Origin of the sequence: Haemophilus paracuniculus (assembly GCF_002015115.1) — a bacterium.
GTDB lineage: Bacteria > Pseudomonadota > Gammaproteobacteria > Enterobacterales > Pasteurellaceae > Haemophilus_E > Haemophilus_E paracuniculus.
Window position 1 is genome coordinate 1 of sequence record NZ_MUYA01000004.1, and the last position, 93780, is coordinate 93780.

The 93780-nt window shown below is 45.7% G+C and carries 102 protein-coding genes, 7 tRNA genes and 1 rRNA gene; 61 read left to right on the plus strand and 49 right to left on the minus strand.

Going from position 1 to position 93780, the window contains the following annotated elements:
* The first annotated feature begins 85 nt into the window (after positions 1 to 85).
* The 6 genes from rrf to B0187_RS02485 all read left to right on the plus strand — a co-directional run bounded on the left by rrf (position 86) and on the right by B0187_RS02485 (position 2767).
* Positions 86 to 201, plus strand: a 5S ribosomal RNA gene (gene rrf / locus B0187_RS02460).
* An 11-nt stretch (positions 202 to 212) separates the two neighbouring features.
* Positions 213 to 289, plus strand: a tRNA-Asp gene (locus tag B0187_RS02465).
* A gap of 37 nt (positions 290 to 326) precedes the next feature.
* Positions 327 to 402, plus strand: a tRNA-Trp gene (locus B0187_RS02470).
* Between the two features lie 156 nt (positions 403 to 558).
* Positions 559 to 1569: a substrate-binding domain-containing protein gene (locus B0187_RS02475; RefSeq protein ID WP_078236288.1), complete on the plus strand. Its 1011-nt coding sequence runs from the start codon at positions 559 to 561 to the stop codon at positions 1567 to 1569.
* Between the two features lie 9 nt (positions 1570 to 1578).
* Positions 1579 to 2472, plus strand: a complete 894-nt coding sequence (gene xerD / locus B0187_RS02480; RefSeq protein ID WP_078236289.1) for a site-specific tyrosine recombinase XerD — start codon at positions 1579 to 1581, stop codon at positions 2470 to 2472.
* 1 nt (position 2473) lies between these two features.
* Positions 2474 to 2767, plus strand: coding sequence for a DUF5389 family protein (locus B0187_RS02485; RefSeq protein WP_078236290.1), 294 nt, complete (start codon positions 2474 to 2476; stop codon positions 2765 to 2767).
* A 46-nt stretch (positions 2768 to 2813) separates the two neighbouring features.
* Here B0187_RS02485 and rpe read toward each other — a convergent pair whose 3' ends face one another.
* On the minus strand, positions 2814 to 3494 hold the full coding sequence (gene rpe, locus B0187_RS02490; protein ID WP_078236291.1) for a ribulose-phosphate 3-epimerase: 681 nt from the start codon (positions 3492 to 3494) through the stop codon (positions 2814 to 2816).
* An 82-nt stretch (positions 3495 to 3576) separates the two neighbouring features.
* Entirely contained in the window at positions 3577 to 4143 is a 567-nt protein-coding gene (locus tag B0187_RS02495) for a biotin transporter BioY (RefSeq protein WP_078236292.1), read from the minus strand.
* Between the two features lie 144 nt (positions 4144 to 4287).
* Here B0187_RS02495 and B0187_RS02500 point away from each other — a divergent pair, with 144 nt between their 5' ends.
* Complete coding sequence (locus B0187_RS02500; RefSeq protein WP_078236293.1) at positions 4288 to 4986, plus strand: BPL-N domain-containing protein; 699 nt, start codon at positions 4288 to 4290, stop codon at positions 4984 to 4986.
* On the opposite strand, the gene B0187_RS02505 is transcribed toward B0187_RS02500, so the two are convergent.
* From B0187_RS02505 to murB, 8 genes are all read right to left on the minus strand, one after another.
* The gene (locus B0187_RS02505; protein WP_078236635.1) at positions 4987 to 5649 is read right to left on the minus strand and encodes a trimeric intracellular cation channel family protein; all 663 of its coding nucleotides are present in this window, start codon (positions 5647 to 5649) and stop codon (positions 4987 to 4989) included. It lies immediately after the preceding gene.
* Positions 5650 to 5731: 82 nt separating this feature from the next.
* A complete protein-coding gene (locus B0187_RS02510) occupies positions 5732 to 6874 on the minus strand; it encodes a WG repeat-containing protein (protein WP_078236294.1) in 1143 nt (380 codons plus the stop codon).
* Entirely contained in the window at positions 6871 to 8283 is a 1413-nt protein-coding gene (locus tag B0187_RS02515; protein ID WP_078236295.1) for a hypothetical protein, read from the minus strand. The genes B0187_RS02510 and B0187_RS02515 overlap by 4 nt, the downstream gene beginning before the upstream one ends.
* A 2-nt stretch (positions 8284 to 8285) precedes the next feature.
* Complete coding sequence (locus tag B0187_RS02520; protein ID WP_078236296.1) at positions 8286 to 9449, minus strand: ATP-binding protein; 1164 nt, start codon at positions 9447 to 9449, stop codon at positions 8286 to 8288.
* Between the two features lie 10 nt (positions 9450 to 9459).
* The gene (locus B0187_RS02525; RefSeq protein WP_078236297.1) at positions 9460 to 10488 is read right to left on the minus strand and encodes a coiled-coil domain-containing protein; all 1029 of its coding nucleotides are present in this window, start codon (positions 10486 to 10488) and stop codon (positions 9460 to 9462) included.
* Between the two features lie 148 nt (positions 10489 to 10636).
* Positions 10637 to 12064 carry a tRNA (N6-isopentenyl adenosine(37)-C2)-methylthiotransferase MiaB gene (miaB, locus tag B0187_RS02530; RefSeq protein ID WP_078236298.1) on the minus strand — a complete coding sequence of 476 codons (1428 nt, stop codon included), beginning with the start codon at positions 12062 to 12064 and terminating at the stop codon, positions 10637 to 10639.
* 119 nt (positions 12065 to 12183) lie between these two features.
* Entirely contained in the window at positions 12184 to 12951 is a 768-nt protein-coding gene (locus tag B0187_RS02535) for a biotin--[acetyl-CoA-carboxylase] ligase (RefSeq protein WP_078236299.1), read from the minus strand.
* Positions 12948 to 13976 (minus strand): UDP-N-acetylmuramate dehydrogenase, encoded by a 1029-nt coding sequence (murB, locus tag B0187_RS02540; protein WP_078236300.1) that lies wholly within the window; start codon positions 13974 to 13976, stop codon positions 12948 to 12950. The genes B0187_RS02535 and murB overlap by 4 nt, the downstream gene beginning before the upstream one ends.
* A 106-nt stretch (positions 13977 to 14082) precedes the next feature.
* Here murB and B0187_RS02545 point away from each other — a divergent pair, with 106 nt between their 5' ends.
* Both B0187_RS02545 and rraA read left to right on the plus strand, forming a co-directional pair.
* Entirely contained in the window at positions 14083 to 15327 is a 1245-nt protein-coding gene (locus tag B0187_RS02545; RefSeq protein ID WP_078236301.1) for a paraquat-inducible protein A, read from the plus strand.
* A 68-nt stretch (positions 15328 to 15395) separates the two neighbouring features.
* Entirely contained in the window at positions 15396 to 15893 is a 498-nt protein-coding gene (gene rraA / locus B0187_RS02550) for a ribonuclease E activity regulator RraA (RefSeq protein ID WP_078236302.1), read from the plus strand.
* Positions 15894 to 16009: 116 nt separating this feature from the next.
* On the opposite strand, the gene B0187_RS02555 is transcribed toward rraA, so the two are convergent.
* Both B0187_RS02555 and B0187_RS02560 read right to left on the minus strand, forming a co-directional pair.
* Positions 16010 to 16099: transfer RNA gene (locus B0187_RS02555), tRNA-Ser, on the minus strand.
* A 104-nt stretch (positions 16100 to 16203) separates the two neighbouring features.
* Positions 16204 to 16293: transfer RNA gene (locus B0187_RS02560), tRNA-Ser, on the minus strand.
* A gap of 217 nt (positions 16294 to 16510) precedes the next feature.
* Between B0187_RS02560 and metH the strand changes: the two genes are divergently transcribed.
* Both metH and B0187_RS02570 read left to right on the plus strand, forming a co-directional pair.
* Positions 16511 to 20194, plus strand: coding sequence for a methionine synthase (gene metH, locus B0187_RS02565; protein WP_425432434.1), 3684 nt, complete (start codon positions 16511 to 16513; stop codon positions 20192 to 20194).
* 43 nt (positions 20195 to 20237) lie between these two features.
* Complete coding sequence (locus B0187_RS02570) at positions 20238 to 21107, plus strand: trypsin-like peptidase domain-containing protein (RefSeq protein WP_078236304.1); 870 nt, start codon at positions 20238 to 20240, stop codon at positions 21105 to 21107.
* A gap of 89 nt (positions 21108 to 21196) precedes the next feature.
* On the opposite strand, the gene B0187_RS02575 is transcribed toward B0187_RS02570, so the two are convergent.
* Genes B0187_RS02575 through B0187_RS02590 form a run of 4 tightly spaced genes read right to left on the minus strand, consistent with a single transcriptional unit; the run spans position 21197 to position 23887 of the window.
* A complete protein-coding gene (locus tag B0187_RS02575; protein ID WP_078236636.1) occupies positions 21197 to 21871 on the minus strand; it encodes a TerD family protein in 675 nt (224 codons plus the stop codon).
* Positions 21872 to 21920: 49 nt separating this feature from the next.
* Positions 21921 to 22496 (minus strand): TerD family protein, encoded by a 576-nt coding sequence (locus tag B0187_RS02580; RefSeq protein WP_078236305.1) that lies wholly within the window; start codon positions 22494 to 22496, stop codon positions 21921 to 21923.
* 31 nt (positions 22497 to 22527) lie between these two features.
* Complete coding sequence (locus tag B0187_RS02585) at positions 22528 to 22890, minus strand: hypothetical protein (RefSeq protein WP_078236306.1); 363 nt, start codon at positions 22888 to 22890, stop codon at positions 22528 to 22530.
* Complete coding sequence (locus tag B0187_RS02590) at positions 22877 to 23887, minus strand: TerC/Alx family metal homeostasis membrane protein (protein WP_078236307.1); 1011 nt, start codon at positions 23885 to 23887, stop codon at positions 22877 to 22879. The genes B0187_RS02585 and B0187_RS02590 overlap by 14 nt, the downstream gene beginning before the upstream one ends.
* A 148-nt stretch (positions 23888 to 24035) precedes the next feature.
* Between B0187_RS02590 and B0187_RS02595 the strand changes: the two genes are divergently transcribed.
* The 3 genes from B0187_RS02595 to B0187_RS02605 all read left to right on the plus strand — a co-directional run bounded on the left by B0187_RS02595 (position 24036) and on the right by B0187_RS02605 (position 25978).
* Positions 24036 to 24467 (plus strand): helix-turn-helix domain-containing protein, encoded by a 432-nt coding sequence (locus tag B0187_RS02595; protein ID WP_078236308.1) that lies wholly within the window; start codon positions 24036 to 24038, stop codon positions 24465 to 24467.
* 30 nt (positions 24468 to 24497) lie between these two features.
* On the plus strand, positions 24498 to 25337 hold the full coding sequence (locus B0187_RS02600) for a DUF72 domain-containing protein (protein WP_078236309.1): 840 nt from the start codon (positions 24498 to 24500) through the stop codon (positions 25335 to 25337).
* Positions 25338 to 25495: 158 nt separating this feature from the next.
* Positions 25496 to 25978 carry a hypothetical protein gene (locus B0187_RS02605; RefSeq protein WP_078236310.1) on the plus strand — a complete coding sequence of 161 codons (483 nt, stop codon included), beginning with the start codon at positions 25496 to 25498 and terminating at the stop codon, positions 25976 to 25978.
* A 1-nt stretch (position 25979) separates the two neighbouring features.
* On the opposite strand, the gene B0187_RS02610 is transcribed toward B0187_RS02605, so the two are convergent.
* The 4 genes from B0187_RS02610 to B0187_RS02625 are packed head-to-tail and all read right to left on the minus strand — an operon-like array spanning position 25980 to position 30492.
* A complete protein-coding gene (locus B0187_RS02610; RefSeq protein WP_078236311.1) occupies positions 25980 to 26714 on the minus strand; it encodes an ABC transporter ATP-binding protein in 735 nt (244 codons plus the stop codon).
* Positions 26707 to 27684: a FecCD family ABC transporter permease gene (locus tag B0187_RS02615; protein ID WP_078236312.1), complete on the minus strand. Its 978-nt coding sequence runs from the start codon at positions 27682 to 27684 to the stop codon at positions 26707 to 26709. Before B0187_RS02615 ends, B0187_RS02610 begins: the two co-directional genes overlap by 8 nt.
* Positions 27677 to 28498 (minus strand): substrate-binding domain-containing protein, encoded by an 822-nt coding sequence (locus tag B0187_RS02620; protein ID WP_245796998.1) that lies wholly within the window; start codon positions 28496 to 28498, stop codon positions 27677 to 27679. Before B0187_RS02620 ends, B0187_RS02615 begins: the two co-directional genes overlap by 8 nt.
* Positions 28499 to 28536: 38 nt before the next feature.
* A complete protein-coding gene (locus tag B0187_RS02625; protein ID WP_078236313.1) occupies positions 28537 to 30492 on the minus strand; it encodes a TonB-dependent receptor plug domain-containing protein in 1956 nt (651 codons plus the stop codon).
* A gap of 145 nt (positions 30493 to 30637) precedes the next feature.
* Here B0187_RS02625 and B0187_RS02630 point away from each other — a divergent pair, with 145 nt between their 5' ends.
* The 3 genes from B0187_RS02630 to acpP all read left to right on the plus strand — a co-directional run bounded on the left by B0187_RS02630 (position 30638) and on the right by acpP (position 33264).
* Complete coding sequence (locus tag B0187_RS02630) at positions 30638 to 31426, plus strand: cytochrome C assembly family protein (protein WP_078236314.1); 789 nt, start codon at positions 30638 to 30640, stop codon at positions 31424 to 31426.
* Between the two features lie 85 nt (positions 31427 to 31511).
* Positions 31512 to 32786 carry an HlyC/CorC family transporter gene (locus B0187_RS02635; RefSeq protein WP_078236315.1) on the plus strand — a complete coding sequence of 425 codons (1275 nt, stop codon included), beginning with the start codon at positions 31512 to 31514 and terminating at the stop codon, positions 32784 to 32786.
* Positions 32787 to 33033: 247 nt separating this feature from the next.
* Positions 33034 to 33264, plus strand: coding sequence for an acyl carrier protein (gene acpP / locus B0187_RS02640; protein WP_078236316.1), 231 nt, complete (start codon positions 33034 to 33036; stop codon positions 33262 to 33264).
* A 50-nt stretch (positions 33265 to 33314) separates the two neighbouring features.
* On the opposite strand, the gene B0187_RS02645 is transcribed toward acpP, so the two are convergent.
* Positions 33315 to 33605 (minus strand): YfcZ/YiiS family protein, encoded by a 291-nt coding sequence (locus tag B0187_RS02645; RefSeq protein WP_078236317.1) that lies wholly within the window; start codon positions 33603 to 33605, stop codon positions 33315 to 33317.
* 240 nt (positions 33606 to 33845) lie between these two features.
* On the opposite strand from B0187_RS02645, the gene B0187_RS02650 reads away from it, so the two are divergent.
* The 5 genes from B0187_RS02650 (at position 33846) to tmk (ending at position 35875) form a co-directional block, all read left to right on the plus strand.
* Positions 33846 to 33921: transfer RNA gene (locus tag B0187_RS02650), tRNA-Lys, on the plus strand.
* A 26-nt stretch (positions 33922 to 33947) separates the two neighbouring features.
* Positions 33948 to 34023 (plus strand) — tRNA-Lys (locus B0187_RS02655).
* 24 nt (positions 34024 to 34047) lie between these two features.
* Positions 34048 to 34123 (plus strand) — tRNA-Lys (locus tag B0187_RS02660).
* A gap of 97 nt (positions 34124 to 34220) precedes the next feature.
* A complete protein-coding gene (mltG, locus tag B0187_RS02665; protein WP_078236318.1) occupies positions 34221 to 35249 on the plus strand; it encodes an endolytic transglycosylase MltG in 1029 nt (342 codons plus the stop codon).
* Entirely contained in the window at positions 35246 to 35875 is a 630-nt protein-coding gene (gene tmk / locus B0187_RS02670; protein ID WP_211272705.1) for a dTMP kinase, read from the plus strand. The genes mltG and tmk overlap by 4 nt, the downstream gene beginning before the upstream one ends.
* A 202-nt stretch (positions 35876 to 36077) precedes the next feature.
* On the opposite strand, the gene B0187_RS02675 is transcribed toward tmk, so the two are convergent.
* Together B0187_RS02675 and B0187_RS02680 are read right to left on the minus strand one after the other, a co-directional pair.
* Positions 36078 to 36473, minus strand: a complete 396-nt coding sequence (locus B0187_RS02675) for a type II TA system antitoxin MqsA family protein (RefSeq protein ID WP_078236320.1) — start codon at positions 36471 to 36473, stop codon at positions 36078 to 36080.
* 1 nt (position 36474) lies between these two features.
* Positions 36475 to 36771, minus strand: coding sequence for a type II toxin-antitoxin system MqsR family toxin (locus B0187_RS02680; RefSeq protein ID WP_078236321.1), 297 nt, complete (start codon positions 36769 to 36771; stop codon positions 36475 to 36477).
* Between the two features lie 197 nt (positions 36772 to 36968).
* Here B0187_RS02680 and B0187_RS02685 point away from each other — a divergent pair, with 197 nt between their 5' ends.
* Genes B0187_RS02685 through B0187_RS02695 form a run of 3 tightly spaced genes read left to right on the plus strand, consistent with a single transcriptional unit; the run spans position 36969 to position 39342 of the window.
* Positions 36969 to 37964 (plus strand): DNA polymerase III subunit delta', encoded by a 996-nt coding sequence (locus B0187_RS02685; RefSeq protein ID WP_078236322.1) that lies wholly within the window; start codon positions 36969 to 36971, stop codon positions 37962 to 37964.
* 44 nt (positions 37965 to 38008) lie between these two features.
* Entirely contained in the window at positions 38009 to 38806 is a 798-nt protein-coding gene (locus B0187_RS02690; RefSeq protein ID WP_078236323.1) for a TatD family hydrolase, read from the plus strand.
* Between the two features lie 8 nt (positions 38807 to 38814).
* Positions 38815 to 39342, plus strand: coding sequence for a DUF1523 family protein (locus B0187_RS02695; protein WP_078236324.1), 528 nt, complete (start codon positions 38815 to 38817; stop codon positions 39340 to 39342).
* Between the two features lie 79 nt (positions 39343 to 39421).
* On the opposite strand, the gene B0187_RS10230 is transcribed toward B0187_RS02695, so the two are convergent.
* Both B0187_RS10230 and B0187_RS02705 read right to left on the minus strand, forming a co-directional pair.
* Positions 39422 to 39919, minus strand: a complete 498-nt coding sequence (locus B0187_RS10230) for a hypothetical protein (RefSeq protein ID WP_078236325.1) — start codon at positions 39917 to 39919, stop codon at positions 39422 to 39424.
* A 37-nt stretch (positions 39920 to 39956) separates the two neighbouring features.
* Positions 39957 to 40328: a poly(ethylene terephthalate) hydrolase family protein gene (locus B0187_RS02705; RefSeq protein ID WP_158078217.1), complete on the minus strand. Its 372-nt coding sequence runs from the start codon at positions 40326 to 40328 to the stop codon at positions 39957 to 39959.
* A 203-nt stretch (positions 40329 to 40531) separates the two neighbouring features.
* Between B0187_RS02705 and lpxH the strand changes: the two genes are divergently transcribed.
* The 12 genes from lpxH (at position 40532) to B0187_RS02765 (ending at position 50318) form a co-directional block, all read left to right on the plus strand.
* Positions 40532 to 41260 carry a UDP-2,3-diacylglucosamine diphosphatase gene (gene lpxH, locus B0187_RS02710; protein ID WP_078236327.1) on the plus strand — a complete coding sequence of 243 codons (729 nt, stop codon included), beginning with the start codon at positions 40532 to 40534 and terminating at the stop codon, positions 41258 to 41260.
* Entirely contained in the window at positions 41260 to 42048 is a 789-nt protein-coding gene (locus tag B0187_RS02715) for a glycosyltransferase family 2 protein (protein ID WP_078236328.1), read from the plus strand. The genes lpxH and B0187_RS02715 overlap by 1 nt, the downstream gene beginning before the upstream one ends.
* A 78-nt stretch (positions 42049 to 42126) precedes the next feature.
* The gene (gene glyQ / locus B0187_RS02720) at positions 42127 to 43035 is read left to right on the plus strand and encodes a glycine--tRNA ligase subunit alpha (protein WP_078236329.1); all 909 of its coding nucleotides are present in this window, start codon (positions 42127 to 42129) and stop codon (positions 43033 to 43035) included.
* A complete protein-coding gene (locus B0187_RS02725; protein ID WP_078236330.1) occupies positions 43032 to 43412 on the plus strand; it encodes a hypothetical protein in 381 nt (126 codons plus the stop codon). The genes glyQ and B0187_RS02725 overlap by 4 nt, the downstream gene beginning before the upstream one ends.
* A 14-nt stretch (positions 43413 to 43426) precedes the next feature.
* Positions 43427 to 43861 carry a hypothetical protein gene (locus tag B0187_RS02730; RefSeq protein ID WP_078236331.1) on the plus strand — a complete coding sequence of 145 codons (435 nt, stop codon included), beginning with the start codon at positions 43427 to 43429 and terminating at the stop codon, positions 43859 to 43861.
* Positions 43862 to 43872: 11 nt separating this feature from the next.
* Complete coding sequence (locus B0187_RS02735) at positions 43873 to 44145, plus strand: hypothetical protein (protein ID WP_078236332.1); 273 nt, start codon at positions 43873 to 43875, stop codon at positions 44143 to 44145.
* A gap of 49 nt (positions 44146 to 44194) precedes the next feature.
* On the plus strand, positions 44195 to 45241 hold the full coding sequence (locus tag B0187_RS02740; RefSeq protein ID WP_078236333.1) for a PDDEXK nuclease domain-containing protein: 1047 nt from the start codon (positions 44195 to 44197) through the stop codon (positions 45239 to 45241).
* Between the two features lie 31 nt (positions 45242 to 45272).
* Entirely contained in the window at positions 45273 to 45632 is a 360-nt protein-coding gene (locus B0187_RS02745) for an endonuclease domain-containing protein (protein ID WP_078236334.1), read from the plus strand.
* A gap of 541 nt (positions 45633 to 46173) precedes the next feature.
* Complete coding sequence (locus B0187_RS02750) at positions 46174 to 47154, plus strand: GIY-YIG nuclease family protein (RefSeq protein WP_078236335.1); 981 nt, start codon at positions 46174 to 46176, stop codon at positions 47152 to 47154.
* Positions 47155 to 47185: 31 nt separating this feature from the next.
* Positions 47186 to 49252, plus strand: a complete 2067-nt coding sequence (gene glyS / locus B0187_RS02755; protein ID WP_078236336.1) for a glycine--tRNA ligase subunit beta — start codon at positions 47186 to 47188, stop codon at positions 49250 to 49252.
* Between the two features lie 75 nt (positions 49253 to 49327).
* Positions 49328 to 50014 (plus strand): glycosyltransferase family 25 protein, encoded by a 687-nt coding sequence (locus tag B0187_RS02760; RefSeq protein WP_078236337.1) that lies wholly within the window; start codon positions 49328 to 49330, stop codon positions 50012 to 50014.
* A gap of 19 nt (positions 50015 to 50033) precedes the next feature.
* Entirely contained in the window at positions 50034 to 50318 is a 285-nt protein-coding gene (locus B0187_RS02765; protein WP_078236338.1) for a DUF5377 family protein, read from the plus strand.
* A gap of 100 nt (positions 50319 to 50418) precedes the next feature.
* Here the strand turns inward: B0187_RS02765 and B0187_RS02770 are convergent, their stop codons facing one another.
* The gene (locus tag B0187_RS02770) at positions 50419 to 51396 is read right to left on the minus strand and encodes a hypothetical protein (RefSeq protein ID WP_245796999.1); all 978 of its coding nucleotides are present in this window, start codon (positions 51394 to 51396) and stop codon (positions 50419 to 50421) included.
* 81 nt (positions 51397 to 51477) lie between these two features.
* On the opposite strand from B0187_RS02770, the gene dapF reads away from it, so the two are divergent.
* The 3 genes from dapF to B0187_RS02785 all read left to right on the plus strand — a co-directional run bounded on the left by dapF (position 51478) and on the right by B0187_RS02785 (position 54527).
* Complete coding sequence (dapF, locus tag B0187_RS02775; RefSeq protein WP_078236340.1) at positions 51478 to 52302, plus strand: diaminopimelate epimerase; 825 nt, start codon at positions 51478 to 51480, stop codon at positions 52300 to 52302.
* Between the two features lie 113 nt (positions 52303 to 52415).
* Positions 52416 to 52697, plus strand: a complete 282-nt coding sequence (gene rpoZ, locus B0187_RS02780; protein WP_078236341.1) for a DNA-directed RNA polymerase subunit omega — start codon at positions 52416 to 52418, stop codon at positions 52695 to 52697.
* 120 nt (positions 52698 to 52817) lie between these two features.
* On the plus strand, positions 52818 to 54527 hold the full coding sequence (locus B0187_RS02785) for a RelA/SpoT family protein (RefSeq protein WP_078236342.1): 1710 nt from the start codon (positions 52818 to 52820) through the stop codon (positions 54525 to 54527).
* Positions 54528 to 54594: 67 nt separating this feature from the next.
* On the opposite strand, the gene mutM is transcribed toward B0187_RS02785, so the two are convergent.
* The 7 genes from mutM to B0187_RS02820 all read right to left on the minus strand — a co-directional run bounded on the left by mutM (position 54595) and on the right by B0187_RS02820 (position 60650).
* A complete protein-coding gene (gene mutM / locus B0187_RS02790) occupies positions 54595 to 55416 on the minus strand; it encodes a bifunctional DNA-formamidopyrimidine glycosylase/DNA-(apurinic or apyrimidinic site) lyase (RefSeq protein ID WP_078236343.1) in 822 nt (273 codons plus the stop codon).
* A gap of 50 nt (positions 55417 to 55466) precedes the next feature.
* Positions 55467 to 56753 (minus strand): branched-chain amino acid transport system II carrier protein, encoded by a 1287-nt coding sequence (brnQ, locus tag B0187_RS02795; protein ID WP_078236638.1) that lies wholly within the window; start codon positions 56751 to 56753, stop codon positions 55467 to 55469.
* Positions 56754 to 57083: 330 nt separating this feature from the next.
* Positions 57084 to 57812 carry a 3-oxoacyl-ACP reductase FabG gene (gene fabG, locus B0187_RS02800; RefSeq protein ID WP_078236344.1) on the minus strand — a complete coding sequence of 243 codons (729 nt, stop codon included), beginning with the start codon at positions 57810 to 57812 and terminating at the stop codon, positions 57084 to 57086.
* A gap of 10 nt (positions 57813 to 57822) precedes the next feature.
* On the minus strand, positions 57823 to 58053 hold the full coding sequence (locus B0187_RS02805; RefSeq protein WP_143413754.1) for a hypothetical protein: 231 nt from the start codon (positions 58051 to 58053) through the stop codon (positions 57823 to 57825).
* Positions 58054 to 58073: 20 nt separating this feature from the next.
* The gene (fabD, locus tag B0187_RS02810) at positions 58074 to 59018 is read right to left on the minus strand and encodes an ACP S-malonyltransferase (protein WP_078236346.1); all 945 of its coding nucleotides are present in this window, start codon (positions 59016 to 59018) and stop codon (positions 58074 to 58076) included.
* A gap of 245 nt (positions 59019 to 59263) precedes the next feature.
* Entirely contained in the window at positions 59264 to 60157 is an 894-nt protein-coding gene (asd, locus tag B0187_RS02815) for an archaetidylserine decarboxylase (protein ID WP_078236347.1), read from the minus strand.
* Between the two features lie 121 nt (positions 60158 to 60278).
* Entirely contained in the window at positions 60279 to 60650 is a 372-nt protein-coding gene (locus B0187_RS02820) for a ComEA family DNA-binding protein (protein WP_078236348.1), read from the minus strand.
* 3 nt (positions 60651 to 60653) lie between these two features.
* Between B0187_RS02820 and B0187_RS02825 the strand changes: the two genes are divergently transcribed.
* From B0187_RS02825 to waaF, 4 genes are read left to right on the plus strand one after another with little or no spacing between them, the layout of a single operon-like run.
* Positions 60654 to 60857: a hypothetical protein gene (locus tag B0187_RS02825; protein WP_078236349.1), complete on the plus strand. Its 204-nt coding sequence runs from the start codon at positions 60654 to 60656 to the stop codon at positions 60855 to 60857.
* Between the two features lie 54 nt (positions 60858 to 60911).
* Positions 60912 to 62606, plus strand: a complete 1695-nt coding sequence (locus B0187_RS02830) for a LysM-like peptidoglycan-binding domain-containing protein (RefSeq protein ID WP_245797000.1) — start codon at positions 60912 to 60914, stop codon at positions 62604 to 62606.
* A 57-nt stretch (positions 62607 to 62663) separates the two neighbouring features.
* Positions 62664 to 63083 (plus strand): MliC family protein, encoded by a 420-nt coding sequence (locus B0187_RS02835; RefSeq protein WP_078236350.1) that lies wholly within the window; start codon positions 62664 to 62666, stop codon positions 63081 to 63083.
* Positions 63080 to 64123 carry a lipopolysaccharide heptosyltransferase II gene (gene waaF / locus B0187_RS02840; RefSeq protein WP_078236351.1) on the plus strand — a complete coding sequence of 348 codons (1044 nt, stop codon included), beginning with the start codon at positions 63080 to 63082 and terminating at the stop codon, positions 64121 to 64123. Before B0187_RS02835 ends, waaF begins: the two co-directional genes overlap by 4 nt.
* A gap of 57 nt (positions 64124 to 64180) precedes the next feature.
* Here the strand turns inward: waaF and B0187_RS02845 are convergent, their stop codons facing one another.
* Positions 64181 to 64915, minus strand: coding sequence for a glutathione peroxidase (locus tag B0187_RS02845; RefSeq protein WP_078236352.1), 735 nt, complete (start codon positions 64913 to 64915; stop codon positions 64181 to 64183).
* A 195-nt stretch (positions 64916 to 65110) separates the two neighbouring features.
* On the opposite strand from B0187_RS02845, the gene oxyR reads away from it, so the two are divergent.
* The 10 genes from oxyR (at position 65111) to B0187_RS02895 (ending at position 73225) form a co-directional block, all read left to right on the plus strand.
* On the plus strand, positions 65111 to 65995 hold the full coding sequence (oxyR, locus tag B0187_RS02850) for a DNA-binding transcriptional regulator OxyR (protein ID WP_078236353.1): 885 nt from the start codon (positions 65111 to 65113) through the stop codon (positions 65993 to 65995).
* Between the two features lies 1 nt (position 65996).
* The gene (gene fabR / locus B0187_RS02855; RefSeq protein ID WP_078236354.1) at positions 65997 to 66614 is read left to right on the plus strand and encodes an HTH-type transcriptional repressor FabR; all 618 of its coding nucleotides are present in this window, start codon (positions 65997 to 65999) and stop codon (positions 66612 to 66614) included.
* 16 nt (positions 66615 to 66630) lie between these two features.
* On the plus strand, positions 66631 to 67482 hold the full coding sequence (locus B0187_RS02860; protein WP_158078218.1) for an RsiV family protein: 852 nt from the start codon (positions 66631 to 66633) through the stop codon (positions 67480 to 67482).
* A gap of 261 nt (positions 67483 to 67743) precedes the next feature.
* On the plus strand, positions 67744 to 68196 hold the full coding sequence (locus B0187_RS02865; RefSeq protein ID WP_078236356.1) for a ComEC/Rec2 family competence protein: 453 nt from the start codon (positions 67744 to 67746) through the stop codon (positions 68194 to 68196).
* Positions 68197 to 68451: 255 nt separating this feature from the next.
* Positions 68452 to 69285, plus strand: a complete 834-nt coding sequence (locus tag B0187_RS02870) for a ComEC/Rec2 family competence protein (protein WP_078236357.1) — start codon at positions 68452 to 68454, stop codon at positions 69283 to 69285.
* 125 nt (positions 69286 to 69410) lie between these two features.
* Positions 69411 to 69620 carry a hypothetical protein gene (locus B0187_RS10235; RefSeq protein WP_158078219.1) on the plus strand — a complete coding sequence of 70 codons (210 nt, stop codon included), beginning with the start codon at positions 69411 to 69413 and terminating at the stop codon, positions 69618 to 69620.
* Entirely contained in the window at positions 69617 to 69955 is a 339-nt protein-coding gene (locus B0187_RS02880) for a hypothetical protein (protein ID WP_078236359.1), read from the plus strand. The genes B0187_RS10235 and B0187_RS02880 overlap by 4 nt, the downstream gene beginning before the upstream one ends.
* Positions 69956 to 69967: 12 nt before the next feature.
* The gene (locus B0187_RS02885) at positions 69968 to 70459 is read left to right on the plus strand and encodes a hypothetical protein (protein ID WP_078236360.1); all 492 of its coding nucleotides are present in this window, start codon (positions 69968 to 69970) and stop codon (positions 70457 to 70459) included.
* Between the two features lie 889 nt (positions 70460 to 71348).
* A complete protein-coding gene (locus B0187_RS02890) occupies positions 71349 to 72464 on the plus strand; it encodes an NADH-dependent flavin oxidoreductase (RefSeq protein ID WP_078236361.1) in 1116 nt (371 codons plus the stop codon).
* A gap of 116 nt (positions 72465 to 72580) precedes the next feature.
* Positions 72581 to 73225: an NAD(P)-dependent oxidoreductase gene (locus B0187_RS02895; RefSeq protein WP_078236362.1), complete on the plus strand. Its 645-nt coding sequence runs from the start codon at positions 72581 to 72583 to the stop codon at positions 73223 to 73225.
* 73 nt (positions 73226 to 73298) lie between these two features.
* On the opposite strand, the gene corA is transcribed toward B0187_RS02895, so the two are convergent.
* From corA to rplU, 5 genes are all read right to left on the minus strand, one after another.
* Positions 73299 to 74255: a magnesium/cobalt transporter CorA gene (corA, locus tag B0187_RS02900; protein WP_078236363.1), complete on the minus strand. Its 957-nt coding sequence runs from the start codon at positions 74253 to 74255 to the stop codon at positions 73299 to 73301.
* A gap of 262 nt (positions 74256 to 74517) precedes the next feature.
* Positions 74518 to 75687, minus strand: a complete 1170-nt coding sequence (cgtA, locus tag B0187_RS02905) for an Obg family GTPase CgtA (protein ID WP_078236364.1) — start codon at positions 75685 to 75687, stop codon at positions 74518 to 74520.
* Positions 75688 to 75714: 27 nt separating this feature from the next.
* Positions 75715 to 76641, minus strand: coding sequence for a DMT family transporter (locus tag B0187_RS02910; RefSeq protein WP_078236365.1), 927 nt, complete (start codon positions 76639 to 76641; stop codon positions 75715 to 75717).
* 101 nt (positions 76642 to 76742) lie between these two features.
* On the minus strand, positions 76743 to 77000 hold the full coding sequence (gene rpmA, locus B0187_RS02915; RefSeq protein WP_005820534.1) for a 50S ribosomal protein L27: 258 nt from the start codon (positions 76998 to 77000) through the stop codon (positions 76743 to 76745).
* A 20-nt stretch (positions 77001 to 77020) separates the two neighbouring features.
* Positions 77021 to 77332, minus strand: a complete 312-nt coding sequence (gene rplU, locus B0187_RS02920) for a 50S ribosomal protein L21 (protein ID WP_040218750.1) — start codon at positions 77330 to 77332, stop codon at positions 77021 to 77023.
* A 195-nt stretch (positions 77333 to 77527) separates the two neighbouring features.
* Between rplU and B0187_RS10320 the strand changes: the two genes are divergently transcribed.
* On the plus strand, positions 77528 to 78019 hold the full coding sequence (locus B0187_RS10320; RefSeq protein WP_211272700.1) for a WaaS/CpsH family glycosyltransferase: 492 nt from the start codon (positions 77528 to 77530) through the stop codon (positions 78017 to 78019).
* Between the two features lie 71 nt (positions 78020 to 78090).
* Positions 78091 to 78447, plus strand: coding sequence for a WaaS/CpsH family glycosyltransferase (locus tag B0187_RS10325; RefSeq protein WP_211272701.1), 357 nt, complete (start codon positions 78091 to 78093; stop codon positions 78445 to 78447).
* 46 nt (positions 78448 to 78493) lie between these two features.
* On the opposite strand, the gene crr is transcribed toward B0187_RS10325, so the two are convergent.
* From crr to B0187_RS02965, 8 genes are all read right to left on the minus strand, one after another.
* On the minus strand, positions 78494 to 78994 hold the full coding sequence (gene crr, locus B0187_RS02930; RefSeq protein ID WP_078236366.1) for a PTS glucose transporter subunit IIA: 501 nt from the start codon (positions 78992 to 78994) through the stop codon (positions 78494 to 78496).
* A gap of 69 nt (positions 78995 to 79063) precedes the next feature.
* Complete coding sequence (gene ptsI / locus B0187_RS02935) at positions 79064 to 80785, minus strand: phosphoenolpyruvate-protein phosphotransferase PtsI (protein ID WP_078236367.1); 1722 nt, start codon at positions 80783 to 80785, stop codon at positions 79064 to 79066.
* A gap of 101 nt (positions 80786 to 80886) precedes the next feature.
* Entirely contained in the window at positions 80887 to 81144 is a 258-nt protein-coding gene (locus tag B0187_RS02940) for an HPr family phosphocarrier protein (protein WP_078236368.1), read from the minus strand.
* Between the two features lie 216 nt (positions 81145 to 81360).
* The gene (locus tag B0187_RS02945) at positions 81361 to 81678 is read right to left on the minus strand and encodes a DUF2322 family protein (RefSeq protein ID WP_078236369.1); all 318 of its coding nucleotides are present in this window, start codon (positions 81676 to 81678) and stop codon (positions 81361 to 81363) included.
* 51 nt (positions 81679 to 81729) lie between these two features.
* Positions 81730 to 83829 carry a TonB-dependent siderophore receptor gene (locus B0187_RS02950; RefSeq protein WP_078236370.1) on the minus strand — a complete coding sequence of 700 codons (2100 nt, stop codon included), beginning with the start codon at positions 83827 to 83829 and terminating at the stop codon, positions 81730 to 81732.
* Between the two features lie 310 nt (positions 83830 to 84139).
* A complete protein-coding gene (fhuB, locus tag B0187_RS02955) occupies positions 84140 to 86104 on the minus strand; it encodes a Fe(3+)-hydroxamate ABC transporter permease FhuB (RefSeq protein ID WP_078236371.1) in 1965 nt (654 codons plus the stop codon).
* Complete coding sequence (locus tag B0187_RS02960; protein WP_078236372.1) at positions 86098 to 86982, minus strand: ABC transporter substrate-binding protein; 885 nt, start codon at positions 86980 to 86982, stop codon at positions 86098 to 86100. The genes fhuB and B0187_RS02960 overlap by 7 nt, the downstream gene beginning before the upstream one ends.
* On the minus strand, positions 86982 to 87746 hold the full coding sequence (locus B0187_RS02965) for an ATP-binding cassette domain-containing protein (RefSeq protein WP_078236373.1): 765 nt from the start codon (positions 87744 to 87746) through the stop codon (positions 86982 to 86984). Before B0187_RS02965 ends, B0187_RS02960 begins: the two co-directional genes overlap by 1 nt.
* Before the next feature lie 95 nt (positions 87747 to 87841).
* Between B0187_RS02965 and fhuF the strand changes: the two genes are divergently transcribed.
* Positions 87842 to 88633 carry a siderophore-iron reductase FhuF gene (fhuF, locus tag B0187_RS02970; RefSeq protein ID WP_078236374.1) on the plus strand — a complete coding sequence of 264 codons (792 nt, stop codon included), beginning with the start codon at positions 87842 to 87844 and terminating at the stop codon, positions 88631 to 88633.
* Positions 88634 to 88719: 86 nt separating this feature from the next.
* Here fhuF and relB read toward each other — a convergent pair whose 3' ends face one another.
* Together relB and B0187_RS02980 are read right to left on the minus strand one after the other, a co-directional pair.
* Positions 88720 to 89070 carry a type II toxin-antitoxin system RelB family anti-toxin gene (gene relB, locus B0187_RS02975; protein WP_078236375.1) on the minus strand — a complete coding sequence of 117 codons (351 nt, stop codon included), beginning with the start codon at positions 89068 to 89070 and terminating at the stop codon, positions 88720 to 88722.
* On the minus strand, positions 89054 to 89320 hold the full coding sequence (locus B0187_RS02980; protein WP_211272702.1) for a type II toxin-antitoxin system RelE family toxin: 267 nt from the start codon (positions 89318 to 89320) through the stop codon (positions 89054 to 89056). The genes relB and B0187_RS02980 overlap by 17 nt, the downstream gene beginning before the upstream one ends.
* Positions 89321 to 89517: 197 nt before the next feature.
* On the opposite strand from B0187_RS02980, the gene B0187_RS02985 reads away from it, so the two are divergent.
* The 4 genes from B0187_RS02985 to B0187_RS03000 all read left to right on the plus strand — a co-directional run bounded on the left by B0187_RS02985 (position 89518) and on the right by B0187_RS03000 (position 93607).
* The gene (locus B0187_RS02985) at positions 89518 to 90207 is read left to right on the plus strand and encodes a pirin family protein (protein ID WP_078236377.1); all 690 of its coding nucleotides are present in this window, start codon (positions 89518 to 89520) and stop codon (positions 90205 to 90207) included.
* Between the two features lie 246 nt (positions 90208 to 90453).
* Complete coding sequence (locus B0187_RS02990) at positions 90454 to 91788, plus strand: anaerobic C4-dicarboxylate transporter (RefSeq protein WP_078236378.1); 1335 nt, start codon at positions 90454 to 90456, stop codon at positions 91786 to 91788.
* 119 nt (positions 91789 to 91907) lie between these two features.
* Positions 91908 to 92891, plus strand: coding sequence for an octaprenyl diphosphate synthase (gene ispB / locus B0187_RS02995; RefSeq protein WP_078236379.1), 984 nt, complete (start codon positions 91908 to 91910; stop codon positions 92889 to 92891).
* Positions 92892 to 92911: 20 nt separating this feature from the next.
* Positions 92912 to 93607: an epoxyqueuosine reductase QueH gene (locus B0187_RS03000; RefSeq protein WP_078236380.1), complete on the plus strand. Its 696-nt coding sequence runs from the start codon at positions 92912 to 92914 to the stop codon at positions 93605 to 93607.
* Positions 93608 to 93780 lie beyond the last annotated feature (173 nt).

Here is a 93780-nt window from a genome sequence, read left to right on the forward strand (position 1 = left end):
TAGGGCATCGCCAGATTTTTATTAACTTAGCTTATTTCTTGAAGTAAGCTAACTTAATAAAGAATTTGTTTAACAGCCAAATTTGATTAACAGCAATAGTGCCGTGGTTCTACCTGACTCCATTCCGAACTCAGAAGTAAAATGCGGTAACGCCGATGGTAGTGTTGGGTTTCCCAATGTGAGAGTAGGGCACTGTTAATCGCCCAATTTGCGGAGCGGTAGTTCAGCTGGTTAGAATACCTGCCTGTCACGCAGGGGGTCGCGGGTTCGAGTCCCGTCCGTTCCGCCACTTATCTTTAAGCGAGTAAGTTACTCGCTTTCCATTTAGGGGCGTAGTTCAATTGGTAGAGCACCGGTCTCCAAAACCGGGTGTTGGGAGTTCGAGCCTCTCCGCCCCTGCCATTCTTCCTTATCTTATTATCATTCCAAAATGGCATATCTAGCTATTCTATTTTTATTTAATATCTGTCTTTTAAAATAGCGTAAATAAATCTCTTACTTTCTTTTTTGCTATAATAGCCAAAATTTCTTGAAATCACACCGCTTGTAAGAGGTTCAATGGCGACAATGAAAGATATTTCGCGGCTGGCTGGGGTGTCGCTTTCGACCGTGTCGCACGTGATCAATAATTCTCGTTTTGTGAGCGAGGAAATTCGTGAGCGTGTCGAAAAGGTGGTGCGAGAGCTGAATTACACCCCCTCGCTGGTCGCTCGTAGCTTGAAAGTCAAGGAAACCAACACCCTCGGAATGTTGGTAACCGCAAGTCGCAACCCCTTTTTTGCCGAGGTGGTGCAGCACGTTGAGCGTTACTGCGAACGGCACAATTATCATCTGATTTTGGTCAATACCAACGGTGATCCGCAGATGTTGGCGAAGCACCTCGATCATCTATTGCGGAAACAGGTGGACGGCTTGTTGCTGATGTGTGCTGAACCGCAAGATTTGGACGATCCCCAATTAGCCAATATCCCCCTGCCGAAAGTGATTATTGACTGGTGGCAACAGCCGTTAAATGCGGATAAAATTCACGAAAATTCGGAATTAGGTGGCTATCTTGCCACGAAAACGCTACTCAATGCAGGCTATCAAGAGATTGCGATTATCACGGGCGAGCTGTCGAAACCCCTTGCGGTCAATCGGCTGGCTGGCTACAAGCGGGCGTTTGCCGAGCAAAATTTACCGTTGCGAGCCGAGTGGATTGTCGAAAGCCGTTTTGACTATCAAGGCGGTTTAGCGGCGGCGACCCAACTGCTCGCTTTGCCGCACCGTCCACAGGCGATTTTTGCGATGAGCGACACCATTGCGATTGGGGCGTATCAAGCGATTTGGCGAGCAGGCTTGCGGATTCCGCAGGATATTGCCGTGATCGGCTACGATAATATCGAAATCGCCGAATTTCTGTCGCCGCCCCTTTCGACCATTCATCAGCCCAAGGCTCGCCTCGCCAAAAATGCGGTGGAACGCTTGATTCAGCGTATCCGCGAGCCAAACACCCCCGTGCAAACCATTCAACTTGAACCCACGCTGGTGGTGCGAGAATCCTTTTTGCCAAAATTTTCCAAAATCTAACCCCTTGCAATGAAGAAATTAGACCCGATTATCGAACAATTTTTAGATACGCTCTGGCAAGAACACGGCTTGTCGAACAACACGGTGGCTTCCTATCGCCTTGATTTAGAACGATTTTCCGAATGGTTGCCCTCGCCGCAAGCCTTTTTGAGCCTTGATCATTTTGATCTGCAAGCCTTTCTCGGCGAGCGGTTGGAACAGGGCTACAAGGCGACCAGCTCGGCACGAATGTTGAGTTGTTTGCGGAAATTTTTTCGCTTTTTGTATCTGGAAAAATACCGCTTGGATGACCCAACCGCCACCCTCACTTCGCCCCGTAAGCCTGCGCATCTGCCGAAATCGTTGAGCGAAGAGCAAGTGATGGATCTGCTTGATTGCCCGAACACCCTCGACCCGATTGAGTTGCGAGACAAAGCGATGTTGGAACTGCTTTATGCCACGGGGCTACGGGTTACCGAACTAGTGTCGCTCACGTTGGACAATTTGAGCCTACGACAAGGGCTGGTGCGTGTGATCGGCAAAGGCGACAAAGAACGGCTCGTGCCACTCGGCGAGGAAGCGGTTTATTGGCTCAACGAATTTTTTCAGTATGGGCGAGCAATGTTGCTCAACGGCACGCAATCCGATGTGGTGTTCCCGAGCAAACGTGGGCAACAGATGACCCGCCAAACGTTTTGGCATCGGATCAAGCATTATGCGGTGCAGGCTGGGATTGACGCGGACAAACTCTCGCCCCACGTTCTTCGCCACGCCTTCGCCACTCACCTCGTCAATCACGGGGCGGATCTGCGTGTGGTGCAGATGTTGCTCGGGCATAGCGACCTGTCCACCACCCAAATTTACACCCAAGTGGCAAAAGCCCGCTTGAAATCACTTCATCAACAATTTCACCCGAGAGGTTAATATGCAACAAGGTTTCTCACCATTTAGCTGGGCATTGGCTCTGTTCTGCTTGCCAACGGCGTTAATCCCTTTGGCGTTACTGGTTTCGCCAAAATTTTCCAGCAACCCGAATTTGACCCCGTTCCAAGTCGATCTCTTTTCCACCGCATTTTGGACTTACCCGTTCTTTCTGTTTTTGATTGCAGGGATCTTATTCAAACTGCATCAATCCCGCCCAGCCCTTGCCAGAGCATTGCTTGCCGTGAGTTTTGTCGGCTTTTATGGCTTTTTGACCTACATTGTGCAATCCCTTTAACCCAATAAAAATGCTCTTGTTTTTACAAGAGCATTTTTTCAAGAAACTAACCGCTTACCTTAGCCAATTCCGCCCGCATTTGGTCGATCACGGCTTTATAGTCAGGCTGGTCGAAAATTGCGGAACCTGCGACAAACATATCCGCCCCTGCTTTGGCGATGTCGGCGATATTGTTAATTTTTACGCCGCCATCGACTTCAAGACGGATGTTGTAACCGCTCTCATCAATCCGTTTGCGAGCCTCTTGCAATTTGGCGAGGGTGGACGGAATGAAAGATTGTCCGCCAAAGCCTGGATTGACCGACATCAGCAAAATCACATCGACTTTATCCATCACATAATCCAAATAGCTCAACGGCGTGGCAGGGTTGAACACCAAGCCCGATTTGCAGCCGTGATCACGGATCAACTGCAACGAGCGGTCGATATGCTCGCTCGCTTCGGGGTGAAAAGTGATGATGTCCGCCCCAGCTTTGGCGAAATCGGGGATCAGACGATCGACAGGTTTCGCCATTAAATGCACATCAATCGGGCAGGTAATGCCGTAATCACGCAACGCCTTGCAAATCGCTGGCCCGAAAGTCAAATTTGGCACATAGTGATTATCCATTACATCAAAATGGATCAAATCTGCCCCTGCTTTCAGCACCTCAGCGACATCATCGCCCAAGCGAGCGAGGTCGGCGGATAAAATCGAAGGGGCAATTAAGAATTTTTGCTCTGTCATAGGGTTTCCTCACGCATAAAAAAATCGGCTTATGCTATCACAAATGGCAATAGCAAAAGCCGATCCAGTTCACATTTTTTGCTTAAAGTTTAGAAAAGAAGCGGTGGCTTGGAATCACTAACGCACTCGCCAACACCGCTTTCACAATGCCGCCTAATACGAATGGGTATAAACCAAATTCAAGCACTTTGTCGGCTGGCACGAATAAGGAAAGTTGAGCCAAGCCGAACGCAAAGGTTACAATTGTCGCTAACAACGCCACGCCAACGCTTTTCACGAATGAATTTAGCACACCTTTGTCGCTGAAATAGCCGAGCAAATAAGCGGTTGGCACGAAGCCGATCAAATAACCGCCCGAAGCCCCGAACAGCACGCCCAAGCCAGATGCCCCGTTGGCGAACACTGGCAAGCCGATTGCCCCTTCGGCGAGGTAGGCTAACACCGCTGCCGTGCCTGCTTTACGCCCCAACGCAAAGCCGACCACGGTTAAAGCAAGGGTTTGCCCCGTGATTGGCACGAGTGGTAACGGAATGGAAATTTGGGCGAATAGGGCAATCAAATTCGCCCCGATCAAGGTTTTTAGCCAAAATGCGGCGGTTTGGTTGGCGAGCAACCATTTTTTTGTTTGAGAAAGGGATTGTGTCAGCATAAAATCTTCCTTAAAGTTTGTGTAAAAAGTGGGCGGATTATGCCCGAATTGTCAAACAATGTAAACCAAAAGAGGTAGAAAAGTGGTAAGACCGATCTTGATTTATGCCGATCTCGGCACGAGCGAAGTGGGCGTGGCGTCTTTATGAAAGGCGTTCCCCATTGGTTAAATCGCCCTGCTCACACGGTGTCGGCGGCAGAGATTTGTCAAGGGGCATTGGCGAACGCAAGCGGTTTGATTATCCCTGGTGGGGCGGATTTGCCCTATTGCGAAAAATTGAACGGCGAGGGCAACCGCCAGATCCACCACTTTGTTGAGCAAGGCGGATTTTACCTCGGCATTTGTGCAGGGGCGTATTACGCCTGCCAAACCGTTGAATTTCAAGGGGCGGATTATCAAGTGCAAGGCGAACGGGAATTGGGCTTTTTCGAGGGGATCGCCAAAGGATCGTTACCGCAACTGACGGGCGGACACTATTACAGCGAAAACGTGCAATCAAAAACAATGGTAAAACTGGATTTTGTGGATTTTCCGCCCGATCCGACCGCTTGTTACTACTATCACGGCGGCTCAACTTTCCTCAAAAGCCCGCAAGCGGTGCGATCCTCGCAAATTTTCGCCTATTTTGCGGACGGCTCACCCGCCATCGTGGGCGGACAATTCGGCAAGGGGCGTTATCTGCTATCGAGTGTCCATTTCGAGCTTGATCCGCAATGTTATGCAGAATTGATTGTCAAAAATTCCCCCGAATCCGACCGCTTGTCAGAGCAGGAGATCCATCGGGCGTTGCAACAATCACAAGGAAAATCGGTTTGGCAACTCGTTCAAAATGGCTTGAAATAATTATTTTCGCTTTTTCGAGAGGCGATCCCACAAATCGCCCTTGCCGAGATATTGTGCTTCGTCAAACTCAAACACGGGCAAGCCAAGTTTGAAGCGAATGGCGAGCAGGCGGATCGAAAAGCCTGAAATTAGGGTTAAAATCACGGCGATATTTTGTGAGATGCCGACTTCGATCAGTCCCACATAAATGCAGGTGGATAAAAAGGCTACGCTGGCGTAAAGCTCTTTTTGGAACACGAGGGGAATGCGGTTGCACAAGATGTCTCTCAGCACGCCGCCAAATGCCCCTGTGGTAACGGCGGACACCACCGCAATCACAAAACCGTAGCCCATATCAAGGGCGACTTGCGCCCCTAAAATCGAAAACACAATCAGCCCCAAGGCGTCCAGCACAAGGAAAATGGTGCGAAAATAGCCGAGCAACGGGGCGATAAACACGGTCAAAATCGCCGCCCCCGCCACAATCAGAAAATATTGCGGATTCGCCACCCAACCGAGGGGATAATGCCCCAACAGCACATCACGCACCGAACCACCGCCAATCGCGGTAACAGACGCAATAATAATCACCCCGAACCAATCCATCTTCTCACGCCCCGCCGCCAACGCCCCCGTGATCGCCTCCGCGGTAATGCCGATAATATAAAGTGTCAAAAGCAACATTGTTTTTCCTTGCTGATTTTTGATAAAAAAGACCGCTTGCATTATACGGCAAGCGGTCAGATTTCGGGGATTTTTTGCTAGATTACAGGCGATTACCACTTCGATCAATGTAGAAAGTTTCGCCCTGATAGGTTACTTTGGTTTTGATTCGCCCTTTGGTATCTTTGCTAAATCCTTGAGCTTCATCGAAAATCGGATCAATCGCCCAATTTCCAGCTTTATTGATAAAGCCCCATTTTCCGCCAACACATTGACCAGCACTATTTTGGTATCCGCCCCAATACACGCCTGCTACACCTTGCATAAAGCGAGCAGAGCAAACAAAGAGAGGATCAACAATCCAATTTCCCGATCTATTTACATAACCCCACAAACCATTTGAGCCTTGCACGTTCGCAATCCCTTCCGAGAAACGCCCTGCTCGGCTAAATTGAGCGGGAATAACGATCCTGCCGTTGGTATCAATAAACCCAACTTTGCCATTTTGTTCAAATTTTGCCAATCCCTCGTAGAAGGTAAATTGGGTAACATCAAAAGTGGGTTGAGTGGCGGTTGAAGATTCATAGCTCGTTTGATTTGTTTGATTTGCTTGATTCTGCTCAGCTTGTAACGCTTTACGCTGTTCCGCTAAACGAGCCTGTTCCGCCTGTTTTTGTTGCTCAAAGGCTTTACGCTCTGCTTCCAGCCGAGCTTTCTCTGCTTTTTGTTTCGCCTCACGTTCAGCAAGCTCTTTTTGACGAGCTTGTTGCTCACGTTCTTTGGCAAGTCGAGCCTCTTCCTCAGCCTTTTGGCGTGCTTGTTCCGCTTGCTTGGCTTTGGCTTGGGCTTCTTTATCCGCTTGCTCACTTTCAAACAAATTCGCACAAGCCTTTTGTTCGCCTTTATTACAGCTTTGTTGCCAGTAATATTTTGATTTAGCAGGATTTTTCTCAACCCCTTTTCCGATCAAAAACAGCTCACCAAGCTGATACAACGCCTGAGGATTGCCTTGATTGGCTGATTTTTCTAAATAACTCACCGCTTGCTTGGCTTGATCTTTCTCAATCAAAAGTTGAGCATAAAGATATTGAGCATTAGCATTTCCCTCGTTGGCGGCTTTTTCGCACATACTGTAGGCAAGGTTCTTTTTACTGCTATCTTTGATCAAGGATTCGCATTCTTTCGCACTATCATCAAAACAAGCCGTTAATCCCAAAAGAGATAAAAAGGGAAATAATCTTTTCATTTGGATTTTCCTTTATTATTTTTATTGAGAGGCTGTTCATTTGTCATATTAGATGAATTATTCGCAGGGGCTGGATTGCTAGAATAATTTTCTATTTTACGATTGAGTTGAGAAATTTGATCATTAGCACGTTCTAACTCTTTTTTTGCTTGAGCAAGTTCCGTTTTTACTGCCTTTAAATCCCCTTGCGACTTATTGTAATCATCTTCTGATACCCCACTAAAAAAGAGGACATAAACCGCTAAAAACAGTACAAGGAAGAGCGATAAGCCTGCAAAAACCCAAGTTAATGGTGTAACACGAGTTTCCACTCTCACTTGAGGCTCTTGAGCTGGTTGATTGCTCGCTGTCATTCCAAGTTTGGCAATTTGATTTTTGAGATCAGCTAATTGACTAGTTATTTCATCACGTTGTCCTGATGAAAGTGAAGCAAATTGAGCAAGATTTTCTTGATGTAGCGTTTGAGCATTGTTAGCAACGGTTTCCAATACCGTTTTACCTAAATGTTTTAACACATCACTATCATTACGAAGTGAGACTAATTCTGCCTCGGCACGCTGAGCTTGTTCAATATAACTCGCCGCTTTAGAATTCACTTCATTCGCAAAATTTCGTTCAAGTTGCTGATATTTTTCATTCGCTACTTTTTCATTGGTTTGAATCTGTGCAATATATTTATGCAAATAATTCACTTCATCTTGCCAATTTTCCGTGAAGAAATTCCCTGCTTTCAATTCGGCAAAACTGATCGAAACTAATTTTTTCGCTTGCATTTGTTGTGAAATTGAGGGACTTGCCGAAAAGAAAATTTGCTTAAAGCGGTAAAATAGCCCTGAATTTAGCAGTAATCGCAAGGTTTCCACAATTTGATCTTGGGTTGTAGCAATATAGAGATCCCCTTGTTGCTCTGTTTGCGTTAAGTATTGAGGTGGCAAATGCTGTAAATTTTCCGCAATCTCGTTTAATTGTTCTTCAGGGGCAGGGAAAGTTTTACCTGCAATGCTTTCTTTATAAGAACAGGCATTTTTATCGATGAAATTTTCCCATTGATAAAAACTTAATTCATATAGAGCTGATAATACTTTCTCAATGCTATTTTTACCAAAACTAGAATTTATTGTTTCGACAAATGCCCCAAAATAAGTACCTGCACGGGTTTGCCCTTGTTCAAAAATGGAACGATATTCTGCTAAACCTAGAATTTCATTATCACCTTTCCGATATTTTAAACAGTAGAGAGGCTCAATATCTTTTTGGCGAGGATCAGGCAGACAACCACCATATTGCTGCTCTAAATCGAAACTACTAGCAAATTTGATTTGTTTATCAATGCCATCGCTCGTTTGTTGGCGACCATTAGGCGTGCCAAGCAATCCCCAGCCTAGAAGTTGTTTATTTTGTGTTGTCATTATTATTTTCCTTTAAACCAATTCATCAATTTATCCCAACAAGTTGGTTCTTTGATAGGTGAATTACCACCTGTACTATTCATATACAACCAACGGAATAATTTTTCAGGACATTCCTTATTAAATTCCAAAATTAAATCAGAATTATTAGAAAATGTTCCCATATTGTAGAAGTTTGCTTTATTTTCGATAGATTCATTAAAGAAGCTATTAGCAAAGCTAGGTATTTTTTCAAGGGCATATGTCATTTCATCATTCCCACAACGTTCTAATGTTGCATTATCATTCTTATAAATACGATCTGCTTTTGATAACAGTAGAACTTTTGGAAAGTATTTCTTCTGATTATTCTGAATATGTTGAATTTCAGTAAATACAGCATTTAGTACATTTGCTTGTGGTATTTCACCCTTTTTATCTTCCAAAGATTGATCGTAAACAAATGCTAATTTAGTATTTACATTAGATTCTAAAATTGCTGTTAGATAATTTGGCAATTTACCAGAGTTATCATTATATCGAGTAAGGTACGCATTCTGAGAATGCTCACCAGAACAATCTATAAAGACAATATCAATAGGTGGTTTATTTGAGTCTTTAGGGGTAAAAGAAATATGAAACTCAAAATACTGGGTAGTATCTGTACTAGTTATCTCATCAACCCCAATTACACCATTAAAACGATTTTGTAACTGATAGAATAATTCTTCTTCATTATAAGTAGTTTTATTAGTATCTAAATAGACCATTCCACCCAAATAATTTTTCATATAGTGTAAAATACTACCTATAATCCAAGTTTTCCCTGAGGCTGGTTTACCTAAAAATAACACATAATGTTTATTTTCTGCATTATTATTCAGTTCAGTTAGACGCTCGTGATATTGTTCAGGGGTTAATTCTTGCTCAACACTACGTTTATCTAACTTAGCTTTTTTATCCTTTGGACTATATTTATCTTCTTTGAGAGGATTTAATTTGGGTAACTCAGGGCTAACAAGCGGTGAGATTGTTTCCTTTTTTTCCACATTGAGTGGGGTTGAGGCAGAATCAGCCGATTCCGCTGTATCAAACTTCTGATCTAAATCCACGTTGGTTTCAATCGTTTTTTCCGCTACCATTTCGGTTGGTTTATCGGCTTTTTTCTCGTAAGGATTTTTTAACATTGTCGCCCCCTTATAATGCTCGACCTGAATTGATTGGCTTCATTGGCTCTTTTTCGTTACGACCAAAAAAGACGATCAAACAGAGCATTACTAACCAGTCAATTAAGAAACAGACAATCGCCAAAATAAAGGCAATTAGTGGCTGTTCAGTGAATGCAGATTTAAATGAAAAAACAATTTTGCCCGTATCTTGATTTTCAAATTTGGCTTTTTCAAATTTGAAAATAGACGGATTTTTAATAAATTCTTGGGTAATTGAACCGATTTTATTGATATTTTCAATAATATCCGCAATCACTTTTTTGCCTTCATCTTTCACTTTTTGAGCATTTGAATAGCCGAGATATTCTTGAATTTTTTCATCTGTTTCTGCTTTTAAATCGGCAATTTGTTTCTCTTTGGTTTCAAGCTGACCATAATCTGCGGAAGTAAGTTTACGTTTCATCACTTGATCGATATTTTCACGATAACGGTCGGCAATCGCATTCCAGTTGCCCCCTCTTGTACCAAATTCGGTCAAACGTTCGCCTAATACCGCTTCAATTTCGGCAATAATTTCTAAGGCACGTTTCCCTAAACCGGGGCGAGCTGGATCGGTAATTTGGCGAACTAACTGCTCGGTGAGGCTTTCAACTCTGGCACGTTTTTCAGTAATTTCAGGGCTGAAGTTTTTGAAGGCTTTTTCACTGGCATTCACCACATCATCGAGCTTTTGTTTGTGTCTTAATACTTCGTCCGTTAATAAGCGAGGCTCTTGATAATTGGTGTAGATAGCGTTGAAGTTACCTGTGAAGGAAGGTAGGAAGAAAATGGCATACATCAATACGAACGCCAAAATAGGCAGTTTGTTGATACGGCGATAGCCCACCAAAGCGGTGCAACCATACATTAACATTGTGATCGCAAGGGAAAATCCCCACGCCATTTCCGTGCCAAACAGATCGGTAAAACCTTTAGCCGTTTGATAAAAGCTAATCGCCATAAAAACAGTTAAAGGAATATAAACCCAGCCGGGTAGTTTACGAGTTGTTGGTTTCATTTTGACCTCAAAAAAAGTAATAAAATTGAGGTAAAATCATACCAAAATTGATCAAAAAAAAAAACAACTGCATTTTTGTAAAAAAAATGGATAAAAAAAGACCGCTTGCTGAAAAATGATTCAACAAGCGGTCTGATTTTTCCAAATTTTACAAATTTACCACAAATTTCCCGACGCCGAGGTCGTCTTCTTTGCGGGTGCGGTTGATCACGCTTTGCGGGGTTTCGACCACTCGCAAGCCCATTTGGTCTTCGGTGCGAACCACTTCGCCACGCAGGGAATTGGTGTAAACATCGGTGATTTTCACATCCACGAATTTGCCGATCATCTCTGGCGAGCCTTGGAAATTCACAATGCGGTTGGTTTCCGTGCGTCCCGTTAATTCCATAATGTCTTTTTTAGACGGGCCTTCCACCAAAATGCGTTGTTCCGTGCCGAGCATTGCACGGCTGAATTGCATTGCTTGGTGGTTGATCCGTTGTTGCAAGCGGTAGAGGCGTTCTTTTTTCTCGTCTTCACTCACATCATCGGGCAGGTCGGCAGCTGGCGTACCAGGGCGAGCCGAGTAGATGAAGCTGAAACTCATATCGAAATTGACTTGTTCGATGATTTTCATTGTTTGCTCAAAATCTTCCGCCGTTTCACCAGGGAAGCCCACGATGAAATCCGAGCTAATTTGAATGTTCGGTCGCACTTCACGCAATTTGCGGATAATCGCTTTATATTCGAGGGCGGTGTGGTTGCGTTTCATCATTGTGAGAACGCGATCCGAACCGCTCTGAATCGGCAAATGTAGGAAGCTGACCAATTCAGGGGTGTCGCGATAGACTTCGATAATATCATCGCTAAATTCAATCGGGTGGCTGGTGGTGTAACGCACACGGTCGATGCCGTCAATCGCCGCCACCAAACGCAGTAATTCGGCAAAGGTGCAAATGCCGCCGTCAAAGGTTTCGCCACGGTAGGCGTTCACATTTTGACCGAGCAAATTCACTTCACGCACGCCTTGTTCCGCCAGTTGGGCGATCTCAAACAGTACATCATCAACAGGGCGGCTTACTTCCTCGCCACGGGTGTAAGGCACAACGCAGAACGAGCAGTATTTGTTACAGCCTTCCATAATCGACACAAACGCCGTTGGGCCTTCGGCACGCGGCTCTGGCAAGCGGTCGAATTTTTCGATTTCAGGGAAGCTGATGTCGATCACAGCTTTATCACCGTTGCGGATTTGGTTGATCATTTCAGGCAAGCGGTGCAGGGTTTGCGGCCCGAACACAATGTCCACATAAGGCGCTCGCTCACGGATATGCTCGCCCTCTTGCGAGGCAACGCAACCGCCCACGCCGATAATCAAATTCGGTTTGTCTTTTTTCCAGTTTTTCCAACGCCCGAGCTGCGAGAACACTTTCTCTTGGGCTTTTTCACGAATTGAACAAGTGTTGAGCAATAAAACGTCCGCTTCTTCGGGGTTTTCGGTTAATTCTAATCCGTGGGTGGTGTTGAGGAGGTCTGCCATTTTTGACGAGTCGTACTCGTTCATCTGGCAACCCCAAGTGGTAATATGTAATTTCGCCATAATCAAAAAATAATAGGTTTATCAAAGGGTTATAAATGGAAAAGCGTAAAGAGCAACCTCTTTACGCACAATGGGCGGTATTCTACCTGTTTGAGCATTTTTTGGCTAGAACTAATCGCTTACAAGCGGTCAGATCGCAACGAAATTTCGCCGATCCCAAAGGTGCGGACGATTTCGCCCTGTTGCAAAATCAGCTCGCCTTGGGGGGTGATTCCCTGCGAAATGCCGTGAATTTCCTCGTGATCGGTAATCAATTTGACGGGCTGATTGCGGAACAGATCAAACGCCTGCCAACGTTCCGCATAATGTTCAAAGCCGACAAGCGGGTAGATTTTCAGATTTTTTTGCAACGCCACCGCCAAACGGCAAGTAAGTTCGGTGCGGTCGAAATCGTAGTCGGAAAGATCCGCCCACGGCTGGGTAACGAGGGTGGGATCGACCTCTTTCATCGCAAAGTTGATCCCGATCCCAATCACCACGCTCGCCCCCGTTTTGTCGGTTTTGGTTTCCACCAAAATCCCCGCCAGTTTTTTGCCGTTGAGATAAACATCATTGACCCACTTAATCTGCACGCCCTGCACGCCCAGTTCCTGCAAGGTTTCCGCAATAATCAGCGACACCATTAGGCTCAACGGCGGCAGTTGGGCGAGATCGACAGGTTCAAACCGCCATAACATCGAGAAATAGAGATTTTGGCTTTCAGGGGAAAACCACACACGCCCACGCCGCCCGCGCCCTGCGGTTTGACATTCGGCAAGGCAAATCGAACCGCTTGCAAGGCGTTGGCTATGTTGTAGCAGATATTCGTTGGTCGAATCAATCTGCTCAAACACCAAGGCTTCGCCGAGGGGCAAGGCTTGCTGGATTTTCGCCTGATCGAGTTTCATCGCGTAATCGCCTCGCTATCCAATTCGCCGTCCGCCCCGATAAAACGCACTTCGGGGGCAATTTCCACCCCAAATTTGGCTCGCACCTGACGACGAACTTCCTTCGCCAACGCCACCACGTCCGCCCCCGTGGCGTTCTCTTTGTTAATCAGCACCAACGCCTGTTTGGTATGCACCGCCGCCCCGCCGATTTGGAAGCCTTTCAACTGGCATTGGTCGATCAACCAGCCCGCAGGTAATTTGACCGAACCGTCCGCTTGCGGATAGTGCGGAATGGCGGGGTAAGCGGTCAGTAACGGCTCAAATTTTGCACGCTCGATCACGGGGTTTTTGAAGAAACTGCCTGCGTTGCCAAATTCATCAGGATTCGGCAATTTGGCACGGCGAACAGCACAGACTTCCTCAAAAATTTGTTGAGGGGTAACGGTTTGCGGATCGAACTCGGCGAGCGAACCGTAATTCAGCACGGGCTGCCACGCTTTCGCCAACTTCAAGCCAATTGCCGTGATCGCAAAATGTTCACGATATTGATGTTTAAACACGCTTTCACGGTAGCCAAATTCGCATGCGTCTTTGTTCAAGTGGAATGTCTCGCCCGAACGCAAATTCAGCACCTCGACAAAATCGCAGGCTCGCTCAAATTCCACGCCGTACGCCCCGATATTTTGGATCGGTGCCGAGCCAGCCACCCCAGGGATCAACGCCAGATTTTCCAAACCGCCAATGCCGTGGGCGAGCGTCCATTGCACCAGCTCGTGCCAATTCTCGCCGCCTTGCACGGTTAAATAGTGGAAATGGTCGTCCTCACGGTGTTCAATCCCTTTGAGCTGATTGACCAACACCACGCCGTTGAAATCGTCCAAAAACAGCACATTCGAGCCTTGCCCGAGCAACAAAATCGGCAAGCTAGCCTGATCGGCTTTCTGCCACTCGCTCAATAACTGTGCCTTGCTCGAAAATTCAATGATCTGACGTGCTTTCGCAGGTAAATGAAAAGTGTGAAAAGGGGTTAGGGTTTGGTTCATAACATCAATTTATTGGAAAAAATTGGGTGGATTTTAGCATAACAAGCGGTTGGATTCGGCAAAATTTTTGCCTTACAATGGCGGCAATTTAATTTAGGAAGATAAAATGAAACCCCAATCCAGCTATTTGCAACGTTGTGATGAATGTAATTTAACCGTGAGCGTGCCGAGTGAGTTGGTGCAACAGACCGCTTGTTGCCCGAATTGCGACAATGTGTTGCGGTCGGGTAGCCGTTGGAGCTTACGCCGTTGCTCGATTATTGCCCTGTCGATTTTAATTTTACTGCCGTTCGCTTTGACCTTTCCGCTAATGTCGATTGACCTGCTCGGCGTGCCGATTCACGCCACCATTTGGGGCGGGGCGTGGAAAATGGCGACCGAGGGCTACCATTACACCGCTTTTATGGTGCTACTTTGCTCGGTGATTATGCCGATTGCGTTTGCCTTGTTGGTGCTGATGATTCGGCTTCAACGCCTGATCGGCAGGCGACCTCGTTTTACCTTGATTTTCCTCACTAAAATTCAAGAGTGGGTAATGCTTGATGTTTATTTGGTGGCGGTAGCGGTGGCGGCGTTCAAAATCCGTGATTATGCAGCGTTGCGGTTCGATATTTACATTTCCGCCTTTATTATTACCACCATTTTGACGGTGTTGCTGTTTATCAAAATCGACCCGAAACGGCTCTGGCAGGAATTTTACCCAGAATATCATTCCCTTTCGCCCGATGATCCGAGTAATCCGACCCTTTGCCCGACCTGCGAATACACCTTTGACGAGAAGATTGTCGATCTGAAAGGCAACCGCCGTTGCCCTCGCTGCGAAACCAATCTCAACGTGCCAGAATCGGTGAAATTGCAACGGGTTTGGGCGTGTTTGATTGCTGGCACGATAATGATGATCCCCGCCAACATTTTCCCGATTTCGGTAACGGGATTGGCAGGGGCGATTTCCGCCGATAGTTTGATCTCGGGCGTGATTACCTTTATCTCAATGGGCAGCTATGCGGTGGCGGCGATTGTGTTTATTGCGAGTATCGCCGTGCCAGTCAGCAAAGTAACCATTCTATTTTATCTGCTGTTGGCGATTAAATTCCGCTGGAAACACCCGATTCATCTGCAAATGAAACTGCTGCATTATGTGCATTTTGTGGGGCGATGGTCGATGTTGGATCTGTTCGTGCTTGCGTTGATGATGTCGTTGTTGGAACGAGGGCAAATTCTTAGCTTCTCGGTGGGGGAAGCAGCGTTCTACTTTGGGGCGTCAGTCTTTTTAACGATGATCGCCTCGGCGAATTTAGATTCCCGAATGTTGTGGCGGATTCATCGCATTAACAAGCGGTCAGATGTTTAAAAATTTTGCAAATCGCCGTTCTCGGTTTATACTTCACGCCCAAATAACCAAAATAATAGGAGCGTCTTATGCGTATTGATACCTCTGCACTTTGCGATATGTATTCCGACCAAGTTGATGTGGTTGAGCCGATTTTTTCTAGCTTCGGCGGCAAATCCACATTCAGCGGAAAAATCACCACCGTCAAATGTTTTGAAAGCAACGGGCTAATCGCCGAAGTGTTGGAAGAAGAAGGCAACGGACGCGTGCTATTAGTGGACGGCGGCGGTGCAGTTCGCCGTGCTTTAATTGATGGGGAACTCGCCCAGTTGGCGGTGGATAACGGCTGGGAAGGCATTATCGTTTACGGTGCGGTGCGTCAGCTTGACGTGCTAGAAACCCTCGACATCGGCATTCAAGCCCTCGCCCCAATCCCCGTGGGGGCAGACGACACTAACATCGGCGAAATCGACACCCCCGTTAATTTCGGCGGCGTAACTTTCTTCCCCGAAGATTTCATCTACGCCGATTTAACGGGCATAATCCTCTCGCCCGAGCAACTTGATTTAACCGAAGATTTAGCGTAATTACAACGAAGTAGGATTAAGGCGGACAAATGTCCGCCTTATTTGTTTTACAAGGGATAGGATTTTGAAAAATTTCGGGCAAAAGAAAACCCCATATTACTATGGGGTTTGAATAATGGCGGAGGAAGTGAGATTCGAACTCACGGAGGGCGTAAACCCTCGCCGGTTTTCAAGACCGGTGCCTTCAACCACTCGACCATTCCTCCTGATTGAAAACATTTCTTTAAATTGTATTCAAGCTAATTCGATAAATTAGACTTTGAGATAAAAAACCTGCCGATAATTGAATTATCAACAGGTTAGCATTTGATGGCGGAGGAAGTGAGATTCGAACTCACGGAGGGCGTAAACCCTCGCCGGTTTTCAAGACCGGTGCCTTCAACCACTCGACCATTCCTCCGTGTTGAAAACGGAGTGCATAGTATCGGGATTTTGGGTTGCGGTCAAGGGCGATTTTTCAAAAATGTGTCGTCCGTTCTAAATTTAAACAAAAAACACTTTGCAAGCGGTCAGATTTGTGAAAATTTTTGCGATTTTGCGGTGCTGGTATTTGACAGGTTATACCGTTCTTCCTATTATCCACCTAATTTTCCATTCAAAAATCAACAGGAACGATGATGTTAAAAAACGCCACCTCAATGCTTAAAAATGCCCTTGCTCAACGAATTTTAATTTTAGACGGTGCAATGGGGACGATGATCCAAAAATATAAATTGACCGAACAAGATTTCCGAGGCGAGCGTTTTGCGAATAGTGCGATTGATCTGCGTGGTAACAACGATTTGTTGAGCTTGACCCAACCGCAGATTATCCGTGAAATTCACGAGCAGTATTTGCAGGCAGGGGCGGACATCATCGAAACCAATACATTCAGTTCGACCACCATCGCCCAAGCGGATTATGGGTTGGAAGCCCTCGCCTATGAGCTGAATGTGGAAAGTGCCAAACTGGCGCGTGAGGTGGCGGATCAGTATTCCACCCCTGAAAAACCGCGTTTTGTGGCAGGGATTTTAGGCCCGACCAACCGCACCGCCTCGATTTCCCCTGATGTGAATGACCCCGGTTTCCGCAACATTACCTTTATGCAGTTGGTTGAGGCTTATGCCGAGGCGACCAAAGGCTTGATTGAGGGTGGGGCGGATCTGATTATGATCGAAACCATTTTCGATACCCTCAACGCCAAAGCCGCCGCCTTTGCGATTGATCAAGTGTTTGAAGAATTGGGCGTGCGTTTGCCGATTATGATTTCAGGCACAATCACCGATGCCTCTGGACGAACCCTGTCGGGGCAGACGACCGAGGCGTTTTACAATTCCCTTCGCCACGTTAAGCCGATCAGCTTTGGCTTGAACTGTGCCTTAGGCCCGAAAGAGTTGCGTCAATATATGGAACAGCTCTCAAAAATCTGCGAAACCTATGTGTCCGCCCACCCGAATGCTGGTTTGCCAAATGCGTTCGGTGGCTACGATTTAGGGGCGGACGAAATGGCGGCACAAATCAAAGAGTGGGCGGAAAGCGGTTTCCTCAATATCGTAGGCGGTTGTTGTGGCACGACCCCTGAGCATATCCGTGCATTTAGCGAGGCGGTCAAAGATTGTCCGCCGCGTGCCTTGCCTCAAATTAAAACGGCGATGCGTTTGTCGGGGCTTGAACCGCTCACGATTGACGATGAAAGTTTATTTGTGAACGTGGGCGAACGGAATAACGTTACGGGTTCGGCAAAATTCAAGCGGTTAATTAAGGAAGAAAAATTCAGCGAAGCGATTGAGATCGCCATTGATCAGGTGGAAAACGGAGCGCAGGTGATCGATGTGAATATGGACGAGGCGTTGCTCGATTCACAAAAATGTATGACCCGCTTCCTCAACATTATGGCGACCGAACCCGATGCCGCCAAAGTGCCAGTGATGATCGACTCGTCCAAGTGGGAAGTGATCGAGGCAGGGCTACAATCCATTCAAGGCAAGGGGATCGTCAATTCGATTTCCCTCAAAGAGGGCGAAGAAAAATTCCTACAACAAGCCCGCTTGATCCGCCGTTATGGGGCGGCAGCGGTGGTGATGGCGTTTGACGAAGTGGGGCAAGCCGACACCGAAGAACGCAAAGTGGAAATTTGCACCCGAGCCTACCGCTTGTTGGTGGATAAATTGGACTTTCCGCCCGAAGACATCATTTTCGACCCGAATATTTTTGCTATCGGCACGGGGATTGAGGAACACAATAACTACGGGGTCGATTTCATCAATGCGACCGCACGGATCAAGCAGAGCCTGCCCCACGCTAAAATTTCGGGGGGGGTGTCGAATGTGTCGTTCTCATTCCGCGGCAACAATTTTATGCGTGAGGCGATCCACGCCGTGTTCCTCTACCACGCCATTAAAGCTGGAATGGATATGGGGATCGTCAATGCGGGGCAGTTGGCGATCTACGATGATCTCGATCCCGAATTGCGAGAGGTGGTGGAAGATGCGGTGCTAAACCGTAGCAATGATGCCACCGAGCGGTTGCTCGATCTTGCCGAAAAATACCGTAATGTAACCGCTAGTAATGAAGATAATAGCGTTGCCGAATGGCGGACGTGGTCGGTGGAAGAACGCTTGAAACACGCCCTCGTGAAAGGGATCACCAACTTTATTATTGAAGATACCGAAGAAGCTCGCCAAAAATTCGCTTCGCCGTTGGAAGTGATCGAAGGCCCACTAATGGCAGGAATGGACGTGGTGGGCGATTTGTTTGGGGACGGCAAAATGTTCCTACCGCAGGTGGTGAAATCGGCTCGGGTAATGAAGCAGTCGGTCGCCTATTTAGAGCCGTTTATCAATGCGACTAAACAGAAAGGATCGAGCAACGGCAAAATGGTGATCGCCACCGTGAAAGGCGATGTGCACGACATCGGCAAAAACATCGTGAGCGTGGTGTTGCAATGTAATAATTTTGAAGTGATTGACCTCGGCGTAATGGTGCCTGCGGAAAAAATCATCGAAACCGCCATCAAAGAAAAAGCGGATCTGATCGGATTAAGCGGTTTGATCACGCCGTCTCTGGACGAAATGGAATACTTTTTGGGCGAAATGAACCGCTTGAAATTGGATATTCCTGTATTGATCGGCGGGGCGACCACCTCGAAAGAGCATACCGCGATCAAACTCTATCCAAAATATAATTACCCTGTGGTTTACACCTCAAACGCCTCTCGTTGCGTAACCGTTTGTGCCACCTTGATGAATCCCGAAACCAAAGCCGAATTTTGGGAACGTACTAAACAGGAATACGAGCAGATCCAACAAGCCTTTGCCAACCGCAAACCGTTGCGGAAACAGTTGGCGATTGAACAGGCTCGTGAAAATCGCTTTAACGCTTTCACGGGCGAATGGGCGAATTATCAAGTTCCGCAACCGAAACAAACGGGCATTATCGAATATAAAAATGTGCCGATTGCCACCCTACGCCAATTTATCGACTGGTCGCCATTCTTTATGTTATGGGGCTTAATGGGCGGTTACCCTGATGCGTTCGACTACCCAGAGGGTGGCGAAGAAGCTCGCCGTGTTTACAACGATGCCCAACGGGTGCTGGACGAATTAGAGCAAAACGGCAAGCTCAACCCGAGTGGCATTATGGGGATTTTCCCTGCGGTGCGAGAGGGCGATGATATTGCAATTTTGAACGCGGATCGCACCGCTTGTATCGGCAAATCTTACCATTTACGCCAACAAACGGAACGTGGCAAAAACAGCAAAAGCCCGTATAACCTCTGTTTGAGCGACTTTATCGCCGACCAAGCAAGCGGTCAGCAAGATTGGCTGGGAATGTTCGCCGTCTGTGCAGGGATTGAAGAACACGATCTCGTTGAGGGTTACAAAGCCGCGGGCGATGATTACAACGCCATCCTACTGCAAGCGGTGGGCGACCGCCTCGCCGAAGCAATGGCGGAATATCTGCACTTTGAACTTCGCACCAAAGTGTGGGGCTACACCAACGAAACCTTTGATAACGGGCGTTTGATTGCGGAAGATTATGTCGGCATCCGCCCTGCCCCTGGCTACCCAAGCTGCCCAGAGCATACCGAAAAAGAGTTAATCTGGAACTTACTCGAAGTCGAACAACGGATCGGAATGAAACTTACCGAAAGCTACGCAATGTGGCCTGCCGCTTCCGTCTGCGGCTGGTACTTCACCCACCCTGCGAGTAATTATTTTACGCTAGGACGTATTGATGAAGACCAAGCAATGGACTACGCCAAACGCAAGGGGTGGGATGAAAGAGAAATGATCAAGTGGCTTGGGGTTTCGATGAAGTAGAATATTCTTTGGATTAAACGAGATATTAAAACGAGGATAACTTATGAAACTAGATAGTATTGCATCATATCTATACTTCACTACTGTAAAAATAGAAACATCCAGTAAAGATGGGGATGGTTCAGGAACAGGCTTTATTTTTGATTTTTCAGACAGTCCAGAAGATTCATCTATTCTATTTTTAGTAACGAATAGGCACGTAGTTGAAAACACAATAAATGGGAAAATACTATTTCATACTATAGATGATAATGAAAATGGAGAAGATATATCACTAGAAAAGAGTTTTTATCTAGATAATATTCCTGATTGGAATAATATGTGGTTTTATCATCCAGATGACCAAATTGATATAGCCATATGTCCACTTTTACCGATTATAGAAAATGTGAAAAAGAATTTTAATCAACATTTATTTTTTAAAGCAATTCCTAGAACAAGTATTCCTTCTCAGAATGAACTATATGCTTTAGATGCTATTGAAAATGTAACATTTGTTGGGTATCCAAATGGTGTATGGGATTCAGTGCATCATTTACCAATTCTAAGAAAGGGAACTACAGCATCACCTTTACAGATTGACTTTGAGAAAAAGCCTATTTTCTTAATTGATGCTTCTGTATTTGGTGGATCTAGTGGTAGTCCTTTATTTCTTATGGATAATGGAATGTATGCAGATAAGAAAGGAAGAGCTTATGTAGGTCGTAGGTTTTATTTCTTAGGAATAGTAACTGCTGTATATTTTAGAACGCAAATCAATAGTGTAGAGGCCAAAGCTATTCCTACCAATTTAGTCCCGATAGTTAAAAATCAAGAAATGATTGATTTAGGTGTTGTTTTTAAATCTAAAATGATTTTAGAAACAATAAGTTTTTTTCAAAAAAGAGCATCTAAAATATGTTGGCGTTGGTAATGTACTCAGAATATAAACTGCATCCTATTTTTTAGAATTTATAATTCATTAGTTATATAATAAAAGCGGACTTCCGTCCGCTTTTATTATTATTTAGATCCAGCTCCCCAATTAAATCCCCAGCCATAATAACGATCGCATTCTTTATGTCCGTTATGGAAAGTGATTTCTTTACGTACAGACATTTGATTGCCGTTAAATTCAATAGACGCAATGGCACAGAATGTTCTTGGATCTGTTTGTCGTCCCATTTCAACCACAATATCAGGCTGGTTCGGTACTTTTACTGTGACAACAGCATCAGATTCGCCCCATTTTGCTACACCTTCATAGATAAAGCAGTAGACAATAATCCGCTTGATATAATTTGCTCCGATAGGATTAACTAAAATATTTTCACCAGAAGAACTACCTGAACCACGATCATCACCACAATGCCAAATATAGGGAGCTTCTGTATAGCAACCTTGTCTAGTACGTTGATTTTTTGCTCCACCTCGGTTATGGGAAAATTGCAAACCATCAATGACCGAAGCCTGTCCATTGGTTAATTCATAGTAACAACCTAAATCTAGGTCAATATCTTGGTTTTTATTAAATAAGTTGGCAAATAATCCATCATTTTTCTTTTGTGTCCAGTTTAAATTGATCACAATATTTTGATCATTACTTTTAGATAAATCAATACGTGTAGAATCACCTGATTTTTCCAATACTACTTTACTTAATGATATTTTAGGTTTCTTTGTTACATCAATAGCCATAATGATTTCTCCATAAAAAATGGGTAATTTCTTACCCATTTATATTTTATTAAATGTTAATACCGTAATTTCTTGCTAATGCAGCTAATCCGCCAGCAAATCCTTGTCCTACGGCACGGAATTTCCATTCTCCATTGTGGCGATAAACCTCACCAAAAATCATTGCAGTTTCAGTTGAAGCATCTTCGCTTAAATCAAAACGAGCAATTTCATTATTATTAGCCCCATCGACACAGCGAACAAATGCACCGACAACTTGACCAAAGCTCTGTTTTCTAGCCTCTGCATCATGAATAGTAACTGTAATCGCAATTTTCTCCACTGCAGTAGGCAATTTGTCTAGGTAAATAATAATACTTTCATCATCACCATCACCAGCTCCAGTACGGTTATCACCAGTATGCTCAATACTACCGTCTGAGGCTTTTAGATTATTGTAAAAAATAAAATCAGAATCCGAACGGACTTTTCCGTTAGTACCAAGCATAAACGCACTACCATCGAGGTCAAATTCTGCCCCATCAGTCGTTCTCACATCCCAACCTAATCCAATCACTAATTTAGTGAGATTTGGGGCATTTTTGCTTAAACTGACGTTTCCGCCTTTTGATAAAGATACTGACATAATAAAATCTCCATTGAGTTGTTGAATAAAATTAGTAGCAAGATTGGTGTGATAAACCTGCTTGCTGATTTAATTTTTTAGCCGTCTCACACGCTGAACGAGATTGTTTTCCCGCACAATTTTGATTAAACCAATTCGTTAGTTGGTTGAGTTTCGCAATATTTTGGTTATATTGATTAACTTCATATTGTGAATATTGATTTACCGAAGTTTGGCTTAAATCATTCTGTAACCAATCTGCTTCGTTATAAATTCTGACGCATTGCTCCATCAATTCATCGCTAATCACCGGAACATAACCACTTGTTGAGGAAGTTGGCGGTGCTTTATAAGATTGTGATAATGCTGTGGTAGAAATAAATAATAAACTCATCACTAAATTAAGATTTTTCATTATTCTCGTTCTCCGGAAAAATAAAGGAAGCTAATACCCCAACGGCTAATGTACCTAAAACAATAAATAAGCTAGTATTGGCTGAAATATGAATACCGCTATCGCCGATGGCATGATTCCAAGATTGAATACCCATTTTGATACCGATAAAGAACAGCAAGGCAATGACCGCTTTTTCAAGATGAACTAAATATTTAGTAAGTGCGGCTAGAATGAAGTAGAGACTACGTAAGCCAAGAATGGCGAAGATCATAGCGGCATAAACTAATAAAGGTTCTTGCGTAACGGCAATCACCGCAGGTACAGAATCGAAGGCAAAGGCAACATCAGAGGTTTCAATTGCCATTAAGCAGAGAAATGCAGGGGTTGCGTAACGTAATCCTTTACGAGTAACTAAGGCGAGATTCTCTGGGGTAAGCTCTGAATGTTTAACGAAGAAACGTTCTGCCAATAATTTGGGTAATACAGGCATCAATTTACCCACTAAACGAACACTCCAATGGTTTGAATAATCTTCAATTTCTTCATCTGAGTCATTATTACTGCTTAACATTTTGTAACCACTCCAAATCACAAAAGCGGCAAAAATGAAACCGACATAAGGGCTTACTGTAAATAAACCTGTGCCTATCACAACGAAAATCGCACGGAAAATCAATGCACCAATAATTCCCCAATAGAGGATGCGATGTTGTAGTTTTCCCGTAATGCCAAAAGAGGCAAAAATGGCGACAAACACCATTAAATTATCAATAGAGAGGCTTTTTTCTAACACATAGCCAGCGAGATAAAGATCCGCCGCTTCTTTGTTAAATCTTACCCAAAGATAGCCATAAAATGCCAACGCCAATCCGATCCAAAAGATTGACCAAAGTGAAGCATCTTTTACGCTAATCTCTTTTGTATTGCGATGAGCAAACAAATCAAGATAAACAGAAAAGGCAATCACCCCAAAAAAGACAAGGATTGTTTCGACAGGAAAACCAAAATTAGTCATAATAGATACGCTCTCATACAAGCATTGCTTGATAAATATACAAATACGAAATAAGATCAGTATAAATCTTCAACCAAACTTAACCACCAACAAAATGCAGGTAAAATTATGCTTTTTGTGGTTAAAATTCGCCAAATAGTGGGTATATATGGAATACAATCAAAAAATTAGAGCTTTAAGAGAAATTAAACAATGGTCGCAGGAACAGATGGCAGAAAAATTAAATATGTCATTAAACGGTTATGCCAAAATTGAACGAGGGGAAACCAAACTTACCCTAGATAAATTAGAACAAATTGCCAGTCTTTTTAATATGGATGCCTTAGAGTTTATGCAAAATGCTAATAATGGTGTCTATTTTGTAATGAATGAAAATTCAGATTATAACAATACTGTTTATTATGGTATCCAAGAAAATCCTGTTATCGAATTAGAGAAATTAAAATTAGCTTTACAGTTAAAAGATAATCTCATTTCCCATAAAGAAGAACTGTTAAAAACAAAGGATGTTTTATTAGCACAAAAGCAAAATGAAATTGATTCATTAAAAGATATTATTGCTTTATTGAAAGCCAAATAAATAACGTAAAGTTTTTAGAGACAGATCTCAATGCAAACACCCCAAATCCACCTCGGCACGGGCGGTTATAGTGATACGGACTTAATCGGGACGCTTTATCCGTTTGGGACGGATAAGGCGGATTTTTTGTCGATTTATGCTCAGCATTACGACACTGTTGAGATTAACAGCACCTTTCACGCCCCGATTGGGGTAAAGGCGTTGCAGGGTATGCTGGAAAAAGCTGCGGGTAAGTTGCAATTCTCGGTCAAACTGCATCAAGATTTTAGCCATAAACGCACCGCAACTGCCGAGCAAGCGGTAGGATTTTTGAAAGTTTTGCAGCCATTGAAAGAGGCGGGCTGTTTGGCGAATTTATTTGTGCAGTTTCCTGCTGAGTTTGAGCGAACAACCGCCAATCGTTATTATTTGGCGGAACTGGTGTCGTGGTTTAGCGATTATCCGCTCGCGATTGAGTTCCGCCATAGCAGTTGGCATACGCCATCGGTGTTGGATTATTTTCACGGCAAGCCAAATCTGATTTGGTGCAATGTGGATTATCCGCCCAATATTGGCTTGCCCGCTTTTCATTTTTATGCCAACCAACGCACCGCTTACCTCCGGCTGCACGGTCGCAACCCAAATTGGTGGAAAGCCCAATCGGCAAAAGAACGCCATGATTATCGTTATAGCGACACGGAATTAAAACAGCTGGCGGCGTTCTTACATCAACGCCAAGCTGAATTTGACAGGCTTTATCTCTACTTCCAAAACACCACCAACAGCCACTCTTTTTATAATATTGAAAGTTTGAAAGGGTATTTGTCTGAATATGGATTTAAAATAAAGCCCACGCCTGAGTTTTTAGTCGGGCAGCAGAGTTTGTTTTAGGTTGGAAGTTTACTTCCAATTTTTGTGTAAATCCAAAGGATTGGAATTTAGCTTCCATTTTTTGCCATACAAGCGGTCCATTCCCCAAAAATTCCACCCCTTGCACCTCATTCAATTTCCGTTATCATACGGATTTTTCTAACCAGATTGGGGATTTTATGTCTAAATTGAAACTCGTTTTACTTTCGATGGCGGTGGCTGGGTTGTTTGCTTGTACGTCATCGGAACAGCAGAAAACGACCAAACCGCAGAAAACGGCGGCGGTGGGGTATTTGAAAGCGGATATTAGTCAGGCGGAATTGAATAATCCTGCCGAGTACAAACGTTATAGCTATTATTGCAAGGATTTCACCACGGGCGAAACCGCCTATTTGGCGACCTATTTTCCGCTGTCGCGTGAGAGCCGTAAGCAGGAAAATTTTGGGATCTATTTTCAGTTAAATGGGGCGAAAGCCGAGCCTTTTGATCATCTCGCCAATAAAGCGATCAATGCGGCTGGCACACGTTTTGAAGTGAGCTACCGCTCTTACTATCCGATCCAAGGCAGCTATGTTGATTTAATCGCCCGCGAGCGTAGTTCGATTTATTACAAAAACCAAAACGGCACGAAATTGCCTTGGTTAGAATGTCGCCAAGGCTAATTTACGCCAATTTCCCAACCCCAAAAATCTCTTTCCGCTCTTGATCGATTTCGACCTTGATTCCAAAGGCTTGGGCGAGGTTTTGTGGGGTGAGGACGCTTGCGGTGTCGCCTGCGGCGAGTAGCTTGCCGTGATCGAGCAGGATAATTTCATCGCAAAATTGGTAGGCGAGGGAAAGGTGGTGGATCACGATCACGCAGGTGCGGTGGGGCGTGAGGGCTTTGAGTTTTTCCATTATGTCGATCTGGTAGTAGGGATCGAGGGCAGCGATCGGTTCATCGGCGAGGATCAACGGGCTGCCTTTAATGCAGCAACGAGCCAGTTGCACCCGCGTTTTTTCGCCGCCCGACAGTTGCTGAAACGGCTTTTCGAGCAGATCCGCCACCGCAAATTGTTGGGCGATTTGCTGGATTTTGACTCGCTCGTCCGCTGGGCGTAGTGGTTGTGCCAAGCCGAGGGCGATCACATCATAAACCGATAGATCCCACTGGATCGCCGTGCTTTGGGCGAGGTAGGCGAGCAGTTGGCTCTTTTGCTGGGGCGACATTTCGCTCAATTTGCTAGAATTTAGCCAAATCTCACCCCTTGCAAGCGGTAAGATCCCCGCCAAACTTTTCAACAGGGTCGATTTGCCCGCCCCGTTCGCCCCCATAATCCCGACCAATTTTCCCTGCGGAATCTGGCAACTGACGTTGTGTAAACCGTAGGCTAGGCTAATATTTTCCACGTTAAGCATAGAGTTTCCTTGTTTGGGTCAGCAAAATCCAAATCAGGCAAGGTGCGCCGAGAATGGCGGTGAGCGTGCCGATGTAGATGTGCGAGAAAAACGGCAGGTAGATAATGCTCAAATCGGCGATCAGCAAAAGTAACGCCCCGATCAGACCGCTTGTTAAGTAGAGTTGCGAGGGGCGTTTTTTGAGCAAAATTCGTGCAAAATGAGGGGCGATTAAGCCGATAAAGCCAATCGTGCCAGTTTGCGGAATGGTCGCCCCGACCAACAACGCTACGCCGAAGCTGGTGATGAAAAAACTGCGTTTTGGGTCGATTCCCATTGTCGAGGCGGTTTCTTCGCCGAACGTGAGCAAACCGAGGTAACGGCGTTGTTGGTAGAGGCAGAACAAGCCCACGCCCACGAACGGCAGGCAGAGCAACAGCGTGTCCATTTTCGCCCACACCAACGAGCCTTGTAGCCAGCGGTAAAGTTCGGCTAACGCCCACGGGCTTTCGGCGTTTGAGAGCAACAGGGCGATTGCCGAGCCGAGTAGCATATTGACCGCCAGCCCTGCGAGGATCATCATTGTGGTGCCGTGGCGGCGGGCGATGAAATAGACCAGCAAAAAGCTCGCCAACGCCCCCGCCATACCGCCGAGCAACAGCCACGCCATTGGCACGGAAAAATAGTACAACATAAACACGCTGGCGGTGGTCGCCCCGTTCGCACTGCCGAGCAAGCCTGGGCTGGCGAGGGGATTTTGGAACACCCCTTGCATTGCGTTGCCTGCCACCGCAAGGCTTGCCCCCGTGAGGACGGCGAGCAAAATGCGAGGCAGGCGAATTTCCCATAATACGAGGGATCGCATATCGGTCAGCACCCCATCCGCGTTGAGCAGGGCAGAAAAATCGCTTAATTGATAGCCAATCGCAAGGGCGATAATGGCGATTAACAGCCCACCCAAAGCGAAATTTAACCTGTTGATTTTATTCATCTTTCTTTGTCTTGATCAGTTGTGGATAAAGCCATTCTGCCCCCTGCCAAATCCCCTGATCGAAGCAATAAGTATATTTCAACGGGGCGGTAGCAAGCGGTCGGTTTTTGAATAATTTTTGCCAAAGGTGCAGCGAAAGTAGTTCCGCCTGTTCGTTGTAGCCTCGTTTATCTGTCAGGGAAATCAGCACATTCGGCTGGCTCAAAATCACTTTTTCGAGGGAAAAATTTTGCGGCGTAAGTGCCGTTTTGAGGGGCGTTAAGCCGAGCAGAGCGAGCAAGGTGCGATATTGAGGCTGGTTGGTTTCCACCACGCCCGTTTCCGACAAAATCAAGGTCTCTGCAAGGGGTAGGTTTAACGAAAATTTTTGCGATTTCAAGCGAGCCACCAACCGTTCGGCGTGGGCTTGATTATCGGTCAGTTTGCCGAGTTGCAACATCAACTCAAAAAGCTGTTCGGGGGTTTGGGGGCTGTCGTTAATCGGGATAATTTTCGCCCCGAGTTTTTTCAGATCAGCGGTCAGTTGTGGATAAAAAAACTCGTTGATCAGCAGGGTTTTGTCCAAATAGGGCAACAGCTTGCCGAGTTGTGGCTCAATGGTCGGTTTGTCGCGGTTGAGTTTATCCAACATCATCAGCGGATTATTGGAATAGGGCGACATTCCAGCAATCTGCTCAGGGCGAGCGATTTCCAGCAACAAGCGGTCGCTACATAGGGTCAGCGAGACAAATTGTTCCGCTGATTTTTGGGCGAAAGCCAGCGGGGCAAGCAATCCCGCCAACCCCAAAAGCGTGTAAAAACGAAAAGCCAACATCGCAAAAAAGGCGAGCTTCCGCCCGCCTCTCTCAAAAGTTAGAAACTGCCTTTAATCCCAACGTAAACATTACGGCCGTATTGACCGTAGCCTACGGTCTGTTCATATTTTTTGTTGAACAGATTGTTGAGGTTGGCGTAAAGGTTGATATTTTTGTTGAGTTGGTAATTTGCCCCTAAATTCACGAGGGTGTAAGACGGCAATTTCACGCGTGATGAAGCGTAGGTCAGTTCATCAAAATGGCTGTCCACGCGTTTACCCACATAAGCCACATTCAAGTTTGTGCCGAATTGTTCGGTAACTTGATAGGCAACGCCTGCGTTTGCGGCGTGTTTCGGACGGCGAACCATTGCAACCCCTTTGCTATCTTTGGCTTGGGTGTAAGTGTAGTTGGCGTAAGCGGTTAGATCTTGGGTAATTTTTGCATTGTAAGCCAATTCCACCCCACGGATTTTGCTTGTGCCGTCAAGGTTTACCGCACGGGAATTACAGCTTGACCAACCGCCCATATCTACGCAAGTTGAAGCAACGGTTTCACTGCTGATCGCATTTTTTACATTGCGAGCGAATGCGGTTACATCAAGGCTTTGGCGTTTGTCGTTGCTTTCGATCAACAAGCCCAAATCGCCCCCACGGCTTTTTTCTGGTTTGAGGTTTGGATTCGCAAGGTATGAACCCGTCCAGCCGTAAAATTCGCTAATGGTTGGATTTTGAATTGCCGTACCGAAACTCGCGTGAGCCTTGAAGTTTGGCGAGAGGCGATAAGCCCCTGCGATACGACCTGTGAACGCATCTTTGAATTTTGAGCTGTCGGTGTAGCGTCCGCTTAATGTGAGGCTATGATCCTGTTTGCTAAATAGACGATATTCGCCCGCCACACTTTTTTCGCTCAATGTTTTTTGCGTTGCGTAACTATTTGAATTGTATTTGGTTTTTTGATAATCCGCCAACAAACTCACCGCTTGGGTAATCGCCCCCTCACGGTCAAAATTCACATCTAATTGATAGTTACCATTGAATTTTTTCGCATCGGTATTGCTTGGGTAAGAGCTGAACGTGTCGCTATCGGTTTTGAGTTGGCTTACGCTCACTTTTTGTTTGAATAGATCTTGATCGCTACCTAAATAACCGCTGAATTTCAATAGATTTTCACGGGTGCGAGTGCAATCATCAAACGCTGTTTCTTTGGAAAGGCTGCCGTCATAACGAGCCGTTTGGGAAGATTTTGAGGCAAGCACTTCCACCCCTTTATCGCCCACATCGTAGCCTAAACGTAATGAACCGCTATCACTGCGGAATTTATCACGCTCTTTTGCCCCGCCCGTTTTAACCGTTGAGCCTTGCTCGGTGGCGTAGGCAAATTGATTTTTGCTTAACGCAGAAATGCCTTTGGTGCGGTGGCTGTTGCCGTTTAACGCATAGTAGAAACCGTTGTGATAGCCCGAAACGGTTGCCGAGCCGTCATAAGTGCCGTTTGAGCCAGTGCCTAAGTCGAAATCCACGTTAAACGGCTTATCTTTGTAGAGACCGCTTTTGGTGGTAATGTAAATCACGCCACCCATTGCATCGCTGCCCCAAAGTGCTGACTGCTCGCCGCGTAACACTTCAATGCGATCAACATTGCTCAGGCTTAAACCTCCGAAGTCAAAACCATAGCCCGAAACAGGGTTCATTTTCACACCGTCAATTACCACGGAAACGTGGTTCGCATCCGCCCCACGCAGATAGAAATTGCTGAGTGTGCCACGTCCGCCCGAAGCACTAAATGCCATACTCGGCACGGTTTTCAACACATCGCTCACATAGGTCGCGTTGCGTTCGGCGAAATCTTTTTCGGTCAGCACCGTAACCGAAGAAGCGGTTTTATCTTGATTGATCGGGGTGGCGTAAGCGGAATAGACCGTGATCGGTTGCAGTTCCGTTGGTTTTTCCGTTTGAGCGAAAGCCGCTGCGGGTAGGGTAAAAAGTAGGGTGGTAATCAGATTTTTTTGCATAATGTTGTGTTCCTTAGGTTGAAAATAATAGGGTAAGTGGCGGTATCATACCCGATTTTGGTGTAAAATCCGAATTGAGATTTAATTTCAACCGCAAATTTCCGTTACAATAGGGCAATTTGCGATCTTCATAAAGGTAAAGACGATGTTATTTGCATTGCTTGCGATTGTGGCTTATTTCGGGGCGTTACTCTGGGTAATGCCGAGTTTGGCAAATTTGGAAAACCAATCCGCTTGTCGCCAGCCGAATACCAAAGCGGTGTTTGGGCTGGGAATGGTGGCGGTGCTGTTCCATTTGTTAGCCGTATCCAACGCGTTATTTGTGGCGGACGGGCAGAATTTTACCCTCGCTAATGTGGTGGCGTTGATTAGCGTGCTGATTAGTGCAGTGGCAACCCTTGCCTTGCCAAAATGGCGAACGGTGTGGTTTCCGCTGATTATTGTGTATGCGTTCGGCATTTGTAGTCTGGCGGTGGCGAGTTTTGTTACGGGCAGTTTTATCAAGCATTTGCAACAGTCGGCAGGGCTATTATTCCACTTGGCGATTGCGTTATTTTCCTATGCGTTGTTCGTGTTGGCGTTGCTCTACGCGATTCAGCTTTTCTGGTTAGATCGCAAACTGAAAAGCAAAAAAATGTACCTCAACGCCGTGCTGCCACCGTTAATGACCGTTGAACGCCATTTCTTTACCTTAACCCTTGTGGCACAAGGCTTGCTCACCTTAACACTGATTACGGGAATGATTTATCTGCACAATTTCTTCGCCCCCGAGCAGGTGCATAAAGCGATTTTTTCGTTTGGGGCGTGGTTAATATATAGCATCCAACTGCTCGGGCAATGGAAACTGCATTGGCGAGGCAAGCGGGTGCTTATTTACTCAATTTCGGGTATAATGTTACTCACTTTTGGCTATTTTGGTAGCCGTTTGGTGTAGCCATTACACACGGTAAGCGGTCGGATTTCACGAAATTTCGCAGAATCCGACCCCTTGTATGATCAATTCACATAGGATTTTTATTTTGGACAGTATCCCCCTGAGTAGTTTATTTATTGCTCTTGCCATTCTTCTTTTACTTTCTGCCATTTTTTCAGGTTCGGAAACGGGCTTGATGTCGTTAAACCGCTATCGAATGAAACACCTTGCCGAAAAAGGGCATCGTGGGGCGAAACAAGCGGAAAAATTACTCGCCAAAACCGATATTTTGCTTAGCCTAATTTTGATTTGTAACAACCTCGTGAACATTGCTGCCTCGGCGATTGCCACGATGATTGGTATGCAACTTTCGGGCGAAGCAGGGGTGGCGATTGCCACGGGGGTACTCACTTTCGTGATGCTGATTTTCTCGGAAATTCTGCCAAAAACCATTGCGGCGATTTACCCCGAAAAAGTCGGCTTTGCCGCCAGTTATTACCTCACGCCCCTCAAAAAACTGATGTTGCCGATTGTGTTTTTGATGAACCTGATTATCGCAGGTTTGATGAAATTACTCGGCGTGAAAAAAGATGATAAAGCAGGGCTAAGTGCCGAAGAACTACGCAGCGTGGTGCTGGAAGCAGGGAAATTTATCCCCACCGAACACCAAGAAATGCTGATTTCCATTTTGGATATGGAAAAGGTTACGGTGGACGACATTATGGTGCCTCGCCACGACATCGGCGGCATTGATATTGATGATGATTGGAAAGCGATTATGCGGCAGCTCAACCACGCCGCCCACGCCCGTGTGGTGCTTTACAAAGGCAATATGGACAAAAACATTCTCGGAATGTTGCGGGTGCGTGAGGCGTTCCGCCTGTTGTTAGATCGTGATGAACCGAGTAAAGAAACCTTGATCCGTGCGGTGGACGAAGTCTATTTCATTCCCGAAGGCACACCGCTCACGACTCAGCTAATGAATTTCAAAAATAACAAAGAGCGAATCGGCTTGGTGGTGGACGAATACGGCGACATCAAAGGTTTGGTCACCCTTGAAGATATTTTAGAGGAAATTGTCGGCGAATTTACCACCTCAACCGCCCCAAGTTTAGCCCAAGAGGTCAAACCGCAATCGGACGGCACGATGATTATTGAAGGCTCAACCAACCTGCGTGATCTCAACAAATTACTCAACTGGAATTTGCCCGTTGATGAAGTGCGAACCTTTAACGGCTTGATTTTGGAACATCTGGAAAAAATCCCCGATGAAGACACCCAATTTGAGCTATATAACCTCAAAATCACGATTTTAGAGGTGGCGGACAATATGGTAAAACAAGCCAAAGTTGAGCCGATTTCCCCGCCAGAAAGCCCTTAACAAGGGGTAGGATTTTGAAAAATTTCGGGAAATCTGACCGCTTGCAAAATTAGGCTATGGATCAACGCTTGGTATAATGGTAAAATCAGCTCGCTTTTTCGCTTGCACAAAACGGGCGAACCCTTAAATAGTTTTAGTGTATCGAAAAGCGAGCTGGTTTGACCTTGTATTCAAAGGTTGAATTTAGCAAATTTTTCATTACACTGTTCAACTCTCGCATTAAGCGACTTTACATAGGAAACACAAAATGAGCATTGAAGAACGCGTAAAAAAAATCATCGTTGATCAATTAGGTGCAGAACCAGCAGCGGTGAAACCAGAAGCATCTTTCATCGAAGATTTAGGTGCAGACTCACTCGACACCGTTGAGTTAGTAATGGCTTTGGAAGAAGAATTCGATATCGAAATTCCTGATGAAGAAGCAGAAAAAATTACCACTGTACAATCTGCGATTGACTACGTTCAAAGCAATTCATAATCAAAAAGGCGGTTTTAAACCGCCTTTCTTTTTGCCTCAAAATCGAGAAATTAGAAGGTGCGAGTAGCAAGTTGGAAGATCACCACTTCCGCTTGGCAGCTAAATGTAAAGCTTGCTTTCAACACAAAAACGCCCTCACTTTCCACGATTTCGCTTGCGATTTGGCACGGCTCACTTTCCGTTTCACGGGCTTTTTCAGTTAAAAAGGCTAAACCTTGTTCCGCTTCGGCTCGGCTGGCGAACCCTTTTTCCAGTTGTGCGGTTAATTCGCTGTTGTCCAAAATTGAGCCAACATCGAAAGTGTTACAGCTCGTGCATTCCGTTGGTTTGTCTGATTTCATAAAAGATCCTCATAAAATAAAAACGCTCGCACTTTAATACGAAACGCCGTTGCAATCAATCGCCCATTGCAGAACATTTGATATAACGTAAACTTTGCCGAAAAAAGCGTTGCAAGGGGTAGGATTCTGCCGAATTTTTACCAAAATCGCTTGCAAACTATCCAAATAGATAAAAAGCCATAAAAAAACCTTGATCTTGTTTTTAAAATCCGTATGATACGCCCTCGTTACGTTATTGACGGGTCGTTAGCTCAGTCGGTAGAGCAGCGGACTTTTAATCCGTTGGTCGAAGGTTCGAATCCTTCACGACCCACCACTCAAACGTAAATTCCTTATCAATGGGGGTCGTTAGCTCAGTCGGTAGAGCAGCGGACTTTTAATCCGTTGGTCGAAGGTTCGAATCCTTCACGACCCACCACTTAAAACGCAAATCCCTATCTTCGGGTCGTTAGCTCAGTCGGTAGAGCAGCGGACTTTTAATCCGTTGGTCGAAGGTTCGAATCCTTCACGACCCACCATTATTTCTTCTTCCTTTAAATTGCAAAATTTTTCAAAATCGCACCGCTTTTAAGGTAAAATGGCGACCGTTTTTATTTTGTAAAATAGCTTATTCAAATGTTAAAAAAATTATTGATTTCCCTCGGTTTACTTGGTGTGGTGGCAGTCGGTGCAGGGGGGTATGGCTACCAAAAATTAACCGCCTTTTCGCAACAGCCAATCAACGTTCAAGCCGATCAATTCTTACTGATCGAAAAAGGCACTTCCAGCCAAAAACTTGCCAAATTACTCGAAGAAAAAGGCATTGTGGCGGACGCCAGTTTGCTGCCTTACTGGTTGAAACTGCAACCGCAATTCAGCAAATTCAAAGCGGGCATTTATTCACTCAATGGCGTGAACAACGTGGAAGAACTGTTCAAACAGCTCAACAGCGGCAAAGAGGTGCAGTTGTCGGTGCAATTTATCGAGGGCAAAACCTTCAAAGTATGGCGTGAACAGCTCGCCAAAGCCAATTATTTGGAACAAACCCTCGCCAATAAATCGGAAGCGGAAATCGCCCAAGCCCTCGGCATTCCACACGAAAAATTAGAGGGCTGGCTCGCCCCTGAAACTTACAGCTATGTGCCTTATTCGAGCGATTTGGATCTGCTCAAACGTGCCTACCAACGCCAACAAAAAGCCCTCGACCAAGCGTGGCAAAATCGAGCGGAAAACCTACCGCTTGCCAGCCCTTATGAAATGCTGATTTTAGCCTCGATTGTCGAGAAAGAAACGGGGTTAGCAAGCGAACGCCCACAAGTGGCTTCGGTATTTATTAACCGTTTGAAATTAAAGATGAAATTGCAAACCGACCCTACTGTGATCTACGGAATGGGCGACCGCTATGACGGCAATATTCGCAAAAAAGATCTGCAAGAAGCCACCCCTTACAACACCTATGTGATTGACGGCTTACCGCCAACCCCGATTGCAATGCCGAGCGAAGCCGCCCTCAAAGCGGTTTCCCAGCCCGACAACACGCCTTACCTCTACTTCGTGGCGGACGGCACGGGCGGACACAAATTTAGTCGCACCCTTGATGAGCATAATCAAGCGGTACGAAATTGGATAAAAATCGAAAAAAGCAAAAAAAGTGAGGCGAAATAATGCGTGGCAAATTTATCGTGATTGAGGGGCTGGAAGGGGCTGGCAAAAGCAACGCTCAACAAGTGGTGTGCGACACCTTGGCAGCCCACGGCATTGAATTTATCACTAGCCGCGAACCCGGTGGCACACCGATTGCGGAAGCGTTACGCACCCTCTGGAAAGAGGGGATTGACGGCGAACACACCACCGACAAAGCCGAATTGCTGATGCTCTACGCCGCTCGCACCCAATTAGTCGAAACCCTGATCGAACCCGCCCTCAACGCAGGAAAATGGGTAGTCGGCGACCGCCACGATATGTCCACCCAAGCCTACCAAGGGGGCGGACGGGGATTAAGCGAACCGTTGCTCACCCAAATCCGCACCGCCATTTTGGGCGATTTTGAACCCGATCTCACGCTCTACCTCGACATCGACCCGACTATCGGCTTGGCTCGTGCCAAAGGCCGCGGTGCATTAGATCGGATCGAACAACAACACATCGACTTCTTCCACCGCACCCGCCAACGCTACCTAGCGTTAGTCGAAAACAATCCCAAAGCGGTTAAAATCAACGCTGAATTGCCGATTGAACAGGTTTCTGAACAAATTCGCCAAGTGGTTGAGGGTTATTTGGCTTCAAAATAAGCATTACAAGCGGTTAGATTTTTTGAAATTTTTCCCTCTCCCTGAAATAGACTTCTTGACGAAGTCTATTTCTGTCCCTCTCCCACAAGTGGGAGAGGGTTTTTAAACTTAGTGAGAGTAAAACTCTCTCCCATTTATGGGAGAGAGACAGCGAAAAAATTGCGTAAGGCAATTTTTCGCAGAGAGAGGGTAGCCCGTTCGTTTAACTCACTTCCGCCAATAAATTAGGATGTTTGTCCAATAATTTAAGTAGTTTGATTAACGCCACGGGCGGTTGGGATTTGCCTGTTTCATAGCGAGAAAACGCATTAACCCCGCCCCCAAATAATTCCCCCGCTTGGCGTTGATCGAGGTTGAGTTTTTTACGCACTTGTTGAATATAATGTGGGTCGGCAAATTCACTATTGACCTTTTTATTGAAAGCTAACATTTCTGCCATTATGCGTTCACTTTCACGGCTATTCGCCACCATTTCGCTACAATTCGGGCAAAATTGAGCGGAAACATTAGGAATAATCGTTTCCTTGCCTTTGTAGCGGTAGGGAAGATCTTTGGTTTGAGCGACTAATTCCGCTTGAAAGCAGTTTGGACATTGCATTTTATCGTTCCTTAAATGACACAATCAGTAGGTTGTCAATCACGGTTAATTTCAAATAAATTTGACCAACGGGCGTGTTTGGTCGGTAAACATCTTGCCAAATTTTATGGTTCGCATAGCTCGTCATACTCTTATAAAAATCCGCGTGAGTAAGGGATCGCACAGTATCAAGCATTGCCTGATAATCCAGCCCTAATGCTACCGCCCCGAGCATTGCTGTATGGGTAGCATTTACTTTTCCTTGCTCAATTAACAGCTTGATTTGCGTTAAATCGTAATGTGGCGTTTGCTTTTCCATTTTTGGCTATATTAACCAACTAGGTTAATTTGTCAAATTGAAGTAACGATAGGCTGATCCTAGCGGATCAAAATTTCTCATCAAGCCACTTTTGTGAATTAGTCGATCAAGATCACAAAAATAAAAAATCCACGCCCACCCCAAATTTTCGCTATAATGCACCGTTTTTAGCACATAGTGGCAACGGGGCAGAGGTTATGCAGATTTCGCACGGTTATCCGTGGCATTTGGCGACATATCAATCCTTGACGGACGCTTTTTTACAAGGGCGGGGGCATCACGCGTTGTTGTTTAAAACGGACGTGGGGCTTGGCACGGAAACTTTTATCCGCCAGTTCGCCCATTGGCTGTTGTGTCAGAATCAGCACGGGCGAGAGCCGTGTGGCGAGTGCAAAAGTTGCCATTTGTGGCAGAGCGGCAACCACCCTGATTTTCATCTGGTCGCCCCGATTGAGGGCAAGGATATCGGCGTGGATCAAGTGCGAGAAATCACCGCTCGCCTGCAACAGTATTCGCAACAGGGCGGGAACGCAGTGGTTTATCTGGCGGGGGCGGAACGGCTGACCGAAGCGGCGGCGAATGCGTTGCTGAAAACCCTCGAAGAACCCAACGCCAACAGTTATTTTCTGCTGGAAGCCCCGTTGCAAGCGGCGATGATGGCGACCATTCAGAGCCGTTGTCAAACGTGGTTGATTCAATCGCCCGCCCCTGAACTTGCCCTGCAATGGTTGGCAAACGAATGCCCGAACGTGAGCGAGGACGATTTACGCACGGCGTTACGCCTTTCACACAATCGCCCCCTCGATAGCAAAAATTTGCTGGAAACCGACCGCTTGTCGCAACGCAAACTCTTTTTGCGAGCCTTTGCCAAGTTTTATCAAAGCCGAGATTTGTTGCTATTCCTCACGGCGTTTGATAAAGAGAAACCGCAGGCGTTGCAGCAGTTGGAATGGTTGGCGAGCTTTTTGAGCGACAGCCTCAAAGCTCAAATGGGGATTTCGCAGGGCTGGACGAATGCGGATATTGAGACGGCGATCAACAAATTTAGTCAACTGCTTTCCGCCCCGAAACTGCTCAAAGCTCACCAAATCGTCCAGCAAACCCAACGAGATCTGCTTGAAATTAACGCCGTCAATCAAGAATTGATGCTTGCCGATTGTTTGAGCAAATTATTGTTAGATGTGTTTGAATAACAAGCGGTGCGATTTCACAAAATTTCGTAAAAAAAGGAAATAAATTGAACAATTTACATATTATCGACTCTCATTGTCATCTCGATTCCCTTGATTATGAGAGCCAACACAAAAACGTGGACGAGGTGATCGACAACGCCAAAGCCCGTGGGGTGCAGCAATTTATCTCGATTTGCACCACCCTCGGGCGTTTTGAGGCGATGCAACAGCTCACCGCTCACCGCCCCGAGGTGTTTCTTTCCTGCGGGGTTCACCCCCTCAATGTGGAAGAAGAACCCTTTGATTATGAGCATTTGTTGAGCCTCGCCCAAGATCCACGCGTGGTGGCGATTGGCGAAACGGGGTTAGATTATCACTACACCCCTGAAACCAAAGCGTTGCAACAATCCCTGTTTGAACAGCAGATCGAAGCGGCAAAAATCCTCAACAAACCGTTGGTGATCCACACCCGTTCGGCACGCGAGGACACAATGCACTTCCTCGAAAAAGGCAATGCAGAACAGTGCGGTGGCGTGTTACACTGCTTCACCGAAGATTGGGCGATGGCAAAACGGGCGTTGGATATCGGCTTCTACATCTCGATTTCGGGGATTATCACTTTCCGCAATGCGGAAGAGTTGCGAGACGTGGTGCGAAACGTACCGCTAGATCGGCTGTTGGTGGAAACCGATTCGCCGTATCTCGCCCCAATCCCTTATCGTGGCAAGCCAAATCAGCCTGCCTATGTGCGAGAAGTGTGCGAATATCTCGCCACCCTCAAAGGCATTTCCGTTGAGGAAATGGCACAAATTAGCACCCAAAACGTGCAAAAACTCTTTAAAATTCAACCGCTTAACCGCTAAGGATTCCTATGAAAGCGATTATCAAATACTTCTTAATTTTAGTAATGCTCTCGCTACACATCGTGTTGGCTGGGGCGGTCAATTATGCGTTCCCAAGCTACGAAACCACAATGGTAACGGGAATGGAAGTCCGCCGAATGGACAAAGACGGCGTAATCAGTAAAGCCAACCCTGCGGACGGCGAAGTGCGTGATGTGTACTTCCTGTTCACCGAACAGCCCGAAAGCAAAAAAGTGATGGTGTACCGCAACGAAGACACGGGCTGGGGCTTGCCGTTCTACTTCAAATTCAATTCAGCCGACATCCAAGCCAAAGCCCAAGCTTTCGCCAACGAAAAACAGCTCGTACAAATCAAATACTACGGCTGGCGAATCAACTGGATGAACGAATTCCGCAACATCGTGTCAATCAAACCGCTTGCCGAGGGTGAAACCCAATCAATGCCAATCGTTAGCTACATTCTCTACGCATTGTTGGCTCTCACGTTCTTCCTCTCGGTGCAGTTCGTGCGTGGTTGGTTTGATAGCTCGAAATAACTCTTTTTTCATTCGCAAGCGGTCAGATTTCGCAAAATTTTGCAGGATCTGACCGCTTGCAATTTCTTATCAAACCACCTTATTTGATCTGCATATCCTGCCAATTACTGTTTTGGCGGATTTCGGCATTTTGACTGACAAAGATCTGTTTGGCTTGGGTATCATTGTTAAGCGTGTATAAAAACCACGCCGTCATATAGCCGTTTGGCACATAGAGCATTGAGCCGTGGTCTTCGCCTTTTCGTCGTGCGATGATCGCTGTGCCAGCCACTTGGTTAAAGTTGTTTTGCAGTGAGGCAAGCTGTGCGATGCCACCCGCTTTTTCGTCAGGTTTGCCTGCGTCAAACACGCCCGTGCCAGAAGTTTCAAAATACGGCACTTTGATTTTGCTGATGTCGTAGTTCCATTGCAGAGCCTGTGCTAGTGGTAGTTGGGTAGTGCTGGCGGTATAGACCGAGCGGATTTTTGCACTGTTTGGTTGCACCGTTGATCGCCCCCACGCCCCCTTGCGAATGTCCTGAAATGCCGATTTTTTGCGGATTGATTTTGCCGTATAGCACGCTGGATTTATCGGCATTTGACTGTAAGGCGAAATCCAAACTTTTTGCCGCCCCCTAGCCCGTCCACGAGCTTTCTTCCTGCGAGCCGATCACCACAAAGCCATAGCTTGCCAAATGGCGGAAAACCGCTTCATACGAGGACGATTTTGTCCCCGAGCCATTCGCCATTACGATTAGCGGAAAATTGCCACCAGTTTGTGGGTAATAAACGGTAAAATAACCTAACTTGTCGTTATTTGCATCGAACTTTGCCGAAAAAGGTGTAAAAGAGCCAAATGCGGTGTAGCGTTGTTCGAGCGGTGCTTGGCTTTTTACGCTGGTAATTTGCTGATCTTTGATCGCAAAAATTTGTTCCAACCCACCACAAGCAGTGATCGATACCGCCATTGCAGCCACTAACGCACTTTTTAATAGAAAATGTTTCATCAAATAATCCCAAAAATAAAAAAGAATTTTCGCTGAGATTATACACTGATTCATTTTTGGCGGACATAAAGTCCGCCACTACGAAAAATGGCAGATCGCCGAAAACCATTCCCATTCGTAGGGGCTGATTTTATATCAGCCCTTTTAATTTATCCGCCTTTAATGCGATAAATGCTATACTACCCCTCACTTTTGGAGGGCTTATGGCTTATTATTTCATCGCTGATTTACACCTTAACGAAAACGACCCTGAGATTACCGCACTCTTTTTGCAATTTTTGCGAGAGGACGCCCCTCTTGCTGAGGCGGTTTATATTTTGGGAGATCTGTTTGATTTTTGGGTGGGCGATGATGAGCAATCCGAGCTGATTTCTCGCGTAAAACACGTCCTCAAAACGCTCACTGCAAGCGGTGTGAAAGCCTATTTTATTTGCGGTAATCGAGATTTCTTGATCGGCAAACGCTTTGCCAAAGAGACGGGGATTGAGTTGTTGCCTGATTATCAAGTGATTGATTTATATGGCAAAAAAACGCTGATTTGCCACGGCGACACCCTCTGCATTGACGATGTGAAATATCAACAATTCCGCCGAAAAGTCCACCAAAAATGGCGGCAAAAGCTCTTTCTTTGCCTGCCGTTATCCTTACGCCTGCATATCGCTCGCAAAATTCGTGCCAAAAGCCAGCAAGATAAACGCACCAAATCCCTCAACATAATGGACGTAAACCCGCATTTTGTCGCTGAAACTATGGATAAATTCGCCGTTCAGCGGCTAATTCACGGACATATCCACAAGCAAGGGGTGCATTATGAAAAAAATTTGCAAAAATCTGACCGCTTGTATGAGCGAATTGTGCTGGGGGATTGGGGCAAAACCGCCTCGATTTTGCGGGTGGACGAAACGGGCTTTGCTTTTAATGAGGAACGCTGATGATTGATGTAATTATTCCCTGCTATAACGCGGAACAAACCTTAGTCCGAGCGGTGCAAAGTGTGCTGAATCAGGCGGAACTTGGCACTTTGTGGCTGATTGATGACGGCTCAACGGATGGCACTTTCGCCCTTGCTCAACAGTTGGCGGCACAAGTTCCCGATAAAATTCAAGTGGAAAAAATGCCGAAAAATGGCGGTGTGGCAAAGGCTCGCAACTGGGGGGCATTGCAGAGCGAGGCGGAATTTGTGGCGTTTTTAGATGCCGATGATGCTTACGAAGCCAATGCGTTACAAGTGGCGGTGGCGATTTTCCAACATCGCCCTGCGGTGAGCCTTGTGCGGTTGGCGTTGAAGCCGATTGATCTCGCCGAGCGTTACGCCTCTCACCCCAATTTCGATTATGCGTGGCAGGTAATGCAGATGACGGGGGCGGGCAATACGGTGTTTCGGCGGGCGTTTTTGCTGGCGTGTGGTGGTTTTCCACAACATTCGCTATTTCGTCAATTAGGGGGCGAAGACGGGGCGTTAGGTATCGCCACCACCAAAGTGGCTTGCGTTGCCACCGCCTTTGATGATGTGGGGGTGCTGAATTATTGCCGAGAGGGAATGCACGCCGAGCGGTTGTTGGATGCGGTTTTATTCGGCAAACAGCCCGACAATATCACCCCCGAAAAGGTGGCAGAGGCGGAAGCGGTTACGGCGGAAATTTGCCAGCGGGTCGAAAATTTGAAGCTCGGGTTAAATCAGCCAAGTGGCGTTGTGCCAATTCATTTAACTTGGTCGTAGCACGCAAAAATTCTCACAAATCTGACCGCTTACAGGCTATAATAGCCCCATTTTTTGATACAGAATTAGGATAGAACAATGACAACCCAATTTAACGTAAAAACCTTCCAAGGAATGATCCTTGCTTTACAAGATTACTGGGCGAAACAAGGTTGCACGGTGGTGCAACCTTTTGATATGGAAGTGGGGGCGGGAACTTCGCACCCGATGACCTGTTTGCGTGCCTTAGGCCCAGAGCCAATGGCGTTCGCCTATGTGCAACCTTCTCGCCGCCCAACGGACGGTCGTTATGGCGAAAACCCGAACCGTTTGCAACATTATTATCAATTCCAAGTGGTGATCAAACCCTCGCCAGACAACATTCAAGAGCTTTACCTCGATAGCCTTAAAATGCTCGGCTTCGACCCAACCCAACACGACATTCGTTTTGTGGAAGATAACTGGGAAAACCCAACCCTTGGGGCGTGGGGCTTAGGCTGGGAAGTGTGGCTGAACGGAATGGAAGTTACCCAATTTACTTACTTCCAACAAGTGGGCGGTTTGGAATGTAAACCCGTTACGGGCGAAATTACCTACGGTTTAGAGCGTTTGGCGATGTACATTCAAGGCGTGGACAGCGTTTACGACCTCGTGTGGTCAGACGGCCCGCTCGGCAAAACCACCTACGGCGATGTGTTCCACCAAAACGAAGTGGAACAATCGACCTACAATTTTGAGTATGCGGACGTGGATTTCCTATTCCAATGTTTCGACCAATACGAAAAAGAGGCACAATCGCTACTCAGCCTCGAAAAACCGTTGCCATTGCCTGCTTACGAACGCATTTTGAAAGCCGCTCACAGCTTTAACTTGCTGGACGCTCGCAAAGCGATTTCCGTAACCGAACGCCAACGCTATATTTTGCGAATCCGCACCCTCACCAAAGGCGTTGCCGAAGCCTACTACGCCAGCCGTGAAGCGTTGGGGTTCCCAGGGTGTGAAAAATGATGAAAAAAGTGCTTTCAACCCTAGCCCTCTCTGCCACCCTCGTGGGTTGTTCACAATCGGCACAACCCACCAATGACGTTATCGTTGGGGGCGAAAAAGATCAATACGGCTGCTTGCCCTCAACAGGGGCAAGTTATTCCTTTTTGAAAAAGGAATGTGTGCAAGTGTTTAACGTGGCGGATATTTCCCTCGAAAACCCAAGTAACAAAGGCTCGGCGGTTTATGTGATTTTATCCACCGACAAAAGCCAAGCCGAAGTCTTCGCCACCGACCTACCCGACAACACCATTTTACAAGCCGTCAAAGGCGGCTACGCCAGCCAAGATGGTAAGGTTCGTTTGATTAAGCAGAAAAAGGGTTGGAAAATTTATAAATAGTTAAAGGATTTTATATGAAAAAATATATTAAAACCGTAGTTTCGGCATTTGTGCTGGTAAATTTAGTTGGTTGTAGCTCAGAACCAAAAGTGATATATCGTGAGCCAGTAGTCGAAAAGCCTAAAATTGAGTGGACAATGCAACCTATTGAAGATTCAGTATTGTTAAATCCAGGAATGAGTGAGCAGGAAACAGCTAACATTTTAGGTAGACCTATTGTGAAAGAATTTGAAGGACAAGGTTCAGCTTTGCAATGGTGTAAAACGGGAATGGGGGGAACGCCTTTCCCTTATGATCGTTACCTTATCGGTTTCTTTTATAATGGTAAATTAGTTGGAACGAGAAACTATGCGAGAACTGAGCATAAGTATGGTGATTGTTCAACTTTATACCGAGAAATTGAATGGAAACCGTCTGATACAGTGATTGAGTATCGTTTTAAAAATTAGGCTAAATAATAATGAAACCAATTTTATATTTTTCAGCATTATGCCCCGACACCGCCCCTTTTGTGGCGGAATTACAACGTCTTGGCGTGGAATATGAAAGTGTTGATATCCTCGAAAATTTAGCGAACTTAAAACGTTTCACAAAATTAAGAGATCAACATTCTGCTTTTGATGAAGCAAAAGAGAATGGCTATTTAGGGATTCCTGCGTTAGAGATTGAGTGGAGTACGTGGGGGAATGGCGTTATCTTAGAGGTAGAGAAATTAAAATCTCTCGTTATTTAAGGACGACAAGCGGTGAGATTAGTCAAAATTTTTGCAAAGGGAGAAAATAATGACTACTCAAAAATCAATCACAATAACAGAAAATTCCACGGCATTTATTAGCGAAATCTCGCAGTTAATTCATTCGTCTAAACAACGAATGGCGGTGGCGGTAAATGCTGAATTGACGTTGCTTTATTGGTATATTGGCAAGCGGATCAACGATTATATTTTGCAGGGCGAACGTGCGAAATATGGCGAGGATATTATTCCACAGCTCTCTAAAAGCTTGACCGAACAGTTTGGCAAAGGGTGGAGTAAGCGTCATCTTGGTTATTTGATGCAATTTGCGAATACTTTTCCTGATATGGAAATTTTGCATACACTGTGTGCAAAATTGAGTTGGTCGCATTTTAAGTTACTGATTACAGTTGATGAACCGATCAAACGTGATTTTTATGCCACAATGGCAGCCCAAGAGCGTTGGTCGGTACGAACCCTTGATGAACGGATCGGCTCGTTGCTGTTTGAACGCACGGCGATTTCCAAAAAGCCCGATGAAACCATTGTGGCGGAATTGAGCCAATTAAGAGAAAAAGGCGAATATAATCAATCGCTTGTGTTGAAAGATCCTTATATTTTGGATTTTCTCGATCTCAATGATCGCTATTTAGAAAAAGATCTTGAAGATGCAATTTTGCGAGAAATTGAGCAGTTTTTACTGGAATTAGGGGCAGGCTTTACGTTTATTGCTCGCCAAAAACGGATTCAGATTGATAATGATGATTTTTATATCGATCTACTTTTTTACAATCGCAAATTAAAACGCTTAATTGCGATTGATTTAAAAACCGAAGCCTTTAAACACTCGTACAAAAGTCAAATGGAGCTTTATTTAGCGTGGTTGGCAAAATATGAGCAAGAAATTGACGAAAAGCCACCGCTTGGGATTATTCTTTGCACCTCGAAAAAGCAAGAGCAAGTGGAATTATTAGATCTGGAAAATTCGGATATTCATATTGCGGAATATACCACCATATTACCGAGCAAAACTGTTTTAGAACAACGATTAAAATTAGCGGTGGATAGAGCGAAACAACGGTTTTTAGAAAAATAGCAAGCGGTTAGATTAGGCGAGATTTTACCAAATGAAGCCTTATATCAAATCACTAAAATCTAACTCTCAAAAATTGCGAACGGCACAAACAGAAGCAGAAAAACGCCTTTGGTATCGGATACGCAACGATCAACTGGGTGTCCGCTTTTATCGACAAAAGCCCTTATTGAGCTACATCGTTGATTTTTATTGCCCCAAAGCAAAATTGGTGATTGAGCTAGATGGCGGACAGCATTATGAGCCTGAACATCAGGCAAATGATAAAATCCGAGATGCAGAGTTAGGCTCGCTCGGTTTAACCGTTTTGCGGTTTGATAATTATCGAGTAATGACAGAAATTGAAAACGTGATTGAAGAAATTTGGGTGTATCTTCAATCGGTGGCTAAATAGCGTATTTTCTTCGCAATTTAAGCCTGCCAAATCTCCCCCTCCCCTCTTTGCTAAAGAGGGGTGATCATTAAGTGGGAAATTGGAATTTATCTGACTATTTCAGATCGTAATGAAGAAAGATAAATTTAAATTTTGCTCGATCAAGTTCCCCTCTTTAGCAAAGAGGGGTTAGGGGAGATTTGGCGGATGTGAAAGCGGAGCAATTAAAGAAAATATGGTTAGAAAAATTTGGCGGTATTTTCAAGCAATGGGCTAAATAACGTATTTTCTTCGTAATTTAAGCCTGCCAAATCTCCCCCTCCCCTCTTTGCTAAAGAGGGGCGATCATTAAGTGGAGAATTAAAATTTGTCTGACTATTTCAGATCGTAATGAAGAAAGATAAATTTAAATTATGCTCGATCGAGTTCCCCTCTTTAGCAAAGAGGGGTTAGGGGAGATTTGGCAGAAGTGAAAGCGGAGTGAGAGAATAGAAAGTATTTAGATCTCACTAGCTTTTACAAATGTTATCTAAGTATTAGAAAAAGTAAGGAATTTATAAAAATGAGTGGTTGGGTTTATGTTCTTTCAAATCCTATTATGAAAGATATTTTAAAGATAGGGTATACAGATCGAGATCCATATTCAAGAGCGAAAGAGCTTAATCATACTGGTGTTCCTATGGACTATGTTGTTGAATACCAAGTATATGTTACTCATCCTTATCAAGTAGAGCAAAAGGTTCATTCATTATTATCACATTGTAGAGTTAATGATAGAAGAGAGTTTTTCTATATTTCTTACGAGGATGCTGTAGCGGCGATTAGGGAAGCAATTAAATTCTATGATGAGACTGATACTAATTTTTCTGCTGCTTATGAGCTTTCACATAAAGTAGCAATAGAAGAGTTAAATCGTAATTTAATTGAAAAAAAACGTAGAATAATTGCAGAACAACGTAGAATAGAAGAAGAATTACGTAAGAAAAAATTTCTTGAAGAGCAAGAAAGAATAAGACGTGAAAAGGAAAAATTAAGATTAGAAGAAGAAAGAAAACAGCAAGAGAAGTATATCAAGATACAACAGGAAAAAGAAAAGCTAAGATTAGAAGAACAAAGAAAACAGCAAGAGAAGTATATTAAAATACAACAGGAAAAAGAAAAATTAAGATTACAAGAAAAGAATGAATTAAGGAAACGTGAAAAAGTATTGGAACTTAGAAAATTAGAAAAAAAAGAAATAAGAAATACGGTCCTAGGTGAAATTATAGCCTTGACTTTGGTTACTTTTATAATACCTCTGCTTTATCATTTATTTTTTAACGGTGAGAGCTTTTCTGGTAGTATTGATCGTATATTTGATTCTTATAGAATTGCCTTAAACGGAGCGTCCGTATTAATAGAAAGATTTTTAGGTTTTTCAAATAATAACCTTACTCTTTTTATAATTATTTGTGTGCTTTTTATGTTATTTATATATAAGATCAATAATGATATTAATAAAATTAAAATCAAGTTTAAAAATGAAATTGATAAATTAAAATAATTTGTATATATGGTTCATTAAGAGAAACAAAATGACAACACAAAACTTCCTCGCCGAGATCGGCACAGAAGAGCTGCCACCGAAGGCACTCAAAAAATTAGCGACCGCGTTTGCGGATAATGTTGAACAAGAGTTGAACCAAGCTGGGCTTGCTTTTGAGCTGGTGCAATGGTTTGCGACCCCTCGCCGTTTGGCGGTAAAAGTGCTGGGTTTGGCGGATGCTCAACCGAGCAAAGAGGTGGAAAAACGTGGGCCTGCGGTGGCTCAGGCGTTTGACGCTGAGGGCAAGCCGACCAAAGCCGCTGAGGGCTGGGCGAAAGGTTGTGGGATTACTGTGGATCAAGCCGATCGTATTGCCACCGACAAGGGCGAATGGTTGGTACACCGTGCCGTGATTGAAGGTCAGCCGACCAAAAATCTGTTGGTCGGCATTATCAGCAACGCCCTCGCCAAGTTGCCAATCCCGAAAACAATGCGTTGGGGCGACAAGAGCGAGCAGTTCGTCCGCCCAGTGCATACCCTTACGCTCTTATTTGGCGGCGAATTGATCGAGGGCGAGATCCTTGGCGTGAAAAGCGGCACAACCATTCGTGGACACCGTTTCTTAGGCGAGCGTCAATTCACGATCAGCCACGCGGATCAATATCCGCAGCTACTCAAAGAAAAAGGCTCTGTGATTGCCGATTTCAATGAGCGTAAAGCGGAAATCCTTGCAAAATCTCAGGCGAAAGCGACCGCTTTGGGCGGGGTTGCGGATATTGAAGATGATTTGCTAGACGAAGTTACTTCGTTGGTGGAATACCCGAATGTGCTGACGGCGAAATTTGAAGAGCGTTTCCTCGCCGTGCCTGCGGAAGCCCTTGTTTACACAATGAAAGGCGACCAAAAATATTTCCCGATTTACGATCAAAACGGCAAATTGTTGCCACACTTTATTTTTGTGTCGAATATCAACCCTGCTGATCCAACGGCGATCATCGAGGGTAACGAAAAAGTGGTTCGCCCACGTTTGACCGATGCGGAATTTTTCTTCAAAACCGACCTGAAACAGAAATTGGAAGATCAGTTGCCACGCCTTGAAACCGTGTTATTCCAGCAACAGCTCGGCACTTTGCGTGATAAAACCGCTCGCATTGAGCAGTTAAGCGGTGCGATTGCGAAGCAAATTGGGGCGGACGAAGCCAAAGCGAAGCGTGCAGGCTTGCTCTCAAAATGTGATTTGATGACCAATATGGTGTTTGAGTTTACCGACACCCAAGGTGTAATGGGTATGCACTATGCACGCCACGATGGCGAAGATGAAGAAGTGGCGGTGGCGTTAAATGAACAGTATATGCCACGTTTTGCCGGCGATGAATTGCCGAAATCCTTGGTGGCTTGCTCGGTGGCGTTGGCGGATAAAATCGACACCCTCACGGGGATTTTCGGGATTGGTCAGCACCCGAAAGGCGACAAAGATCCGTTCGCCCTACGCCGTGCCGCACTTGGCGTGCTGCGGATTATTGTTGAGAAAAAACTACCGCTTGATCTCGAAGATCTGGTTAAAACCTCGGCACAATCTTTCGGCGATAAATTAACCAATGCAAATGTGGTTGCCGATGTGGTGGACTTTATGCTCGGTCGCTTCCGTGCGTGGTATCAAGATGAGGGCATTGCGGTTGATGTGATTCAAGCGGTGCTGGCTCGCCGTCCAACTCGCCCTGCGGATTTTGATGCTCGCGTGCGTGCGGTGGCACATTTCCGCACCCTCGACAGTGCCGAAGCCCTTGCGGCGGCGAATAAACGTGTGAGCAACATTCTCGCCAAAGTGGAAACGGCAATCGGCTCGGTGGATCTCACCGCTTGCGTTGAGCCTGCGGAAAAAGCTCTCGCGGAAAGCGTGCTTGCCCTCGAAAAAGAGGTGCAACCGTTGATCGCCCAAGGCGACTACACCGCAGTGTTGAATAAACTCGCCAACTTACGCCAGCCTGTGGATAACTTCTTCGACAACGTAATGGTGAACGCCGAAGATCCAACCTTGCGTAACAACCGTTTAGCGATTTTGAACACCCTGCAAGCCCTGTTCTTACAGGTTGCCGATATTTCATTATTGCAATAATTGGGCGTAATCTGACCGCTTGCAAGCGGTCAGATTTTTGTTATTTTTTGCCGATCTAATTTACGAGAAAAAATAATGTTGCAAGGCTATGTGATCAATTTAGATCGCCACCCACAACGCTTGGAAAAATTTAATCAACACCCCGATGCAAAATTTTTCCAACGGATTAGTGCGGTGGATAAGTTTGATTTAGAAAAAGTGGGCGATCAGCGATTGCTATTTAATACCCAATTTTTTGAAAAGTTAATTCATCGAAAAATAACCTTTGGCGAAATTGCTTGCACCTTTTCTCATCTGCAATGCTGGCAACAAATTGCCGAAAATTCGCAACTTGCCGATCAGGATTTTGCGATTGTGGCGGAAGATGATATTTTATTGCACCCCGATTTTTCCCATTGGACGAATTTAATTATTGAGAAAATTAAAACCAATCCCGTGGTCGAATTGGTGTTATTACATCAATTAAATCGTCCTGTTAATATGCAAAAAATTGAGGGAATGAATTTAAATTTTGCTCAATCGACTTACCAAACAGATAATTTAGGTTCAGCCCTTTATTTAATTCGTAAACAGAAAGCAAAACAGATTTTGGCAGATTTAGATTATAAAAAACCGTTCTGGTTAGCCGATCAATTTTCTTATTTTTGCCATTTAAATCATATTATTTTGATTAGTGAATTATTGGGCGATATTCCCAATCCACAAGATTCCGATTTAGAAACGGAACGCAATATCGCACGGCGAGAAGCCAATTTAATTTAAAACATAAGAGGTAAATACAATGTCTAAACAAATGTTATTTAGCAACCATTGGAATGTACGCGTAAGCGACCCAGGTGAAGAGGGCAACGTTAATCACTTTTTTGAAACGGTTTATTTAACCCTCACTGCCGAAACTCAAAATGGTAAAACCATTTATGAATTTATTCGTAAAGTGGAAGATGAAATTAAAATCGAACGTCAATTCGATCAAGTTGATCTCTTATTTGAATTTTTAGGCGAATATCTCAGCCCTGTTTCCTTAGGGAATGTTGGGGTTAAAATTGGTCAATTAGGTTTGGCTTAAAAAATAAAAAAAACCGAACGTAACTGTTCGGTTTTTTTATACTTAAAAATAGGCTTTGCAAGGGGTAGGATTTTTAAAAATTTTGCCTTTTATTTTAAAATTAGAATAATGCCTCAATCCGCATAAATGCACCGATTGAATGTTTACGATTTAAATCTCGATTATTATAGAAATTTAATTCAGGCTCGATAAATAACCAGTCGTGATAAATTGGTTGTCGCCAGTTAATAAAAGGTCCGTACTTCATCAATTTAAAATCTTTTTTACTGACTTGCCCACCCGCAAAAATCCCATAATTTAACCGCTTGTAACCCGCAAAATTATGTTGGCGATAAAGGCTGTTTCCCCAATATTTTAATTCATCAATATCTTTGGTGTATTGAAAATAAACGATATTGGCAAAATGGCGATTTTCCGTTTCATTAAAACGGTTTTCAAAATTGGTGCGTAAATAATGTTTGCTGTTAATGCCGTAGCGGTAAATTTGTTCTAAACGGGTGCTGAATTGATCCGTCCATTGCCACACTTTATTCGCTTTAAAACGCAGATAAACATCGCCGCCTGAACGTAAACCGAGATCAAGATCCGTGTCGATCCCAAGCTGTTTTACCCCCTGCGACCAACGCAAAGCAATGGAACTGTTACTTTCGCGGGCTTGTTTGCGGTCGTAATTTTTGTTGGGATCGAGGTGATCATAGTTACGCACGAGGCGGTTTTTATCTTTGGTTTCGTCATCCAAGTTATCATCGCCAAACACCAAATTCAGGCGTTGTTTTAGCACGGGCAGCTTGATTTTGCCGCGAATACGAGGTTTGATCGAATAGCCGTCATAGCGATTCCATTCGTTGTCCAACATTACACGCAAGCCTGCGGAAGCGGGGCGATTTGGGTCAGGTTCGCCAAGCCAAGCGTTGATATTATTCGACCATTGATGCAAAGTAGTTTTTAGGCTTTCTCGTTTATGATCCGCCCAAGTCGGCTCAGCAAAAGCGGTGTTCGCCACTAACAACACGGCAGGAAAAATGATTTTGGCTTGATTCATCAGCGATCCCTCAGCGAGTAAAATTGGCGAGATCATAACCTAAAATGTGTGGGTTCGCTTGTAATTTCTTCTAAAAATGCCATACTTCGCAAAAAATTTTTAAAATAAGGAAGCAATATGCAATTCTCAAAAATGCACGGGCTAGGCAACGATTTTATGGTGATTGACGGCGTAACTCAGAGCGTTTATTTAACCGATGAGATCATCCGGAAATTGGCGGATCGCCACCGTGGGATCGGCTTCGATCAACTTTTATTGGTTGAGCCACCTTACGATCCCGATCTCGATTTCCACTATCGCATTTTCAACGCAGACGGTAGCGAAGTGTCCCAATGTGGCAACGGGGCGAGATGTTTTGCCCGTTTCGTTACCCTCAAAGGGCTGACTAATAAACAAGATATTCACGTCAGCACCGCCAAAGGCAAAATGGTGTTGAGCTTGCAAGAAAACGATCAAGTTCGAGTGAATATGGGCGAGCCGATTTGGGAACCTGCTCAAATTCCGTTTACCGCCAATAAATTTGAGAAAAACTACATTTTACGCACCGAGATTCAAACGGTGCTGTGCGGCGTGGTGTCAATGGGAAATCCCCATTGCGTGCTACAAGTGGACGATATCGCCACCGCCAACGTGTTGGAATTAGGGGCGTTGCTCGAATCTCACGAGCGTTTTCCCGAGCGAGCCAACATCGGTTTTATGCAGGTGATCAACCGCAACCACATCAAACTACGCGTGTTTGAGCGAGGGGCGGGCGAAACCCAAGCCTGTGGCAGCGGGGCGTGCGGGGCGGTGGCAGTCGGCATTATGCAGGGTGTGCTGGATAGCAAGGTGCAGGTCGATTTACCTGGCGGAACGCTGCACATCGAATGGAACGGCGTGGGTAATCCGCTGTTTATGACGGGCGATGCCACCCACATTTATGACGGCTACATTCGCCTTTAATTTGCCGAAAAATTTGGCGAAATCTTACCGCTTGTTGCATTGTCAGCCTGCGGAACTTTCTGTATAATTCTCAATCTTTTTCATTGATAGAACCGCATATTTTGGAGTAGATAATGGCTCGTGTAACCGTACAAGAAGCCGCCGACATCATCGGCAACCGTTTTGATTTAATTTTGACCGCGGCACGCCGTGCAAGACAACTTCAACTCAACACCCGTGAAGCCCTTGTGCCAGAAGAAAACGATAAACCAACGGTGATCGCATTGCGTGAAATTGAAGCAGGCTTAATTAACAGCGAAATTATGGATCAATTTGAAAATAACGATGCAATCCAACAAGAAATTGCCGAAAAAGAAGCCATTTCATTCTTAGCGGATATTCAAGCGAACGCTTAATCATCAAAATTTCTTATTTCTGAATGGATAATTGACAAGAAACAAAGTTTCGCCCTCTACAAGCGGTAACATTTGTGATAATTTTCAATTATCCATTTTTTTATTTTTAACAGGTGTAACGTGTATCTTTTTCAACCTCTTAACCAGATTATTCAAGGCTATTTACCTGCCGATAAAATCGAATTAGTCGAACGTGCCTTTGTGGTGGCGAGAGATGCTCACGAGGGGCAAACCCGTTCCAGTGGCGAGCCTTACATTACTCACCCCGTGGCGGTGGCGTGCATTATTGCCGAAATGAAACTCGACCACGAAGCGGTAATGGCAGCCCTGCTGCACGATGTGATTGAAGATACCCCTTACACCCAAGAACAGCTTGCCGCCGAATTTGGCACGAGCGTAGCGGAAATTGTGCAGGGCGTGTCGAAGCTCGACAAACTCAAATTCCGCACCCGCCAAGAGGCGGAAGTGGCAAATTTCCGCAAAATGATTTTGGCGATGACCAAAGACATTCGTGTGGTGTTAATCAAACTTGCCGACCGCACCCACAATATGCGAACCCTCGGCTCACTTCGCCCCGACAAACGCCGCCGCATCGCCAAAGAAACCCTCGAAATTTACAGCCCCCTCGCCCATCGTTTAGGCATTGAACACCTTAAAAACGAACTGGAAGATCTCTGCTTAGAAGCGATCTATCCACATCGCTACCGCGTTTTAAAATTAGCGATTGAAATGGCTCGTAACACCCGCCAAGATCTGATCGCCAAAATTACCCACGAAATTGAACAACGCCTACACGAAGTGGGGATTCCTTGTCGCGTTTATGGCAAAGAAAAGCACCTCTACGCCCTCTACCAAAAAATGCTACAACGGGATCAGCATTTCCATTCGATTTTGGATATTTATGCGTTCCGTGTGGTGGTGGAAAATGTCGATAATTGCTACCGCACCCTCGGGCAAATGCACGCCCTCTACAAGCCTCGCCCACAAGGGATCAAAGACTACATCGCCGTGCCAAAAACCAACGGCTACCAATCGTTACACACCTCAATGATCGGGCATAAAGGCGTGCCGATTGATGTACAAATTCGCACCGAAGAAATGGATCAAATGGCAACTCTCGGCGTTGCCGCATTCTGGCGTTACAGCGAACAGCTACAAGCCACTAGCGTGCAACAAAAAGCCCAACGTTGGCTGCAAAGCATTGTCGAATTGCAACAAAGTGCGGGCAACTCACAAGAATTTATCGAAAGCGTCAAATCTGACCTCTTTTCCGATGATATTTACGTTTTCACCCCGAAAGGACGGATCGTGGAACTGCCTGCCCACGCCACGGCGATTGACTTCGCCTATGCGGTACATTCCGACATCGGCGATCAATGTGTCGGGGCGGTGGTGGATCGCAACCCTTACCCACTCTCTCAACCGCTTAAATCAGGGCAAACCGTGGAAATCTTGATTGAGCAAGGGCATTGCCCGAATCCGCACTGGCTGAAATTTGTGGTAAGTGCCAAAGCTAAGGCAAGAATCCGCCACGCCCTCAAAATCCAGCAAGAACAAGCGGTCAGTTCCGATGAAATTTCCACCCAAGTAGCGGAAATGGAAACGGACATCGTCCTCAAAATCCGCCACCAAGCAGGAATTTTGGCAAGTATTACTTCCACTATTGCCACAATGAACGGCAATATCGTCAGCATTCAAAGCGAACCGACCAACGAAGAAAATATCTTTAAATTAAATTTAAAAATCAGCGTAACCGACAACGCCCACTATTATTTAATTTTAAGAAAATTATTAAATTTAACGGGCGTAGTCAAAGCCGAAAAAGCATAATCACCAAACGGGGCATTGCCCCGTTTTCTGTTTACTGAGATCAAGGGGGAGGATTTTTGAAAATTTCTTACCTCAGCAACCTCTGGCACTTTGGGCAGTAGTAGGTGTTGCGTTGTCCGATGATTTTGGCTTCTATCGGGGTGCCGCAGTCGTTGCAGGGTTCGCCTTTGCGTCCGTAAACTTGTAGCACTTGGGCGAAGTAGCCGGGTTTGCCGTTGGGTTGGATAAAATCTTTGAGGGTCGTTCCGCCTTGCAAAATGGCTTTGGTTAGCACTTGCTTGATGACTGTTACCAACCGTTCGCACTGTTTTTGGGTGAGGTTTTGGGTGGCGAGGTCGGGGTGAATGCCTGCCATAAATAGGGATTCGCAGGCGTAGATGTTGCCCACGCCGACCACCACTTCGTTATTCATTATGAAATTTTTGACCGCCACGGTTTTATTGCGGCTTTTTTGCCATAAGTAACCGCTTGTAAAGGCGTCGGAAAGCGGTTCAACCCCTAATTTGGCGAGCAGGGGCGACTGTTCCGCCTTTTCCGCCCAGATCCACGCCCCGAATTTGCGAGGGTCGTTATAACGCAGGATCGTACCGCTTGCGGTTTCCAGATCAACGTGATCGTGCTTGCCAACGGGGTGTGAATGATCTTGCAAGATACTCAACGATCCCGACATTCCCAAATGCACCAAAATATCCCCTTGATTGGTGCGGATAATCAGATATTTGGCTCGCCGTTCCACCGCCAAAATTTCTGCCCCTTGCAGTTGCGATAATTCAGGGCTGACCGCCCAGCGTAATTTGGGCTGGCGGACGATGATTTGCTTGATTTTTTCGCCGACTAAATAGGGCGATACGCCTCGCACGCTGGTTTCGACTTCGGGTAATTCTGGCATTTTGGTTTCCTTTTCCTAAAAAAATCGACAGGCGAACCTGTCGATAATGATTATTTTCTGGCGGATAGTTTAGCAAAAATTGAGCCAAACACCACGCCCCCGACCGCAAACGGCAGCCATTCCATTGAATAGTTTTTGAGCGGTAAGGCTTCGGTAAAGCCCACGCCCAGCACCGATAAAATCGAAATCAGGCTGACAATCGCGAGGGTCAAACGCTGGGCGACAAGCGGTATCTTTACCAAAATATTTAACGCCAGCATTAGCATTACCGTCATTGCAATCGGGTAGAGAATCAGCAACATCGGGATCGATTTGCTGATCACGGCGGTCAAGCCTTGATTGGCAATCGCAAAACTAATCAGCACGAATAAAATCACGAAAGCACGGTAAGAAATTTTCGGCAACAGTTCGTGAAAGTATTCGCTTACCGACACCGCCAGCCCTACGGTAGTGGTTAAGCAGGCGAGGGAAACGATAATGCCGAGCAGGGTTCGCCCTAATTCGCCAAAGGCTTGGGCGGTTACGCTGTTCAAAATATAGGTGCCGACATCTTGATTTTTGGCGGCGAGATCCGCCAAGGTTTCGGCACTGATTGGCAAGTGGTTGCCGATCCAACCGAGGGACGTGTAAATAATCGCCAACGCTACCGCTGCCACCACGCCAGCGAGGGCGGTTTGTTTGGCGAGTGCCGATGGCGGCACACCTTTGGCTTTGATCGCGTTAATCACAATCACTGAAAACGCAAGGGCAGCGAGGGCGTCCATTGTTTGATAGCCCTCTAACATACCGCTTGCAAAGTAGGCTTTTTCGGTGGGATTTGGCAAGGGTTCATTCCCCGAAAGCAGAAAATAGGCTTGCACCACAAGGGCGAGGATCGAGAGGATCAACACGGGGGTTAAAATTGAGCCAATGCGATCCACCATTTTGGACGGGTTGAGGCTCAACCAAAGTGCCACCGCAAAATAGCCAGAGCTGAAAAGAAAGAGGGAAAGGCTGTCGGGCTGCCCTAAAAATGGTACAACCGCCATTTCGTAAGCGGTCGCCCCTGTGCGAGGGCCGGCGAAGAAAGGCCCGATCGCAAGATAAATCGCCACCAAAAAGGCGATCGAAAAGTAAGGGCTGATTTTGTTGAGGGCGGCTTTGTATCCCCCTTCATAAAAGGCACTCACCACAATGCCGAGCAACGGCAAGCCAATGCCGGTTAAGACGAAGCCTGAAATCGCAGGCAAAAACGCCGTTCCGCTTTCAAGCCCGAGTTTTGGCGGAAAGATAAGATTCCCCGCCCCGAAAAAAATGGCAAACAGCATAAAGCCGACCACGAGGGTATTTTTGTTCATCATTTACACACACATTATTGTTCAAAAGGGAAGGCTGGTTGAGCATTTTCCTTTTGAGCGTTAGAAAATAAAAAAACGTAGAGTTTATGCACTCTCACCGATTTTGGGCGAGAGACAGATTAAAATGCGTTCAGCATTTTAATCATAGAGAGGGCAACAAGCGGTAAGATTTCCGCCAATTTTTCCCTCTCCCTGATTTTTCTTCTTCACGAAGAAAAATCTGTCCCTATCCCGCAAGCGGTAGAGGGTAACATTGTGCTACGAGGAAAATAAAAAAAGAAATGCCGAATTTTTTACGGAAAATTCGGCGAAATCCGACCGCTTGCACGGTTAGTTCATATATAAGCCGCCATTCACGTGAATGGTTTCGCCTGTGATGTAGCCAGCGTCGTCAGAGGCTAAGAATGCCACCGCTTTGGCGATGTCTTTCGCTTGCCCTAATTGACCTGCTGGAATCTGGCTGAGGATCGCATTTTTTTGCTCGTCCGTCAGTTCATCGGTCATATCAGTCGCAATAAAACCAGGGGCGACCACGTTCACGGTAATGCCACGGGAAGCCACTTCTTTGGCGAGGGATTTTGAGAAGCCCACCAAACCTGCTTTCGCCGCACAATAGTTGGTTTGCCCTGGGTTGCCCATTGAGCCAACCACCGAACCAATCGTAATGATACGCCCGAAACGTTTTTTCATCATTGTGCGTAACATCGCTTTTGACAGGCGATAAACAGACGTGAGGTTGGTTTGGATAATGTCGAACCATTCCTCATCTTTCATACGCATTAACAGGTTATCACGGGTGATCCCTGCGTTATTGACGAGAATATCAATGTCGCCAAATTGCTCTTTGATTTGGGCTAACACTTGCTCAATCGAATCGGCGTCCGCCACGTTTAGCACTAAGCCTTTGCCGTTCTCGCCTAAATAGGCTGAGATCGATTCCGCCCCTTTTTCTGAGGTTGCCGTGCCGATCACGGTTGCCCCTTTGGCGACTAATTCTTCGGCGATTGCACGCCCGATGCCACGGGTAGCACCCGTTACTAATGCGATTTTACCTTGCATTTTGGTTTCCTTATGGTTGATTGACGACCGTGGTATTGCTACCCAGTTCGACACATTTCAAGAAAAATTTAGTGCCTGAGTAGAGGCGATCAAAATTTTGCTTGGTGGTGGAACAGCCCGAAAGGGTTTCGGACACGGTCAAAATTTTTAAATCTGAATAATCAGGGCGAACAAGCACCAAGGCATAATCAGCGAAGCTGTTCGCCGAAAAAAGCAGGGTGCAGAGTAGCCATTTTTTCATTTTCATCGGATTATTCGGGATTACTCGAAAGTTACTGCCTCAAATGAAGCGACATCATTGACCGCTTTGGCGGAAAGTTCTTTCACGATACGGCTTGCTAAACCTGTTAAAACTTTGTTTGGCCCGATTTCGTAAAGGGTGGTTACGCCCTCGTTTGCCATTTTTTCCACGGTTTCCGTCCAGCGAACTGGGCTGTAAAGCTGACGCACCAACGCATTGCGGATTGCGGTTGGATCGCTTTCCACCGCGACGTCCACGTTGTTGATCACAGGCACGCTCGGGGCAGAAAGTTCAATGGTGGCTAAGGTTTCCGCCAATTTTTCCGCCGCAGGTTTCATTAAAGCACAGTGTGAAGGGACACTAACTGCCAACGGCAATGCACGTTTTGCCCCTGCCTCTTTACACAACGCCCCAGCACGTTCCACCGCATTTTTTGAGCCGGCGATCACCACTTGCCCAGGTGAGTTGAAGTTTACCGCCGACACAATCTCGCCCTCTGCCGCTTCGCTTTGAGCTTTGGCACAGGCTTCGATAATCGCCTCATTGTCTAAGCCGATAATCGCATACATCGCCCCAGTGCCAGCCGGTACGGCTTGCTGCATCAACTGCCCACGCAATTCCACCAGCTTGATCGCATCTTGGAAATTCAGCACGCCTGCACACACCAACGCCGAGTATTCGCCCAAGCTATGCCCTGCCATTACAGACGGTTTTTGCTCAGGGAATTTCTGTTGCCAAATACGGAATAACGCCACGGAAGCGGCGAGCAGAGCAGGTTGAGTGCGGTGGGTTTGGTTGAGATCTTCCGCCGCCCCATTTTGGACGAGATCCCACAAATCATAGCCCAACACCTCACTGGCTTGCTGGAAAGTTTGTTGCACCACAGGATAAACAGGGGCGAGATCCGCAAGCATACCAATCGCCTGCGACCCTTGCCCTGGAAAAACCATTGCGAATTTTGACATTGTTGTTTCCTCAATTTTGATATGAATTTGGTGTTATCCTCTTTTACGAGGTCGATTATATGATCTTCCCCCGTTTACGGGGGAAGTACCCGAAGGGGGAAGGGGGCAAATTTTGTAAAAATAAAAAATTTACGGAAATCTTACCGCTTGTTTGCCCCCTACCCCTGCTTCGCAGGGACTTCCCCCGCAAGCGGGGGAAGATCCTTTTTCGTAAATGATAAAGATTTTATTTTTCTTAATTTGGATTAGCCGATAATCTTCGCCAATCTTTCCCCCATTCGGGTAACAGTGCCTTGGTTGAGGTAGTCTTCAAATTGCACTGCACCTTGTGGGAAGAGGTTGATTACCGTTGAGCCGAGGCGGAATGCGCCCATTTCTTGCCCTTTTTTCAGTTTAACCGCTGTTTCGCCTTCGCTGAGGTATTCGTAAGTAACGACTTCTTTGGCACGCGGTGGGTTGATCACGCCAGCCCATACTGTACTCATACTTGCGGTGATTGTCGCTCCGACCAGTATTTGCACCATAGGTCCAAATGCCGTTTCAAATTCGCAGATCACACGTTCGTTGCGGGCGAACAGGTTCGGAATGTGTTCGGCGAGGAATGGATTAACCGAAAAGAGTTCCCCTGGCACGTAGATCATCTTTTTCAAAGTGGCATCGCACGGCATATGTACGCGGTGGTAATCCTTTGGTGAGAGGTAGGTGGTGATGAAATTGCCGTTTTTGAATTTGTCGGCAAGTTCGCTATCGTTGGCGAGCAAGGTTTCAAGGGTAAAAGTATGCCCCTTGGCTTGCAACAGTTGATTTTGCTCGATGTTGCCGAGTTCGCTCACTTTGCCGTCCGCAGGTAAGCAGAGAGCTTGCGGATCTTGGTTGATCGGGCGAGCGTTCTCTTTCAATGGGCGGATAAAAAATTCGTTGAAAGTCGCATAATCGGACGGATTACTTTTTTCCGCCTCGCCTAAATTAACTTGGTATTTTTTGGCAAATGCCTTGATGATGAAATGGGTTACTGCCCCCCATTTTTGTTCCGCTAGCCAGCCTGCCATTCGAGTGAGGGCAAGTTGTGGCAGTAAATAGTGAAGTGCGATTTTCGCCTTTTGCCCGTAGCTTGGGCTGTTGTAGGCTTGTCGTTGCATTTTAAATCCTTGATTTTTGGTAAATAATTCGGGGGCGAAGTATAGCAAAAATGTGAGGGATTACCTAATGCAACCGCACAGGCTAAGTTTGACTACCAAACTTAGCCTGTTTATTGAGCGATTATTCCAGCACAATTCGATCTCGGTTTTTGTCGAGGGTGGCTTTGCCGATGCCACTCACTTCGGTAAGTTGTTCAAGGCTCACAAAATTACCGTTTTTGGTGCGGTAATCCACAATCGCTTGGGCCTTTTTCGCCCCGATACCGACCAATTTATCCTGCAATTCAGCGGCGGATGCGGTGTTGATATTCACTAAATTCGGGTTGGTGGCGGTTTTATTTTCCACCTTTTTTTCGACCGCTTTTTCCGCCTCTACAAGGGGTTGGATCGGCGGATTTTCTGCTGTCGCCGATGTTTGAACTGCCTCATTTGCAACGGCGAGGGTGGAAAGTCCGAATAATAAGCTAAGGCTTAGGGATTTGAGCATTTTCATAGAATGTTCCTCTTTGGTTATGGATTAAGATTGTGGGTTAGCGTTGAGCAAAATAACCGCAAGGAAAGGCGTGAGCAATCGGCAAAAATGATTTTGTCGATCCCTGTCGAAAAAATCGATTTTGGTGGTTGCCAACGGGCGAAATTTGAGCTAGGCGACAATTTACAAAAATTTTGTGAAATCTACCCCCTTGCTACTGAAATTTAAGCGATGATTTGCTAGAATGTCGCCAGTTTTTTACCCTTTATTTTGGAAAAGCAAATGAATCAGAAAAATCGTATTGAGCCGACTTTCGGCAACGCCAGCGAAACCCCTCGCCCAAATCCTACCCCTGCGGAAAATGCAGAAAGCACCTTGGAACGCATTAGTAAATCAAGCGAAGTGTTGGCAAGCCTCGCCCCGAAAGAGCCAAAAGTGGAAACCGCAGAAGTAAAAACAGAAGTGAAAAGCGAGCAAAAGCCAACGATTTCCCCTTTTGTCTCAATGAAAACTAACAATGCCCCTGCTCACACGTTTAGTCAGCCGTTAAATCGCCCTGCGAGTGCGATTCAAAACAATGCGACTTTTGAGGAAATGCAGCAGGCTCGTCAAGCTCAACCAGCGGTACAACCAACCATTCAAGCCACCGTTCAGCCAACCGCTCAACCGCAAATTCAGCCTGCGGTTCAGCCGAGTGTTCAAGCAACGGCGAACGTTGCTCAACCACAAATGACGGCTCAACCGCAAAGCACCCCAGTTCAAGCGGCGGCAACCGTGGCCAGCGGTGCGATTTCGGCAAATTCTGCCCCTCAACCTGCTACGCAAAGAGTTGAACCAACGGAAATGCCTGCGGTCAAGCCTAGTATGGATCGTGTGATTCCAGCCGCATCAGGTGCGGCTTCATCAACCAAAGAGGATAAGCAAATGCCAAAAGTGCCGTCAAAATTCCGCCGTATTTTAACCGTGATTTTATTAGCCTTATTGGGTGGCGTGGCGTTCTGGTTATTAAAACCAAACACCCCACAAACGGTTGCCGAGTTAGAAAATCAACCGCAAGGCAATAGCTTGCCGATTGAGTTCCGCCCAGTAAACGAGGAAGAAGCGAAAGCGGCAGAGGCTCGTGAGGCGGAAGCACTCGCTCAACAACAAGCTCAACAGCAAGAGCAACAAGCTCAATCATCGGCAGACGCTCAACCGACTCAACAAGCGGATAGTTCCGTAACCATTTCGGGCGATAATAATGCGACTATTGGCGAGCCAGCCCAAACTGCATCACAAGGGGAAACCGCTCAAACTGATAATGGCATCACGATCAGTCAAGATGAGGTTGTGGCAAATCAAAATGGCGAAACCACTACCCCAGCAGTAGCCCCTGTTAAACAGCCAACCGTGAAAGTGGTTAAGCCGAATAGCCAAGGTAGCGTGATTTATCAGCCAGAGCGTAATACGAAAGCGAAAGCAGAAAAAACCGCAACCGTTGAGAAAAAAGCGGAACAGCCGAAAATCAAGGCGATGACCGCTGCTGAATATAAAGCGAAAGTGGAAAAAAATGCCCGTATGGATCAACTGATTCAAAATGTGGAATCGGGTAAACCTGCGGTAGCAAAAGTTACCCCAGCAGCAACAGCTCAAAAAGTGGTTGTAGCCCCAGCACAAAAAGTAGTGGCGACCGCAGCACCTGCTCAACCTGTTCAAAAAGTTGTGGCAACGGCAGCCCCAGCACAATCTGATACGGTGGTGGCGAGCAAAACAATGACCGTGCCGAAAAGCGTTTCGTTAATGCAAGTGTTCCGTGATAACGGCTTAAATATCTCAGATGTGAACGCAATGAGTCGTGCCAACGGCATTGTGAGCAACTTAAAAGTGAACGAAAAAATCACCGTGCGTTTAGATAAAAATAATCGCGTCGTGGAAATGAATATCGGCTCTGGCGGTCGATTCACCCGTCAAGCGGACGGTTCATATCGTTTCAAATAATTCAATTTCAAAGGGCAATAGGCGACTATTGCTCTTTTTCATTTAAGGATAGCCGAAATGAAGAAATTTTATGCAGTGGCACTGTTTTCAGCGGTAATGCTCAGTGGCTGTGCCAATAATCCCCTCGTGCCACCACCCGTTGAGCAGATGCAAAATTCCGTTGAGCCAGCGAAAAAAACGCAAACCAAAAACCGAGTTTCGGTTAGTCGCCACTCGGTAGAATATCAATGCAAGGGCGATAAAGTGGTGCGAGTGCAACAGGCTCAACCGAAAAAAACGGCGAAAAAAGTGAGCAAAGCGAAATCGATCACCGTTACCTTTGGCAAATCGACCCACACCCTTTCGGCAACGGTCAATCAGCGAGGTAACCAATACAGCAACATTCGCTGGAATTGGATTGAAAACCTGAACGGCTATGCGACCTTGCGTGATAATAGCGGTAAGATTTTGGCAGAAAATTGTAAAGTGAAAAAATGAAGATTTTAGTGATCGCCCCCTCGTGGGTGGGGGATATGATGATGTCCCACAGCCTTTATCAGCAGCTCAAAACTAATTATCCCAACTGCCAAATTGACGTAATGGCACCCGATTGGTGTCGTCCGTTGTTGGCGAGAATGCCCGAAGTGCGAACAGCACTCTCAATGCCGATTGGACACGGTTCGTTCCGTTTGTGCGAGCGTTATCAACTCGGCAAAAATCTGAGAAATCAATATGATATGGCGATTGTGCTACCGAATTCGCTCAAATCTGCCTTTATTCCATTTTTCGCTAAAATCGCCCACCGCCGTGGCTGGAAAGGGGAAATGCGGTATGGTTTTTTGAACGATTTGCGTGCCAATAAAAACGATTATCCGATGATGGTGCAACGCTATGTGGCGTTGGCGTTCGAGAAAAAAGCGATTCCAACCGCCGACAATCTGCCGATTGCCAAGCCTTATCTGCAAGTTGATCTAAACCAAGTGGCACAAACCCAAGCCAAATTTGCCAAGCAGTTTGAATATGCGGAAAATCGCCCTGCGATTGGCTTCTGCCCAGGGGCAGAATTTGGGCCAGCGAAACGCTATCCCCACTATCATTATGCTACCCTCGCCCAAAAATTGATTGAACAGGGCTACGCCGTTCATCTGTTCGGCTCGAAAAAAGATACGGAAGTGGGCGAGCAAATCCGCCAAGCCTTGCCCGAATCTTTACAGCGTTATTGTGTGAATTTAGCAGGGCAGACCGACCTCAATCAAGCGGTGGATCTCATTTCCACCTGCCAAGCGATTGTGAGCAACGACTCTGGGCTAATGCACATCGCCGCCGCCCTTAACCGACCGCTTGTCGCCTTATATGGACCAACCAGCCCTCAATACACCCCACCGCTTTCCGACAAAGCGGTGATTATCCGCCTGATTGACGGGGGCTTGATTAAAATTCGTAAAGGCGAGGGCAATGACGGCTACCACCAAAGCCTGATCGACATTCAGCCCGAAATGGTGCTGGAAAAATTACAAACGGTTATAAAGCAACTATAATAAAAAAGGACTGAATTATTCAGTCCTTTTTGCTTTTACAAGGGGTTACTTTATCAATTATTTTGCAAAGTAGGCTTCTAAATCATCGCTGCCGCCGATGTGCTGACCGCCGATGAATACTTGTGGTGCAGTTGAGCGACCAGTGATGGCACGCACAGAAGTAGTGGTCGCATCACGACCTAACACGATCTCTTCAAAGGTGTAGCCTTTTTCGGTTAATAACGCTTTCGCTTTGGCACAGAATGAGCAACCTGGTTTGGTGATGATTGATACAGATGGTTTTGCTTGCCACTCTGGATTGAGGTATTTGATCATTGTGTCAGCGTCAGAGACTTTGAACGGGTCGCCTGGCTCTTGTGGCTCGATGAACATTTTTTCAACTACGCCGTTTTTCACGAGCATAGAATAACGCCAAGAGCGTTTGCCGAAGCCTAAATCTTCTTTGCCGACTAATAAGCCCATACCCTCGGTAAATTCGCCGTTGCCGTCTGGGATTACAGTGATGTTTTCAGATTCTTGATCCGCTTTCCACGCGTTCATTACGAACGTATCGTTTACAGACATACAAATAATGTCGTCAATGCCTAACGCTTTAAATTCGTGGGCTAATTCGTTGTAGCGTGGTAAGTGAGTTGATGAGCAAGTTGGGGTGAACGCACCGGGTAATGAGAATACGATCACGTTTTTGCCGTTGAATAATTCATCTGTGGTTACATCAACCCACGCATCGCCTTGGCGAGTGTGGAAAGTAACGCTTGGTACTTTTTGACCTGTCATATCTTTGAAAGACATTGGTTTCTCCTAGTTTAATTTATAACGTAAAAAAATTGTTATTATTATACATTATTTTTGTGGATTTGGTTATGTCTATCTTATCAATCAAGCATATTTACAATAGAAAAAGATGATTAAACCCTTAGAAAATAATTGATTTTTCCGATAATTTTCCCCTAAAATTTGGGGGATTTTGACAAACGAGGAATGGCAATGAATATCCGAAATTTAGAATATTTAATCGCATTAGCAGAACATCGGCACTATCACAAAGCGGCGGAAGCCTGCAACGTCAGCCAGCCCACATTAAGCGGTCAGATTAAAAAATTAGAAGACGAATTGGGCGTGATTTTGTGCGAACGCACTAGCCGCCGCGTGCTGTTTACCCAAGCGGGGCTAATGTTGGTGGAACAAGCCAAAGCCATTTTGCGAGAAGTGAACGTGTTCAAAGAAATGGTCAGCAATCAAGGCAAGGAAATGGCAGGCCCGATCCACATCGGCATTATTCCGACCCTCAGCCCTTATCTGTTGCCGATCATTCTGCCGACCCTCAAAAGTCAGTATCCCGAATTGGAACTTTTTTTATACGAACAGCAAACGGCACAACTGATGAACCAGCTCGAAGCAGGGCAGCTCGATTGTGCCATTCTTGCCCTCGGCAAAGAGACCGAGCCGTTTATCGAAGTGCCGATGTTTAAAGAGCGAATGTTATTAGCGGTGTCCGCCCGCCACGAATGGGCGAGCCGCGACAAAGTCGATCTCAAAGAACTCAACAACTGTGAAATGCTACTGCTAGATGACGGGCATTGCCTGCGTTCCCAAACCCTCGATTACTGTATGAACGTGGGGGCGAAAGAAAATCAACATTTCAAAGCCACCAGCCTCGAAACCTTACGCAATATGGTGGCGGCGGATACGGGCATTACGCTGATTCCCGAATTGGCAAGCCGAGTCGGCTCAGAAAACGCCATTCGCTATTTGCCGTTTAGCGATCCCGAACCCTATCGTGCGATTGGCTTAGTTTACCGCCCAGGCTCGTCGTTAAGAATGCGATACGAACGCCTCGCCAAAGAAATTACCACCTTAATGGAAGGCTAAAATGTCCGCAGGAATCCGTGCCATTCAAAAAGAAAAAACTCGCCGAGCCTTGGTGGACGCAGCATTCAACCAACTTGCCGCTGAGAAAAGTTTTTCCAACCTCAGCCTGCGAGAAGTGGCGAGAGAGGCAGGCATCGCCCCGACTTCCTTTTACCGCCATTTCAAAGATATGGACGAACTCGGCTTGGCAATGGTGGACGAATCAGGCTTAATTCTTCGCCAGCTAATGCGACAAGCCCGCAAGCGGTTGGAAAAGGGCGGCAGTGCGGTGGTTACCTCGGTTGATACCTTTTTTGAATTTATCGCCGACCGCCCCAACGTGTTCCGCCTGCTGCTACGGGAAAGCTCTGGCACTTCGCAAGAGTTTCGCACCGCTGCCAGCCGTGAAATTCAGCATTTTGTCGCGGAACTCGCCCAATATATCCAAATGAAAACCCCCAACATCGACCGCCACATCGCCTATGTGCAATCCGAGGGCTTAGTTACCCTCGTGTTTACCGCAGGCTCGCAGGCCCTTGATATGAACCCCACCGAACGGGAACAGCTCAAAAAACGGGTGGTAATGCAACTGCGAATGCTCGCCAAAGGGGCGGAATGTTATGTGCGAGAAAAATGTTAATTTGTTAGGAAATCCAATGAAAAAAGCCCTTTTATCCCTGAGTCTCTCCACCGTTTTCGCTTTAACGGCGTGTGAAAAAATTTCCCAAAATCCCACCGCTTCCAGCCAACAAGCGGTCGGATCTTCGCAAAAAATTGCCGATAGCGTCCCAGCCTTACGCCCGAAAGTGGTTACACTGTTTGAGAAAAAAACCGAGATCAAATACCCACCGCAACCCGATGAGGAATTTCCTCGGGAACAGGGCAATTTATCGATCTCAAATGTGATTGTGGAAACAGGCATTGACTGGCTGGATCAACTGTTATGGCGAGAAAACCTCTCAGCGATCAATGCCAACGCAGTCGGCAACGCCCCGATCAACAAAGCCCAAATCGAACAAAACCTCGCTCAAATTGCCCAAAATCAAGAACAGGCACTCAAACTGGATCGTGGGTTGGGTTACAGTTTTGATCTCAAAATGGCATATCAAGGGCAACGTGAAAACCTTGCCACTTTCTCGCAACTCACCTACCTCTACACGGGCGGTGCACACGGCATTTACAACACCCAATATATCAATGTCGATGTGGATAAACGCAAAATCATCGGCTTAAACGATCTCGTCAGTGAAGCGAAAAAATCCGCCTTAACCGACCGCTTGTGGGAAGTTTATCAAGCTCGTAACAACGGCAACGAACCTTTCACAGCCAAAGCCGATTTCAGCGTATCGGATAGTTTCTACTTCTCGCCCGAAGGCATTCATTTTGTCTATCCACCCTATGCGTTAGGTGCTTACACCGAAGGCGAAATTACCCTCACCTTAAATTGGTGGGTGGCACAAGAGTTAATTAACCCTGATTATTTAAGAAAAATGGAAATGGTTGAATAATAAAAAAGAATCATCTCAATTTAATAAAAAACCACCCAACGTCCCTGTTGGGTGGTTTTTTTATTTTCCTATTGCTAACTTACTTTCATATCTTCCCCCTTTCTTCTTCCTTTTTGCTAAAAATTGCTCAAATAATCATAAAATACTGGACAAAAAATAAGGCAAGAGTAGAATGCGTTTTAATCAACTTAAATAGGGTTGGTTGGCTAAAAAATCAACCGAAGAGCTATTTAACGAAATATCAAGAGAATTGAAGGAAAAATGTCATTATCTTATCAAATTCAACGTGCGATTTATCAATTTTGGCCTGCAAAACAGGGGCTATTCACGAGTGGTCAAGTGCAAACTTTGGGTAAAACTTTCTCGTGGGTTTATGATTGTGGCACGAGCAGTAAGGTTGCTATATTAGATCAGCCTATTAAGGAAATGAAACAAAGTCTGCCAAATGAAAGACTGGATTTATTGGCTATTTCACATTTTCACAAAGATCACAAAAGTGGTATTGATAGACTTCGTAAAGATATTACCATAGAAAATATTTTATTGCCTTATTATTCCCTATGGCAAAGATTGGTAATGGCAGTGCTATTAGGATATGAAGGGAAAGATCTCATTGAATATATTTACCCATTACAAGCTTTACATAAAAAAGGTATAAAGGCTAAAAACGTTATTATTGTTACTAAAAACCTTAAATCTGCTAAACCTACCTAAGAATTTCAACAATCCGATAAGGATTCCCCAAAGCTAGCTAAATCTAGTAATAAAGCTAAGTTTTCAGCGAATAATTATATTTCAAAAGAAAGATTAGCAAAATTAGAAGGATTTGATAAGTCTGATGATTTAGACGGATTCATCGTATCTGAATTTTCTTTTAATGTAAAACATTTCTACCATCCTAAAAGTAAGGAAAGTATTTTTTCCGTTAAATATGGCTCAGACTTTCCTGAGCTAGATATCATTCCTTATATGACGCCTTTTGAATTATTTATAAAAAATAATATTGCTGATATTAAAGTTGACTTTAAAAAATTAGAAGAAGAAATTAATAAGGAAATTAAACCAAATGGAAAGGTTGAAATAAGTATTAAAAAATTAAATAAAGTAAAAGAAATCATTACTCGTCATTTAGTGGGAGTTGATATTGATTCAAAAGCCAATCATATTTCAATGCACCTTTATATAGATGTTAAAAAACCTTATGTAGGTGATCTGTTTTTACCACCATTATTTGACACACACAAAAAGAAAGTTACTGAGTTAAAAGATCGTGATGGTTCTTCTTATTTTGAAGAATTATATAGCGAAGAACATTTTTTATTTAAATGGTGTAATGATTCTGGAACCACTGGCAAGGATAAAATGCAAAAATCAGCAATTTTATATTGCGGAGATGGTTTTCTATCAGATGATAAATATATTAAAAGTCTCAAAAACACCATAGGTGATGAACGCTGGGGAAATATCTTGGTTCTTCAAGTTCCACATCACGGTTCTGAAAAAAATTGGAAAAAAGGTTTAGCTAACTTTATGCAACCCACATTTAGTGTGTTTTGTGCAGAGCCTAGCCATAAGAATAAGCATCCAGATAAGTTTGTTATAGAAGATTTAAAAGAGTATAACCCGTGTTTAGTAAATACAGGCAAGCCTCTTTCTTTTGAATTTTTATGGTATCCCATATGTTCTATTGATACCAAATATGGATATTTAGGGTGTAAGCATTGGCCTTGTGGAGAAAATAATGCAATTCAATATATTCGTTGGCTAGATAATAAAAAGAATGGTTATTCTTATTCAAAATAGCCATTTATGGCTTATTACCTCGGCAACGAAGTTGCCCTATTGTAATTAATTAAAGGGGTTGCCGTGTTGCGGCAAGCCCTTTAATTCCCCGCCGAAGGCGGCAGGGGTTGCAATGATTTTAAGAGTTGATATCGCTAGGCTATTCAACGCAAAAATCCGTTCCACAAAAAGTTCAAGCGATAAATCAAATCGCCTCTCAAAAAGGTGCAAGCGGTAACATTGTTGAAAATAAAAACGGTAAATTGGATTATACAAATACAGCATTAACTAAGGATAACCTTGGAACAACAATAAGTGTTTCTGTTGATTTAATTAATAGCTCTAACAAAAAATGAGCCAAGAATTTATTCAATTAGCAAAAAGACTTAATGATGCTGATTATCACGAATCTGAAAATATTATTAACTTCGCAAGAGGTCTTGAAGAAATTAAAGATGATGATAAACGAATACAGACCCTTGAAAAAATTTCAGATAAAAACTTGCAAATTATGGCAGAGACAGCGAGGAAAAATCCACAGAATATGGAACTACAAGAAAGTGTTCAAAAAATTAAAAATCTTGAAGAGCAACTTTCATTTAAACAGAAAAATGAAATAGGAATTAATCAAGATGTTCGACAAGAAGATAAGGTTAATAAATTTATTAACGCTAAAAAGCTAACTTTTTAAGAGGACTCTAAAATGAAATGGTTTAAAGTAGGCTTTGTGCTACTTGGTTTAATGATTGGTTCTGTTGCAAACGCAAATGATACCTTTGCACCACCTGTAAAATTAACCCCTAAACTCGAAAAGCATTTTTTGCAGGTTGAAGGCAAAATTGTAAATAACAACAGAAGAATGTTAAGTAACGTCAATCGAGTAAAAGCGGGAGAGACTGCTTTTTTTGATAAAGAGATGATGAATAGTCTTCGTTATTTATCTAAGGAGGTGGAAAAAGTTGAAAAAGGTAATTATGATAAAGTGTTGCTAGATACAATAAGAGCAACAGGTAAGGGCTTGATTAGAAATGCGGAAGTGCTTCAAGTATGGCTGAATCATCACAGCAATAAATATAATTTTACCCAGCAACAGTACGATGAAATTAAAGCAAAAATTGAAAATATGGGTGGGTACGGTGTTTACATTCACAATACTGCCATTGATACTTGGATAAAGTATTACCCTAATGATTAAAATCTGAATGAAACAAAAAGGCGTAGAATTTATTCTACGCCTTTTTTGTAAAGCAACCAAAGCCTTTGGGTTACTTATTTATAAACAAACAACAGAATTCCTTTTCTTACTCTATCTATTAACAACCCTATTTTCCCAAAAAACAAATGCACACAAAACCCCTTAAAATTACGCTCTTCTTCCTTATTAAAAAAATAATCCCTACCCCTAAATTTCATCATAGATCAACACAACACCCAACAAAATCATTTCCCCACAACACCTTTTCAAGATCTCATTCACACCACTTCAAACCTCATTACGGTGCTTCTACTCAAAAAATCGCTACCTTCGTTATTCAACGCATATTTAATAGAACATAAAAACGCAATGCAGAGCGTTCAACAGAACGCCATTGCGTTTTGTGCCTTATTGCCCCCTTCGGCACTGCGTGCCACTTCCCCCGCAAGCGTGGGCAGATCAGACAGCTCTCACTAACGAACAAAGATCTCAAATTTCACAGCACAAGATCTGCCCCGTTTACGGGGGAAGTACCGCCGAAGGCGGGGTAGGGGGGACACGGATCAGTGTGGGTGGTAACAAGCGGTGAAATTCCGCAGTATTTTCCCAAATCCCACCGCTTGTAATGTGAAAAATGATTCAATTCGTATAAAAAACAACCACTTAAACCACTTTTTCCAAAAAATTCCGCCCAAAATTTACTTTTCGCCGATCCACAAACCTACATTAAGGGATCAGCAAAAAATTTGAGTTTCGATCTACGGTTGACGGGGGGATTTACTCTTTCCGCTAAATTGACTACCATACACCCCACTGAACGGTCGTTCATTCGCAAAAATTTGGCGGAAAACGACCGCTTGTTTTTTGTATTTTGAGAAAGGAAAGCAGTATGAACCCAACTTTTGAACCTTTATTTCAACCTTATCGTTTCAACAATGGCGTGGAAGTGAAAAATCGCCTTGTGGTTGCCCCGATGACCCATTTTTCCTCTAACGAAGACGGCACGTTGAGCCAGCAAGAGCGTACCTTTTTGCAGAATCGTGCAGGGGATATTGGCTTATTTATCACGGCGGCGACCCTTGTCGCTGAGGGCGGTCGAGCCTTTGCAGGGCAGCCGAAAGCCCTTGATGAAAGCCATTTAGAGAGCCTGCACCAAACGGCGGAATTGATTCAGTCGCAGGGAGCGAAGGCGATTTTGCAGATTCATCACGGCGGTAATCGTTCGCCGTCTGAGCTCAACAACGGCAACCCTGTGCCAGAGGTTACCCAGTATAGCGAGGCGGAAGTGGAAGCCTTGGTGCAAGCCTACGCCAACGCCACCGATTTGGCGATTCAAGCAGGCTTTGACGGGGTGGAAATCCACGGGGCGAACGGTTATTTGATTCAGCAATTTTTCTCGGCACAAACCAACCAACGCACCGACCAATGGGGCGGCAGCCTTGAAAACCGCTTGCGTTTCCCGTTGGCGGTGGTGGATGCCGTGAACGAGGTGCGCGCCAAGCGTGATGCCTATGAATTTATTGTCGGCTACCGCTTTTCCCCCGAAGAAGCGGGCGAAAACGGCTTGACAATGGCGAATACTTTCGCCCTGATCGATGCCCTCAAAACCAAGCCGTTGCAATATCTGCACATTTCCCTTTGGGATTTTTACAAACAGGCTCGCCGTGGGGCGGACACCAGCAAAACGCGTTTAGAGCTGGTGCATCAACGCATTGACGGCAAATTACCGTTGATCGGCGTGGGCAATTTGCTGACGGCGGAACGCATTTCGCAAGCTTACCAAACGGGCTGGGCGGAATTTATCGCCCTCGGCAAGGCGGTAATGCTTAACCCGAACATCGCAACTTTGCTCAAAGAGGGCAGAGAGGCGGAAATCGTGAGCGAACTCGACCCTGAGCAAGCGGATCATTACGGCATTCCTGATCTGCTTTGGTCGTTCTGCGTTAATGGTGGGGCGTGGCTGCCGCCAGTCAAAGGGCAAGAATGGCAACCAATGGATATTTAGTATTGTTGCAGATTATGCAATAGTCTTTTGCAAAAATAGGGGTTTATCATTGATAAGCCCCTTTTTATAATGCGAACCAACTTAAACACAATCCAATTATTTATGAGAGGTAAACAATGAAAGTATTAGTATTAGGCGGAACAGGCTACGTTGGACGTGCCGTGAGCGAAGAATTATTGGCTCGCCAACATTCGGTAACGGTGGCAAGCCGTGATCCAAGCAAAGTGGCAACCAAGCCAAACCTTGATGCGGTGGCGATTGACCTCACGCAAGCGGTGGGATTAACCGAAATTTTTGCGAACTATGATGTGGTGGTCGATGCCACCGTAAACCGTGCCAGTGAAGATTTTGTCGCTCAAACTTGGGCGGCAAAACGTGCGGTGGTGGCGGCTGCACAACAGGCGAAAGTGCGTTTGCTAATGGTGGGCGGAGCAGGTAGTTTATACGTTGCCCCGAACGTGCAGTTGGTTGATACCCCAGAATTTCCAGCGGAAATCAAGGAAGAAGCGGCAACAATGCGTGATGTGCTGGCGTGGCTGAAAGAGCAAGATCTGGATTGGACAATGATCTCGCCGCAACCTTTCTTCTACGAAGGCTCGCCATTCACCGAACGCACCGGCAAAATCCGTATCGCCAAAGACGAAGTGCTATTCCTCAATGGCGAACCAAGCGGTAGCAGCAACTTTGATTTAGCCATTGCGATGGTGGACGAATTGGAAAATCCGCAATTTCCTCGTCAGAGATTTACCGCTGGGTATTAGCGTTATTATGCAAAGGGTAGGATTTTGAAAAAATCCCATCCCTTGCAACGATATATTGAAAAGAAAAATCAGCTTACAGCCACCCTTTTCGTTTGAAATAGAGATACGGCGTGGCGGCGGCGCAGATCATCATTCCGATTGCCATTGGGTAGCCGAATTTCCAATTCAGTTCGGGCATTACTTGGAAGTTCATTCCGTAGGTGGATGCCACGAGGGTGGCAGGCAGGAACATTACTGACACCACCGAGAAGAATTTCATAATGCGGTTCTGTTCAATGTTGATCAAACCCATTGCCGCTTGCATTAGGAAATTGACCTTTTGGAACAGGGATTCATTATGGGGTTGCAGGGATTCGATGTCTCGCATAATATCCCGTGCCTGTTCGAGCTGGTTGGCGGGCAAGCGGGTTTTTCGCAGTAAAAAACTCAACGCCCGTTGGGTATCCATTAGGCACAAACGCACTTTGGAACTGGCGTCTTCAAGTTCGGTCAGGCGAGAGAGGGCGTCATCATAATTACGGTTATCTTCCTGCTTGCCGTCTAGCACCACGCGGCTCAATTTTTCTAAATCGGAATAGACGGTTTCAATCACGTCCGCCAACTGCTCAATTTTGGTTTCAAACAGGTCGAGCAACAATTCGTAAGCGTTGCAATCCACCAATTTTTCGCGGCGAGATCGCATTCGATAAAGGCGGAACGCGGGCAAATCACGCTCTCGCAGGGTGAACAAACGCCCGTCTCGAATGGTGAACGCCACGGTGGCGATGTCGGCATAATCTTCATCGTCCAAACAGTAGAAAAACGAGTGCAGGTGCAATCCGTCTTCATCTTCAAAAAAGCGCGCAGACGCTTCCAAATCCTCTAATTCGTGTTCTTCGGCGAAGGTTTGATCTAAACGGCGTTCCAGCACCGAGCGTTCGTCATCGGTGGGATCGAGCAGGTCGATCCAAATCGCATCGTTTAATTTATTTGGGTTGTTTTCATCAACACTGATTAGGCGTGCGTTGTCGAGTGCAAAGGCACGGATCATTTCATACTCCTACAAAATGGTATGAGGTGATGAACATTGAAATGGAACAAAAGATACTTAGAATGGCATTACCGACTCTTGTCGGCATCGAGGGATTTGGACAAGGGGGAAATTAACAAGCTGATAAGTATCGACTGTGGCTGTCCAAAATGCGTAATCCTCAATAAAAAATAGTGTGCGAATGGTACAGATTTAGGGCGTTTTCGTCAAGACAAGCGGCCAAATCCTGCAAAATTTTACGGGATCTGACCGCTTGTTGAAGTTAGCGTTCGTAGATAATTTCCACGCCCTCTTCGTCTTCTTCGGACCAATCATCGTCCCAGTCGTCCCAATCTTCTTCGATTGGGTTTTGCATTGCTTGTTGATGATAGTCGTCCCATTTGAAGTTCACTTCTTCTGGGGCTTTGGCTTGTTCGGCTTCACGCGGGTTGGCTTCGATGAAATCCATAATGTCGCGGGTGAGGTTTGGCACGCCTAAGCCGGTGGCGGCGGAAATCACATAGAAATCGCCGTCCCAGCCGATCTGTTCGGCAATCGCTTTCGCTCGCTGTTGGGCTTCTTCTTCGCCAATCACGTCTGCTTTGTTAAACACCAGCCATTGCGGTTTGTCGGCGAGTTTTTCGCTGTATTGATAGAGTTCCGACTCAATAATCGAGATGTTGTGAGCAGGATCGCTTTCGTCAATCGGCATAATATCGACAAGGTGGATCAGCACACGACAACGTTCAAGGTGTTTGAGGAAGCGAATCCCTAAGCCTGCCCCGTCTGCCGCCCCCTCGATCAAACCTGGAATGTCGGCGACCACAAAACTGCGATCCGCCCCCACTCTCGCCACGCCCAAACTTGGCACGAGGGTGGTAAACGGATAATCCGCCACTTTCGGTTTCGCTGCCGATACGGCACGGATAAAGGTGGATTTACCTGCGTTTGGTAATCCCAACATTCCCACATCGGCGAGCAACATCAATTCGAGCAACAAATCACGTTTTTCGCCCGGCGTGCCGTTGGTTTTTTGGCGAGGGGCACGATTGACGGACGATTTAAAACGGGTGTTACCCAAGCCGTGATAACCGCCTTTCGCCACCAACATTTTCATTCCGTGCCGGGTCAAATCGCCGATCACTTCTTGGGTATCGTTGTCAATCGCACGAGTGCCGACTGGCACTCGCAGAGTGATGTCGTTGCCACGATGCCCCGTACAGCCTGCACTGCGACCGTTCTCGCCACGCCCTGCGGCATAGCGTTTTTCAAAGCGGTAGTCGATTAGGGTGTTCAGGTTTTCATCGGCGATCAAATACACATCGCCACCATCGCCACCATCGCCGCCGTCTGGGCCGCCTTTCGGAATATATTTTTCACGGCGGAAGCTCACGCAGCCGTTACCGCCATCGCCTGCTTCCACACGGATTAAGGCTTCATCAATAAATTTCATTCTGTCCTCCTCTGATTAGGATAGGAATTATTTGGCGTTGGGTAGGAATTTATGCCCAATCGCCGAGAAAATTGCCCCGAAAACCACGATAAATGCCCCTAAATAGCTGAGAAAATTCATATTGGGGGCGGAAAAATAATCGGGGAAAAGGTAATGCCCTAGGTTGGAAAAGAGCATTGTGAAAATCGGAATTAAGGTGGTTACGGCACTCACTTTCGAGGCTTCCCAATGGTTTAACGCCTCACCGTATGCCCCGTAGCCGATCAAGGTGTTCAAACAGCAGAAAATAAAACAGCCGAGCAAAAAGCCATTCATCTGTTCAAACGGGACGGAATCCGCCGCAAAGGGGGTCAGCACCACGCCACAACCGAAATAGATAATCAGCAAAATTTGTTGGGAAGTGAGTTTGCTCGACAACATTTTTTGAGCGATACCGTAGGCGACCCAAATGGTACTGGCACTTGCCCCGAGCAAAATCCCGAACGCATAGGTGTTAAATTGTAGAATTTCGCTGAAACGGTCGTTAAAAAACGCGATCAAGCCGACAATTAACAACACCAGCCCGATTTTTTGGTGCAAACCAAATTTCTCTTTAAACAGCACTACGCTAAAAAAGAGCATTGCGAACGGGGCGAGTTGCCATAACACTTGATTGGTGGTGGGAGAAATATAGTTCAACGCTTCGCTAAACAGCACAAAATTACTCGCCAAACCGAACACACCTAGGGCGATCAAGCCCCATTCTTTGCGACTGAAAGCGGTCAGTTTCGGCAATTTTTTTGCAATACCTAAAATCAACAGCAAGCCAACCACCGCCACCCAAAAGCGATACCAAACGAGGGTTTCCGCCGACATCACCGCCAGCACTTTTTGAGCGGCAATCGCCAACGCTCCCCAAGTCGCGGCGGCAAGCAAAGCGAGGGAAAATCCGAGTAAAGGGTTTTGTGTTTTCATCACGGCTGTCCGTTTTAATCCGTTTTAAAATCTGTTTTCAATTCACTTTACCATAAAAAAACCCCGCACAATAAGCGGGGCATTTTATTTGGTTTTGAAGATTATTCAGCAACAATGCTCACATATTTGCGATTTTTCTCGCCTTTTACTTCAAATTTAACTTTACCGTCAGCAGTTGCGAATAAAGTGTGATCTTTACCCATACCAACGTTTGTACCAGCGTGGAATTTAGTACCACGTTGACGCACGATAATGCTACCTGCTAAAACAGACTCGCCACCGAAACGTTTAACACCAAGGCGTTTAGCTTCAGAATCACGACCGTTACGAGTTGAACCACCAGCTTTTTTAGTTGCCATCTACTTGATCTCCTCTGAAATTATGCTTGAATCCCAGTGATTTTCACTTCGGTGAACCACTGACGATGACCTTGTTGTTTACGGCTGTGTTTACGACGACGGAATTTAACGATTTTCACTTTCTCGCCACGACCGTGTGCAACCACTTCTGCCACTACTTTACTACCAGCAACTACTGGTGTACCGATTTTTACATCTTCGCCATTAACGACCATTAACACTGAGTCAAACTCAACTTTTTCGCCAGTCGCGATTTCAAGTTTCTCTAAACGAACAACTTGACCTTCGCTTACTCGGTGTTGTTTGCCGCCACTTTGGAAAACTGCGTACATATTTACTCCGCTAAATTGTGCCATCTCGCTTTGCGTTTCGGCACTTTCAAATTCATATAAAATAGGTCGCTAATTCTACGCAAAAAGAAATTAAAGAGCAAGCCGAAATTACGAAAAAATTTCAAAAATTCCTCGCCATCGCATTATGGCGGATTATGATATGATTTCGTTCTTGATTAACTAAGGGAAGAACCTATGCAAAAACCCTCTATTCTTCTTGCAATGCCAATGGATAACCAAATCTATGCAGAAATTGAGAAAAACTTAATCGATTATGGTTTTGAGGTAATCGTACTAATACGAGATTTAATAGAACAACGTCAGCCTTATTTTGGGGCAGATTTTGCTTTATTTATTCGTGCGGATATGTTTTCCGATGAACTCCTTGCCCAAATTCGCCCAACTATTCGCCAAAAAATGGTGTGCTACCAATGGGACGGCATAAATCGCTTTGGTAACGCCCTTGACCGAGCCAAATGGTTCGACCGCTTTTTTGTGTTCAATTCTGACGATTTATCCCTCCACCCCCAATTAGAGCCTGCTACCAATTTTTATTTAGATTACAGCCTCGATCACCGCATTTTAGTGCCATTTTGGGATATTTATTTTACAGGTTCTCACTTACCAAATCGTACCGAAAAAGTGATTAAATTCGCTCATTTTTTAAACGAAACGGGGGGGGGGTAAAATCACTTTTTAATGTGGTTTGTTGGGAATGAATCACCCCACAACTTGCTCGCCAACTCTACCCTGCCAATGTGAATATCCTGCCTACGGGGATTTCCTTTCAACAAAATATCGAATATGCCAAACAAAGCAAAGTGTTAGTCGATTTCTTAGAAAATGTACACAAAGGCTTATCTTTCCGCACCTTTGAAGCCTTGGCGTATCGTAAAAAATTGATTACCACCAACCCTGAAATTATGAAATATGATTTCTACCACCCAAATAACGTTTTTGTTTGGAATGGCAAAGACTTTGCAGGATTAGCAGATTTTTTGGCAACCCCTTACCAAGAAATTGAGGAAAGCATTCGCCGAAAATATAGTTTTGGCAACTGGATTCGTTACCTCTTTGACTTTCCACCTTATCAGCCAATTTATCTACCTAGATAACAAAAATACCCGCTTACAAGCGGGTACTTTTTACGAAATTTCGTGATTACTTGGTTAAAGTGAGGATTTCACTTTCGCCAAACACCACTTGACCACTTAATTTCGTGAGGTTGCTAATTTCGTCCATATTTGAAATTACCACTGGGGTAAGCACTGATTTTGCTTTTTCCTCTAATAACGCAAGGTCAAATTCAATGATTGGATCGCCCACTTTTACGGTCTGCCCTTCTTGAGCCACCCGGGTAAAGCCTTCGCCCTTAAGCTCAACGGTATCAATCCCGAAATGCACGAACAATTCAATACCCTCATCTGATTCGATTGAGAAAGCGTGATTAGTTTCAAAAATTTTGCCGATAGTGCCGTTTACTGGGGCAACAATTACATTACCATTTGGGCGAATTGCTACACCATCGCCAACGATTTTTTCAGAGAAAACCACATCTGGTACATCTTCGATATTGACGATCTCGCCTGAAAGCGGGGCGTAAATTTTGACTTCCTTTGCCACTTTTTCTTTTGAACCAAATAATTTGTCAAAGAATCCCATAAAAATTGATCTCCATATTGATGAAAAATTCTCGCATATGATATACGAGAATTTCTCATTTGTATGCTTTTAGTTTAACTTTTGATAGAAAGCATCCACTAATCTTTCAATATCTGCCACCGTTGGCTGGGCTAATGCTTCGTCTGCAAGGGCTTTTGCATCGGCGTAGTTGATGCTGCGAGCCAGCTTTTTAACGTGTGGCACGGAAATACCACTCATACTAAATTCGTCTAAGCCCATACCGAGCAACAACGCAGTCGCACGCACATCACCCGCTAATTCGCCACACATACCTGTCCATTTACCTTCGGCGTGGGAAGCATCAATCACTTGTTTGATCAAGTTCAACACAGACGGGCTGAGTGGGTTGTAAAGGTGCGCGATAATTTCGTTACCACGATCCACCGCAAGGGTGTATTGGGTTAAATCGTTCGTGCCGATACTGAAAAAGTCCGCTTCTTTGGCAAGGTGGCGAGCATTCACCGCCGCTGACGGGGTTTCCACCATAATACCGAGTTGCAGGTTTTCATCAAAGGCTTTGCCCTCTGCACGCAACTGATCTTTGAGTTCCTCCACAATCGCTTTTAATTCACGGATTTCTTCCACCGAGATGATCATCGGGAACATTACCGCCAATTTACCAAACGCCGAAGCACGCAATACCGCACGCAACTGGGTGTCTAAAATCTCACGGCGAGTTAAGCCGATACGCACCGCACGCCAGCCGAGGAACGGGTTCATCTCTTTTGGTAAATCTAAGTATGGCAACTCTTTGTCGCCGCCGATGTCCATCGTACGCAACACCACTTGTTTACCGCCCATCGCTTCCACGATCTCTTTATAGGCTTGGAACTGCTCTTCCTCGCCAGGTAAAGCGGTGCGATCCATAAATAAAAATTCGGTACGATACAAGCCGATTGACTCGCCACCGTTGCGAAGTACGCCGTCCACATCACGAATTGTGCCGATATTACCTGCCACTTCAATGCGATGACCGTCTAGGGTAACGGCTGGCAACTCTTTTAATTTCGCCAATTCCGCTTTTTCCGCCGCCACTTTTTCTTGTAGGGCTTTGTATTTGTCTAACACGTCCGCAGACGGATTGATATGCACCTCGTTGTTTTCCGCATCCAACACCACCATATCGCCCGTTTTCACAAGGGACGTGATGTTGTTCGTGCCAACAATCGCAGGTAATTCCAACGAACGAGCCATAATTGAGGTATGCGAAGTGCGACCGCCGATATCGGTAATAAAACCAAGCACTTTATCAAGGTTTAATTGAGCCGTTTCAGACGGGGTTAAATCGTAAGCGACCAAAATCGACTCTTCTTGAATATCGCCCAAATCGACAATGTGCATACCCAAAATGTTACGCAACAAGCGGTTACCAATATCTCGAATATCGCCCGCACGCTCTTTGAGGTATTCATCGTCAATATCCGCCAACATTGCCACTTGCATATCGATCACCTTGCTCGCCGCTACATCAGCGGTAACCAAGTTATCTTGCAAATAGCCGAGGATTTCTTCTTCCAATTCCTCATCTTCAAGGATCATCAAATGCCCCTCAAAGATCGCCTCTTTTTCTTCGCCGAGAGTTTGACGCGCTTTCTCTTTAATTGCGGTTAATTGTGCCGCCGCTTTATCACGACCTGCATAGAATTTTGCGGTTTCCGCTTCAATTTCGTCCGCCGAAATTTTACGCGTATTCAGAACAATCGGCTCTTCTTTTAGCACTAAGGCTTTGCCGAATACAATGCCTGGTGAGGCTGCAATTCCTGTAATCATCACAGTTTCCCCTGTTTCTTGATTTACAATAAACGTAAACAAGCCATTGCACCCTAGCCAAGCTAAGGTGCAATAGCGTGTTATCAAAATTTACCCGAAAATTATTCTAAGGTAGGGATCAAATCAACTAAAAAATCGACCGCTTTTTGCTCGTCCTCACCCTCTGCTGAAATGGTGATTTCCGTGCCTTGGGTTAAACCCAATGTTTGTAATTTAAACAAACTTTTCGCACTCGCACTTTTGCCTGCCGAAGTTACAGTAATGTCAGCCGCAAAACCTTTTGCTGCTTTCACAAATTCCGCCGCAGGACGAGTGTGTAAACCATTTGGTGCAGTGATAACGACATTTTTTGAGTACATAGGAATTTCCTCTATTGATTAAATGATAAAAATCCGCTTGGCAAACGCTTGCCAAAATTTTGCTAACTTTACTACAAAACGAATATAAAAACACGCCAAAAGCGACTAAATCCTCCGCTCATCGGACATTTTAGTCTATTTTTTACCCAAAAATTCGCTTTTTTTGTTTAGGGTCAATTTTTCGCTAAACAAAAATAATCTCAAATGAAGTAAAAACTATTTTTCAACCGCCTCAATTGTCCAAACCAATTTCTCGGCTTTGACTTTAAACAGCAGATCGATATTTGGGTGTTTGCCTTCGTTCTGTTCGGCATCGGCAACGTGTTCGGCGAACCATTCTAGCCCTTGACAAGCGGTGGTTTCGTCTAAAATTTTGGCAAATTTTTCCGCCAAGGCGTTGTAGAGTTTCAACGAACCCAATTTGCCCTCAACCGCAGGAATGGTATGCACCACCTCGCCTTGCTCGTTGCGAATTTGGATTGCCGAAAGGTGATCGATAGACGGAAAAGTCGCTAAATAATCTTTAAATTGCATAAAAAATCCTTGTGAAAAAAGGGCTGGGGTCAGCCCTTTTGGTTAATGAGATTAGAATTTGTAGTTGAGGCTACCTGACACTTTACGCTCTGCCCCGTAGTAGCAGTAGTAATCACAGCCTGCCACATAACGGCGGTTGCCCACGTTATCCGCATTCACTTGCACTGCAAGGTTTGGGGTAACTTGATAACGAGCCATTAAATCCACCACCGTGGCAGACGGCACTTTTGCCCCAGAATAGAGCGAGCCTGTTGAGGTTACGCTATGTCCAACATAACGCAAACCAGCCCCTAAGGTCAAATCTTTCAACGCCCCATTTTCAAAGGTGTAAGCCGTTCTCGCCGCAAGCGTTGAGGTTGGAATCAGTGGATTACGCACATCGCCCGTGGCTTTTTTGGTTACCGATTTGAGGTAAGTGTAAGCCAAGCCTAAATTCCAATTTGGGGTCAGGTTGGTGTCCATTTGCACCTCAATCCCTTTACGGCGAATGGTATCGGCACTACTCACGGTTACGCCTAAGCCATTTTGATTTGGCGAAGCGATCAACGCCCCTTTATCTTTGGCTCGGAAACCTGCCACCGTAATTGAGCCGTCTAACCAAGTCGGCAGATATTTTACGCCCACTTCATATTGCTTGGTGATGTTTGGATCATAGAGTTTTTGGTTACCGCTGATCCCAACAGGTAAATTGAATGATTCGCTATAACTCACATATGGATTCAACCCAAACGGAGCTTCATACATAAAGGAAGCCGAGTAGGAAGTGTGGTTATTTTTTACGCTTTGGGTGCTGGTGTATTCATCTTGCTTAGCTCGGTCGTGGCGAATACCTAAACCTAAATTAAATTTATCCGCAAAACGGGTGCTGTTTTGAAGATAGAAACCTAATTGGCGAGCTTTGATATGCGTTTGCTTTGCCGCACTCAGATTTTGAGCTTGTCCCCAACCAGCGGTTGGATTTAACAGATTGATTGCAGAAGTCGCCCCTGCAATGGTGTAAAGGGCATCGACTTTGCTATAACGGTAATCCGTTCCCACCACCAAGGTATTTTTAACGAAATCGTTACCTGCTTTCCACGTTAAGCGATTATCCGTGGCGTGAGCCTTTAATTTTCCGTCATTAAACACCACCCCACGAGCCAACTCATAGCCTTTCGCACTTGGTGCAAGTGGCGACCAATCTGGATTATACGCAGACGGATAAACGTAAGCCCCTTTGTGATAATTATCCGCTTCGCTATAACGATAGCTACTATTTACGCTCAAATCATTGTTGAATTGATGTTCCAACTCGTAGCCTAAACTATATTGGCGGTTGGTTTCTGTATCATTTTTCGGATCGCCTAAATTTACATTACGGCTAATATAGCCATTTGGGGATGGTTTCAATGTTCCCTCTTGTGGCAAGAAATTCGAACTCGGCGTACCTGAATCACGTTGGTAGCTGGTTAAAATGTTCAAACGAGTGCGGTCAGAAATATCCCACGCCAAGGTTGGGGCGATGTAGAAGGTTTTATTGTTGGTTTTATCCCAATCGCCGTCTTTGGCGTTGTAACTGGTAACGATACGATAACGCACTTTCTCATCATCGCTGATTTTACCCGTGTAATCCGCCCCAAAACCGTAGCTATTTTGCGTACCGCCCGAGAGTTTAAATTCGCCTTTGCCGATTTGATCTTGATGAGCACGTTTGGTTACATAGTTAATCAAACCACCTGAATTGGCTGCCCCGAAAGTCATCGAATCCGCCCCTTTGGTTACTTCTACCGCTTCCAAACCAAAGGTTTCCACATAAGGGGTAAAGAAACCATAGCTAAACGTTGGTAAACCGTTTACCGCCTGCGACACTTCCGCCCCACGCACACGAAACCAGTTGGTGTTGGTATCATTACCAAACACTTGATTGCTGAAACCCGATTGATAACGCCCAATTTCATCAGCTTTGCTCACCGCTTGCTTATCCAAATCTTCACGGCTCATCGCTACCGCGGATTTCGCCTGATGAAACGGCACTTCGCCCATTTTGAACATCGAGCCACCACTTACCACGATTTCATCAAGCTGGGTAACCTGCTCTTCCGCCATTGCTGGGGCTGCGATTGCTAATAATACCGCTTGGGAAACGGCTGAGTAGATAAAAGTTTTTTTCATTTTAAAGTCCTCATTAAGAGTTATGTAATGTGGAATGTTGCCATTCCGATTTTTAAAAATTCGCAAAACGCAAAAATTTGCGAAAATCTGACCGCTTGTTTTCCCTCTCTCTGCGATAAATACTGAACGTATTTATCGCTGTCTCTCTCCCACATGTGGGAGAGAGTTTTTTATTCTGTGCTCAATTTTAAACCTCTCCTATTTGTAGAGAAGAGAGTTTTTATTCTTGCTCGATATTCTAACCCTCGCCCACTTGTGGGAGAGGGACAGAAATTGACTTCGTTGAGAAGTCAATTTCAGGGAGAGGGAACTAAACTTTCCTCACCATCACTAAGAAATAGGTTCCGCCAATTAAGGTGGCAACCAACCCCGCGGGGATTTCGTAAGGGAAGAGGATTTGTCGTCCGAGCCAGTCGGCGAGGATCATTATTCCGCCGCCGATGATGCCTGATAACAGTAACTGAGCGTGGGCTTTGTGTACACCGAGTAGCCTTGTGATTTGTGGCACGAGCAAGCCGATAAAGCTCAATGGCCCGATAATCAAGGTGGCGAATGCTGTGAGCAAGGCACTGAACAAAATCAAAATCCAACGGGTGCGTTTGAGGTTTAAGCCTAACGCTTGTGCCACTGGGGCTTGCAACGCCAGCAGTTCTAGCCAGCGGCTGAAAACGAGGCTGACCGTCCATAACACCAAGCTCACGCCCAAAAACGGCAAGGCTAAACCAAAATCCGCCTGTTGGGTTGAACTCGATGTCCACGCGATCAGTTGGTTGGCTCGCAGGTCGCCACTGGCTATCGCAAGGCGTTGTAAGGTGTCAAACAGTGCCGAGAGGCTGATCCCCGTTAAAAGCACCTTTTCGGGCAACATTCCGTTGCGTTGGTTGATTGCGGTCAGCACACCTAACGCTAACAACGCCCCAATCACGCCCGACAGCCAAAACCATTCACTTTGTTGGGCAGAAAACAGGAATAGCACCGCCAAAATCCCCATACTAGTTCCCGAGGAAACGCCCAACAGTTCGGGGCTTGCCATTGGATTGAGGGTCAGCCGTTGTAAGATCACGCCTGCCACCGCCAACAGCACGCCGACCGCCAACGCCACCATTACCCGCGGGAAACGCAACGCCAAAATATCGCTTTCGCTAAAATTCAGCCAAATCCAACCGCTTGCCCCCTTGCCGAGCAACAGGACGATCACAAAAACAAGAGCAAATCCGCCCAAAATCACGCCGATTGCAAGCGATCGGATTTGACGAATTTTTGGCGAGCCGTTTTCGGTCAAACGTCCGCTATTCGACAAAGCTCGAAACATCAGCCACAACAGCAACGGCGTGCCGAGTAAGGCGGTAACCGCCCCCGTTGGCAGGTTGATTTGGCGAAAATCGGCGAGCAGTTGCAGGGCGAGATCGGTAATCGCCAACAATAACGCCCCTGCAAAAAATGCCCCGATCAGTTGAAATTTAAAGGTGCGTACACCAAGTTGGCGGACGATTGTCGCCGCCGCCAAGCCGACAAAGCCCAACATTCCCACCGCACTCACCACGCTCGCAATCAAAAAGGCACTGGCAAGCACGCCGATTAAACGTAATTTTTGCACGGGTACGCCGAGGCTTTGGGCGTTGGATTCGTTGAGGGAAAGCATTGCCAGCGGACGATGCAACAACCCGATGATCGCCAATATCGGCACGGCTTGCACCGCCAGCCACTGGCTATCTCGCCAGCTCTCTTGCACCAGCGACCCCGCCCCCCATTGTGCCAAGCCGCGAGCTTCTTCGGGGTAGAACAACATCATCATCGCCGAAAACGAGCCGAAATAGAGGTTCACGACTAAGCCTGCCAAAATCAACAACAGAGGCGACATCGTTTTCCGCATTGCGAGGGTCAGCACCAACAACAGGCTCAACCCAGCCCCGATCACCGCTACCACGCTGGACCCATTTCCCAACCATTGTGGGGCGAAAATCGCCACCATAAACAGGGCAAATTGCGAGCCGCTACTAATGCCGAGGGTATTATCGGACGCCAGCGGATTCGCCATTACCTGCTGTAACAGCAGGCTCGCCACGCCGAGCAATCCGCCTGCGAGCAACGCCATTGTGATCCGAGGTAGGGTGTAGCTTTGCACCAACAGCAGATCGAGCTGATCCGTGGGGCGAAATAGTGCTAACAGGGTGCTGTTTTCGGGGATTTGTCGCCCCAATAGCCAGACCAACAAGGCGAAGAAAACGATCCCAAGAACACTGAAAAAAGTTTGGCTGGCTCTGTTTGTTACCATTGCTCGCCCCCCTCAATCAGCCCGTTCGCCAACACTTCGGCGAAGCGTTGGGCGGACGGCACGCCGCCAAACGTCCAAACCGCAGGCAAAATCAGCGGATCTTTCGCCATCGCCAATTTCTGCCACAAAGTATTATATTGCAATGCGGTGCTGATATTGCTCGGATAAGGCTTGACCACCACCAAACGGCTCTCGTTCGGCAAGCTCGCCAGTTGGGTTACGCTCACAGTTTCAAAGCCCCAATTATTGTGCGAGCCGTTCCACCCATTGCGAAAACCAAGCTGTTTCAGCACCTCGCCGAAAGGGCTATTTTCCGCATAAATCCGCAAATGGCGGCTATCAATAAACTGCACCAGCAAAATCGGGCGGTCAGTAAAAGGCGTTACAAGCGGTCGGATTTCCGCGATTTTTTGCGAAAATTTTTGGTGCAATCGCACCGCTTGTTCGGGCTTGCCGATCAAATTCGCCACCTGTTGAGTGGCGGTCAAAATGTTGTGCCACGCCTTGCCCTCGCCGTAAAAATCGACCATCGCCACCTTGTCGGTAAATTGATTGAGCAACGGCGTTGCCGAGCCGTAAAAAGAGGTGTTGATAAATTGCAGGGAATGGGTGCGAGCCAACGCCCAAATCTGCTCGGGGTTGGGCTGTAAACGAATGCCGAGATCGACCGTTTCCGCAGGCAATTTCGGCTCGGCGACCCAATGCTGATAGCTTTTCACATCGCCCACCGCACAAAAACGTGGCTCATCAAAGGCGAGCAAGGTTTCCGCCACCGTCCAATCAAGGGTGGCAATGCAGGGGGATTTGGCGAGCAGGGTTGGGGCAAAAAATAAGGCGAAACTGACCGCTTGTAATGCCTTGAAAATACGCGATTTCATCAGAAAAAACTCACGGGGCGTTGGGGGTCGGGGTGGGAAATGACGTTGAGGTCGATCCCGTAAATCGCTTTGAGCGAGGGCTGATTGACGATCGCAAAGGCATCGCCCTCAGCAAGCAGCCGCCCACTGTGCAACGCCACCAGATGATCGCAAAAACGAGCGGCGAGGTTGATGTCGTGGATAACAATAATCACGCCCAAATTCAGCTCTCGGCTCAACCACTGCACCAACTGCATTACTTCGACTTGATGAGCGATGTCGAGGGCGGCGAGGGGTTCATCCAACAGCAAAAACTGGCTCTGCTGGGCAAGCAACATCGCCAACCAAATGCGTGAGCGTTCGCCCCCCGAGAGCAAATCGACCAGCTGATCGGCAAATTTTTCCGTGTGAGTGAGAGCCAACGCCCGTTCAATCGCTTGCCGATCCGCTTCCGTCTGGCGACCAAACAATCCATTCCACGCATAACGCCCCATTGCGATCAGCTCTTTGGCGGTCAAATTGGTGGATTGGGGCAGATGTTGCGGCAGATACGCCACCCGTTTGGCAAACTCACGGTTAGACCAATGGCTAAGGGGTTGATTTTCAAAAAGAATTTTCCCCGAAGAAAGGGGCTGCTGTTTGGCGAGTAATTTAATTAAAGTGGATTTTCCCGAGCCGTTATGCCCGATCAAACCATACACCTTGCCCTGCTCAAAATTGAGGGAAATCGGGTGCAAAAGGGTGCGATTTGGAATCGAAAAGGTCGCATTTTGAACGATGAACACAAAAAATCCCGAGAAAATCTGAAAAAGGCTTGTATTCTAATTAAAAACGATTAGCATTTAAAGCGTTTTTCACGGCTCAACCCCTCAAAATTTTAATGAATTTGCTGATTACTTGCTCGGAATTAAATCAATTAAGATCCTCGTTCTTCCCCGAAATGTTAAAAGATTGTCGTGATCTGCTGACATTTGTCGAGAAACCGCAAGGTATTTCCAACGCCACCCTTTTTCAACAGCTCAAACAGGGTTGCCGCCCCACCAGCCTCGCTAAACTGTTCGCCGAGCCTCGCAAAGCCCACGTTTCAATTTGGCAACGCTTTTGGCTTGGCTCGTTTTTAATGCACTGGGTTTGGCTGTTGCACAAACATCAAATTCATCTCGTCCTGAGCGAACAGCAAACCGCCCTACGCCTGCAACCGAACGGCGAGGTGGATCAATTTCTGATCAATTTGTATTACACCCCTGTGCATAAAATCGCAAAAAATGGCGATTATCTGCCCGCTTATCAACAGCTCAAACAGTTTCTCTCGCCGATTTTTACCATTTTGAGCGAACATAGTCGCCTCAACGAAGCGGTTTTCTGGCACAACACCGCCAATTTGATTGAATATAGCCTTAAACAGTTGGAACAGGAAGGCGTTGAAATTTCAACCATTTACGCCCAACTTTTCGATCAAAAAAAGTGGGGCGAATATGAATACAACCCCTTTCACAGCCCTGTGGAATATATCGACTTCCCCGCCCTACCTTTTCCACAACCCTGCCGCTTACGCAAAGTCTGCTGCCACGCCCAACTCGAACCCACCCTCGACTACTGCGGCAACTGCCCAAAATTAAAACGGCTCTGTGGGGAAGAGTTGCAAGCGTTGGTTGAGAAGTGGAAAGGGTAGTAATGCAAGGGGGGGTATATTGAGAAATTTAGCGAAACAATCGGCGAAAGCGGTAGCAAATTCCCTCTCGCCGATGATGATGTAGCTTAAAAATCGAGTTGAGCCACGTTAATGCCAAGGGCGGTGGCGATTTTTGCTTTGGTGGTTTTTCTGAGAGATTGGGATTTTTCATACTTCGCATAAGCAGGTTGAGAAATCCCTAATTTTTCCGCAATCTCTGACTGGGTAAAGCCCAAATGTTCTCGCCACGCTCGCACGGGGTTGATTTGCTTGATTAAAACTGCCTCAACGATAGCGTGAGGAACAAGGTCGTTTCGTTTTTCTTCTCTCGGGGTTGAGACAAGGGAAAGGTAATAATCGTAAGGTAACACAGCAACGAGCGGATTGCCGTGCATATCATTGATGACTTGTACGTTGGTGTTAATAGGTGCGTTCATCTCGTTTCTCCACTTGGTTGATCGTGATAATAATGGGGTTGCCTTGGGTGTCGATTTCAAAAATCACTCGGTAATTGCCTACTCTTAGGCGGTAATCGGAACGCCCTTGTAAGCGAATGATGTCTAAGTGGCACTGCGGCCAGTGCTGTAATTCGGTTACGGCATTAAACACTTTGGTTCTGACATCAAGCTGATTGATTTTTGCCAAAGATTTGCGTGCTTTGGGCGTCCATTGAATTTCGTTCATCATTCCCCCTTTAAATATAACCAAATTATAACCTTATTCCCCTTTTAGAGAAAGAAAAATGTTCAGCGATTATCGCTCTCTTACACGAATTTCAATCTTAATTATTTCCATTAAGTAAATAATCTTTCCACCAATCCGCTCTTTATTGCTAAATCCCAAGCCGATAAAATGCCCCTATCTTAATTCAACGAGGAAAAACAATGTTAGCAGTACGTTACGCCCACGAGCGGGGCAAGGGGGAAATTGGCGGTTGGTTGGAAAGTTATCACAGCTTTTCATTCGCCGATTATTACGATCCGAAACACATCCATTTTTCGCATTTACGCGTGATCAACGAGGATTTTATCGGGGCGAAACAGGGCTTTGGAATACACCCCCATCGGGATATGGAAATTTTGACCTATGTGCTGCAAGGACGGGTGGCACATCAGGACAGTATGGGCAATCGCACGCAGGTGCAGGCGGGCGAATTTCAGATTATGAGTGCAGGTTCGGGGATTTTCCATTCGGAAATCAACCCTGCCGATGAGGTTTTGCACCTCTACCAAATTTGGATTATGCCGAACGAGAAAGGGATTCCCCCTCGCTACTCACAGGGGGCGTTTGCTGATCAGGTGGGTAAAACGCTGATTTTATCGCCGAATGCCGAAAACGGTTCGTTCAAGGTGTATCAAAATATGAAATTGTGGCGTTATCAATATCCGCAAAGTCATCACGAAAAACAACTGCTTGATCCAAACCGCCGTTACTACCTGCAAATCGTCAAGGGCGATCTCACCGTCAATGGCGTTGAGCTGACTGCCAGCGATGCCGTGATGATCAGCCACGAAAGTGAGCTAGATTTTGCAACAAAAGGGGATTGTGAGTTTTTGTTGTTTGATTTGGTGTGATTGGGGTTGCAAGGGGTGGGATTAGCGAAATTTTTTAAAATCCTTCTATATTGTAAAATGATAGGAAAGGGCGGATTTTATATCTGCCTTTTTGTTTTGTTTGACTATTAATGTTCAAATGCGAATAAAAGCAACAATAGAAAGTAAAAAAACAAGTGTAAAGTTTGATCTATTACAAAGCATTCCCCGTATAATAGGCGTACATTATTGACAAATTTTTTCTTTTTTTGAATTAGAGGCTTGATTATGCTTTACTTTGAGTTTTTATTGTTACTCGCATTTTTGTATGCAGGTAGCCGTTTTGGGGGCATTGGCTTAGGCGTAGTGTCGGGGATTGGGTTGTTTGTGGAAGTGTTTATCCTCAAAATGCCACTTTCGTCCGCCCCGATTGATGTAATGTTGGTGATTTTGGCTGTGGTAACTTGTGCGTCTGTGTTGGAAGCTGCGGGCGGTTTAAAATTTATGTTACAGGTGGCGGAACGCATTTTACGCCGTAATCCGAAACGCATTACCTTATTAGGTCCACTTGTTACTTATGCGATGACCTTAATGCTCGGCACGGGACATTCCGTTTATTCAATTATGCCGATTATCGGCGACATCGCTCTGAAAAATAACATTCGTCCAGAGCGTCCAATGGCGGCGGCTTCGGTGGCGTCCCAGTTGGGGATCACGGGTAGCCCGCTTTCCGCAGCGGCAGCTTACTATCTTACCCAAATTTCAGGCTTGCAAGGCTTTGAGGGTGTTACCTTGCTCAACATTGTGGGCGTAACCATTCCAGCCACCTTACTCGGCGTAATCGCTCTATCGTTATACAGCTTAAAACGGGGCAAAGAGTTGCAGGACGATCCAGAATATCAACGCCGTTTGCAAGATCCTGTTTGGCGTAAGCAGATTGAAGAAACCAACAGCACCTCGTTGGATGCCGAATTGCCACAATCTTCCAAAAATGCGGTTTATCTCTTTATTTTGGCGATTGCCACCATTGTGGGGATTGCGATGTTCCCTGAAATCAAGCCTGTAATGGCAAGCAACGGCAAAACCGCAGGAATGGATAAAATCATTCAAATCGTGATGTTGGCGTTCGCAGGGATTATTCTTTACGTTACCAAAACCGATGTGAAAAAAGTGCCGAACGGCGTGGTGTTTAAATCGGGAATGGTGGCGGTGATAGCCATTTTCGGGATTGCGTGGATGAGCGATACCTATTTCAACTACGCAATGCCGTCTTTCAAAGCAGGGATCACCGAAATGATCCAAGCCCAACCGTGGACTTTCGCCCTCGCCTTGTTTGCGGTGTCGGTGGTGGTAAATAGCCAAGCGGTAACCGCCAAAATGTTGCTGCCTGTTGGCTTGGCAATCGGCTTACCAGCCCCGTTATTAGTCGGCTTGATGCCAGCCACTTACGCTTATTTCTTCATTCCAAACTATCCGTCTGATATCGCCACCGTAAACTTTGACGTAACAGGCACGACCAAAATCGGCAAATACTACTTCAACCATAGTTTTATGATGCCAGGTTTAGTCGGCGTGGGCGTGGCGTGTTGTGTGGGCATCGCCTTAGCGAATGTACTGATCTAACCCTTGCAAGCGGTCGGATTATCGAAAATTTTCAATGATCCGCCCCCTTGCTAATTCCCTTTGGCGAGTGGCGTGATTTGAGGTAAAATCACGCCACTTTTTCTTTTTGACAAAACACAATGACAGCACAACTCTCTCTCGAACAGATTTCCGAGCTTGCCAAAGCGGATATGCAGGCGGTCAATGCGGAAATTTTGGCACAACTTAATTCCGAAGTCGTCCTCATCAATCAGCTCGGGCATTATATCGTCAGCGGTGGCGGCAAGCGGATTCGCCCGTTGATTGCGGTGTTGGCGGCAAGGGCGTTGGGCTATCAGGGGGCGGATCACATCACTTGTGCCGCCTTTATTGAGTTTGTGCATACCGCCACCCTGTTGCACGATGATGTGGTGGACGAGTCGGATATGCGACGAGGCAGAGAAACGGCGAACGCCCGTTTTGGCAATGCAGCGAGCGTGCTGGTGGGCGATTTTATCTACACCCGCTCGTTCCAAATGATGACCAGCCTCAATTCTCTGGACGTGCTAAAAGTAATGTCGGCGGCGACCAATGTGCTGGCGGAAGGCGAAGTGCAACAGCTCATCAACTGCAACGACCCCGACACCACCGAAGAGAGCTATATGCAGGTGATTTACAGCAAAACCGCCCGTTTGTTTGAGGCGGCGACCCAATGTGCGGCGATTGTGGCAGGGGCAGACAAAACTGCTGAAACCGCTCTGCAAAACTACGGACGCTACCTCGGCACCGCGTTCCAACTGATTGACGATATTTTAGATTACAGTGCCAACGCCGAAAAACTCGGCAAAAATATCGGCGATGACCTCGCCGAAGGCAAACCAACCCTACCGTTATTACACGCAATGCGAAACGGCAACCCAGCTCAATCCGCCCTAATCCGTGAGGCGATTGAACAGGGTGGCAAACGCGAATATCTCGACCAAATCCTTGCGGTAATGGCAGAACAAAAATCCCTCGACTACACAATGGCAAAAGCCAAACAAGAAGCCCAAAAAGCGGTGGACAGCCTCGCTGTCCTGCCCGACAGCGAATACAAAACCGCCTTGATCTCGTTGGCATATTTGTCGGTGGATCGAGAGTATTAACCTAAGTAACAAACATTAAAATGACAGACCAACCAACTAAAAAAACACGTAAGGGCAAAGATCCAAACGCCCCTTTTGTACGTGAGAAATTAACCCTGCCGAACGGACACAACAAATTGCTGTTGCACTCTTGTTGTGCCCCTTGCTCGGGCGAGGTAATGGAAGCGATTCACGCCTCGGGCATTGAATTTACTATCTATTTCTACAACCCGAATATTCACCCACTCAAAGAGTATCTGATCCGCAAAGAGGAAAATATCCGCTTTGCCGAAAAGTGGGGTATTCCGTTTATTGATGCGGATTATGACCGCCAAAATTGGTTCGACCGAGCCAAAGGAATGGAAGACGAGCCAGAGCGTGGCATTCGTTGCACGATGTGCTTTGATATGCGATTTGAAAAAGCGGCTCAATATGCCCACGAAAATGGCTTCCCTGTGTTCACCAGTTGTTTGGGGATTTCCCGTTGGAAAGATATGAACCAAATCAACGGCTGCGGACACCGTGCGGCAGCGAAATATGATGATGTGGTCTATTGGGATTACAACTGGCGAAAAGGCGGCGGCTCGCAGCGAATGATTGAAATCAGCAAACGCGAACGCTTCTACCAGCAAGAATACTGCGGCTGTGTTTATTCCCTGCGTGATACCAACCGCTGGCGTGAGGCACAAGGTCGCCAGAAAATCGAAATCGGCAAGTTATATTACTCGGCGGATTAGGTTTTGGATTGCAAGGGGTGGGATTTTGGGAAATTTCGTATGTGCTGGTTTTATTGGTAAAGCAAAATTTTCAAAGATCTTACCGCTTGCAATACCTAGCACGGCAAGCCGTACTAGGTTATGAATAATTTAGGGACTTTGTCCCTGTGGATCGCCCCGTCATTTTGCGTTGA

Coding starts and splice junctions, on each gene's coding strand:
- B0187_RS02475 (WP_078236288.1), top strand. CDS start 559: ATGGCGACAATGAAAGATATTTCGCGGCTGGCTGGGGTGTCGCTTTCG.
- xerD (WP_078236289.1), top strand. CDS start 1,579: ATGAAGAAATTAGACCCGATTATCGAACAATTTTTAGATACGCTCTGG.
- B0187_RS02485 (WP_078236290.1), top strand. CDS start 2,474: ATGCAACAAGGTTTCTCACCATTTAGCTGGGCATTGGCTCTGTTCTGC.
- rpe (WP_078236291.1), bottom strand. CDS start 3,494: ATGACAGAGCAAAAATTCTTAATTGCCCCTTCGATTTTATCCGCCGAC.
- B0187_RS02495 (WP_078236292.1), bottom strand. CDS start 4,143: ATGCTGACACAATCCCTTTCTCAAACAAAAAAATGGTTGCTCGCCAAC.
- B0187_RS02500 (WP_078236293.1), top strand. CDS start 4,288: ATGAAAGGCGTTCCCCATTGGTTAAATCGCCCTGCTCACACGGTGTCG.
- B0187_RS02505 (WP_078236635.1), bottom strand. CDS start 5,649: ATGTTGCTTTTGACACTTTATATTATCGGCATTACCGCGGAGGCGATC.
- B0187_RS02510 (WP_078236294.1), bottom strand. CDS start 6,874: ATGAAAAGATTATTTCCCTTTTTATCTCTTTTGGGATTAACGGCTTGT.
- B0187_RS02515 (WP_078236295.1), bottom strand. CDS start 8,283: ATGACAACACAAAATAAACAACTTCTAGGCTGGGGATTGCTTGGCACG.
- B0187_RS02520 (WP_078236296.1), bottom strand. CDS start 9,449: ATGTTAAAAAATCCTTACGAGAAAAAAGCCGATAAACCAACCGAAATG.
- B0187_RS02525 (WP_078236297.1), bottom strand. CDS start 10,488: ATGAAACCAACAACTCGTAAACTACCCGGCTGGGTTTATATTCCTTTA.
- miaB (WP_078236298.1), bottom strand. CDS start 12,064: ATGGCGAAATTACATATTACCACTTGGGGTTGCCAGATGAACGAGTAC.
- B0187_RS02535 (WP_078236299.1), bottom strand. CDS start 12,951: ATGAAACTCGATCAGGCGAAAATCCAGCAAGCCTTGCCCCTCGGCGAA.
- murB (WP_078236300.1), bottom strand. CDS start 13,976: ATGAACCAAACCCTAACCCCTTTTCACACTTTTCATTTACCTGCGAAA.
- B0187_RS02545 (WP_078236301.1), top strand. CDS start 14,083: ATGAAACCCCAATCCAGCTATTTGCAACGTTGTGATGAATGTAATTTA.
- rraA (WP_078236302.1), top strand. CDS start 15,396: ATGCGTATTGATACCTCTGCACTTTGCGATATGTATTCCGACCAAGTT.
- metH (WP_425432434.1), top strand. CDS start 16,511: ATGTTAAAAAACGCCACCTCAATGCTTAAAAATGCCCTTGCTCAACGA.
- B0187_RS02570 (WP_078236304.1), top strand. CDS start 20,238: ATGAAACTAGATAGTATTGCATCATATCTATACTTCACTACTGTAAAA.
- B0187_RS02575 (WP_078236636.1), bottom strand. CDS start 21,871: ATGGCTATTGATGTAACAAAGAAACCTAAAATATCATTAAGTAAAGTA.
- B0187_RS02580 (WP_078236305.1), bottom strand. CDS start 22,496: ATGTCAGTATCTTTATCAAAAGGCGGAAACGTCAGTTTAAGCAAAAAT.
- B0187_RS02585 (WP_078236306.1), bottom strand. CDS start 22,890: ATGAAAAATCTTAATTTAGTGATGAGTTTATTATTTATTTCTACCACA.
- B0187_RS02590 (WP_078236307.1), bottom strand. CDS start 23,887: ATGACTAATTTTGGTTTTCCTGTCGAAACAATCCTTGTCTTTTTTGGG.
- B0187_RS02595 (WP_078236308.1), top strand. CDS start 24,036: ATGGAATACAATCAAAAAATTAGAGCTTTAAGAGAAATTAAACAATGG.
- B0187_RS02600 (WP_078236309.1), top strand. CDS start 24,498: ATGCAAACACCCCAAATCCACCTCGGCACGGGCGGTTATAGTGATACG.
- B0187_RS02605 (WP_078236310.1), top strand. CDS start 25,496: ATGTCTAAATTGAAACTCGTTTTACTTTCGATGGCGGTGGCTGGGTTG.
- B0187_RS02610 (WP_078236311.1), bottom strand. CDS start 26,714: ATGCTTAACGTGGAAAATATTAGCCTAGCCTACGGTTTACACAACGTC.
- B0187_RS02615 (WP_078236312.1), bottom strand. CDS start 27,684: ATGAATAAAATCAACAGGTTAAATTTCGCTTTGGGTGGGCTGTTAATC.
- B0187_RS02620 (WP_245796998.1), bottom strand. CDS start 28,498: ATGTTGGCTTTTCGTTTTTACACGCTTTTGGGGTTGGCGGGATTGCTT.
- B0187_RS02625 (WP_078236313.1), bottom strand. CDS start 30,492: ATGCAAAAAAATCTGATTACCACCCTACTTTTTACCCTACCCGCAGCG.
- B0187_RS02630 (WP_078236314.1), top strand. CDS start 30,638: ATGTTATTTGCATTGCTTGCGATTGTGGCTTATTTCGGGGCGTTACTC.
- acpP (WP_078236316.1), top strand. CDS start 33,034: ATGAGCATTGAAGAACGCGTAAAAAAAATCATCGTTGATCAATTAGGT.
- B0187_RS02645 (WP_078236317.1), bottom strand. CDS start 33,605: ATGAAATCAGACAAACCAACGGAATGCACGAGCTGTAACACTTTCGAT.
- mltG (WP_078236318.1), top strand. CDS start 34,221: ATGTTAAAAAAATTATTGATTTCCCTCGGTTTACTTGGTGTGGTGGCA.
- B0187_RS02675 (WP_078236320.1), bottom strand. CDS start 36,473: ATGCAATGTCCAAACTGCTTTCAAGCGGAATTAGTCGCTCAAACCAAA.
- B0187_RS02680 (WP_078236321.1), bottom strand. CDS start 36,771: ATGGAAAAGCAAACGCCACATTACGATTTAACGCAAATCAAGCTGTTA.
- B0187_RS02685 (WP_078236322.1), top strand. CDS start 36,969: ATGCAGATTTCGCACGGTTATCCGTGGCATTTGGCGACATATCAATCC.
- B0187_RS02695 (WP_078236324.1), top strand. CDS start 38,815: ATGAAAGCGATTATCAAATACTTCTTAATTTTAGTAATGCTCTCGCTA.
- B0187_RS10230 (WP_078236325.1), bottom strand. CDS start 39,919: ATGCCGATAAATCCAGCGTGCTATACGGCAAAATCAATCCGCAAAAAA.
- B0187_RS02705 (WP_158078217.1), bottom strand. CDS start 40,328: ATGAAACATTTTCTATTAAAAAGTGCGTTAGTGGCTGCAATGGCGGTA.
- lpxH (WP_078236327.1), top strand. CDS start 40,532: ATGGCTTATTATTTCATCGCTGATTTACACCTTAACGAAAACGACCCT.
- B0187_RS02715 (WP_078236328.1), top strand. CDS start 41,260: ATGATTGATGTAATTATTCCCTGCTATAACGCGGAACAAACCTTAGTC.
- glyQ (WP_078236329.1), top strand. CDS start 42,127: ATGACAACCCAATTTAACGTAAAAACCTTCCAAGGAATGATCCTTGCT.
- B0187_RS02725 (WP_078236330.1), top strand. CDS start 43,032: ATGATGAAAAAAGTGCTTTCAACCCTAGCCCTCTCTGCCACCCTCGTG.
- B0187_RS02730 (WP_078236331.1), top strand. CDS start 43,427: ATGAAAAAATATATTAAAACCGTAGTTTCGGCATTTGTGCTGGTAAAT.
- B0187_RS02735 (WP_078236332.1), top strand. CDS start 43,873: ATGAAACCAATTTTATATTTTTCAGCATTATGCCCCGACACCGCCCCT.
- B0187_RS02740 (WP_078236333.1), top strand. CDS start 44,195: ATGACTACTCAAAAATCAATCACAATAACAGAAAATTCCACGGCATTT.
- B0187_RS02745 (WP_078236334.1), top strand. CDS start 45,273: ATGAAGCCTTATATCAAATCACTAAAATCTAACTCTCAAAAATTGCGA.
- B0187_RS02750 (WP_078236335.1), top strand. CDS start 46,174: ATGAGTGGTTGGGTTTATGTTCTTTCAAATCCTATTATGAAAGATATT.
- glyS (WP_078236336.1), top strand. CDS start 47,186: ATGACAACACAAAACTTCCTCGCCGAGATCGGCACAGAAGAGCTGCCA.
- B0187_RS02760 (WP_078236337.1), top strand. CDS start 49,328: ATGTTGCAAGGCTATGTGATCAATTTAGATCGCCACCCACAACGCTTG.
- B0187_RS02765 (WP_078236338.1), top strand. CDS start 50,034: ATGTCTAAACAAATGTTATTTAGCAACCATTGGAATGTACGCGTAAGC.
- B0187_RS02770 (WP_245796999.1), bottom strand. CDS start 51,396: ATGATCTCGCCAATTTTACTCGCTGAGGGATCGCTGATGAATCAAGCC.
- dapF (WP_078236340.1), top strand. CDS start 51,478: ATGCAATTCTCAAAAATGCACGGGCTAGGCAACGATTTTATGGTGATT.
- rpoZ (WP_078236341.1), top strand. CDS start 52,416: ATGGCTCGTGTAACCGTACAAGAAGCCGCCGACATCATCGGCAACCGT.
- mutM (WP_078236343.1), bottom strand. CDS start 55,416: ATGCCAGAATTACCCGAAGTCGAAACCAGCGTGCGAGGCGTATCGCCC.
- brnQ (WP_078236638.1), bottom strand. CDS start 56,753: ATGAACAAAAATACCCTCGTGGTCGGCTTTATGCTGTTTGCCATTTTT.
- fabG (WP_078236344.1), bottom strand. CDS start 57,812: ATGCAAGGTAAAATCGCATTAGTAACGGGTGCTACCCGTGGCATCGGG.
- B0187_RS02805 (WP_143413754.1), bottom strand. CDS start 58,053: ATGAAAAAATGGCTACTCTGCACCCTGCTTTTTTCGGCGAACAGCTTC.
- fabD (WP_078236346.1), bottom strand. CDS start 59,018: ATGTCAAAATTCGCAATGGTTTTTCCAGGGCAAGGGTCGCAGGCGATT.
- asd (WP_078236347.1), bottom strand. CDS start 60,157: ATGCAACGACAAGCCTACAACAGCCCAAGCTACGGGCAAAAGGCGAAA.
- B0187_RS02820 (WP_078236348.1), bottom strand. CDS start 60,650: ATGAAAATGCTCAAATCCCTAAGCCTTAGCTTATTATTCGGACTTTCC.
- B0187_RS02825 (WP_078236349.1), top strand. CDS start 60,654: ATGTTCCTCTTTGGTTATGGATTAAGATTGTGGGTTAGCGTTGAGCAA.
- B0187_RS02830 (WP_245797000.1), top strand. CDS start 60,912: ATGAATCAGAAAAATCGTATTGAGCCGACTTTCGGCAACGCCAGCGAA.
- B0187_RS02835 (WP_078236350.1), top strand. CDS start 62,664: ATGAAGAAATTTTATGCAGTGGCACTGTTTTCAGCGGTAATGCTCAGT.
- waaF (WP_078236351.1), top strand. CDS start 63,080: ATGAAGATTTTAGTGATCGCCCCCTCGTGGGTGGGGGATATGATGATG.
- B0187_RS02845 (WP_078236352.1), bottom strand. CDS start 64,915: ATGTCTTTCAAAGATATGACAGGTCAAAAAGTACCAAGCGTTACTTTC.
- oxyR (WP_078236353.1), top strand. CDS start 65,111: ATGAATATCCGAAATTTAGAATATTTAATCGCATTAGCAGAACATCGG.
- fabR (WP_078236354.1), top strand. CDS start 65,997: ATGTCCGCAGGAATCCGTGCCATTCAAAAAGAAAAAACTCGCCGAGCC.
- B0187_RS02860 (WP_158078218.1), top strand. CDS start 66,631: ATGAAAAAAGCCCTTTTATCCCTGAGTCTCTCCACCGTTTTCGCTTTA.
- B0187_RS02865 (WP_078236356.1), top strand. CDS start 67,744: ATGTCATTATCTTATCAAATTCAACGTGCGATTTATCAATTTTGGCCT.
- B0187_RS02870 (WP_078236357.1), top strand. CDS start 68,452: ATGACGCCTTTTGAATTATTTATAAAAAATAATATTGCTGATATTAAA.
- B0187_RS02880 (WP_078236359.1), top strand. CDS start 69,617: ATGAGCCAAGAATTTATTCAATTAGCAAAAAGACTTAATGATGCTGAT.
- B0187_RS02885 (WP_078236360.1), top strand. CDS start 69,968: ATGAAATGGTTTAAAGTAGGCTTTGTGCTACTTGGTTTAATGATTGGT.
- B0187_RS02890 (WP_078236361.1), top strand. CDS start 71,349: ATGAACCCAACTTTTGAACCTTTATTTCAACCTTATCGTTTCAACAAT.
- B0187_RS02895 (WP_078236362.1), top strand. CDS start 72,581: ATGAAAGTATTAGTATTAGGCGGAACAGGCTACGTTGGACGTGCCGTG.
- corA (WP_078236363.1), bottom strand. CDS start 74,255: ATGATCCGTGCCTTTGCACTCGACAACGCACGCCTAATCAGTGTTGAT.
- cgtA (WP_078236364.1), bottom strand. CDS start 75,687: ATGAAATTTATTGATGAAGCCTTAATCCGTGTGGAAGCAGGCGATGGC.
- B0187_RS02910 (WP_078236365.1), bottom strand. CDS start 76,641: ATGAAAACACAAAACCCTTTACTCGGATTTTCCCTCGCTTTGCTTGCC.
- rpmA (WP_005820534.1), bottom strand. CDS start 77,000: ATGGCAACTAAAAAAGCTGGTGGTTCAACTCGTAACGGTCGTGATTCT.
- rplU (WP_040218750.1), bottom strand. CDS start 77,332: ATGTACGCAGTTTTCCAAAGTGGCGGCAAACAACACCGAGTAAGCGAA.
- B0187_RS10320 (WP_211272700.1), top strand. CDS start 77,528: ATGCAAAAACCCTCTATTCTTCTTGCAATGCCAATGGATAACCAAATC.
- crr (WP_078236366.1), bottom strand. CDS start 78,994: ATGGGATTCTTTGACAAATTATTTGGTTCAAAAGAAAAAGTGGCAAAG.
- ptsI (WP_078236367.1), bottom strand. CDS start 80,785: ATGATTACAGGAATTGCAGCCTCACCAGGCATTGTATTCGGCAAAGCC.
- B0187_RS02940 (WP_078236368.1), bottom strand. CDS start 81,144: ATGTACTCAAAAAATGTCGTTATCACTGCACCAAATGGTTTACACACT.
- B0187_RS02945 (WP_078236369.1), bottom strand. CDS start 81,678: ATGCAATTTAAAGATTATTTAGCGACTTTTCCGTCTATCGATCACCTT.
- B0187_RS02950 (WP_078236370.1), bottom strand. CDS start 83,829: ATGAAAAAAACTTTTATCTACTCAGCCGTTTCCCAAGCGGTATTATTA.
- fhuB (WP_078236371.1), bottom strand. CDS start 86,104: ATGGTAACAAACAGAGCCAGCCAAACTTTTTTCAGTGTTCTTGGGATC.
- B0187_RS02960 (WP_078236372.1), bottom strand. CDS start 86,982: ATGAAATCGCGTATTTTCAAGGCATTACAAGCGGTCAGTTTCGCCTTA.
- fhuF (WP_078236374.1), top strand. CDS start 87,842: ATGAATTTGCTGATTACTTGCTCGGAATTAAATCAATTAAGATCCTCG.
- relB (WP_078236375.1), bottom strand. CDS start 89,070: ATGAACGCACCTATTAACACCAACGTACAAGTCATCAATGATATGCAC.
- B0187_RS02980 (WP_211272702.1), bottom strand. CDS start 89,320: ATGATGAACGAAATTCAATGGACGCCCAAAGCACGCAAATCTTTGGCA.
- B0187_RS02985 (WP_078236377.1), top strand. CDS start 89,518: ATGTTAGCAGTACGTTACGCCCACGAGCGGGGCAAGGGGGAAATTGGC.
- B0187_RS02990 (WP_078236378.1), top strand. CDS start 90,454: ATGCTTTACTTTGAGTTTTTATTGTTACTCGCATTTTTGTATGCAGGT.
- ispB (WP_078236379.1), top strand. CDS start 91,908: ATGACAGCACAACTCTCTCTCGAACAGATTTCCGAGCTTGCCAAAGCG.
- B0187_RS03000 (WP_078236380.1), top strand. CDS start 92,912: ATGACAGACCAACCAACTAAAAAAACACGTAAGGGCAAAGATCCAAAC.